100 protein-coding genes and 4 pseudogenes (2 of these 104 cut by a window edge) are annotated in these 113,344 nt (G+C 73.4%); 56 read left to right on the plus strand and 48 right to left on the minus strand.

Features of this window, described 5'->3' with window-relative positions; all coding sequences use genetic code 11:
* Positions 1 to 379 carry the 5' portion of a hypothetical protein gene (locus ACFY3I_RS33035; RefSeq protein ID WP_365285027.1) on the minus strand. Its footprint begins 206 nt before the window's first position, so the window shows 379 of its 585 coding nt (coding positions 1-379); its start codon is at positions 377 to 379; its stop codon lies off the left edge, out of view.
* Between the two features lie 557 nt (positions 380 to 936).
* On the opposite strand from ACFY3I_RS33035, the gene ACFY3I_RS33040 reads away from it, so the two are divergent.
* Together ACFY3I_RS33040 and ACFY3I_RS33045 are read left to right on the plus strand one after the other, a co-directional pair.
* Positions 937 to 2,457: a glutamate--cysteine ligase gene (locus ACFY3I_RS33040; RefSeq protein ID WP_365285028.1), complete on the plus strand. Its 1,521-nt coding sequence runs from the start codon at positions 937 to 939 to the stop codon at positions 2,455 to 2,457.
* Between the two features lie 173 nt (positions 2,458 to 2,630).
* Positions 2,631 to 3,371 carry a CPBP family intramembrane glutamic endopeptidase gene (locus tag ACFY3I_RS33045; RefSeq protein WP_390864917.1) on the plus strand — a complete coding sequence of 247 codons (741 nt, stop codon included), beginning with the start codon at positions 2,631 to 2,633 and terminating at the stop codon, positions 3,369 to 3,371.
* Here ACFY3I_RS33045 and ACFY3I_RS33050 read toward each other — a convergent pair.
* From ACFY3I_RS33050 to ACFY3I_RS33060, 3 genes are all read right to left on the minus strand, one after another.
* Entirely contained in the window at positions 3,361 to 4,173 is an 813-nt protein-coding gene (locus tag ACFY3I_RS33050; protein WP_390864710.1) for a PhzF family phenazine biosynthesis protein, read from the minus strand. The genes ACFY3I_RS33045 and ACFY3I_RS33050 overlap by 11 nt on opposite strands.
* A gap of 378 nt (positions 4,174 to 4,551) precedes the next feature.
* A complete protein-coding gene (argG, locus tag ACFY3I_RS33055; RefSeq protein WP_365285034.1) occupies positions 4,552 to 6,000 on the minus strand; it encodes an argininosuccinate synthase in 1,449 nt (482 codons plus the stop codon).
* A gap of 89 nt (positions 6,001 to 6,089) precedes the next feature.
* Complete coding sequence (locus ACFY3I_RS33060; RefSeq protein ID WP_390864711.1) at positions 6,090 to 6,803, minus strand: FAD-dependent monooxygenase; 714 nt, start codon at positions 6,801 to 6,803, stop codon at positions 6,090 to 6,092.
* A 20-nt stretch (positions 6,804 to 6,823) separates the two neighbouring features.
* Between ACFY3I_RS33060 and ACFY3I_RS33065 the strand changes: the two genes are divergently transcribed.
* On the plus strand, positions 6,824 to 7,291 hold the full coding sequence (locus ACFY3I_RS33065) for a LysR substrate-binding domain-containing protein (protein WP_390864712.1): 468 nt from the start codon (positions 6,824 to 6,826) through the stop codon (positions 7,289 to 7,291).
* 155 nt (positions 7,292 to 7,446) lie between these two features.
* Positions 7,447 to 8,043 (plus strand): PadR family transcriptional regulator, encoded by a 597-nt coding sequence (locus ACFY3I_RS33070; protein ID WP_390864713.1) that lies wholly within the window; start codon positions 7,447 to 7,449, stop codon positions 8,041 to 8,043.
* 74 nt (positions 8,044 to 8,117) lie between these two features.
* On the opposite strand, the gene ACFY3I_RS33075 is transcribed toward ACFY3I_RS33070, so the two are convergent.
* Together ACFY3I_RS33075 and ACFY3I_RS33080 are read right to left on the minus strand one after the other, a co-directional pair.
* On the minus strand, positions 8,118 to 8,546 hold the full coding sequence (locus ACFY3I_RS33075) for an SRPBCC family protein (protein ID WP_365285042.1): 429 nt from the start codon (positions 8,544 to 8,546) through the stop codon (positions 8,118 to 8,120).
* Positions 8,547 to 8,624: 78 nt separating this feature from the next.
* Complete coding sequence (locus tag ACFY3I_RS33080; protein WP_390864918.1) at positions 8,625 to 8,855, minus strand: hypothetical protein; 231 nt, start codon at positions 8,853 to 8,855, stop codon at positions 8,625 to 8,627.
* Positions 8,856 to 9,054: 199 nt separating this feature from the next.
* Between ACFY3I_RS33080 and ACFY3I_RS33085 the strand changes: the two are divergent.
* Both ACFY3I_RS33085 and ACFY3I_RS33090 read left to right on the plus strand, forming a co-directional pair.
* Positions 9,055 to 9,700 (plus strand): annotated as a pseudogene (locus ACFY3I_RS33085) (Clp protease N-terminal domain-containing protein).
* Between the two features lie 46 nt (positions 9,701 to 9,746).
* Positions 9,747 to 10,724: a DMT family transporter gene (locus tag ACFY3I_RS33090; protein WP_390864714.1), complete on the plus strand. Its 978-nt coding sequence runs from the start codon at positions 9,747 to 9,749 to the stop codon at positions 10,722 to 10,724.
* A 92-nt stretch (positions 10,725 to 10,816) separates the two neighbouring features.
* Here the strand turns inward: ACFY3I_RS33090 and ACFY3I_RS33095 are convergent, their stop codons facing one another.
* Positions 10,817 to 11,533, minus strand: coding sequence for a pyridoxamine 5'-phosphate oxidase family protein (locus ACFY3I_RS33095; protein ID WP_390864715.1), 717 nt, complete (start codon positions 11,531 to 11,533; stop codon positions 10,817 to 10,819).
* Positions 11,534 to 11,569: 36 nt separating this feature from the next.
* Between ACFY3I_RS33095 and ACFY3I_RS33100 the strand changes: the two genes are divergently transcribed.
* Positions 11,570 to 12,904: an aminotransferase class I/II-fold pyridoxal phosphate-dependent enzyme gene (locus ACFY3I_RS33100; protein WP_390864716.1), complete on the plus strand. Its 1,335-nt coding sequence runs from the start codon at positions 11,570 to 11,572 to the stop codon at positions 12,902 to 12,904.
* A 61-nt stretch (positions 12,905 to 12,965) separates the two neighbouring features.
* The gene (locus ACFY3I_RS33105; RefSeq protein WP_390864717.1) at positions 12,966 to 13,868 is read left to right on the plus strand and encodes a LysR family transcriptional regulator; all 903 of its coding nucleotides are present in this window, start codon (positions 12,966 to 12,968) and stop codon (positions 13,866 to 13,868) included.
* Positions 13,869 to 13,929: 61 nt separating this feature from the next.
* Here ACFY3I_RS33105 and ACFY3I_RS33110 read toward each other — a convergent pair whose 3' ends face one another.
* Complete coding sequence (locus ACFY3I_RS33110) at positions 13,930 to 14,394, minus strand: pyridoxamine 5'-phosphate oxidase family protein (RefSeq protein ID WP_390864718.1); 465 nt, start codon at positions 14,392 to 14,394, stop codon at positions 13,930 to 13,932.
* Between the two features lie 82 nt (positions 14,395 to 14,476).
* Here ACFY3I_RS33110 and ACFY3I_RS33115 point away from each other — a divergent pair, with 82 nt between their 5' ends.
* Positions 14,477 to 15,121 (plus strand): cysteine hydrolase, encoded by a 645-nt coding sequence (locus ACFY3I_RS33115; protein WP_390864719.1) that lies wholly within the window; start codon positions 14,477 to 14,479, stop codon positions 15,119 to 15,121.
* 7 nt (positions 15,122 to 15,128) lie between these two features.
* On the opposite strand, the gene ACFY3I_RS33120 is transcribed toward ACFY3I_RS33115, so the two are convergent.
* Positions 15,129 to 15,623: a Rieske (2Fe-2S) protein gene (locus ACFY3I_RS33120; RefSeq protein WP_390864720.1), complete on the minus strand. Its 495-nt coding sequence runs from the start codon at positions 15,621 to 15,623 to the stop codon at positions 15,129 to 15,131.
* A 220-nt stretch (positions 15,624 to 15,843) separates the two neighbouring features.
* On the opposite strand from ACFY3I_RS33120, the pseudogene ACFY3I_RS33125 reads away from it, so the two are divergent.
* A pseudogene (locus ACFY3I_RS33125) lies at positions 15,844 to 16,182 on the plus strand (amidohydrolase family protein); the annotation flags it as partial.
* 65 nt (positions 16,183 to 16,247) lie between these two features.
* Here the strand turns inward: ACFY3I_RS33125 and ACFY3I_RS33130 are convergent.
* Positions 16,248 to 16,865: a TetR/AcrR family transcriptional regulator gene (locus ACFY3I_RS33130; RefSeq protein ID WP_390864721.1), complete on the minus strand. Its 618-nt coding sequence runs from the start codon at positions 16,863 to 16,865 to the stop codon at positions 16,248 to 16,250.
* A gap of 202 nt (positions 16,866 to 17,067) precedes the next feature.
* Between ACFY3I_RS33130 and ACFY3I_RS33135 the strand changes: the two genes are divergently transcribed.
* The 10 genes from ACFY3I_RS33135 to ACFY3I_RS33180 all read left to right on the plus strand — a co-directional run bounded on the left by ACFY3I_RS33135 (position 17,068) and on the right by ACFY3I_RS33180 (position 27,523).
* Complete coding sequence (locus ACFY3I_RS33135) at positions 17,068 to 18,504, plus strand: aldehyde dehydrogenase (protein WP_390864722.1); 1,437 nt, start codon at positions 17,068 to 17,070, stop codon at positions 18,502 to 18,504.
* A gap of 13 nt (positions 18,505 to 18,517) precedes the next feature.
* Positions 18,518 to 20,122, plus strand: a complete 1,605-nt coding sequence (locus ACFY3I_RS33140) for a GMC family oxidoreductase (protein WP_390864723.1) — start codon at positions 18,518 to 18,520, stop codon at positions 20,120 to 20,122.
* Between the two features lie 335 nt (positions 20,123 to 20,457).
* Entirely contained in the window at positions 20,458 to 20,814 is a 357-nt protein-coding gene (locus ACFY3I_RS33145; protein WP_390864724.1) for a hypothetical protein, read from the plus strand.
* A 257-nt stretch (positions 20,815 to 21,071) separates the two neighbouring features.
* The gene (locus ACFY3I_RS33150) at positions 21,072 to 21,848 is read left to right on the plus strand and encodes a HipA family kinase (RefSeq protein ID WP_390864725.1); all 777 of its coding nucleotides are present in this window, start codon (positions 21,072 to 21,074) and stop codon (positions 21,846 to 21,848) included.
* Entirely contained in the window at positions 21,845 to 22,294 is a 450-nt protein-coding gene (locus ACFY3I_RS33155) for a DUF3037 domain-containing protein (RefSeq protein ID WP_365285084.1), read from the plus strand. Before ACFY3I_RS33150 ends, ACFY3I_RS33155 begins: the two co-directional genes overlap by 4 nt.
* 152 nt (positions 22,295 to 22,446) lie before the next feature.
* Positions 22,447 to 23,208 (plus strand): 3-oxoacyl-ACP reductase FabG, encoded by a 762-nt coding sequence (fabG, locus tag ACFY3I_RS33160; protein ID WP_390864726.1) that lies wholly within the window; start codon positions 22,447 to 22,449, stop codon positions 23,206 to 23,208.
* Positions 23,209 to 23,250: 42 nt separating this feature from the next.
* Positions 23,251 to 24,012, plus strand: a complete 762-nt coding sequence (locus ACFY3I_RS33165) for an SDR family oxidoreductase (RefSeq protein WP_390864727.1) — start codon at positions 23,251 to 23,253, stop codon at positions 24,010 to 24,012.
* A 232-nt stretch (positions 24,013 to 24,244) separates the two neighbouring features.
* Positions 24,245 to 25,819 carry an ABC transporter substrate-binding protein gene (locus tag ACFY3I_RS33170; RefSeq protein WP_390864728.1) on the plus strand — a complete coding sequence of 525 codons (1,575 nt, stop codon included), beginning with the start codon at positions 24,245 to 24,247 and terminating at the stop codon, positions 25,817 to 25,819.
* A 92-nt stretch (positions 25,820 to 25,911) separates the two neighbouring features.
* Positions 25,912 to 26,598, plus strand: a complete 687-nt coding sequence (gene ung, locus ACFY3I_RS33175; RefSeq protein ID WP_365285444.1) for a uracil-DNA glycosylase — start codon at positions 25,912 to 25,914, stop codon at positions 26,596 to 26,598.
* 424 nt (positions 26,599 to 27,022) lie between these two features.
* On the plus strand, positions 27,023 to 27,523 hold the full coding sequence (locus tag ACFY3I_RS33180) for a hypothetical protein (RefSeq protein ID WP_365285092.1): 501 nt from the start codon (positions 27,023 to 27,025) through the stop codon (positions 27,521 to 27,523).
* A gap of 175 nt (positions 27,524 to 27,698) precedes the next feature.
* On the opposite strand, the gene ACFY3I_RS33185 is transcribed toward ACFY3I_RS33180, so the two are convergent.
* Together ACFY3I_RS33185 and ACFY3I_RS33190 are read right to left on the minus strand one after the other, a co-directional pair.
* The gene (locus tag ACFY3I_RS33185) at positions 27,699 to 28,175 is read right to left on the minus strand and encodes a hypothetical protein (protein WP_390864729.1); all 477 of its coding nucleotides are present in this window, start codon (positions 28,173 to 28,175) and stop codon (positions 27,699 to 27,701) included.
* Between the two features lie 112 nt (positions 28,176 to 28,287).
* Positions 28,288 to 28,800 (minus strand): DinB family protein, encoded by a 513-nt coding sequence (locus tag ACFY3I_RS33190; protein WP_390864730.1) that lies wholly within the window; start codon positions 28,798 to 28,800, stop codon positions 28,288 to 28,290.
* 96 nt (positions 28,801 to 28,896) lie between these two features.
* On the opposite strand from ACFY3I_RS33190, the gene ACFY3I_RS33195 reads away from it, so the two are divergent.
* Entirely contained in the window at positions 28,897 to 29,808 is a 912-nt protein-coding gene (locus tag ACFY3I_RS33195) for a Gfo/Idh/MocA family oxidoreductase (RefSeq protein ID WP_365285098.1), read from the plus strand.
* Here the strand turns inward: ACFY3I_RS33195 and lnt are convergent.
* Positions 29,726 to 31,306: an apolipoprotein N-acyltransferase gene (gene lnt, locus ACFY3I_RS33200; protein ID WP_390864731.1), complete on the minus strand. Its 1,581-nt coding sequence runs from the start codon at positions 31,304 to 31,306 to the stop codon at positions 29,726 to 29,728. The genes ACFY3I_RS33195 and lnt overlap by 83 nt on opposite strands.
* 76 nt (positions 31,307 to 31,382) lie before the next feature.
* Positions 31,383 to 31,868, minus strand: a complete 486-nt coding sequence (locus ACFY3I_RS33205) for a nuclear transport factor 2 family protein (RefSeq protein ID WP_365285102.1) — start codon at positions 31,866 to 31,868, stop codon at positions 31,383 to 31,385.
* Between the two features lie 367 nt (positions 31,869 to 32,235).
* On the opposite strand from ACFY3I_RS33205, the gene ACFY3I_RS33210 reads away from it, so the two are divergent.
* Entirely contained in the window at positions 32,236 to 32,976 is a 741-nt protein-coding gene (locus tag ACFY3I_RS33210; RefSeq protein ID WP_390864732.1) for an SDR family oxidoreductase, read from the plus strand.
* A gap of 13 nt (positions 32,977 to 32,989) precedes the next feature.
* Here the strand turns inward: ACFY3I_RS33210 and ACFY3I_RS33215 are convergent, their stop codons facing one another.
* A complete protein-coding gene (locus tag ACFY3I_RS33215; RefSeq protein WP_365285106.1) occupies positions 32,990 to 33,169 on the minus strand; it encodes a hypothetical protein in 180 nt (59 codons plus the stop codon).
* A gap of 395 nt (positions 33,170 to 33,564) precedes the next feature.
* Here ACFY3I_RS33215 and ACFY3I_RS33220 point away from each other — a divergent pair, with 395 nt between their 5' ends.
* A complete protein-coding gene (locus ACFY3I_RS33220) occupies positions 33,565 to 33,906 on the plus strand; it encodes a DUF4440 domain-containing protein (RefSeq protein WP_390864919.1) in 342 nt (113 codons plus the stop codon).
* A gap of 245 nt (positions 33,907 to 34,151) precedes the next feature.
* Here the strand turns inward: ACFY3I_RS33220 and ACFY3I_RS33225 are convergent, their stop codons facing one another.
* Complete coding sequence (locus ACFY3I_RS33225; protein ID WP_365285108.1) at positions 34,152 to 35,027, minus strand: undecaprenyl-diphosphate phosphatase; 876 nt, start codon at positions 35,025 to 35,027, stop codon at positions 34,152 to 34,154.
* Positions 35,028 to 35,305: 278 nt separating this feature from the next.
* On the opposite strand from ACFY3I_RS33225, the gene ACFY3I_RS33230 reads away from it, so the two are divergent.
* From ACFY3I_RS33230 to ACFY3I_RS33245, 4 genes are all read left to right on the plus strand, one after another.
* Complete coding sequence (locus ACFY3I_RS33230; protein WP_390864733.1) at positions 35,306 to 36,472, plus strand: Gfo/Idh/MocA family protein; 1,167 nt, start codon at positions 35,306 to 35,308, stop codon at positions 36,470 to 36,472.
* Positions 36,469 to 37,398, plus strand: a complete 930-nt coding sequence (locus ACFY3I_RS33235; RefSeq protein ID WP_365285112.1) for a PmoA family protein — start codon at positions 36,469 to 36,471, stop codon at positions 37,396 to 37,398. Before ACFY3I_RS33230 ends, ACFY3I_RS33235 begins: the two co-directional genes overlap by 4 nt.
* A complete protein-coding gene (locus ACFY3I_RS33240; RefSeq protein ID WP_390864734.1) occupies positions 37,392 to 37,748 on the plus strand; it encodes a hypothetical protein in 357 nt (118 codons plus the stop codon). Before ACFY3I_RS33235 ends, ACFY3I_RS33240 begins: the two co-directional genes overlap by 7 nt.
* A 213-nt stretch (positions 37,749 to 37,961) precedes the next feature.
* A complete protein-coding gene (locus ACFY3I_RS33245) occupies positions 37,962 to 39,134 on the plus strand; it encodes a thiolase family protein (RefSeq protein WP_365285114.1) in 1,173 nt (390 codons plus the stop codon).
* Positions 39,135 to 39,199: 65 nt separating this feature from the next.
* Here the strand turns inward: ACFY3I_RS33245 and ACFY3I_RS33250 are convergent, their stop codons facing one another.
* The gene (locus ACFY3I_RS33250) at positions 39,200 to 39,961 is read right to left on the minus strand and encodes a TVP38/TMEM64 family protein (protein WP_390864735.1); all 762 of its coding nucleotides are present in this window, start codon (positions 39,959 to 39,961) and stop codon (positions 39,200 to 39,202) included.
* Between the two features lie 333 nt (positions 39,962 to 40,294).
* Here ACFY3I_RS33250 and tuf point away from each other — a divergent pair, with 333 nt between their 5' ends.
* Together tuf and ACFY3I_RS33260 are read left to right on the plus strand one after the other, a co-directional pair.
* A complete protein-coding gene (gene tuf / locus ACFY3I_RS33255; RefSeq protein ID WP_390864736.1) occupies positions 40,295 to 41,464 on the plus strand; it encodes an elongation factor Tu in 1,170 nt (389 codons plus the stop codon).
* 133 nt (positions 41,465 to 41,597) lie between these two features.
* Positions 41,598 to 42,443: a fused MFS/spermidine synthase gene (locus ACFY3I_RS33260; protein WP_365285120.1), complete on the plus strand. Its 846-nt coding sequence runs from the start codon at positions 41,598 to 41,600 to the stop codon at positions 42,441 to 42,443.
* On the opposite strand, the gene ACFY3I_RS33265 is transcribed toward ACFY3I_RS33260, so the two are convergent.
* Positions 42,405 to 43,724 (minus strand): MFS transporter, encoded by a 1,320-nt coding sequence (locus ACFY3I_RS33265; protein ID WP_390864737.1) that lies wholly within the window; start codon positions 43,722 to 43,724, stop codon positions 42,405 to 42,407. The two genes, ACFY3I_RS33260 and ACFY3I_RS33265, sit on opposite strands and share 39 nt — an antisense overlap.
* 70 nt (positions 43,725 to 43,794) lie before the next feature.
* On the minus strand, positions 43,795 to 44,823 hold the full coding sequence (locus ACFY3I_RS33270; RefSeq protein ID WP_390864738.1) for a hypothetical protein: 1,029 nt from the start codon (positions 44,821 to 44,823) through the stop codon (positions 43,795 to 43,797).
* Between the two features lie 193 nt (positions 44,824 to 45,016).
* Here ACFY3I_RS33270 and ACFY3I_RS33275 point away from each other — a divergent pair, with 193 nt between their 5' ends.
* Positions 45,017 to 45,454: a DUF4442 domain-containing protein gene (locus ACFY3I_RS33275; RefSeq protein WP_390864920.1), complete on the plus strand. Its 438-nt coding sequence runs from the start codon at positions 45,017 to 45,019 to the stop codon at positions 45,452 to 45,454.
* Between the two features lie 447 nt (positions 45,455 to 45,901).
* Here the strand turns inward: ACFY3I_RS33275 and ACFY3I_RS33280 are convergent, their stop codons facing one another.
* Complete coding sequence (locus ACFY3I_RS33280; RefSeq protein ID WP_390864739.1) at positions 45,902 to 46,090, minus strand: hypothetical protein; 189 nt, start codon at positions 46,088 to 46,090, stop codon at positions 45,902 to 45,904.
* The gene (locus tag ACFY3I_RS33285) at positions 46,087 to 46,446 is read right to left on the minus strand and encodes a hypothetical protein (protein ID WP_390864740.1); all 360 of its coding nucleotides are present in this window, start codon (positions 46,444 to 46,446) and stop codon (positions 46,087 to 46,089) included. Before ACFY3I_RS33285 ends, ACFY3I_RS33280 begins: the two co-directional genes overlap by 4 nt.
* 396 nt (positions 46,447 to 46,842) lie before the next feature.
* Between ACFY3I_RS33285 and ACFY3I_RS33290 the strand changes: the two genes are divergently transcribed.
* Together ACFY3I_RS33290 and ACFY3I_RS33295 are read left to right on the plus strand one after the other, a co-directional pair.
* On the plus strand, positions 46,843 to 47,475 hold the full coding sequence (locus tag ACFY3I_RS33290) for a hypothetical protein (RefSeq protein ID WP_390864741.1): 633 nt from the start codon (positions 46,843 to 46,845) through the stop codon (positions 47,473 to 47,475).
* Positions 47,476 to 47,505: 30 nt separating this feature from the next.
* Positions 47,506 to 47,757: pseudogene (locus tag ACFY3I_RS33295) on the plus strand (IS5/IS1182 family transposase); the annotation flags it as partial.
* 8 nt (positions 47,758 to 47,765) lie between these two features.
* Here the strand turns inward: ACFY3I_RS33295 and ACFY3I_RS33300 are convergent.
* Positions 47,766 to 48,347 carry an immunity 21 family protein gene (locus ACFY3I_RS33300; protein ID WP_390864742.1) on the minus strand — a complete coding sequence of 194 codons (582 nt, stop codon included), beginning with the start codon at positions 48,345 to 48,347 and terminating at the stop codon, positions 47,766 to 47,768.
* Positions 48,348 to 48,696: 349 nt separating this feature from the next.
* Between ACFY3I_RS33300 and ACFY3I_RS33305 the strand changes: the two genes are divergently transcribed.
* Entirely contained in the window at positions 48,697 to 48,834 is a 138-nt protein-coding gene (locus ACFY3I_RS33305; protein WP_390864743.1) for a hypothetical protein, read from the plus strand.
* 351 nt (positions 48,835 to 49,185) lie between these two features.
* A complete protein-coding gene (locus ACFY3I_RS33310; RefSeq protein ID WP_390864744.1) occupies positions 49,186 to 51,138 on the plus strand; it encodes a ricin-type beta-trefoil lectin domain protein in 1,953 nt (650 codons plus the stop codon).
* Here the strand turns inward: ACFY3I_RS33310 and ACFY3I_RS33315 are convergent.
* On the minus strand, positions 51,132 to 52,010 hold the full coding sequence (locus tag ACFY3I_RS33315) for a hypothetical protein (RefSeq protein WP_390864745.1): 879 nt from the start codon (positions 52,008 to 52,010) through the stop codon (positions 51,132 to 51,134). The two genes, ACFY3I_RS33310 and ACFY3I_RS33315, sit on opposite strands and share 7 nt — an antisense overlap.
* Before the next feature lie 234 nt (positions 52,011 to 52,244).
* Between ACFY3I_RS33315 and ACFY3I_RS33320 the strand changes: the two genes are divergently transcribed.
* The 7 genes from ACFY3I_RS33320 to ACFY3I_RS33350 all read left to right on the plus strand — a co-directional run bounded on the left by ACFY3I_RS33320 (position 52,245) and on the right by ACFY3I_RS33350 (position 68,772).
* Complete coding sequence (locus ACFY3I_RS33320; RefSeq protein ID WP_390864746.1) at positions 52,245 to 52,940, plus strand: GntR family transcriptional regulator; 696 nt, start codon at positions 52,245 to 52,247, stop codon at positions 52,938 to 52,940.
* A 952-nt stretch (positions 52,941 to 53,892) separates the two neighbouring features.
* Complete coding sequence (locus ACFY3I_RS33325) at positions 53,893 to 60,708, plus strand: SDR family oxidoreductase (protein WP_390864747.1); 6,816 nt, start codon at positions 53,893 to 53,895, stop codon at positions 60,706 to 60,708.
* Position 60,709: 1 nt separating this feature from the next.
* Positions 60,710 to 65,413 (plus strand): beta-ketoacyl synthase N-terminal-like domain-containing protein, encoded by a 4,704-nt coding sequence (locus ACFY3I_RS33330; protein WP_390864748.1) that lies wholly within the window; start codon positions 60,710 to 60,712, stop codon positions 65,411 to 65,413.
* Entirely contained in the window at positions 65,410 to 65,727 is a 318-nt protein-coding gene (locus tag ACFY3I_RS33335) for an acyl carrier protein (protein ID WP_365285143.1), read from the plus strand. Before ACFY3I_RS33330 ends, ACFY3I_RS33335 begins: the two co-directional genes overlap by 4 nt.
* Positions 65,728 to 65,730: 3 nt before the next feature.
* Positions 65,731 to 66,546, plus strand: a complete 816-nt coding sequence (locus ACFY3I_RS33340; protein ID WP_390864749.1) for an alpha/beta fold hydrolase — start codon at positions 65,731 to 65,733, stop codon at positions 66,544 to 66,546.
* Positions 66,543 to 67,733: a glycosyltransferase gene (locus tag ACFY3I_RS33345; protein ID WP_390864750.1), complete on the plus strand. Its 1,191-nt coding sequence runs from the start codon at positions 66,543 to 66,545 to the stop codon at positions 67,731 to 67,733. The genes ACFY3I_RS33340 and ACFY3I_RS33345 overlap by 4 nt, the downstream gene beginning before the upstream one ends.
* On the plus strand, positions 67,717 to 68,772 hold the full coding sequence (locus ACFY3I_RS33350) for a class I SAM-dependent methyltransferase (protein ID WP_390864751.1): 1,056 nt from the start codon (positions 67,717 to 67,719) through the stop codon (positions 68,770 to 68,772). Before ACFY3I_RS33345 ends, ACFY3I_RS33350 begins: the two co-directional genes overlap by 17 nt.
* Positions 68,773 to 68,809: 37 nt before the next feature.
* On the opposite strand, the gene ACFY3I_RS33355 is transcribed toward ACFY3I_RS33350, so the two are convergent.
* Positions 68,810 to 69,790 (minus strand): YbhN family protein, encoded by a 981-nt coding sequence (locus ACFY3I_RS33355; RefSeq protein ID WP_390864752.1) that lies wholly within the window; start codon positions 69,788 to 69,790, stop codon positions 68,810 to 68,812.
* A gap of 218 nt (positions 69,791 to 70,008) precedes the next feature.
* Here ACFY3I_RS33355 and ACFY3I_RS33360 point away from each other — a divergent pair, with 218 nt between their 5' ends.
* A complete protein-coding gene (locus ACFY3I_RS33360) occupies positions 70,009 to 70,653 on the plus strand; it encodes a DedA family protein (RefSeq protein WP_390864753.1) in 645 nt (214 codons plus the stop codon).
* 87 nt (positions 70,654 to 70,740) lie between these two features.
* Here the strand turns inward: ACFY3I_RS33360 and ACFY3I_RS33365 are convergent, their stop codons facing one another.
* Entirely contained in the window at positions 70,741 to 71,268 is a 528-nt protein-coding gene (locus ACFY3I_RS33365) for a gamma carbonic anhydrase family protein (protein WP_365285155.1), read from the minus strand.
* Between the two features lie 110 nt (positions 71,269 to 71,378).
* On the opposite strand from ACFY3I_RS33365, the gene ACFY3I_RS33370 reads away from it, so the two are divergent.
* Complete coding sequence (locus tag ACFY3I_RS33370) at positions 71,379 to 72,143, plus strand: acyltransferase (protein ID WP_390864754.1); 765 nt, start codon at positions 71,379 to 71,381, stop codon at positions 72,141 to 72,143.
* Position 72,144: 1 nt separating this feature from the next.
* On the opposite strand, the gene ACFY3I_RS33375 is transcribed toward ACFY3I_RS33370, so the two are convergent.
* Positions 72,145 to 73,002, minus strand: coding sequence for an EamA family transporter (locus tag ACFY3I_RS33375; protein WP_390864755.1), 858 nt, complete (start codon positions 73,000 to 73,002; stop codon positions 72,145 to 72,147).
* A 115-nt stretch (positions 73,003 to 73,117) separates the two neighbouring features.
* Here ACFY3I_RS33375 and ACFY3I_RS33380 point away from each other — a divergent pair, with 115 nt between their 5' ends.
* Positions 73,118 to 73,690: an XRE family transcriptional regulator gene (locus ACFY3I_RS33380; RefSeq protein WP_365285160.1), complete on the plus strand. Its 573-nt coding sequence runs from the start codon at positions 73,118 to 73,120 to the stop codon at positions 73,688 to 73,690.
* A 31-nt stretch (positions 73,691 to 73,721) separates the two neighbouring features.
* Positions 73,722 to 74,276, plus strand: coding sequence for a YbaK/EbsC family protein (locus ACFY3I_RS33385; RefSeq protein ID WP_365285162.1), 555 nt, complete (start codon positions 73,722 to 73,724; stop codon positions 74,274 to 74,276).
* On the opposite strand, the gene ACFY3I_RS33390 is transcribed toward ACFY3I_RS33385, so the two are convergent.
* On the minus strand, positions 74,273 to 75,601 hold the full coding sequence (locus tag ACFY3I_RS33390) for a cation diffusion facilitator family transporter (RefSeq protein WP_390864756.1): 1,329 nt from the start codon (positions 75,599 to 75,601) through the stop codon (positions 74,273 to 74,275). The two genes, ACFY3I_RS33385 and ACFY3I_RS33390, sit on opposite strands and share 4 nt — an antisense overlap.
* A gap of 63 nt (positions 75,602 to 75,664) precedes the next feature.
* Between ACFY3I_RS33390 and ACFY3I_RS33395 the strand changes: the two genes are divergently transcribed.
* Positions 75,665 to 76,042, plus strand: a complete 378-nt coding sequence (locus tag ACFY3I_RS33395) for an ArsR/SmtB family transcription factor (protein ID WP_390864757.1) — start codon at positions 75,665 to 75,667, stop codon at positions 76,040 to 76,042.
* A 53-nt stretch (positions 76,043 to 76,095) separates the two neighbouring features.
* Here the strand turns inward: ACFY3I_RS33395 and ACFY3I_RS33400 are convergent, their stop codons facing one another.
* The 3 genes from ACFY3I_RS33400 to ACFY3I_RS33410 form a co-directional block, all read right to left on the minus strand.
* Positions 76,096 to 77,304: a 4-hydroxybenzoate 3-monooxygenase gene (locus tag ACFY3I_RS33400; protein WP_390864758.1), complete on the minus strand. Its 1,209-nt coding sequence runs from the start codon at positions 77,302 to 77,304 to the stop codon at positions 76,096 to 76,098.
* A gap of 75 nt (positions 77,305 to 77,379) precedes the next feature.
* Entirely contained in the window at positions 77,380 to 79,017 is a 1,638-nt protein-coding gene (locus tag ACFY3I_RS33405; RefSeq protein ID WP_365285169.1) for an APC family permease, read from the minus strand.
* 232 nt (positions 79,018 to 79,249) lie between these two features.
* The gene (locus ACFY3I_RS33410; protein ID WP_390864759.1) at positions 79,250 to 79,663 is read right to left on the minus strand and encodes a CoA-binding protein; all 414 of its coding nucleotides are present in this window, start codon (positions 79,661 to 79,663) and stop codon (positions 79,250 to 79,252) included.
* A gap of 177 nt (positions 79,664 to 79,840) precedes the next feature.
* Here ACFY3I_RS33410 and ACFY3I_RS33415 point away from each other — a divergent pair, with 177 nt between their 5' ends.
* The 5 genes from ACFY3I_RS33415 (at position 79,841) to ACFY3I_RS33435 (ending at position 86,178) form a co-directional block, all read left to right on the plus strand.
* On the plus strand, positions 79,841 to 80,572 hold the full coding sequence (locus ACFY3I_RS33415; protein WP_390864760.1) for a hypothetical protein: 732 nt from the start codon (positions 79,841 to 79,843) through the stop codon (positions 80,570 to 80,572).
* Positions 80,569 to 81,111, plus strand: a complete 543-nt coding sequence (locus ACFY3I_RS33420) for a SixA phosphatase family protein (RefSeq protein ID WP_390864761.1) — start codon at positions 80,569 to 80,571, stop codon at positions 81,109 to 81,111. Before ACFY3I_RS33415 ends, ACFY3I_RS33420 begins: the two co-directional genes overlap by 4 nt.
* Before the next feature lie 69 nt (positions 81,112 to 81,180).
* A complete protein-coding gene (locus tag ACFY3I_RS33425) occupies positions 81,181 to 81,807 on the plus strand; it encodes a YigZ family protein (protein WP_365285177.1) in 627 nt (208 codons plus the stop codon).
* Between the two features lie 182 nt (positions 81,808 to 81,989).
* A complete protein-coding gene (locus ACFY3I_RS33430; RefSeq protein ID WP_390864762.1) occupies positions 81,990 to 83,153 on the plus strand; it encodes an exonuclease SbcCD subunit D in 1,164 nt (387 codons plus the stop codon).
* Between the two features lie 34 nt (positions 83,154 to 83,187).
* A complete protein-coding gene (locus tag ACFY3I_RS33435; RefSeq protein WP_390864763.1) occupies positions 83,188 to 86,178 on the plus strand; it encodes an AAA family ATPase in 2,991 nt (996 codons plus the stop codon).
* A 41-nt stretch (positions 86,179 to 86,219) separates the two neighbouring features.
* Here ACFY3I_RS33435 and ACFY3I_RS33440 read toward each other — a convergent pair whose 3' ends face one another.
* Positions 86,220 to 86,666, minus strand: a complete 447-nt coding sequence (locus ACFY3I_RS33440; protein ID WP_390864764.1) for an Lrp/AsnC family transcriptional regulator — start codon at positions 86,664 to 86,666, stop codon at positions 86,220 to 86,222.
* Positions 86,667 to 86,760: 94 nt separating this feature from the next.
* On the opposite strand from ACFY3I_RS33440, the gene ACFY3I_RS33445 reads away from it, so the two are divergent.
* Positions 86,761 to 87,276, plus strand: coding sequence for a rhodanese-like domain-containing protein (locus ACFY3I_RS33445; RefSeq protein ID WP_390864765.1), 516 nt, complete (start codon positions 86,761 to 86,763; stop codon positions 87,274 to 87,276).
* 47 nt (positions 87,277 to 87,323) lie between these two features.
* Positions 87,324 to 87,839, plus strand: a complete 516-nt coding sequence (locus ACFY3I_RS33450; RefSeq protein ID WP_390864766.1) for an immunity 21 family protein — start codon at positions 87,324 to 87,326, stop codon at positions 87,837 to 87,839.
* A 52-nt stretch (positions 87,840 to 87,891) separates the two neighbouring features.
* Here the strand turns inward: ACFY3I_RS33450 and ACFY3I_RS33455 are convergent, their stop codons facing one another.
* The 6 genes from ACFY3I_RS33455 to ACFY3I_RS33480 form a co-directional block, all read right to left on the minus strand.
* Positions 87,892 to 89,124, minus strand: a complete 1,233-nt coding sequence (locus tag ACFY3I_RS33455) for a cytochrome P450 (protein WP_390864767.1) — start codon at positions 89,122 to 89,124, stop codon at positions 87,892 to 87,894.
* 34 nt (positions 89,125 to 89,158) lie between these two features.
* A complete protein-coding gene (locus ACFY3I_RS33460; protein WP_365285191.1) occupies positions 89,159 to 90,553 on the minus strand; it encodes an FAD/NAD(P)-binding oxidoreductase in 1,395 nt (464 codons plus the stop codon).
* Entirely contained in the window at positions 90,540 to 90,767 is a 228-nt protein-coding gene (locus ACFY3I_RS33465) for a ferredoxin (protein ID WP_365285449.1), read from the minus strand. The genes ACFY3I_RS33460 and ACFY3I_RS33465 overlap by 14 nt, the downstream gene beginning before the upstream one ends.
* Before the next feature lie 149 nt (positions 90,768 to 90,916).
* Complete coding sequence (locus tag ACFY3I_RS33470) at positions 90,917 to 91,606, minus strand: hypothetical protein (RefSeq protein ID WP_365285193.1); 690 nt, start codon at positions 91,604 to 91,606, stop codon at positions 90,917 to 90,919.
* 185 nt (positions 91,607 to 91,791) lie between these two features.
* A complete protein-coding gene (locus ACFY3I_RS33475; RefSeq protein WP_390864768.1) occupies positions 91,792 to 93,480 on the minus strand; it encodes a DUF885 domain-containing protein in 1,689 nt (562 codons plus the stop codon).
* A gap of 33 nt (positions 93,481 to 93,513) precedes the next feature.
* Entirely contained in the window at positions 93,514 to 94,005 is a 492-nt protein-coding gene (locus ACFY3I_RS33480; protein ID WP_365285197.1) for an Lrp/AsnC family transcriptional regulator, read from the minus strand.
* Between the two features lie 59 nt (positions 94,006 to 94,064).
* Here ACFY3I_RS33480 and ACFY3I_RS33485 point away from each other — a divergent pair, with 59 nt between their 5' ends.
* Entirely contained in the window at positions 94,065 to 95,276 is a 1,212-nt protein-coding gene (locus ACFY3I_RS33485; RefSeq protein WP_390864769.1) for a trans-sulfuration enzyme family protein, read from the plus strand.
* Between the two features lie 54 nt (positions 95,277 to 95,330).
* On the opposite strand, the gene ACFY3I_RS33490 is transcribed toward ACFY3I_RS33485, so the two are convergent.
* From ACFY3I_RS33490 to ACFY3I_RS33510, 5 genes are all read right to left on the minus strand, one after another.
* The gene (locus ACFY3I_RS33490) at positions 95,331 to 96,782 is read right to left on the minus strand and encodes a GNAT family N-acetyltransferase (protein WP_390864770.1); all 1,452 of its coding nucleotides are present in this window, start codon (positions 96,780 to 96,782) and stop codon (positions 95,331 to 95,333) included.
* 132 nt (positions 96,783 to 96,914) lie between these two features.
* Complete coding sequence (locus ACFY3I_RS33495) at positions 96,915 to 99,581, minus strand: DUF6493 family protein (RefSeq protein ID WP_390864772.1); 2,667 nt, start codon at positions 99,579 to 99,581, stop codon at positions 96,915 to 96,917.
* Complete coding sequence (locus tag ACFY3I_RS33500) at positions 99,578 to 100,987, minus strand: SWIM zinc finger family protein (protein ID WP_390864773.1); 1,410 nt, start codon at positions 100,985 to 100,987, stop codon at positions 99,578 to 99,580. Before ACFY3I_RS33500 ends, ACFY3I_RS33495 begins: the two co-directional genes overlap by 4 nt.
* A gap of 163 nt (positions 100,988 to 101,150) precedes the next feature.
* Entirely contained in the window at positions 101,151 to 102,731 is a 1,581-nt protein-coding gene (locus ACFY3I_RS33505) for an alkaline phosphatase D family protein (RefSeq protein WP_390864774.1), read from the minus strand.
* 107 nt (positions 102,732 to 102,838) lie between these two features.
* On the minus strand, positions 102,839 to 104,278 hold the full coding sequence (locus ACFY3I_RS33510; RefSeq protein WP_390864775.1) for a PLP-dependent aminotransferase family protein: 1,440 nt from the start codon (positions 104,276 to 104,278) through the stop codon (positions 102,839 to 102,841).
* Positions 104,279 to 104,325: 47 nt separating this feature from the next.
* On the opposite strand from ACFY3I_RS33510, the pseudogene ACFY3I_RS33515 reads away from it, so the two are divergent.
* Positions 104,326 to 105,114: pseudogene (locus ACFY3I_RS33515) on the plus strand (EamA family transporter); the annotation flags it as partial.
* A 141-nt stretch (positions 105,115 to 105,255) separates the two neighbouring features.
* Here ACFY3I_RS33515 and ACFY3I_RS33520 read toward each other — a convergent pair.
* Positions 105,256 to 106,086, minus strand: coding sequence for an alpha/beta hydrolase (locus tag ACFY3I_RS33520; protein WP_365285211.1), 831 nt, complete (start codon positions 106,084 to 106,086; stop codon positions 105,256 to 105,258).
* A 640-nt stretch (positions 106,087 to 106,726) separates the two neighbouring features.
* Between ACFY3I_RS33520 and ACFY3I_RS33525 the strand changes: the two genes are divergently transcribed.
* The gene (locus tag ACFY3I_RS33525; RefSeq protein WP_365285213.1) at positions 106,727 to 107,488 is read left to right on the plus strand and encodes a GntR family transcriptional regulator; all 762 of its coding nucleotides are present in this window, start codon (positions 106,727 to 106,729) and stop codon (positions 107,486 to 107,488) included.
* Between the two features lie 96 nt (positions 107,489 to 107,584).
* Here the strand turns inward: ACFY3I_RS33525 and ACFY3I_RS33530 are convergent, their stop codons facing one another.
* From ACFY3I_RS33530 to ACFY3I_RS33550, 5 genes are all read right to left on the minus strand, one after another.
* Positions 107,585 to 108,742, minus strand: coding sequence for an ROK family transcriptional regulator (locus ACFY3I_RS33530; RefSeq protein ID WP_365285215.1), 1,158 nt, complete (start codon positions 108,740 to 108,742; stop codon positions 107,585 to 107,587).
* 374 nt (positions 108,743 to 109,116) lie between these two features.
* On the minus strand, positions 109,117 to 109,662 hold the full coding sequence (gene mug, locus ACFY3I_RS33535) for a G/U mismatch-specific DNA glycosylase (protein ID WP_390864921.1): 546 nt from the start codon (positions 109,660 to 109,662) through the stop codon (positions 109,117 to 109,119).
* Positions 109,659 to 111,104, minus strand: coding sequence for an adenylosuccinate lyase (purB, locus tag ACFY3I_RS33540; protein ID WP_390864776.1), 1,446 nt, complete (start codon positions 111,102 to 111,104; stop codon positions 109,659 to 109,661). Before purB ends, mug begins: the two co-directional genes overlap by 4 nt.
* A gap of 73 nt (positions 111,105 to 111,177) precedes the next feature.
* Complete coding sequence (locus ACFY3I_RS33545; RefSeq protein ID WP_365285219.1) at positions 111,178 to 111,522, minus strand: DUF4326 domain-containing protein; 345 nt, start codon at positions 111,520 to 111,522, stop codon at positions 111,178 to 111,180.
* A gap of 84 nt (positions 111,523 to 111,606) precedes the next feature.
* Positions 111,607 to 113,344, minus strand: the 3' portion of a protein-coding gene (locus ACFY3I_RS33550) for a tectonin domain-containing protein (RefSeq protein WP_390864778.1). Its footprint extends 551 nt past the window's final position; 1,738 of the gene's 2,289 nt are visible here — the last part of the coding sequence; the start codon falls outside the window, past its right edge; its stop codon occupies positions 111,607 to 111,609.

The following is a 113,344-nucleotide window of genomic DNA, read 5'->3' on the forward strand; positions in this document are numbered from 1 at the left end:
GCAGCGACAACAGCCGCGGCTGGTAGGTCTGTTGGAGGGCCTCGGCCTGGTGCAGGGCCCGCTCGGTGGAGGAGATGTAGGGGCCTTCGAAGAAGTGCGAGAAGGCCCAGCCGTCCGCGGTGAGCATGGTGTCGGCCGCGGCCACCGCGCGCTCGCCGCAGCGGATCAGGAAGCGCCAGCCGGCCAGCCGGGTGGCGGACATGCCCTCCGCGGCGATGCTGTCCAGGACGTGCACGGGCAGGGGCAGTTCGGGGGTCGCAGGTCCCTGGGCGGTGCGCAGGGAGGGGGTGCGGGCCTCGCTGACCGCGGTGGGGGAACCGAGGGCGGTGAGGACGGAACGCAGGGCGGGCGCGGGGGCGTGCGGGACGTGCAACGGCATGGTGGGTCGCCTCTCATTCGACAGGCGCGGCGGCGCGAGGGCGGGGCGGACGGCGCTGTCAGCTCAAAGGGAGGTCAGAGAGGCGGGGGCCCGGCTCGGTGAAGAGAGGTGCGGGCGTTCTCCGCCGCACGTCATTCAAAGGACAGGAACCAGACCGTGGGCGCCAGCCTTCTGCCTTGTTCGCGGAGTTTATACGACGCCTGTTCAGGCGGCGTTTCACCGGGACCTTTCACAGAAGAGAGCAAGGCGCAATTCGGCCGTCGTTACGTGCTCAATCCTCCCGATTTCCGGCCCGTCGCAACCGTGCTGACCTCGCAATACGAGGTTCTCGCGGTCGGCCGAATGTCGTCGGCGTTTTTCACGAGGACTTCGGGGAACCCGCAGTTGCATGATGCCCCATGCCCCGTGAATGTGCCGCGGGACACATTCCAACAGACTAGCGGCTACCTGTGGCGCGCGCGACGTTATCGATCGCCTCCGGTGGGCATCATCCCACCTGGACCCGGGACCACCGGCGGCCGGAACCCCGGTCCGCCCATTCGAGGAGGGACGCTTCGATGGGGGAGAAGGTCGTGGCGGGCCGGTTCGACCTGTCCGATCGCCAGCGCTATCGCGACAAGCTCCGGGACTGTCTGTCGGGGCTGGAGCGACTGCTGGTGGAGAAGCGGTTCGACCGCCCCAAGAACCTCATGGGCGTCGAGATCGAATTGAATCTCGCAGGCGCGGACGGCCTGCCGAGAATGTTGAACGGACAGGTTCTCGAACGTATCGCGAGCCGTGATTTCCAGACAGAACTCGCCATGTTCAACCTGGAAGTCAACATAGCTCCACACCGGCTCGGTGGCCGGGTATTCGACCGGCTGGACGAGGAACTCCGCACCTCGCTGGCGTACGCCGACCGCAAGGCGGGCGAGGTGGCCGCCGGGATCGTCATGATCGGTATCCTGCCCACGCTGGAGCGGGACGACCTGGTCTCCGCGAACCTCTCCGAGGTCGACCGGTACACCCTGCTCAACGACCAGATCGTGGCCGCCCGGGGCGAGGACTTCGTACTCGACATCGAGGGCGTCGAGCACCTCAGGTGCACCTCGAAGTCGATCGTCCCGGAGGCCGCCTGCACCTCCGTCCAGCTGCACCTCCAGGTCACCCCGGCCCGGTTCGCCGACGTGTGGAACGCCGCCCAGGCCGCCTCGGCCGTCCAGATCGCCGTGGGCGCCAACTCCCCCTTCCTCTTCGGCCACGAACTGTGGCGGGAGTCCAGGCCCCCGCTGTTCCTCCAGGCCACGGACACCAGGCCGCCCGAACTCCAGGCGCAGGGCGTACGGCCCCGCATCTGGTTCGGCGAACGCTGGATCAGCTCCGCCTACGAGCTGTTCGAGGAGAACCTGCGCTTCTTCCCGCCGCTGCTGCCGATCTGCGACGAGGAGGACCCACTGGCCGTGCTGGACGCGGGCGGGGTGCCCAAACTGTCCGAACTCGTCCTGCACAACGGCACGGTGTACCGCTGGAACCGGCCCGTGTACGGCATCGCCGACGGCGTCCCGCACCTGCGCGTGGAGAACCGCGTCCTGCCGGCCGGGCCGACCATCACCGACGTCATCGCCAACGCGGCGTTCTACTACGGCCTGGTACGCGCCCTCGCCGAGGAGTCCCGCCCGGTGTGGACCCGGCTGCCGTTCGCCGCGGCCGAGGCGAACTTCGACGCGGCGTGCCGGCACGGCATCGACGCGCGGCTGGTGTGGCCGAGGAAGGGCCGGTACGGCGGCGGTACGACCGAGGTGGACGCCGTCACCCTGGTCCGCGACGAACTGCTGCCGCTGGCGGCGGCGGGGCTGGACGCCTGGGGCGTGGAGGCCGCCGACCGGGACCTGTACCTGGGCGTGATCGAGGAGCGGTGCCGGCGGCGGGTGAACGGGGCGTCCTGGCAGGCGGCGACGTTCCACCGCGCGGTCGAGCGGGGGCTGCCGAGGGACGAGGCGCTGGCCGCGATGACGCGGCGCTACGCGGAGCTGATGAACGCCGGGGAGCCGGTGCACACCTGGCCGGTGGGGTTACCGGAGCCGGTGCTGACGGGCTGAGGGGGGCCGCAGGGGGTGCCCCGGGCCTTCGCCGCGACGACGGCGGGGGTCGGCCGCGCCTGTCCTCGGTCGATCGGGCAAGCTGTGACGTCCGATGACCGTTGGAGGCAGGAGTGCAGGTGGAGGCGGACCAGGTGGCCGGTGCTTACCCGCTGGAACGGCCCTCGCGGCGCATGTTCAGGGACGAGACGCTGCTCGTGCTCGGGCTCTCGCTCGGCGCGAGCGGCGTGTCCGCGCTGATCAGCTTCGTCGGATCGGTCACCCGACCGGGCGGACTCAAGGACCAGGCCGCCACCCTCAACGCGTCCGCCGCGCCCGGGCGTCCCTGGCTGGATCTCGCCTGGCAGCTGTTCGGGATCGCGAGCGCCCTCGTCCCCGTCCTGCTGGTCGCCCACCTCCTCCTCAGGGAGGGGGCGAGCCTGCGCACGCTCGGCTTCGACCGCACCCGGCCCTGGCCCGACCTCGGACGCGGGGCGGGGATCGCGGCGGTGATCGGCAGTTCCGGGATCGCCTTCTACCTCGCCGCGCGCGGCCTCGGCTTCAACCTCACGGTGGTGCCGGAGGCGCTGCCGGACGTGTGGTGGAAGTACCCCGTGCTGATCCTCTCCGCGATGCAGAACGCGATCCTCGAAGAGGTCATCGTCGTCGGCTATCTGCTGCGCCGGCTGGACGGGCTGGGGTGGAGCGCGGGCACGGCGCTGGTGGCCAGCGCCGTGCTGCGCGGGTCGTACCACCTCTACCAGGGGATCGGCGGCTTCGTCGGCAACATGGTGATGGGCGTGGTCTTCGTCTACCTGTACCGGCGGTGGGGCCGGGTCGGCCCCCTGGTGGTGGCCCACTCCCTGCTCGACATCGGCGCGTTCGTCGGCTACGCGCTGCTGGCGGGCCGGGTCGGCTGGCTGCCTACGGCGTGAGCAGTTCCCCGTCGATCACGGTGACGGCCCGTCCGGTGAGCAGGGTGCGGTCGCCGCGCAGCGCGGTGCGCACGAAGCCGGTGCGGCGGGAGGCCTGGAGCCCGGTCAGGTCGGGCCGGCCGAGCCGGGCCGACCAGTGCGGGGCGAGCGCGGTGTGCGCGCTGCCGGTCACCGGGTCCTCGTCGATGCCGACGTTGGGGAAGAAGCAGCGGGAGAGGTAGTCGTAGCCCTTCGCCGGGTCCTCGGCGCGCGCGGTGGCGATGATCCCGCGCGTGGAGTAGGCGCCGAGCGCCCTGAGGTCGGGGGAGAGGCCGAGCACGGTCTTCTCGTCGGCGAGTTCGAGGAGCAGGTCGCCGACGTGGGGTCCGGTGTCGAAGGCGGCGACGGGTTCGGCGCCGAGTGCGTCGGCGACGCCGTCCGGTGTCTCGACCCGGGTGAGCGGGGCGGTGGGGAAGTCCAGGGTGACCGCGCCGTCCGCGGTGGGTGTCGCGATCAGCACCCCGCTGCGGGTGGCGAACCGGACGGGGCCCGCGTGACCTTCCGCGGTACGCAGTACGTGGGCCGTGGCCAGCGTGGCGTGTCCGCACATCGCCACCTCGGTGACCGGCGTGAACCACCGCAGTGCCCAGTCGGCGTCGCCTCCCGGTGGCAGGGGGTGGGCGAAGGCGGTCTCGGCGTGGTTCACCTCCATGGCGACGTGCCGCATCCACTGGTCGTCGGGGAAGGCGTCGAGCAGCACGACACCGGCCGGGTTCCCGGCGAACGGCCGCTCGGCAAAGGCGTCGACGATACGAATCCGCATACCCGGACGCTAGGCCCACCCCAGCCCCCCGACCAACCCCAACCCGCCCCCGAAAGAACCGCACGAACCCCCCCGACGGCGCCGATCGGGGGCGCGGGGAACTGCGCGAGACCCCACGACGGCGCGGCAGTGTCGATCCGGCCGCAGCCCGGACGCGCCGATCGGGGGCGCGGGGAACTGCGCGAAACCCCACGACGGCGCGGCAGTGTCGATCCGGCCGCAGCCCGGACGCGCCGATCGGGGGCGCGGGGAACTGCGCGAAACCCCACGACGGCGCCGCAGCGTCAATCCGGCCGAAGGCCACCGCGGCGACGGTCACCGGACCCGGCAACGGAAAGGGCCGACCCCGTGAGGAGTCGGCCCTGTCGAGCGGCACGCTCAGTCCGTGCCCAGTTCCATCGCCGCCCGGTCCAGCAACTCGTCCGCGTCCGCCGCGGCCTCCCCGCGGGACGCGATCGCCTCGGCGCCACCCTCCGGCATGCTGCCGATCAGGCCCGTCGCCGCGGCCTGCGCCGCACCGATCGCCGGGTTCGCGGAGCCGATCAGGCCGAGGCCCGCGTACTGCTCCAGCTTCGCGCGGGAGTCCGCGATGTCGAGGTTGCGCATGGTGAGCTGGCCGATCCGGTCCACCGGACCGAACGCCGCGTCCTCGGTGCGCTCCATCGACAGCTTGTCGGGGTGGTAGCTGAACGCCGGTCCCGTGGTGTCGAGGATCGAGTAGTCCTCGCCGCGCCGCAGCCGCAGCGTCACCTCACCGGTGACGGCCGCGCCGACCCACCGCTGCAGCGACTCGCGGATCATCAGCGCCTGCGGGTCCAGCCACCGGCCCTCGTACATGAGCCGACCGAGCCGCCGGCCCTCGTTGTGGTACTGCGCGACCGTGTCCTCGTTGTGGATCGCGTTGACCAGCCGCTCGTACGCGGCGTGCAGCAGCGCCATGCCCGGCGCCTCGTAGATGCCCCGGCTCTTCGCCTCGATGATCCGGTTCTCGATCTGGTCGGACATGCCGAGGCCGTGCCTGCCGCCGATCGCGTTGGCCTCGGTGACCAGTTCGACGGCGGTCCCGAACTCCTTGCCGTTGACGGTCACCGGCCGGCCCTGGTCGAAGCCGATCGTCACGTCCTCGGGGAGGATCTCGACCTCGGGGTCCCAGAACCGCACGCCCATGATCGGGTCGACGGTCTCGATGCCGTTGTCCAGGTGCTCCAGGGTCTTCGCCTCGTGCGTGGCGCCCCAGATGTTGGCGTCCGTGGAGTACGCCTTCTCGGTGCTGTCCCGGTAGGGCAGCCCGTGCGCGAGCAGCCACTCGGACATCTCCTTGCGGCCGCCGAGCTCGGTGACGAAGTCCGCGTCCAGCCAGGGCTTGTAGATCCGCAGGTGCGGGTTGGCGAGCAGCCCGTACCGGTAGAACCGCTCGATGTCGTTGCCCTTGAAGGTCGAGCCGTCGCCCCAGATCTGGACGTCGTCCTCCAGCATGGCCCGCACCAGCAGCGTGCCGGTGACGGCCCGGCCCAGCGGGGTGGTGTTGAAGTACGCCCGCCCGCCCGAGCGGATGTGGAACGCGCCGCAGGTCAGCGCGGCCAGGCCCTCCTCGACCAGCGCGGCCCGGCAGTCCACCAGGCGGGCGATCTCGGCACCGTAGGTGTGCGCCCGGCCGGGCACCGAGGCGATGTCGGGCTCGTCGTACTGGCCGATGTCGGCGGTGTAGGTGCACGGGACGGCACCCTTGTCGCGCATCCACGCGACCGCGACCGAGGTGTCGAGCCCGCCGGAGAAGGCGATGCCGACGCGCTCGCCGGCGGGAAGGGAGGTGAGGACCTTGGACATAGGAAGAGTATGCATCAGAACGCATGACCATGCAACGTCGTGCCGTGTCCGCCGTCGGAACCCTCGCCCCGCGTCCGCGGTGGCGGGGCTCAGGTGGCCGGCGCGGTGGTGAGCATCCAGTGGCTGAAGGCCGCGTACCGTTCCGCGAACTCACGCGCGCCGACCGCCTGCTCGACGACGGTCGCGTGCGCGCGCACCTCCGTGAAGCGGGCGGTGCGGGCGTCCTCGTACCGCGCGAGCGCCGTACGGGGGTCCGGCCCGGCCGCCAGGGCGGCGCGCAGCACGCCGGCGTCCTCGACGCCGAGGGTGCCGCCCGCCGAGATGTGCGGTGACAGGCCGTGTGCCGCGTCCCCGATCAGGGCCACGCGGGGGCTCGTCCAGCGGTCCAGCGGCCGGACGACCGTGATCTGGTTCTCCAGGACGGCCTCCTCGGGGGTCTCGGCGATCATCCGCAGGAGGTCGTCGTGCCAGCCCGCCCCGGCCAGGTTCCGCGCGCGGGCGAGGGCCCGGTCCCGCTTGCCGCCGGTGAGCGGACCGGCGTCGAACTGGTTGACCATCCACATGGTCCGCCCCTCGGTGACCCGGGCGTATCCGCCGCGGGTGCGGTCCCGGCCGACCGTGAGCACCGTGCCCTCGGGCCGCTCGTCGCCCGCGGGCACCAGCGCGCGCCAGGCGTAGTGCCCGTCGTGCGCCACGGCCTCGCTGCCGGGCACCAGTTGCGCACGCGTCCTGGAGTACACGCCGTCCGCGCCGATCAGCAGGTCCGCGCGCAGGTCGGTACCGTCCGCGAGGTGGACGACCACCTCGGGCCCGTCCTCGGTGGGTGCTCGGTGAGGCCGGCACCGGCGCCGACGAAATCCGCCGGGGCCGCGTCGATCTCCGGATCAGCGACGAGGTCCCACGGCACGCCGACACCCGTTCGGTGACCCCGCTCACCGACTCGCTGGCCGTGGTCGGCCGCCGTGACCTGCCGCACGACCCCTCGGTCTGGGCCGGGTTCGCCGCCCTTCCGCATGTCGTGATCTCCCGTCGCGGCCGCACCCGCGACCGCATCGACGACCTCCTGGCGGACCGGGGCCTGCGCCGCCGTGTCGCCTTCACCGTGCCCACCCTGGACCTGGCGCTGCGGACCGTGGCGGAGCACGGACTCGTCGCGGTGGCTCCCGCGCTCCTCGGCGGCCACGCGCTCGCGCCGGGGCTGCGCACCTATCCGCTGCCCGAGGAGGCCCCCGCGGTGCCCGCCGTGCTGGCCTGGCACGCCCGCCACGACCGGGACGCCGCCCACCGCTGACTGCGCACCCTGGTCGCGGAGGTCCTCGCGGCGATCGGGCGGAGCCGCTGGGGGCGGCCGTCCGGGAAGGGGGTTGCCCTGGGAACTGTTCCGATATATCGTTGACGCATCGCGAACGATACGCGACTGATCAACGATGGAATGGAGTGATGGTCATGCGTTCCCACGGACACGAGCATGGACACGGACAGCGACAGGGACGCCGTGCGGCGTTCGGGCCCTTCGGTCCGGGCGGCCCCGGCTTCGGCCCCGGCGGGCCCGGCTTCGGACCGGGGCACTGGGGGCCGCGAGGGCGCGGGGGTCCCAGGGGGAGGGCGCGGCGCGGCGACGTCCGGGCCTCGATCCTGGCGCTGCTCAAGGACCGCCCGATGCACGGCTACGAGATGATCCAGGAGATCGCCGAGCGCAGCGGCGGCGCCTGGAAGCCCAGCCCCGGCTCGGTCTACCCCACCCTCCAACTGCTGGAGGACGAGGGTCTGATCGCCAGCGAGAGCGAGGGCGGCAAGAAGCTGTTCTCGCTCACCGACGGCGGCCGTTCGGCCGCCGACGAGGGGCCGGACGCCCCCTGGGAGGAAGCCTCCCGCGGGGTCGACTTCGAGGCCCTCGGTGAGATCCGGCAGGCCGGCTTCGGCCTGATGGAGGCCTTCGGGCAGGTCTGGAAGACCGGCACGAAGGAGCAGCGCGAGAAGGCGCTGACCGTCATCAACGACGCCCGCAAGAAGCTGTACCTCATCCTCGCCGACGAGGACTGACCCTCGTGCGCACGGCGAACAGGGCGCCCCGTGGAGTGATCCGCGGGGCGCCCTTCCGTCCGCCCGCGGCGGGCTCAGGCCACCAGCCCGCCCAGCTTGCGCAGCGACTCGTTCAGCGCCGCCGTCGCCGAGTCCTTGAGCTTGCCCGCCATCAGTGACACGGCGGCGCCGGTGAACTCGCCGTCGATCCGCACGGTGGTCGCGTCCCCGTCCGGGGTCAGCGTGTACCGGGTCGCCACCGTCACCGCCATCGGGCCCTTGCCGCGGATCGCCAGCACCCGCGCCGGCTCCGACTCCTCGATGGTCCATTCGACCTCGGCCGGGAAGCCCATCAGTTTCATGTTCTCCTGGAAGGTGCCGCCCACCGCCAGGTTCTCCGGGCCGCCCTTGGGGAAGCTGGTGTGGGTCGCGTTCCACTCCCCGTACGCCGGCCAGTCGGTGAGCTGGGCCCACACTTTCTCGGCCGGTGCCTGGATGCGTGCCTCGGCGCTGACTTCGGCCATGCGACCACCCCTTCGTGTCGGGCTACGGTGTCGCGGAACGTAGCCGCAGGGCCGCGAACATTCAATACTGATGAACCGTCAGGAAGTATGCGGATTCCCGGCGTCGTCCGGACCCCGGTCCACCCGTCGTATCTCCGCGGTGTCGAACAGGTCCCAGGCCCGCGGGAGCGCGCTTTCGTCGTGGCAGTGCCAGGCGTTCCAGAACAGGTCCGCGGGCAGTGCGTCCGACGGCGCGTACACCCGGTACACGTACTGCCTGCCGTCGACCGCAGACAGTGCGACCAGCCAGCAACCGCACCCGCCCTCCACGACGACGAGAGACGTGCGCCCGGCGTGCCGCGGTTGCGCGTGGGGCGCACGGCAAGTCGGCACGCGCCCCAGCGAGCCGAATCGGCCTGATCTCATCCGTAAGGAGGAGATTCCTGCCGTCCTCGTCCACTCCGCGTGGGACGCGAAGATGCTTCCACCCGGTGATGACTCAAGCGCTTGCGGTTGATGAGGTGGGGACGTGCAACCCCGTATGCCCCGCAGGCCCGTCCAGGATCAGGGCAGCCTCCACGCGGACGACGATGCCGGGCTCGGTGCCGAGCTGGCAGCGGTGGTCGCCGGTGCCCGCCGGCGGGCGGTGCGGGACGGGGACCGCCAGGTCGACACCGCCCATCTGCTGCACTCGCTGATCGAGTACGACCCCGAGGTCCGCGCGGCCATCGGTGACGCCCCCCAACTCGCCCGCCTGCTCGGCTATCTCGTGCAGCGCAGCATCGGCTACGGCCTGCGCTGGCAGGACGGCGTCGAGGACTCCGGGGCGCTGCCCGCCGGCTCCGCGGGCTGCCGTGAAGGGCGATGGGACCTGGTCGCCGACGGCCGCGGCCGCCCTGCGGTACGCCCGCGGCCGGGCCGCCCGGCGCGGCGGCGCCGGCCCTGCCGACGGCACCGATCTGCTCGCGGGACTCGTCGTGGATCCCCGGTCCCGGGCCGTGGAGGTGCTGGAGCGGGCCGGTGTGGCCGCCCGCGCCCTGGCCGCGCGCGTCGACCGGGACGGCGAAGGCGACGGCGACGGGGGCGGGGACGGCGGAACGGACGGCGGAACGGACGGCGGAACGGACGGCGGAATGTGGGACGCCGGGGCGCAACGCCGCACGTCCAGCCGCTGAGACAGGGGTCAAAGGGGGTGACGCTCATGTCGCCCCCTGGCATCATGTGCCGGTGCCTACCACTGACACCAGCCACGGCAAGGGCCTCGGGCTCTCCCTCGCCCTCGGATCCGCGCTCGCCTTCGGCGGCTCCGGAGTAGCGGCCAAGCCCCTGATCGAGGCCGGGCTCGACCCGCTGCACGTGGTGTGGCTGCGAGTGGCGGGCGCCGCCCTGGTGATGCTGCCGCTCGCCGTCCGCCACCGGGACCTGCCGCGTCGCCGGCCCGCGCTGCTCGCCGGGTTCGGCCTGCTCGGCGTGGCCGGCGTGCAGGCCTGCTACTTCGCCGCGATCTCGCGCATACCCGTGGGGGTGGCGCTGCTCGTGGAGTACCTCGCCCCCGCTCTGGTGCTCGGCTGGGTCCGCTTCGTCCAGCGCCGGCCGGTCACCCGCGCCGCCGCCCTCGGGGTCGTCCTCGCGGCCGGCGGTCTCGCGTGCGTCGTGGAGGTGTGGGCGGGGCTGGGCTTCGACGCGCTGGGGCTGGCGCTGGCCCTGGCGGCGGCGTGCTGCCAGGTGGGCTACTTCGTGCTCGCCGACCACGGGGGCGGGGACGGGGTGGATCCCCTGGGGGTGGTCGCCTACGGGCTGTTGGTGGGAGCGGTCCTGCTGACCGTGGTGGCCCGGCCGTGGACGATGGACTGGTCGGTGCTGGCCGGCTCCGCTCACATGGACGGTAGGGCGGTGCCGGCCGCGGCGCTGCTCGCGTGGCTCGTGCTGGTGGCGACCGTCCTCGCCTACGCCACGGGCGTGTCGTCCGTACGGCGGCTGTCGCCGCAGGTGGCGGGGGTGGTGGCCTGTCTGGAGGCGGTGGTGGCCACGGTGCTCGCGTGGGTGCTGCTCGGCGAGCACCTGTCGGTGCCGCAGGTGGTGGGCGGGGCCGTCGTCCTGGTCGGGGCGTTCATCGCGCAGTCGTCGGCTCCGGACCGGGAGCCGGTGATGGACCTGGGTCCGGTGGGCGAGCGGGTCGGTTCGACGACCGGGGGGTGACCCGGACGGCCGGCGGGCGCGGGACGTCCGTGGCCGTCCGGACGGCGCCCGACGCCCTGGCCGCGGCCGACGTCAGAGGCTCCTCATGGACGTCAGAGGCTCCTCATGTACGACGGGACCGGGATTCCCGCCGCCAGGTCGTCGTTGGCGACCGGGGTTTCGTAGCCCTTGCGCAGCGGCAGTACGCCCGCCCAGAACGGCAGGTCCAGGTCCTCGGGGTCGTCGGCCGCGCCGCCGGTGCGGGTCTTGGCGGAGACCTCGGCCAGGTCCAGGCGGATCACCGCCGTGGCGGCCAGTTCCTTCCGGTTGGCCGGGCGGGAGTCGGCGGAGCGGCCCGCCACCACCTGGTCGACCAGCGCGTCCAGCGCGAGGCGCTTCTCCTCGGGGTCGGTGACCTGGTGGGCGACGCCGTGCACCACGACCGAGCGGTAGTTGATCGAGTGGTGGAAGGCGGAGCGGGCCAGCACCAGGCCGTCGACGTGGGTGACCGTCACGCACACCGGGAGGCCGGGATCGGCCTGGCCGGTCATCCGCAGGGGGCGCGAACCCGTCGAGCCGTGCACGTACAGCACCTCGCCGACCCGGGCGAACAGCGTCGGCAGCACCACCGGCGCGCCGTCGCGCACGAAGCCGAGGTGGCAGAGGTACCCCTCGTCGAGGATCGAGTGCACGACGTCCCTGTCGTACGACGCCCGCTCCGCGGACCGGGTCGGCACGGTGCGGTCGGTCGGGGTGTAGGCGGTGGCCTGCGGCGGTACGGCCCCCCGCACGGCAGACTCGGCGGGCTGTACGGGCTCGGCGGTCTCCATTGCGTGCCTCCATTGCACTAGTGCATAATCTGATTTGTGCTAGGAGAATATCGGATCGAAGGCCGGGGCGCAGCGGAGATCGCCGCCAGCGTCGAGCGGGCGGTGGGCACCGGGGAGCTGGAACCGGGCGGGCCGCTGCCGCCGATGCGGGAGTTGGCCACCCGGCTCGGAGTGAATCCCAACACCGTCGCCGCCGCCTACCGCACCCTGCGCGAACGCGGCGTCATCGAGACCGCGGGCCGGCGGGGCAGCCGTGTCCGGTCCAAGCCGGCCACCACCGATCGGGACCAGATCCGGTTCGAGGTCCCGGCCGGCGTCCGCGACCTGTCCTCCGGCAACCCCGACCCCGCGCTGCTGCCCGCCCTCGGGCCGGCGCTCGCCGCGGTGGCGGCCGACGAGGACGACCGGGCCCCGGTCCTCTACGGCACCGACCCCGTCGAGCCGGAGCTGGAGCGGATCGCGCGCGCCGAACTCGCCGCGGACGGAGTGCCCGACGGCCCGTTCACCGTCACCTCCGGCTCCCTCGACGCCGTCGAGCGGGTCCTGCTGGCCCACCTCAGGCCGGGCGACCCGGTCGCCGTCGAGGACCCCGGCTGGGGCCGCACCCTCGATCTCGTCCCCGCGCTCGGGCTGCGCACCGTCCCGGTGGCCGTGGACGACGACGGCCCGCGCGCCGAGAGCCTGCGCGGCACCCTGGAGTCCGGGGCGCGCGCCCTGATCGTCACCGCCCGGGCGCACAACCCCACCGGCGCGGCGGTGAGCGCGGCACGCGCGCGTGCGCTGCGCGCCGTGCTGCGCGACCATCCGCACACCCTGCTGATCGAGGACGACCACGGCCACGGCATCGTCGACCTGCCCCTGCACCCCCTGGCGGGCGCCACCCGGCACTGGGCCTTCGTCCGTTCGGTCGCCAAGGCCTACGGCCCCGACCTGCGCCTGGCCGCCGTGACCGGCGACGAGGTCACGGTGGACCGGGTGCGGGGCCGGCAGCGGCTGGGGCCGGGATGGGTGAGCCGTCTGCTCCAGCGCGCGGTGGTCCGGCTGTGGTCGGACGGCGCGGTGCGCGGCGCGGAGGCGGCGGCGGCCTACCGGGCCCGGCGCGAACTGCTCGTCGACGCGCTCGCGGACCACGGCATCGAGGCCCACGGCCGCAGCGGCATGAACGTCTGGGTTCCGGTCCCGGACGAGACGGGCGTTGTGTCCCGGCTGCTGCACGAGGGGTGGGCGGTCGCCCCGGGGGCCATGTACCGCCTGGCCTCCCCGCCGGGCATCCGGATCACGGTCTCGACCCTGACTCCCGGGGAGACCGGTTCCCTGGCCGCCGCCGTGGCCGCGGCCGTCACCCCGGCGCGGGGCCGCATCCAGGCGTAGAGGCACGTCACGTCGTAGCGCAATCGAGACTTCCCGTGCGGTACCTCTTAGAATCGCTTACATGTTGAACCTGGAGCGCCTGCGCACCCTCGACGCCCTCGCCCGGCACGGTTCGGTGAGCGGGGCCGCCGAGGCCCTGCACGTCACCACGTCGGCGGTGTCGCAGCAGATGGGCAAGCTGGAGCGGGAGGTGGACCAGCAGCTCCTGGCCAGGAACGGCCGCGGGGTGCGGCTGACCGACGCCGGCCGACTGCTCGCCGAGCACGCGGGCCGGATCCTCTCCCAGGTGGAACTGGCCCAGTCCGATCTGGAGGCGCACCGGGGCCAGGTGGTCGGCGAGCTCCGGGTGGCGGCCTTCCCGACCGCGGCCCGCGGCCTCTTCCCGGCCGCGCTGGCCGCCCTGCGCTCCCGGCACCCCGCGCTGCGCGTGCGCTCCAGCGAACTCGAACCGGAGAACGGCGTCGCCGGGGTGGTGCGCGGCGACCTCGACCTCGCCGTCGTCCTGGACTGGTACAACAAGCCGATGCCACTGCCCGAAGGACTGGTCAAGGCGCCCCTGCTGGACGACCCCGCCGAGGTGGCCCTGCCGGTCGGGCACCGGCTGGCCGGGCGGGAGGAGGTGGACCTGGGGGAGTTTGCCGGCGACGAGTGGATCACCTGGGGCGAGGGCGAGTTCTGCCACGAGTGGCTGATGTTCACGCTGCGCTCCCGCGGCGTCGAGCCGCTCATCGGCCACCGCGCCGCCGAGACCCACACCCAACTCAACCTCGTCGCGGCCGGGTTGGGGGTCTGCATCGCTCCGCTGCTGGGCCGTCGCCCGGTGCCGGAGGGCATCGTGACGGTGCCGCTCAAGCAGCGGGTGCGCCGTCACGTGTACGTCGTGTGGCGGGCCGACGCCGACCGCCGCCCCTCGATCCGGGCGGCGGTGCAGGCCCTGCGGGACGCGGCCGGGACCGTCTCCTGAACCGGCCCCGGACCGGCCCGCCTCCCGCTCTCGCCCTGGGCCCGCCTCGTGCCCGGGCCGCTCAGCCGCCCAGCTTGCGGAAGTCCCAGGAGGCGATCTTCTCCGGGGTGAGCCGGGCCCAGGCGTGCCTGCCGTCGTGCGGCATCTCGTCCAGGCCGAAGTTCTTGCGGGCGAACAGCGTCTCGACGTAGTCGAGTTCGGCGACCAGCTCGCCGGTGCGCGGCACCTCGCCCACGAACTCGACGGTCCCTCTCAGCTCCACGCCGCGCAACTGGTCGTACTCCTCACCGGAGTCGACCACGACCGCCACCCGTGAATCGCGGCTCAGGTCCTTCCAGCGCTGGCTGCGCACCACCGAGTACAGCCACAGCGACCTGCCGTCCCATGCGAACCACAGGGCGCTCACGTGCGGGGCGCCGGACGACGAAACGGTCGCCACCCGGCAGGTGCGCTGTGCGGTGAGGAACTCGTCCAGCTCACCGGGCGTCATCATGATCTTCCGGCCCCGGCGCTGAGTCACGGTCATGCGGCCCCCTCTTCCTTCTTCCGTTCCCGCGCGATGCTGGTTAGTCTCGCCCGCCCCGCACCAAGGCGGAAGGGGGCGTCACATGCCGTCGTACGAACGGCTCGCGGAGCTCGTCGACCCCGCGAGCACCGTCCTGCTCACCGTGGAGTGCCAGCAGGGCGTGGTCGGCCCGCACAGCGCGCTGCCCGAACTCGCCCGAGAGGCAAGGGCGTCGGGCGCCCTCGACAACATCGCCCGGCTGGTCGCCGCCGCGCACGGCACCGGCGTCCAGGTGATCCACGCGGTCGCCGAACGCCGTCCCGACGGCCGGGGCGCGAACCGCAACGCCCGCCTGTTCCGGGCCGCGGAGCGGCTGCCCGTCCAGCAGCTCTCCGGGACCGCGGCGGTCCGTGTCGCGCCCCCCATCGAGGTCTCGGAGGAGGACCTGCTGGTACGACGCCTGCACGGCCTGTCGCCGATCCAGGGGACCGACGTCGACCCGCTGCTGCGCAACCTCGGCTGCCGCACCCTGATCGTCACCGGGGTCTCGGCCAACGTGGCCGTCCCCAACGCCGTGTTCGACGCGGTCAACCTGGGCTACACCGTCGTCGTCCCGGCCGACGCCATCGCGGGGGTGCCCAGCGAGTACACCCCCGCGATGGTCCGCAACACCCTCGCGTTGGTCGCCACGGTCGCGACCACGGACGAGGTGCTCGGCTGCCTCGGGAAACCGCGCGGACGGGCCTGAGCGCAGGTCAGGCCAGCGTGATCTGGTCACCGGAGACGGTGATGTCCGCGGCCGTCAGACCCGTCGTCGCCGGACCCTTCTTCACGCTGCCGTCGGCGATGGCGAACTCGCTGCCGTGGCACGGGCAGACGATCGCTCCGTTGGCGATGCTCGACACCGCGCAACCCGCGTGCGGGCACTTCGTCGAGAACGCCTTGTAGGTGCCCGCCGCAGGCTGGGTGACGACCACGGACTTGTCCTTGTAGATCGTGCCGCCGCCCTCGGGTATGTCCGTGGTCTTCGCGAGCGCGGTACCCCCGGCCGCTCCACCGGAGGTGCCGCCCGAGCCGTTGCTGTCCTGGGTGGTGGAGCCACCGCCCCCGTTGTTCGTGGTGGTCGAGTCCGACGAGTCGTCGGACGACCCGCAGGCGGTCAGCGCGGCGGCGAGCCCCGCCGCTCCGGCCGCCGCCACGATCGTACGGCGGGCCGGTTTGGCGGTGGGGTTGAACGATGCGCCGGTCATGTGAGGGGTTCCCTTCCACGGAGCTTCTCGTTGATCCGTCCAGGGGTACGGCCTTCGGGCCGCACCTGTTCAGACGGCATCCCGATAGTGACCACCCGGACATGAGCCCCGGGTGAAAGAGCGCTGTCGGTTCCCTGTCGGCGTCCGGCGGGGACCGGACGCGGCCAAACAGGTGAGGTCACCCTAAGTTTGATGGGCTGTCACCGCGGAGGGAGGCTCGATGACGGAGTCCGCAGGCACGTCGCGCGGTCCGGTGGCCAAGGCGCCGCCCCGCCCGACACCGTCGACGCTGGTCCGGGTACGGCTGGGGGCCGGCGGACCGGTCGCCCGCGTGCGGGTGGCGGGCGGCAGGGTCACCCATGTCGTCAGCGAACAGGAGAGCCCGGGAACCGCGGGGCTCGTCCCGGGTGACCGGGTCCTCGACCTGGACGGGCGGGTCCTGCTGCCCGGGCTCTGGGACGCCCACGTCCACCTCGCCGAATGGGCCGGAACGCGCCGCCGGCTCGACCTGTCCGGCACCTCGTCCGCCCGGGAGGTGGCCGACCGGGTGCGCGACCACGGCCGCTACTCCAAGTTATTGTGGTGGCGTCAATCCCCGTCCGCCCGCGCGGTGGTGCACCGCCGTCAGGTCGCCGGAGGCGCCGGAACGTACCCGACGAGGGCCTCGAAGAGGAACAGGCCCTGGTCCACCAGCTCTTCCCGCGAGATGTCCAGGACTCCGTTGAACCAGCTCAGGACCATCTCGCCGACCGCGCCCACGACGGCCACGGACAGGGCGGCGGTGTCCGTCCCGGGACGGTGGACGCCCTCCCGCAGCAGGGAGTCCACGAGGCCGCTCATGCGCTGCAGACCCAGACGCCGTTCGTGTGCCGTCAGGGGGCCCGCGCCGAGGGACTCCGCGAGTTTCACGCGGCCCTTCCGCGGGTCCTGCAGGGGGAGCCCGGCGACGACGTCGATCATGTCCCGGGCCCGCTCGCGCAACGGCCGGTCCGTGCCGATCACCGCCGCGCACCGGGTGATCTGCTCCTCGTAGATGTCCCGGACGAGCGCGGCCATGAGGGCGTCGAGGGAGGAGAAGCTCTCCGTGAAGTAACGGTCCTTCAGTCCGGCGTGCCGGAGTACCGCGCTGATCGACGTGTGGGCGTACCCCCGGCTGGCGAAGAGTTCGAGGCCGCTCTCCAGCAGACGCCGACGGCGCAGCGAGGCTCGCTGTTCCGCCGTCTCCCCGCCGTATGTCCTCATGGTGCGCCACCTCCCGGCGATCGAAGCCCCTCGGCAGATGTTTTACCCATCTGGTGTTGCATTACCCCAGATGGGTGTAATGTCGCATTAATCCATTCGTGAACCAGGAAGAGCGCTCCTCGCGGTGCCGCCACTGGTCACCCAGACAGCGAACGCCACGGAACGCCGTGGTCCCAGGGCCACGCCGTGGGGGGAGTGCACCATGGACTCCAGACATCTGTTCATCGGCGGACGCTGGGTGCCCGCGTCCGGCGATCGCGTCATCAACGCCGTGTCCGCGAGTACCGGCGATCACCTCGGCGCCGTGCCCGCCGGTTCCCGGGACGACATCGACCGGGCGGTGGGAGCCGCTCGCGCCGCCTTCGACGCACCGGCCGGGTGGGCCTCCTGGAGCACCGCACGCCGCGCGGACGCCATGATCCGTCTCGCGGCCGCGCTCGAGGCCAGGCAGGGCGCTACGGCCGACGCCGTCAGCGCGCAGAACGGCATGCCGATCACGGTGTCCCGGTCCTTCGAGGGCGTGGTGCCACCGGCCCTGCTGCGCTACTACGCGGCGCTGGCCGACAGCGTGCCGCGCGAGGAAGTACGCACCGGACTGCCCCGGGGCACCACCCTGGTGCGCCGGGAACCCGTGGGCGTCGTGGCCGCCGTCATGACCTGGAACTTCCCCCAGACCATCGCCTTCTTCAAGATCGCCCCGGCGCTGGCGGCCGGATGCGTCCTCGTCCTCAAACCGGCACCGGAGACGGTCCTCGACTCGGTGCTGCTCGCGGAGGCGGTCGAGGAGGCGGGCATCCCCGACGGCGTGATCAACATCGTTCCGGGCGGCCGCGACACCGGCGCGTACCTGGTCTCCCACCCCGGTGTCGACAAGGTGTCGTTCACCGGATCCACCCGGGCGGGGCGCGAAGTGGCCCTCGCATGTGCCCGGTTGCTCCGGCCGGTGACCCTGGAACTGGGCGGCAGGTCGGCCGCGGTCGTCCTGGAGGACGCCGATCTCGCCGCGCACGCCGAGCAGTTCTTCATGGCCGCCCTGCTGAACAACGGGCAGACCTGCTTCGCGAGCGCCAGGATCCTGGCCCCCCGCACCCGGTACCGGGACGTGGTCGAGTTCTGTACGGCGACGGCACGGGACGCGGTCGTCGGCGACGCGCTCGACCCCGGCACCCGGATCGGCCCGCTCGTCAGCCGGCGCCAGCGCGAACGGGTGCTGGGATACATCAGGACCGGCCGCGACGAGGGTGCCCGGCTCACCACCGGGGGAGGCAGGCCGCCCGGGCTCGACCGGGGCTGGTTCGTCGAACCCACCGTCTTCGCCGATGTCGACAACGCCTCGACCATCGCGCAGGAGGAGATCTTTGGCCCGGTCCTCACCGTCACCCCCTACGACGGCGAGGACGAGGCGGTGCGCCTCGCGAACGAGTCGCTGTACGGGCTCGCCGGCACCGTCTGGACCGCGGACCCGGAGCACGGCGCCCGGGTGGCCGCCCGGATCCGGACCGGCACCGTCGGCCTCAACGGCTATCTGCCCGACCTCACCTCCCCCTACGGGGGCAGGAAGGACAGCGGGCTCGGCACCGAGCTGGGGCCCGAGGGGCTCCAGGCGTACCAGCAGTTCCAGTCGATCTACCACCCCTGAGGCGGCGGCCGCCATGACCCCCACGGCAACCGAGGGATTCGACCACGTCGTCGTCGGCGCGGGCAGCGCGGGCTGTGTGCTCGCGGACCGGCTCAGCCGTGACGACCGCGTACGCGTCCTGCTCCTCGAAGCGGGCGGCCCCGACACCGACGAACTGATCCGCGTTCCGGCCGCGTTCGGGATGCTCTTCGGATCACCCGTGGACTGGGCCTACCGGACGGTCGGACAGGCCGGTGCCGGGCGTTCGTTCGCCTGGCCGCGCGGCAGGACGCTGGGCGGCTCGTCCTCCACCAACGTCATGATCTACAGCCGTGGCGACCGGCACGACTACGACGGCTGGCGCGACGAGCACGGCGCGAAGGGGTGGGGCTTCGACGACGTTCTGCCCTACTTCGTGAGGTCCGAGTCGAACGGCCGGCTCGGCGTGCCCTACCACGGTACGGACGGCCCCCTGCACGTCGAGGACCGCGTCTACACCCATGAGCTCTCGCAGTGCTGGCTGGACGCGGCCGTGGCATGGGGGGCGGACCCGAACGACGACTTCGCGGGCGCGTCCGCGCACGGCGCCGGCCGGTACCAGGTGACCTGCCGGAACGGGCGGCGCTGGTCCGCGGCCGACGCCTATCTGCGGCCCGCCCTCGGCCGCCCGAATCTCACGGTGCGCACGGGCGCCGTCGCGACGGGGATCACCCTCGACGGATCACGCGCGGCCGCCGTCACGTACCTCCAGGACGGACGCCGGCTGAGGGTCCACGCGGACCGGGAGATCCTGCTCTGCGGCGGATCCGTCAACTCGCCCCAGTTGCTGCTCCTGTCGGGCGTAGGCGATCCCGGCGAACTGCACGACGTGGGGATCAGGACCCGCGTCGCGCTGCCGGGGGTCGGGCGGAACCTCCAGGACCATCTGATGACTCCCGTCGTCTGGGAGACCCGGGGCGCCACCGACATCGTCCGGGACCTGCTGACGCCGGACAACCTGGAGCGGTGGCGGGCGCACGGCGACGGGCCCTTCGCCTCCAACTACGGTGAGGTCGGGGCCTTCCTCGACGTCACGGACGGCACCGGACGTCCCGACGTGCAGTTGGTGGGTGGGGCCACGGCGCTCATCCTCGGCGGCGCCGAGGTGCCCGACCGGCCGGTGTTCACCATGAACTGCTACCCCCTGAGGCCACGGACCCGCGGCACCGTCCGTCTGGCGTCGGCCGATCCACTGGACCCGCCGCTCATCGACCCCCGGTACTTCGACGCGCCGGAGGACCTGGCGGTCATGATCGCCGGACTCGGAGCGGTCCTGGACATCGCCCGGCGGGCGCCCTTCGCGGGGCACCTGGCCCGCCCGTACCTGCCGGCCGGTGACGGTCCGGACCGGCCGGCCGCGATGGACGACGCGGCGCTCGAGGACCACGTCCGCAGGTGGAGCGCCACCGGTTATCACCCGGTGGGCACCTGTGCCATGGGAACCGGCGAGGACTCCGTCGTCGGCCCCGACCTGGAGGTCCACGGGGTCGAGGGCCTCCGTGTCGTCGACGCGTCCGTGATGCCGGCGGTGGTCGGCGGGAACACCAACGCCCCCACGATCATGATCGCCGAGAAGGCGGCCGACCTGATCGGGCAGTGACGTCACCCGGCGGCTCCGCATGCGACCGGGCGGACCGGGGGCTGTGGCCTGTGGCCGGGGCTGTGGCTGTGGTGCGTGCCCGTGATCCGGGGCCCGAGCCCGTGGCCCGTGGCCCGTGGTCCGTGGTCCGTGGTCCGCGCACGGTCCGGCGGACCGGGGCAGGACGGGCCCCGGCTGCCCCGTACGGCGGGCGCAGGATCGATACGTCTGTTCCCGTGCGGGTGACACCACGCGTCACGGGGCCGCGGCCGGGGGATGGCGCACACGGATCCAGCCAACGCGCCGGGTGACGGTTGCCCGGAGCGCCGTCGGCCTGCCGGACAGAAAGACGATTCATGCGCCTTCGCCACACCGCTGCCGCCGTCCTCGGCGCGCTCGCCCTCGTCGTCACGCAGTCTGCGTCCGCGAGTGCCGCCACCGGCGACTTCTCCTACCGGTTCGTCGGGCTCGACGGCACGCCGCAGTCGGCCACCTTCCACGATCCGCAGGGCCCCGGCTGCGTGGTCCTCCCCGAGGTCGCCGACCCGGCCTCCTCGGAGCCCGCCTTCGCCCCGCACAACGACACCGACGAATGGGTGGTCGTGTTCACCGCCCCCGACTGCACCGGCGACTCCTGGACGCTGCGCCCGCACGGGCGTCCCGCCACGGACAGGCTCACACTGCGTTCGGTCTTCCTGACCGGACGCAAGTGACCCGACGGCCCTCCGCCCGAAGGTCCTCCGCCCGACGCCCCGCCCTGGTGTCCGGTACCCGCTGACCGACCGGGCCCCGGGGCCTTCGGCCGTCCGCCACCGCGCTTCCCGCGCGGTGCCGGACGGCCGGGGCACGGGCGCCCGCCACCCGTGATCACGCCCGGTTACTATGCTCACTTCGTGCCGGAGACCGGTGCCGGGAAGGCACCCGGGCCGGCCGTCGATCGCGAAGTCGAAGAGACAGGTGGCCTGGCGAAGTGTTGGAAGAGGTCGTCGCGACCCGCTACATCACGCCCCTGCGTGAGGGTGGCTCACTGCCGGGACTCGTCGAGGCCGACGACTTCGGGACGTACGTCCTGAAGTTCGCCGGCGCGGGTCAGGGCCGCAAGACACTGGTCGCCGAGGTGGTCTGCGGGGAACTCGCCCGCCGGCTCGGGTTCCGCATGCCCCGTCTGGTCACCGTCGAGGTGGACCCGGTGCTGGGGCTCGGCGAACCGGAACAGCAGGTCCAGGACCTGCTGCGGGGCAGCGGCGGCACCAACCTCGGCATGGGCTTCCTCTCCGGTGCCCTCGGCTTCGACCCGCTGGCCTTCGCGGTGGGCCCCGAGGAGGCCGGGCGGATCGTCTGGTTCGACGCGCTGATCAACAACGTCGACCGCTCGTGGCGCAACCCCAACCTGCTGGTGCACCGCGGCGACCTGTGGCTCATCGACCACGGCGCCACCATGATCTGGCAGCACAACTGGCCCGCCGCCGAGGCCTCCGCCGCGCGCCCCTACGATGCCGCCGCCCACGCCCTGAGCGCCTTCGCCCCCGATGTCTTGGCGGCCGCGGCCGAGTTGGCGCCGCTGGTCACCGAGGACCTGCTCGCCGAGGTCACCGCCGAGGTCCCGGACGTGTGGCTGGCCGACGAGCCCGGCTTCGACACCCCCGACGACCTGCGACGGGCCTATGCCCGGCCGCTGCTCGCCCGGGCCGCCGTCATCCACGACCGCATCACCGGCATCGAGCCCCGCACCGAGGGAGCCAAGTGAGCCAGACCCACATCCATGTGGCCGGACATGTGGTCGAGCGCCACATCACCCGATCCGGCCAGGGCGGCGACCGGGACGTCTTCGAGTACGCCCTGCTGCGTGTCGTGCCCCGTGTGGAGCGGGGCGAGTGCATCAACGCGGGCGTGATCGTCTACTGTCGGGCCAAGGCGTACGTCGGCGCGCGCACCCATCTGGACGAGGCCCGGCTGCTCGCCCTGGACCCGGACGCGGACCCGGCCGGGGTGCGGGCCGCGCTCGGCGCGGTCGAGGCCGTCTGCGCGGGCGGCGCGGCGGCCGGGCACGCGGCCGGCGACGACCCGGGGCGGCGCTTCCGCTGGCTCGTCGCGCCCCGCTCGACGGTCGTGCAGCCGGGTCCCGTGCACACCGGACTCACCCTCGACGCGGCGGCCGAGACCGAGCGGTTGCTCGATCTCCTGGTGAGGTAATGGATCACACCCGCGCGGTGTGACGTTGACACCGGGTGCCAGGGCTTCTAGCGTCACGTCTACTGAAGGTACTAAGCGGTCGCTCACCGCAGGGCGGGCTCCGTGAGCGGGCTCACCCGATCAGGTTCTCTCAAGGGCGAGGAGACACAGGAATGTCCACCACAGAGCAGCGGGTCGCGGTCGTCACGGGTGCCGCGCGCGGTATCGGCGCGGCCACCGCCGTACGACTGGCCGCCGAGGGCCGCGCGGTCGCCGTCGTCGACCTCGACGAGGCCGCCTGCAAGGACACCGTCGAGAAGATCACCGCGGCCGGCGGCAAGGCGATCGCGGTCGGTGCCGACGTCTCCGACGAGGCCCAGGTCGCCGCCGCGATCACCCGGGTGGCCGAGGAGCTCGGCGCCCCGACCATCCTGGTCAACAACGCCGGCGTGCTCCGCGACAACCTGCTGTTCAAGATGTCCGCGTCCGACTGGGACACGGTCCTCAACGTCCACCTGCGCGGCTCCTTCCTGATGACGAAGGCCGTCCAGCAGCACATGGTCGAGGCCGGCTGGGGCCGGGTCGTCAACCTGTCCTCCTCCTCCGCGCTCGGCAACCGCGGCCAGGCCAACTACTCCGCCGCCAAGGCCGGTCTGCAGGGCTTCACCAAGACCCTCGCCATCGAACTCGGCAAGTTCGGCATCACCGCCAACGCCGTCGCCCCGGGCTTCATCGCCACCGAGATGACCAAGGCCACCGCCGAGCGCGTGAAGATGGGCTTCGAGGAGTTCAAGGCCGCCGCCGCCACCCAGATCCCGGTGCAGCGCGTCGGCGAGCCCGAGGACATCGCCAACGCCATCGCCTTCTTCACGAACGAGGCGGCCGGCTTCGTCTCCGGCCAGGTGCTGTACGTGGCCGGCGGACCGCTGGACTAGCGGGCGCCACGGACTCACCAGGGACTATCGAGGATCACGCACATGACTGAACTGCCCGAGCTCTCCGGCAAGGTCGCCATCGTCACCGGCGCCAGCCGCGGCATCGGCTACGGCGTCGCCGAGGCGCTGATCGCCCGCGGCGACCGGGTCGCCATCACCGGCCGCAACGAGGACACGCTGAAGGAGGCCGTGCAGAGCCTCGGCTCCGAGCGGGTCATCGGCGTCGCAGGCAAGGCGCACGACCTGGACCACCAGAGCGAGGTCGTCGCGCGCACCATGGAGGCCTTCGGACGCGTCGACTTCCTGGTCAACAACGCCGGCACCAACCCGGTGTTCGGCCCGATCGCCGACGTCGACCTGGACGTGGCCCGCAAGGTGTTCGAGACCAACGTGGTCTCGGCCCTCGGCTTCGCCCAGAAGACCTGGCACGCCTGGCAGAAGGAGAACGGCGGCGCCATCGTCAACATCGCCTCCGTCGCCGGTCTGTCGGCCTCGCCGTTCATCGGCGCGTACGGCATCAGCAAGGCCGCGATGATCAACCTGACCCAGCAGCTGGCGCACGAGTTCGCGCCGCGCGTCCGGGTCAACGCGATCGCGCCCGCGGTCGTCAAGACCAAGTTCGCGGAGGCGCTCTACGAGGGCCGGGAGGCGGAGGCCGCCGCGGGCTACCCGCTCCAGCGGCTCGGCGTGCCCTCGGACATCGGCGGCGCGGCCGCGTTCCTGACCTCCGGGCAGTCCGACTGGGTCACCGGTCAGACCCTCGTCGTGGACGGCGGCATCTTCCTCAACGCCGGCGTCGCCTGACGGTACGGCAGATCGTCGCGCTCGCCACCGGGCGTCGTCTTCGTCACAGACATTTCGTCTGGGAAATGGCGGAAACGGCGCCCGGATCGTCGTCCGGGATCCACCCGGCCGATTGACAACGTCGTCATATCACATTCGATCAACGCCCGTGTTTCCGGGGCGGTTCGAGGAGGACAACGCTGCGGTATGGTCTGCCGCCGACCCCTGGTACGGCGGACCGAGGAGCGAGCGCGTGTTCAACCGCAAGCGAGGCCTTCGAAGAGCGGCCGCTGCCGCGTCCCTGTCCCTGGTGGCCGGCTGCGGTGTGTTCTCCGGCAGCGGTTCGAAGGGCGAGCCGATCGTCGTCGGGACCACCAGCGCCCCCAGCACCCTGGACCCCGCCGGTTCCTGGGACGGCTCCTGGGAGCTGTTCCGGAACATCTACCAGACGCTGCTCGCCTACCCCGACGGCGCCACCACCCCGCAGCCCGACGCCGCCGAGAAGTGCGCCTTCACGGACTCCGGCAACCGCACCTACCGCTGCGAGCTGCGCCCGGACCTGAAGTTCTCGGACGGCGACACGCTCGACGCGCGGGCCGTCAAGTACTCCATCGACCGGATCCGGACCGTCGCCGCGCCCAGCGGACCCGCCGGACTGCTCGGCAGCCTCGACGAGGTGCGGACCGTCGGCGACCGCGAGGTGGTGTTCCACCTCAACAAGGCCGACACCACCTTCCCGTTCGTCCTCGCCACCCCGGCCATGTCCATCGTCGACCCCGACGACTACCCGGCCCACTCGCTGCGCGAGGACGACTCGGTGCACGGCTCCGGCCCGTACACACTGAAGTCCTACGACGACGGCAAACGGGCCGTACTCGTGCGCAACGACCGCTACCGGGGCTTCGCCGACCGGCAGAACGACGCGGTGACCATCCGCTACTTCCGGGACTCCTCGACCATGGTCAAGGCCCTGCGCTCCGGGGACATCGACGTCACCTACCGCGGCCTCGCCGCCTCCGACATCGTCGCGCTGGAGGCGCACGACGACACCGAGCTGCAACTGGTCGACGGCACCGGCACCGACATCAGCTACCTGGTGTTCAACCCCAGGGACCCGTGGGCGAGGACGCCCGCCGTACGCAAGGCCGTCGCCCAGCTCGTCGACCGCGCGTCGATCACCCACAGCGTCTACAAGGACACCGTCGACCCGCTCTACTCCATGGTCCCGGCGGGTCTCACCGGCCACGGCACCGGCTTCTCCGACACCTACGGCGCCCCCAGCGCCGCCAAGGCCCGCAAGATCCTCACCGACGCCGGGATCACCCGGAAGGTCCCGCTCACCTTCTGGTACACCACCGACCGCTACGGCTCCGAGACCGCCCTCATGTTCCAGGAGCTCAAGCAACAGCTCGACGAATCGGGGCTGTTCGCCATCACGCTCCGGAGCCGGCCCTGGAAGACCTACGTCGTCGGCTACCAGAAGGGCGAGTACCCAGTGTTCGGACGCGGCTGGTTCCCGGATTTCCCCGACGCGGACAACTTCATCGCCCCCTTCGTCGGCGAACAGAACGCCCTGGGGACGCCTTACCCGTCACCCGTCATCACCGGCAGGCTGCTGCCCGAGTGGCGTAGCGAGAGCGACCGCGGCGAGGCCGTCAGGCAGTTCAAGCAGGCCCAGCAGATCCTCGTCGACGACGCCCGGCTGATCCCGCTGTGGCAGGGGCGGCAGTACATCGCCGCGAGCGTCGACGTCTCCGGCGGCGAGCAGGCGCTGGACCCGTCGACGATCATGATGATGTGGACGCTGCACCGCAAGACCAGCTGGTGAGCCGGTGCGCGAGGGCGATTGTCAGTGGCCGCCTGTAGGTTCTTCGTCATCGGCAGGAACCGCAAGTGACCGTAGATCGTGAGGACGTTGACGTGACCGACATCGCCATGCTGCCCGAGTCCTGGCGCGGGGTTCTGGGCGACGAACTGCAGCAGCCCTACTTCAAGGAGCTGACCGAGTTCGTCGAGGAGGAGCGGGCGAACGGCCCTGTCTATCCGCCCCGCGAGGAGGTCTTCGCCGCGCTGGAGGCCACGCCCTACGAGCAGGTCAAGGTGCTGGTCCTCGGGCAGGACCCCTACCACGGCGAGGGCCAGGGCCACGGCCTGTGCTTCTCGGTCCGCCCCGGGGTGCGGATCCCGCCGTCCCTGCGGAACATCTACAAGGAGATGAAGGGCGAGCTCGGCTGGGAGGAGACGCCGGACAACGGCTATCTGATGCCGTGGGCCCAGCAGGGCGTCCTGCTGCTCAACGCGGTGCTCACGGTCCGCGCCGGTGAGGCCAACTCCCACAAGAACAAGGGCTGGGAGAAGTTCACGGACGCCGTGATCCGCGCGGTCGCCGAGCGGCCCGACCCCGCGGTCTTCGTCCTGTGGGGCGGCTACGCGCAGAAGAAGCTCCGGCTCATCGACGAGACCCGGCACGTGGTGGTCCAGGGCGCCCACCCGTCCCCGCTGTCCGCGAAGAAGTTCTTCGGCTCCCGGCCCTTCACGCAGATCGACGAGGCGGTCGCGGCCCAGGGCCACGAGCCGATCGACTGGCGGATCCCGAACCTGGGCTGAGCGCCGGGCGGTCCCGCGCAGCCACGGGGGCCGGCAGGGGGGCCGATGGCTGGGGGGCCATCGGGCCGCTGGAGGAGGGGTGCCTGGGGGGGCCGGGGGAGGGGTGCCGGGGGGAGGGGCCGCTGGCGGGGGGGGCGAGCATCGGGGGGCCGGGGCGAGCGTCGGGTGGGGGCTCGGACGGCGCTGCGGTCGCGGGAGCGGTCGGCTTCCGCGCGGCTCGCGTGCGGTCCCGTGTGCCGCCCGCGCGCGGCCCCCGTGCCAGGCGGCGGAGCGCTCGGGCTTTCGGTCCGGGACGTGCGGGAGGCTCGGCCGAAGGGCGGGCCCGCGGACGGGGACACGTCGGGTCCGGGGCGGGTCGGATGGCCCGGCCGGCCCCGCGGGCGGTTAGCGTCGTCGCAGACAGCCGGAGAGCTGGGAGGAAGCGGTGGCGGAGCGACAGGAGCGCACGGCACCCGATGCCGTGCTCACACGGATCGGGCAGGTCGTGATGCTGCACCACGCCGGGGACCGCGAGGAGGCCCGCCGGCGTCTGCTCGACCTGTGGACGGAGCTCGGCGAACACGGCGAGCCGCTGCACCGCTGCACCCTGGCGCACTACCTGGCTGACACCCAGGACGACCCGTCCGACGAACTCGCCTGGGACCTGCGGGCGTTGTCGGCGGCGGACGAGGCCGAGGGCGCGGTGGGGCTGCGCGGCTTCTACCCCTCGCTGCACCTGAACCTCGCCGCCGACTACGTCAAGCTGGGCCGGGCCGAGGCCGCCCGCACCCATCTGCGCCGGGCCAGGGGAGCGGCCACGGCCCTCGGTGACGACGGGTACGGAGACGGGGTGCGGGCCGCGATCAGCCGCCTGGAACTGCGGCTGGCAGAGGACGACACGCCGGACGGCGACTCCTGGGGCCCGCCCGGTCAGCGGTCGAACTGAGGGCTGTCCCGTGATCCCCGGTGGGTCGGCGCACGGCGTCGGACGCGGTGCGTCGCAAGGCGGAGGGTCTTCCTCGTACCGGGCGTATCAGGGCGACCCCGGCAACGCTGCGAGGTGGCGTGGCTGTCGTCGTGCGCCCGCCGGGGATCACGGGACAGCCCTCAGGTCCGGTGCGTCAACGTCCGTACGTCTGCTCGCAGATCCGTGCCTGGGGGCTGTCGGAGGGCCAGCCGCCGTACTGGGTGCCGAGGCCGCACACGTCCGGTGGATTGGGCACGGACCCGGAGAGACCGGGGGTGCCGGGCTGCGGACCGCGCGCTCGCGGGGGGTGGGGACGCGGGGCGGCCGCGTCCGGGCCGGGGGCGCGGTGCACGGCCCGGGGCGTCGGCGCGGGGGCGTGGACGGCCGGCGGTGAGGTCCGGCGGGCCGGGCGGGAGGGGCGGGACGGTCCGACCATCTCCAGGGCTTCCTTGGCCGGCGCCTGCACCACCCGTGGCTCGGCGGTGCCGTCCGGTCGGGGCACCGACGGCTGCAAGGGCGCCGTACCGGGCGGCGGGCCGGGCGCCGCGGGGCGCTGGACCGTCACGCAACCGGAGAGGGTCGAGACGGTCACGGTGACCAGGAGCGCTGCGATGGTGGTCGTTCGATGCACCCGCGCAACTCTGCTGGGTTCGCGCGGAGGCTGACACCGCCGACGGGAGTTCGGTGCCCCGCCCGGGTGATCTCGTACCCCGTACGAGGGGCCGGCGGGTGCCAGGCTGACGTCAGTCGCCGGTCGCACCGTCGATGCGCTCCCGGATCAGGTCGGCGTGGCCGTTGTGCCGGGCGTACTCCTCGATCATGTGGGTGTGGATCCAGCGCAGGCTGATCCGCTGCCCGGTGCGCCGGTGGCGGCCCTTGGAGAGGTCGTCCAGGCCGAAGCCGGCCGCGTTGCGCCGGGCGGCCTCGATCTCGGCCTGCCAACGGGCGTGGGCATCCTCCCAGGTGTCCGTGTCGGCGTGATGGAAGTCGGCGTCCGGGTCCTGCTCGGTCCAGTAGAGCGGGGGCGCCGCCTCGTCGGCGAGGACCCTGCGGTACCAGGACCGCTCCACGTCGGTCATGTGCCGCACCAGCCCCATCAGGGACATCGGGGACGGCTCCACGGACGCGGTCCTGAGCTGGGCGTCGGTCAGGCCCTCGCACTTCACCGCGAGGGTCTGCCGGTGGAAGGCCAACCAGTCCTCCAGCGAGGTGCGTTCGTCGGCGTCGAAGGCGGGCTCACGGCGTTCCGTCGTCATGCCCGGCATCCTCGCCCATACCGCCCGGTCCCACCACGGATTATCGGCCCGTATGCTTCCGGACAGGCACGTAGGCAACCGCGAGAGGGAGCGTCAGTGAAGGTCGGCTGCATCGGACTCGGCGACATCGCGCGCAAGGCGTATCTGCCGGTGCTGGGCGCCCTGCCGGGTCTCGAACTCCATCTCCAGACCCGCACCCCGGCCACCCTCACCGAGGTCGCCGACGGGCTCCGGCTGCCCGCCGACCGCCGGCACGCCACCCTCGACGACCTCCTCGCCCAGGACCTCGACGCGGCCTTCGTGCACGCGCCCACCGACGTCCACCCCGAGATCGTCACCCGGCTCCTGGAGGCGGGTGTACCGACCTACGTCGACAAGCCGCTCGCCTACCGGCTCGACGACTCCGCACGCCTCGTCGCCCTCGCCGAGGCCCGGGAGGTGTCGCTGTTCGTCGGCTTCAACCGGCGGTACGCCCCCGGATACGTGCAGTGCGCCGACCACCCGCGCGAGCTCGTCCTGATGCAGAAGAACCGCGTGGGGCTGCCCGAGGAGCCGCGCGCGATGATCCTCGACGACTTCATCCACGTCGTCGACACGCTCCGCTTCCTGGCTCCCGGCCCGGTCGACGACATCACCGTGCGCGCCCGGGCCGCCGGGGGCCTGCTGCACCACGTGGTCCTCCAGCTCTCCGGGGACGGCTTCACCGCGCTCGGCGTGATGAACCGGCTCAGCGGCTCGGCGGAGGAGATCCTGGAGGTGTCCGGGCAGGACACCAAGCGTCAGGTCGTCAACCTCGCCGAGGTGATCGACCACAAGGGGCAGCCGACGCTCCGGCGACGCGGCGACTGGGTGCCGGTCGCCCGCCAGCGCGGCATCGAACAGGCCGTGCTCGCCTTCCTCGACGCCGTACGCGCCGGCAAGGTGCTCAGCGCCCGGGACGCACTGGCGACTCATGAGCTGTGCGAGCACGTGGTACGAGAGGTCCGGCGGCACCCCGGCGCAGCCTGAGCGCCCGCAGCCGCAGCACCTCGCCCGCGCAGAAGCCGGCCAGCACCAGCAGCGCGCCGTCCACCGTCCAGTCTCCGTACCGCACGAACGGCGTGACCCCGCGGGCGACCGGCACCGTGTAGACCCGCGCCGTACTGGCGTCCGTGCCCAGCCACGGGCCCAGTCGCTCCCCGTCCGGGCCGTACACGGCGGAGACCCCGGTCAACGTGGCGTGGACCATGGTGCGGCCGGTCTCGGCGGCCCGCAGCGCGGCCAGTGAGGCGTGCTGTTCGGGCGCCCAGCTGTGCTGGAACGAGGACGTCGACGTCTGGCCCACCAGGACCTCGGCGCCGTCCGCGGCGAGATGCCGGCTCATGTCGGGGAACGCGGTCTCGAAACAGACCATGGGTCCGATCCGCAGTCCGTGGCCGACGTTCATCACGACCTGCTCGGTGCCCCGGCGCCGGTCCTCGCCGGCCGCCCTGCCGACCGAGGTGGCCCAGCCGAGCAGCGAACGGGCCGGTATGTACTCGCCGAACGGAACCAGCCGCATCTTGTCGTACCGGTCCCCGGTCGGGCCGTCCGCGCCCACCAGGAGGGAACTCTTGTAGATGCCGGGCCGGTCGGAGCGCCTGGCGTCCACGTTGACCAGGATGTCCGCGCCGGTCTCCCGGGCCAGCGCGGCGAGCCGCCGGGCCAGGTCGGGCCGGTCACCGAGGTCGTACCCGACGCTGCTCTCGCCCCAGACGACCAGGTCGGGACGGTGCCCGGCCAGTTGCCTGGTCAGCCGCTCCTCCAGGTCGAAGCGCCGGTCACCGCTGTCGCTGCCGTCGACGACACCGGGCTGCACGACGGCGATCCGGACCTCGCCGTCCACGTCCGGTCGCGGCGACCAGACCCAGGCGGCGGAGGTGGCCGCGGCCGTCGCCACCAGCGAGGCCAACGCGGGCACCCGCGCCGCGCGCACCGCGACGAGCACCGTCAGCGCCACGTTGACGGCCACGACCAGGAAACTCAGCAGCCACACACCGCCCACGGAGGCCAGCCGCAGCGCGGGCGTCACCTGCCACTGGGTGGCGCCGAGCATGCCCCACGGGCCGCCCAGCCCCTGCCAGGACCGCACCAGCTCCACCGCCAGCCAGCCCGACGGCAGGACCAGCACGGCGACCGCGGCCCGGCCCGGTGACGGGGTGCCGCCCAGCAGCCGGCGGGTCACCACCCCCCAGGGCGCCCACAGGACGCTGAGCAGCCCGGCGATCAGGAAGATGAAGACGTGCAGGCTCGGCAGCAGCCAGTGGTGCACGGCGACCATGAACCCGAACCCGCCGCTCCAGCCGTCCGCCGCCGCCCGCCGCCCGGTCGGCGCCGAGCGGGCCAGCAGCAGCCAGGGGACCAGGGCGACATAGGCGAACCACCACAGGGCCGGCGCGGGAAAGGCCAGTACGGGCAGTGCGCCCGCGAGCGCCGCCACGCAGGAACGCCGCCAGGGGGAGGTGAGCCAGCGCTCGACGGTCCTCATGCGTCGCCTCCTGCTCGCGGGTCCTTCCAGTGTGCGGGAACGGCGGGGATCTCCGACAGGGGGCACGGGCGCGGGGTCAGTCCGGTACGGCCGCCGCCTGCCGCACGCTCATCCCGCGCCACTTCTCCTCGACGACCACCTGGCGCAGCCGCCAGCCGTCCCGGGTGCGCAGGAAGGCGAAGGCGTAGCGGCCGCCGCACACGAAGTCCGGGGCGGTGGAGGTCTCGTCGCCCCCGGCGAACCGCATGGGGTTGATGTAGTCGGCCTGGAGGCGGGCCGTGTCCCCGCTGTCGTGCTCCAGGACGCCGAACCGCACCTGGCGGTTGACGATCAGATGCTGCCGCATCGAGAACAGGGTCAGGTTCTCCGACAGCCATCCGGCAACCTGTCCCGCGTCGCCCTCGATCCCGCCGGCCGAGCGGTAGTCGGCCCGCCCGTCCGCGGTGAACAGTCTGCGGTACGCCATCCAGTCCCCGTCGTCGACGGCCACCGCGTAGTCGGTGACCAGTCCGTCGACGGCCAGCCGGTCCATCACGGTCGCGAGCTCCACGCGCTGCGTCATCGGCTCAGTGTTGGGTACGGGGCGGACACAGCCAAGGGGTGCGGGCGATATGCGGGTGATATTCGGCGATGTTCGCACCGGACCGGTGCCGGGCTCGGTCGTGTGCGCGACCGACGGGCCCGAAGGGAACGCGGGTTCGGTGGGGCCGGTCGGGTCGCGGCCGCCGGAGTCCGGGACCGTGCCGGGACCCCCGGAGTCCGGAACCGCACCGGGACCCCGGTGGTCCGTCTCCGGTGGGCCGGCCGCCGACTCCGGGCCGGCCGCTCGCGCGCCCGCCGGACCGGCCTCCGCCGCGGTGACCGGCGGATCCGTGCCCCCGGTGCCGCCCGCCGTAGGATCGTCGTCCCGTCCTTCCCAGGAGGTTCGCATGGCACGTCCCGTCACCGTCGTCACCGGTGGAAGCCGTGGTATCGGTGCCGCGACCTGTCTGCGGCTGGCCGCCGACGGGCATGACGTCGTGATCGGGTACGTCCGGGACGCCGGTGCCGCCGAGACGGTCGCGGACGCGGTACGCGAGGGTGGGGCGCGCTGTGTCGCCGTACCGGTCGACACGGCCGTGGAAGCCGATGTGGAGCGGCTGTTCGACACGGCGGAACGGGACCTGGGCGCCGTCACCGGACTGGTCAACAACGCCGCGGTGACCGGCCCGTTGGGACGCCTGGTGGATGCGGACGGCGCCGATCTGCGCCGGGTCGTCGAGGTCAACCTGCTGGGCGCGCTGCTGTGTTCGCGGCGGGCGGCCCGGCTGATGGCCGCGCGGGGGAGCGGGGCGATCGTCAACGTGTCCTCGGCGGCGGCCACGCTCGGCAGCCCCGGCGAGTACGTCCACTACGCGGCCACGAAGGCGGCGGTCGACGCGCTGACCGTGGGCCTCGCCAAGGAGCTCGGTCCGGACGGGGTGCGGGTCAACGCGGTCGCACCGGGGGCCGTCGACACCGACATGCATGCCGCGATGGGCGAGCCGGGACGAGCCCAACGGATCGGTGCCACGGTGCCGTTGGGGCGGCCGGCCCGACCGGAGGAGATCGCAGCCGCCATCGCCTGGCTGCTCTCGCCGGAGGCGTCCTACACGACGGGCGCGGTGCTGCGGGTCTCCGGCGGGCGCTGAACCCGGTCGCCGGTCAGGCCGCCTCGATGATCCGGGCGCGGATCGCCTCGGCCCACTCGACCACCAACTGCTCGTACTCCGCCCGTTCCTGTGCCGACAGCGTGCCGCCCGTACGCAGCCACAGGGCCCGGATGAGGTCGTTGACCTCGGCGGCGGACCGTGCGGAACCAGGGGTTCGGGAATCGGGGGACATACCGAACAGCCTAGGGGTAAGAACTGACCGTGCGCCACCGGGCGGCTACGCAGACCGTATGGGGTTGGTCACGGGTGACACCGTCAACGGGGCGCCGTTCCTTGGCATTTGCCGGGTGAGTGTTCGCGGCACGGACCCGGCGGCACGCCGCTGCGCTGGCCTTCCCCGCCCCGGAGCCGGTCCGGCGCTTCCGGCACCCCGAGGACGGGCGGGCTTGCGGGGTTGGCCGAGATGAGTCGCACGCGCGCCGGACACCCGCTGCTCGGCTCCGCCGGCCGTGCGGGGGATATCCGCTGGGTCCGCACGGCCGGGGGCCGTAGCCTCTCCGCATGACGAACGAGGACGCACGCGCCGTGCGGGAGGACCTACGCCGGGCGCAGGAGGACGCACGCGCGGTGCAGGCGGCCGTCGACGGGGAGTTGCGGCTTCTCGATCCCGAGGTGCGGGCCTGTCCGGACCGGGTCCTGGAGCTCCTCGACCCGGAGTTCACCGAGATCGGCGCGTCCGGCCGCCGCTGGGACGCGGTGTCGATCCTCACGGCGACCAGCGACGGATCGGTGACGCCCGAGTCGCCGGTCCGGGTGAGCGAGATGTCCGGCACCGTGCTCGCCCCGGGCATCGTCCATCTGACGTACTTCGCGGACAGCCAGGGGCGCCTGGCCCGGCGCAGCTCCCTGTGGCGGCTGACGGAGACCGGTTGGCGGGTCTACTTCCACCAGGGCACTGCGGCCGCCTGACCCCGTCACCCGTGAAGGGCGCGGCGCCGGTACACGGTGTTCGGCGTCCGCCCGCCGACTCCGGGGCGCGGATCCCGGGTCCGCCGACGGCACGGCACGGCGCCTGGCGAGGGCCGGCCGGTCCGGGCAGGCCGTGCCGGACCCGCGGCTCAGGCCGCAGGGCCCGTTCGGCGTTCCCGTCCGCCTCGTGTCCGCTCTCGGCGCGAGGCCGCGCTCCGGGCGGGACGGGGACGGCCGGACACGGTCTATCCGGCCGACTCCGCCGCGTGCGGGCTCAGTACGTCCGCCGAGACCAGGGCGATGATCACGATGCCGAGGGCGATGCGGTACCAGACGAACGGCATGAAGCTCTTGTTGGAGATCCACTTCATGAACCACGCGATGACGGCGTATCCGGAGGCGAACGCGATCACCGTGGCGAACAGCGTGGGTCCCCAGGCGACATGGCCCTCGCCCACCGAGTCCTTGACCTCGAAGGCACCGGAGGCGAGGACCGCCGGAACCGCCAGCAGGAAGGAGTAACGGGCCGCCGCCTCACGCTTGTAGCCCATGAACAGGCCGCCGCTGATGGTCGCCCCGGAGCGGGAGACGCCGGGGATCAGGGCGCAGGCCTGGCAGAGGCCGTAGACGAGGCCGTCCTTCACGCTCAGGTTCTCCAGCGTCTTGCGCTGCTTGGGCGCCCGGTGCCGGCCGCCCTTCTCGTCGCGGGCGGCCAGCCGGTCGGCGACGCCGATGACGATGCCGACGACGACGAGCATGGTCGCCGTGATCCGCAGGTCGCGGAAGGGACCCTCGATCTGGTCCTTGAGCGTCACGCCGAGCAGCCCGATCGGGATCGATCCGACGATCACCAGCCAGCCCATCTTGGCGTCGTGGTCGCCCCGCGTCGCCTTGTCGAACAGCGACCGGAACCAGGCCGAGACGATCCGCCCGATGTCCTTGCGGAAGTAGATGAGGACCGCGGCCTCCGTGCCGATCTGGGTGATCGCCGTGAAGGCCGCGCCGGGGTCCCGCCAGCCGGAGAAGGCCGCGGTCAGCCGCAGATGCGCACTGGAGGAGACGGGCAGGAACTCGGTCAGCCCCTGGACGAGTCCGAGGATCAGCGATTCAAACCAAGACATGAAGGTACGGCGTCCCAGGGGTGAGAGAGGCTGGTGGGCACGCGGCGCGCGTGATCATGCGTGTGCAACGGCAGCGTAGCGGGCGGCGGCGGCCGGGCGGACACAGGGGTTCGGCGGGGGACGGGCGTGAGGGGGTGTTGACCGCCCCGGGCGCCGCCGCTTACGTTTCCCCAGGAGAAAGCGCTTGCTCCCCGGAGGTCGGAGTGCGGGCGCGGCGCACGCCGGGCGACGGTTCGCGCCCATCGTCGGTCCCAGCCGGAGGAGCGCTGATCACGTCCATGCCCCGCACGCCCCACGCCGCCGGCGCCGCGAGCCCGTTCGCCGGCCGCCGGATCCGGGCCGCCGTCGTCGGCGCCGGCGCCATCGGGCGCGGCTCCCATCTGCCCGCGCTGGCCCGGCTGGCCGCGGAGGGCGAGACCGAGGTCGTCGCCGCCGTTGACATCGATGCCAGAGCCGTCGAGGCGTTCGGCGCCGAGGCCGGCATCCCGCACGCCTACACCGATCTGGACCGGATGCTCGCCGAGCAGCGGCCCGACCTGGTCACCATCGGCACGCCGCCGACCCTGCACCGGGACCAGACGGTGGCCGCGCTGCGGGCCGGCGCCTGGGTGTGGTGCGAGAAGCCGCCGGTGCCCTCGCTCGCCGACTTCGACGCCATCGAGGCGGAGGAGGGCACCGACGGCGGCCCGTACGCCTCGATCGTCTTCCAGCACCGGTTCGGCTCCGCCGCCACCCACGTACGGCGGCTGCTGGCCGAGGGGTCGCTGGGCCGCCCCCTGGTCGCCCACTGCCAGACCACCTGGTACCGGGACACCGCCTACTACGCCGTGCCCTGGCGGGGCCGCTGGGCGACCGAGGGCGGCGGCCCGGCGATGGGCCACGGCATCCACCAGACGGACCTCCTCCTCGACCTGCTCGGGCCGTGGCGCGAGGTCCGCGCGATGGCGGCCCGGCTGGTGCACGACGTGGAGACCGAGGACGTCTCCACCGCACTGGTCCGGTTCGAGAGCGGTGCCCTGGCGACCGTCGTCAACAGCGTGCTCAGCCCCGACGAGGTCAGCCGCATCCGCGTCGACTGCGAGCGGGCCACCGTCGAACTCACCCATCTCTACGGTCACTCGAACGCGAACTGGCAGGTCACCCCGGCCCCGGGCGTCCCGGCCGCCGAGGCGGCGGCCTGGCGGGACTTCGGCCCGGACGTGCCCAGCTCGCACCTGGCGCAGCTGCGCGAGCTGATCGCCGCCATGCGCGCGGGGGAGCGGCCGCGCGGCAGCGGCGCCGACGGGCGCACGAGCCTGGAGCTGATCACCGCGCTGTACAAGGCCGCGTTCACCGGAGCCACCGTACGTGCGGACGGGATCGGGCCCGGAGATCCTTATTACACGGTCCTGCACGGAGGTGCCCCGGGCTGGGCGCCGGCCGGGCGCGAGGAGGTGCCCGCGTGAGCGGCGAGCTGCGGATCACGCACACCCACGGCGACCGGATCACCGTGACCGAGCCGGTCACCGGGGTGCGGCTCCTCGTCTACGTCTACCGGCCCGAGGCGGCCTGGGAGGCCCCCAAGCCCTATCTGCACCCGATCCGCACCCTCGCCGGGGACGTCGTCACCGACTACCGGCCCAACGACCACCGCTGGCACAAGGGCCTGTCGCTGACCGCCTCGCACCTGTCCGGCGCGAACCTGTGGGGCGGCAACTCCTATGTGCACGGCGAGGGTTACCTCGTCCTGCCGGAGCGGGTCGGCTCGATGCGGCATGCCGGCTTCGACGAGCTGTCCGCCGCGGACGGCCGGCTGGTCGTCGCGGAGCGGCTGACCTGGCATCCGCACGAGGGCACCCGGTGGGCCGAGGAGCGGCGGCGCATCGAGGTCCAGGACGTCGACCCCGGGGCCGGCACCTGGGCGCTGACCTGGTCCAGTGCCGTCACCAACGTCCGCGGCGAGCCGCTCCGGTTCGGCAGCCCGACCACGGCGGGCCGCGAACAGGCCGGCTACACAGGTCTGTTCTGGCGTGGTCCGCGGGCCTTCAGGGGCGGCCGGATCATCGGGCCCCGGGGCGAGGGACCCGGGCTGATGGGCTCCCAGTCGTCGTGGCTGGCCCTGTCCGGCGAGCACGACGGCGCCGACGGCCACGCCACCGTGGTCTTCCAGCACGCCCCCGAGAACGACCACACGGGCGCGGGAGGCGGCCACCCGGCGCACTGGTTCGTGCGCAACGACCCGTTCGCCGGCATCGCCCCGTCCTGGGCCTTCCACGACGAACTCGAACTGGCCCCGGGCGACACCCTCCGACGCCGCTACCGGATGGTCGTCGCGCACGGCTCCTGGGAGCGCGCGGACATCGCCTCCTACCTGGAGGCGCATCCGTGGTGAACGGCGGGGGATCCGGGTTCGCGGGGCTGCCGGGCGGGATCGCGGTCTCCCGTCCGTGCGCCTACGACTGGCCCGACGCGGACGGGGCGCGCGGCGGAACTCCCCATCCGCACCTGGCGGGTTCGGAGGTGTACGTGGTCACCGGCGGCCGGGGCGCGGCGCTGACGCTGCCGCCGCGCTACCCGGCCGACCCGCGGACGTACGCCTCGGTGACCGCGGTCCCGGCGGACGCGGCGGAGGCCGAGCGGGAGCGGTCATCTCGCGGGCGCTGTCGTACAGGCCGAACAGCCCTTGAGCAGGGCCGGTTCGGGATGTGCGGGCGGCTGGACGTGTACCGGCAGGGGCAGTAGGGGTGCAGTGGGCGGCAGGGCGCGGACGGTTTCGGACCGTCCGCGCTCTGCCGTATGCGCCCTGTCGTCCGCGCCCTGCCGTGTGAGCGCGGCCGTGGCCGGGGGCCGGCACCCGCCCGCCCCGGAGACGGTTGGATTTTCCTACTCACGGAGTTATGGTGAATTCGGATTCCCTACTCACCGGTAATCAAGACTCGCAATCGAGGTCCCCAGATGCGTGACGCAGTCATCGTCGAAGCCGTACGCACCCCCGTCGGGAAGGGCAAGCCGAACGGCTCCCTCGCGCACGTCCACCCGGTCGAGCTCCTGGCTCACACCCTGCGCACCCTCGTCGAGCGCTCCGGCGTCGACCCGGCCCTCATCGACGACGTGATCGGCGGGACCGTCGACCAGGTCGGCGAGCAGGCCATGAACACCACCCGGTACGCGGTGCTCTCCGCGGGCCTGCCGGAGACCGTCCCGGCGACCACCGTCGACCGCCAGTGCGGCTCCTCCCAGCAGGCCGTGCACTTCGCGGCGCAGGGCGTCATGTCCGGCGCCTACGACATCGTCGTGGCCTGCGGTGTCGAGTCCATGAGCCGGGTGCCGATGTGGTCCAACGTGCCGGCCGGCAAGGACCCCTTCGGCCCCGGAGTCGCCGCCCGCTACCCCGAGGGCCTGGTCCCGCAGGGCATCAGCGCCGAACTCATCGCGGCGAAGTGGTCGATCGGCCGGGCGGAGATGGACGCCTTCGCCGTCTCCTCGCACCAGAAGGCCGCGGCCGCCTGGGAGGCGGGGCTCTTCGACGCCGAGGTGGCGCCGCTGGAGGGGGTCGGCCGCGACGAGTCGGTACGGCCGGGCACCACCGCCGAGGTCCTCGCCGGGCTCAAGCCCGCCTACTACGACCCCGGTTTCGCCGAGCGCTTCCCGCAGATCGACTGGGGGGTCACGGCGGGCAACGCCAGCCCGATCAACGACGGCGCCTCCGCCGTGCTGATCATGGCCGGCGAGACCGCCGAGCGGCTCGGGCTGCGGCCGCTGGCCCGCCTGCACTCGTTCGCCGTGACCGGATCCGACCCGCTGCTGATGCTGACCGGCGTGATCCCCGCCACCGAGAAGGTGCTGCGCAAGGCCGGTCTCGGCCTCGGGGACATCGACCTCTTCGAGGTGAACGAAGCGTTCTCCAGCGTGGTGCTGGCCTGGCGGCAGGAGACCGGGGCGGACCTGGCGAAGGTCAACGTGCACGGCGGCGCCATCGCGCTCGGGCACCCGCTCGGGGCGAGCGGGACCCGGCTGACCACGACCCTGGTGCACGCGATGCGGGAGCGCGGGGCCCGCTTCGGTCTGCAGACCATGTGCGAGGCGGGCGGGCTGGCCAACGCCATGATCCTGGAAGCGGTGCGGTAGGGCCTTCCGGCGGATCAGGCCGGGGCCGGGGGGAGCCGACGGTGGCTCGTCAGCGCCGCCGGGGTCTACCTGGCGCGCAGGTGGTGGCGCTTCCGCCAGGCCACCACCGCGCCCGCGACCGCCGGGACCACGATCGCCGCCACCGAGATCAGGAAGACCGGGGAGGTCGGTGCCGAGGCCCGCGCCCCGGCCACCACGTACGCGGCGACGTTCGGGATCGAACCCAGCCCCGTCGCCAGCAGGTACGGCGCGTAGCGCATACGGGAGACGGACGCCGCGTAGTTGGCGGCCCAGAACGGGACGCCGGGGAACAGCCGGACCGCCAGCATCGAGCGGAAGCCGTGCTTGCTGAACTGGTTGTCCGCGGCGTGCAGCAGCCGGCCGCGCAGCAGCGGACGCAGCGCGTCCTGGCCGAGAAGACGGCCGAGCGCGAACGAGATCCAGGCCCCGAGCAGGGTGCCCGCCATGGCCGCGCCCATCCCGAGCACCGAACCGAACAGCGCGCCGGCCGCCAGGTTCAGGAACGGTCTGGGTACGAACGCCACCGTGATCAGGCCGTACGCCACGGCGAAGACCACCACCGCGGTGGTGCCCTCGACCTGGGGCGGCCAGCCCCGGGTCAGCAGCTTCTGCGGTTCGAAGAGCAGCACCGACGACGCGGCCGCCGCGAGCAGGACGACGAGCAGGGACAGCCGCGCCCACGGCGACAGCAGCACTCTCGTGCAGCGGGTGGCGAAGCTCACCGGACGGGACACGGCAGTGGTCAGCTCCTTGGCGGCGGCCGGGGGAACGGCCGTGGCGGTGCCAGAGCGGTTGGCATCGAGCATTCCGTGACACTAGCCGACCCAGATGTGTGATCGCCGTACGGTTCGTGTCGTCCGGGCGAAACCGGCGCCACGGAAAACCGTTCGACGTGCGGCGACCCGTCGGCGATGATCTGAGTCATGTTCAGGTACGCCTTCCTCCTCGCAGCGTCCGCGGTCGCGGACGCGCCGAAGGCTGCCGTCCCCGTTCTCCCGGTCGCTGTCGACGGCGCCCGAGGCTGACCCTCCCCGGATCGTCCGGCGGACCCCGCAGGGGGAGGGTCGGCGGATCGCCGGGGTCCCCGCGTCCCGCTCCGACCGGACGCTTCACCGCAGTTCAGGCTTCGAGGTAGAGCCATGCCCAAGACGGCGTACGTCCGCACCAAACCGCATCTCAACATCGGCACGATGGGCCATGTCGACCACGGCAAGACGACCCTGACCGCAGCCATCACCAAGATCCTCGCCGAGCGCGGCACCGGCACCTTCGTGCCGTTCGAGCGCATCGACCGGGCCCCGGAGGAGGCCGCCCGGGGCATCACCATCAACATCGCGCACGTCGAGTACGAGACCGACACCCGGCATTACGCCCACGTGGACATGCCGGGCCATGCCGACTACGTCAAGAACATGGTCACCGGGGCCGCCCAGCTGGACGGCGCGATCCTGGTGGTCTCCGCGCTCGACGGGATCATGCCGCAGACCGCCGAACACGTACTGCTCGCGCGGCAGGTGGGTGTCGACCACATCGTGGTCGCGCTGAACAAGGCCGACGCGGGCGACGAGGAGCTCACCGACCTGGTCGAACTGGAGGTCCGCGACCTCCTCACCGCCCAGGGGTACGGCGGCGACTCCGTGCCCGTCGTACGGGTCTCCGGGCTCAAGGCCCTGGAGGGGGACCCGCGGTGGACGGCGTCCGTCGAGGCGCTGCTCGACGCGGTGGACACGTACGTGCCGATGCCGGAGCGGTATCTGGACGCGCCGTTCCTGCTGCCGGTGGAGAACGTGCTCACCATCACCGGGCGCGGGACCGTCGTGACCGGTGCCGTGGAGCGGGGGACGGTACGGGTCGGCGACCGGGTCGAGGTGCTCGGCGCGGACGTCGAGACCGTCGTCACCGGCCTGGAGACCTTCGGCAAGCCGATGGACGAGGCGCAGGCCGGGGACAACGTGGCGCTGCTGCTGCGCGGGGTGGCGCGGGACGCGGTGCGACGCGGGCACGTGGTGGCGGCGCCGGGGAGCGTGACGCCCGCGCGGCGCTTCTCGGCCCGGGTGTACGTGCTCTCGGGGCGCGAAGGGGGCCGCACGACCCCCGTCGCCACGGGGTACCGCCCGCAGTTCTACATCCGCACCGCGGACGTGGTCGGCGACGTCGACCTCGGCGCGGCGGCGGTCGCGCGGCCCGGGGACACGGTGGAGATGACCGTGGAGCTGGGCCGGGAGGTGCCGTTGGAGCCGGGGCTGGGGTTCGCCATCCGTGAGGGCGGCCGGACCGTGGGCGCCGGCACCGTGACCGCCGTGGAGTGAGGTCGCGGGTGGCGGTGCGCGGTACGCGGGTGCGCTGTCGTGGGGGTACGGGTGGCCGCGGGGCGGGCCGGTACGGGGCCGGTCGTGCGGTCACCCGCGCCCTGGGCGGGCCCGCGCACCGCACAATGGAGGCGTGAACGAAGCCATACCCGTCGTCCGGGTCACCGACCACGGCACCGCCAAGCTCATGCCCGACGTCGACCGGGAACGGGCGTGGCTGCTGACCGTCGACGGGGCGCCCCAGTCGTACGTCGATCTCGACGAGCCGGCGCACCTGGAGTTCGAGTACACCAGGCGGCTCGGGTACGTGCTGGACGCCGTGGCGGAGACCGGGGCGCCCCTGGACGCGCTGCACCTCGGCGGGGGCGCCCTCACCCTGCCCCGGTACGTCGCGGCCACCCGGCCGGGGTCACGGCAGGACGTCGTGGACGCCGACCGGGGGCTGCTGGACCTGGTCTCCGAACACCTGCCGCTGCCGGACCGCGCCGGGATCGCCCTGCACGCCGCCGACGCCCGGCGCTGGCTGGAGGGGGCTCCGGGGGACTCCGCCGACGTGCTGATCGGCGACGTCTTCGGGGGGTCCCGGATCCCCGCCCATCTGACCTCACTGGGCTACGCGCGGGAGGTCCAGCGGGTGCTGCGGGACGACGGCGTCTACCTCGCCAACCTAGCGGACTCCGCGCCCTTCGACTTCCTGCGCTCCCAACTCGCCACGTTCGCCGCGGTGTTCGAGGAGCTGGCGATGATCGCCGAACCGGGGGTACTGCGCGGGCGGCGGTTCGGGAACGCGGTGCTCGTCGCCTCCCACCGGCCCGTCGACCTGGCGGGCCCGGCCCGGCGCGCCGCCGCCGACGCCTTTCCGGCGCGGATCGAGCACGGCCCCGCGCTGCGGCGGTTCATCGGCGGTGCCGGACCGGTCGCCGACGCGGACGCGGTGCCGTCACCCGAGCCCCCCGGCGGAACGTTCGGCATCGGGTGACGCGGGCTCCGGCCGGGCGGTGACCCGGACCGTGCGGCGGGTGAGGTTGCGGACGTCCGGCACCAGCAGGACCGCGGCGGTCACCGCGACGACCAGACCCGCGCAGCCCCACAGCGCCGGACTCCGGCCGAACGCGTCCTCGGCCGGGCCCGCCAGCGCGGTGGCCAGCGGCAGCAGGGAGACCGAGCCGAACCAGTCGTAGGCGGAGACCCGGGAGAGCTTGTCCTCGGGTATCTCCTGGTGCAGCACGGTCATCCAGGAGACCCCGAAGACCTCGACCATGGTCCCGGAGACGAACATCACCAGGTAGAGGACGGCCACCGGTACGGGCACCGCCAGCGCCGCCGACGGCAGGGCCAGCGGGAAGATGCACAGCGTGCCGGCGAACAGCGGCCGACGGGGTTTCCAGCGGGTCATCAGCAGGGCGCCCGCCACCGTGCCCGCGCCGAAGGCGCCCAGCGCCAGTCCCCACGGGCCCGGTCCGCCCAGGCTGTCCCGGGCGACCAGTGGACCGTAGACCGCGTCGGCCGCGCCCACCACCGCGTTCGCGATCGAGAACTGGACGACGATGCCCCACAGCCAGGGGCGCCCCTTGACCTCCCGCCAGCCCTCCCTGAGGTCGGCCAGCATCCCCTCACCGGGGGTGCGCGGCGGGATGTGGCTGACGTCGAGGAACGAGCGCAGGGCGGCGGCGACGGCGAACGCCCCCGCGTCCACCGCCAGCACCCAGCCCGGCCCCACCGCCGCCACCAGCGCACCGCCCAGCGCCGCGCCGCCGAGGGCCGCGCCCTGCATCGCGATCCGGAACACGGCGAAGGCACGCCCTGCCTGCTCACCGCTGACCGAGGACATCAGCATGCCCTCGGCGGCCGGGCTGAAGAACGCCTGACCGGTGCCGCCCAGCGCGGTGAGCAGCATCATCTGCCACAGGCGGGGCTCGCCCGTGAGCACCAGCACGGCGAAGGCGCCCTGGGAGAGGAAGTTGAGGGCGTTGGCCGCGACCATCACCCGGTGGCGGGGGAACCGGTCGGCCACCGCGCCGCCGATGAGCAGGAACAGCACCAGCGGAAGGGTCCGGGCGGCGGCCACCAGACCGACGTCCCCGCCGTCGCCGCCCGCCCCGAGGACCGCGAACGCGGCGGCGATCAGCGAACCGTTGGCGCCCAGACTCGTGACGACCGCCGCCGCGGTCAGCAGACTGTAGTTGCGGCCCGCCCAGCCGGGTCTGCGCAGGCGGGCGGGGATGCCGGGGGTGCCGGGGGCGTCGGAGGTGGAGGTCACCGCCTGACTATCCCTGCCGGAGGTCGGGCTTGCCAAACCGATTGCCGGGCTCGCGGGCCCCCTGACCTGGTCAGCCCCCGGTCGGCGTGCCGTGCAGCCGGACGGTGCTGAGGATCTTCATGATCGTCGCCGTGGGGACCTCGCCCTTGACGCCCTTGGCACCGTAGAAGTCCCAGGACACCAGGTCGCCGGCCGAGTTCTCGAAACCGAAGGTGATCGCCTTGCCGTCGCTCGCGCACTTGCCCTTCTGCGGGGTGTGCGCCGAACGCGCCCAGGCGTAGGCGCCCTTGAGACCGGAGGCGGTGGTGTAGGCGGTGGCCTTCCTGTCGTAGCCGATGGTCTTCTTGTCCGGCTGCGTGTAGCCGCCGTAGACCCACCAGGGGACCTCCCGGACGGCCGCGTCCCCGCCGCTCTTCGCGCCGCTCTCGCCCTTGGTGCCGGCCCCAGCGAGGGACGTGTCCTCGGTCCTGCCGTCCTTGTCGTCGTCGCTCGTGCACCACTTCGACTTGTACTGGGCGGCGCCCGACATGGTGATGATCGGCTTGCCGTCCTTGTCCTCGAAGCCGATGGACGTACCGGAGGTGAGGACCTCCCAGTCGGCGGGCACGTCGAACGCCGTGCCCCACTTGGGGTTCACGACGGTCTTCCAGCCCGCGACCGTCGGCTTCTCGGTCTCCTCACCGCGCGGGTCGTCGTCCGTCGAGGCGGACGCGGAGGCGGTCGGCGAGGGTGCGGGCGACTGGGAGGTCCGCCGGTCCTTGCCGTTGTCGGCCTTGTCGTCCTTCTTGCCCCCGAGCACCAGGAACCCGGTCACCCCGGCGGCCACCACGACGGCCGTCGCGGCGATGACCGCGACCAGCTTCGTCCGGTTGCCGCCGCCCCCGCCCCGCGGAGCCTGCGGACCGCCGGCCGGTCCAGGCCCACCCCACTGGGGCTGCTGCCCGTACCCGCCCTGGGGCTGCTGCCCGTACCCGCCCTGTGGCGGGTACTGCTGGTAGCCGGGCTGCTGGTACGGGTTCGGCTGCTGGTAACCCGGTTGCTGATACGGGTTGTTCTGCGGGTTCTGCTCGCCCCCTGGCGGCTGCTGTTCTGGCCACATGGCCCGTAACCCTAGTGCCGCGCGGGGCGCCGGTCACCGTCCGGGTTGGCGAGGCCGGGCGCGGGGGGCGGACGCGGGGCGCGGACGCGCGGGCGGCAGGAGGGGCGACCGCGGCGGTGGCGACGGTCGTGGCGGAGGCTCTGGCCAGCCTCTACTACCCGTGAGTAACATGATGGCCATGAGCACTGACCAGATGTCGATCGGCGAGATGCTCGCCGCCACGGTCCCGATGGTGCGGACCCTCAACCTGGAGTACCTGGAGACCACTCCGGAGCGGGCCGTGCTGTCCCTCCCGGACCAGGCCGACTTCCACAACCACATCGGCGGGCCGCACGCGGGTGCGATGTTCACCCTGGCCGAGTCGGCCAGCGGCGCGATCGTCCTCGCCGCCTTCGGCGACCAGCTCTCCCGCGCAGTACCGCTCGCGGTCAGCGCCGAGATCGCCTACAAGAAGGTGGCACTCGGCCCGGTCAAGGCGACCGCGACCCTGGGCCGCCCGGTCGCCGACGTCGTCGCCGAACTCGACGAGGGCAAGCGCCCCGAGTTCCCGGTCACCGTCGCCATCACCCGCGAGGACGGCGCGGTGACCGGCGAGATGACGGTCGTCTGGACCCTGCGCCCCAACAGCTGACCCGTCTGCCCGCGACAAAGGATCTCCCCGGCCCTCCCGGAAAACCTCCAGGGAGCAGCCAGGGAGATCTTTTGGCGATCCCCCGCGAACCAGGCGTCCACCGCCGCCGGTCCGGCTGCTTCGGCGGCGGCACCGTTCGCGTCTTCCCGCCCTTGGGCAGAGAGTCTTCCCGCCCTTGGACAGAGAGAGGAGCAGCCGGTTCCTGACGACCCGGATCTGCCGCCGCAGCAGGATGACGTCGTCCTCATCGTGCCCGGGTCACTTCCACAGGCGGCATCTCCACCTGTACTCCGGCGCCGAGGAGCAGCCGGAGTCCGCCGAGGTCTCTGCCCGGTCGTCGCCCTGGACGGTGAAACGCGGCGCCACACCCGGCTTGTAGGGCCCGTCTTGGGCGGGGCGGGTTCAGCGCAAAGGCCCCGCCTGCGTGTGATGCGGTCGGGGCCCTCGTCACGCGGTGGGGCAGCACTCCGGGCACGCCGTCTGCCGCGCCCGCCGCGCCTCGTCGGCTGTGAGCCGCACGATCGGTCGCGGCTCGATGCCCTGAGCCATGTTCCCGGCCCGGCCGGCTCGGAATGCCGGGCAGTCCTCGGCGGAGTGGAAACGGTCGCTGCTGTCGGTCGTGACGTAGCCGCTCATCGGGTGGTCTCCTCGCCGCTCGCCGAGCCGACGCCCGGGTCGTCGTCCGGCTGGCAGTCGGGGCACGGCGCGGCGATCTGGGCCTGGAGGACGCCGTCGGCGCCGCGTTGCACGATGTAGGCGTGCGGGTCGAGGCCCGTGCCGTGGCAGCGTTCACAGTCCATCGCCGGCCTCCTCACCGGCCGCGGGCGCTTCGGCAGTTCGGCTCCGGGGCGGCCGACGAACCACTCCCACAATTGCTTTGTGACTTTGCTGCGGTCGCTGCCCGCGCCTTGAGCGGCATGGTCGAGGTCGGCCCAGAGGGCGTCGTCTATGCCTCGGATGCCCCGCAGTTTCTCCTTGTGTCGGTTGGCCATGGGGGAAGTCTGACAGGTGGTTGACCACCCGTCCAGGTGCTGCCGTGGCAGAGGTGGTCAGCCACCCGTGGCCGCTCGAATCCAAATCGGCTCGAATGCGACAGGCCACTAGGTGGGCGGATACCAGGGCGTATGGAGCACCAGCCGGGGGCGACGCGCTTCGACGTCTCGACGAGGTCAGGAGCTGAGCCGAAGACGAGTGCCCCAATTCTCGTGGCGGTGTCGGCATCGCCGTCGGCGTCCAGCCCGACCGGCTCCGACTCGCAACCCGCCGAAGTCCTCGTCCCGTCGGTGGCTTTCGCTTACCGCGATCCGGTCACAACCCCGTCACAAGCCGCACAACAACGCAATCCGGCCCCTACGCTCACCCCCTACACGAACCATCCAAGGGGGGCCATGAGCCGCAGACCAGCCGCATACGCCACACTTGCCCTGCTCGCACTCGCCGGCGTCAGCGCCTGCCAACCTACTGACACCAACGGCGGCAACGGCAGCAGTGCGACAGTGACCGCGAGCAGCAGCACGGGCAAGAGCGACAGCAAGCCGAAGACCGCCACCGTCCCCGCCTTCACCGGCATGGGCCTCCAATCCGCACAAGACAAAGCCCAAGCCGCCGGGTTCTACGTCCTCAAGTCCCACGACGCACTCGGCCGTGACCGGATGCAGATCCTCGACCGTGACTGGAAAGTCTGCTCCCAGAACGTCAAGGCCGGGACCAGTGGGCCTGTTGACGCGGAGCTGGACTTCGGGGCGGTCAAGGTCGACGAAACCTGCCCCGCCAAGGACCAGTCCGCGCCGTCAGCAGTCGGCGGGGGCATGCCGAACCTCAAGGGCAAGTCCGTGAAGGCCGCCCGCGACGCCCTCGACTCCAGTACGTCGATCACCACCAACGACGCCTCCGGCAACTCTCGGTTCATCCTCGTCGAGTCCAACTGGCAGGTGTGCAGTCAGCAGCCGGCCGCAGGCGCGATGCTCACCGGGCAGCCTGTCACCCTCGACGCGGTGAAATTCGACGAGACCTGCCCCTGACACGCCGAGGGCCCAACGTCCCACCACCGGCGCCGGCGCTTCCGCAAGGTCACGGTTCCGATCGTGGACGGCGCCTTGGTGCCCACCCGCGACGCACCATTGCCCAACAGCCCAAGAACTACCGTTACTCCACCAAGCGCCAGATCGTGCTGGACGCGGAAAGTACCTTGGTCGTCGTCGCCGTCGGCCGGCCGGGCCATCACCATCGCTGCTGGCGGCTGCCCCGGCACCGGGCTGGTCATCCCGCACCGGCGTGCTCCGGGCGGGGAACTGCAACTGCCCGTTCACGATTAGGTGGGCAGGAGCTGGACCAGGCCGACCCGGTTTTCCTCGTCCGCCTTGGTGTGGCTGGCCCGGACCCTCCAGTGGCCGGCGGGCAGCGGGACAGGCGCCTGGTCGGGCATCCCGCCGCCGGGATACTCGATGCACAGTTCGGAGCCCGCTTCGGTGGAGTCCATGAGCACGGCCGGACCATCCGACACCCATGTGCCGCACTCCTCCCACGCGGTGGCGGGGTCCGCGAGGACAGCCTCTGCTGCGGCCCTCAGCCCAGTCTCGGAGTCGGCGGCAAGCCACCGCAGGAAGGCGCGGTGCTCGGGCAGGTAGCAGCTGGTGGCCGGCTCGTCCGCCAGCACCAGTGCCCGCGCACCGTTCTCGCCAACGGTGATCACACCGGCCGGATCGTCCACCGCACAGGCCCGGTCGTAGTCGTCTACAGCGGTGGCGTCTCCCGCCATGACCCCGGTCTCCGTGCATCCGCGCCATGCAGCCAGAGCGGAGACGGGGATGACGATCAAAGGTCCGCCCATCGACTCCACCCAGACAGGAGAGTTGTGGGACGCGTCGGTTGCGGTGGGCGAAGAGGCGCTCATGCCGTCAGTGTGCCCTCGCCCACTGACAACGCCCGCGCGCCCTTCGCTGGCACCCAGCACAGGGAACAGACCGGCGTCGCCTACCGCAATCAGGGGTCACGGGATACGAATGGCCGACATGTGTTGGCTGCCGCCGCGAACTCTGGGAGATCGGACTGGACAGGCTCGCCTGCCGGGCGTACGAAGGCAAGACGGCCAAGCGAGCAGCCCAACTCTGCGGCGCATTAAGGAAATTGGTCGCCATCGCGATCCTCGTGCGTGGCGCCGGTCGGCCCGGCGTCGGCTCGTCCGGCAGCAGGAGGCCGCCGATTGCGCTGACGACGAACGTGGGATCACCTGGGTTCTGGTCGTGGACGACCAGTCGCCCGAAGGCGTGGTGGTCGCCAACTACTCCACTCCCGCCGACGCCCACGGCCGGTTCCCGGAGCGCCGCGGTCAGCTGGATCTCCCCGCCTCATCCGGGACGAACGCGGGGCACGGCTGTTGAACGCCGCCGGATACGCTGGGGAACCGCGGCCGACGGGAGTTGAAGATTTTGTGTGTCGTCGGGTCCATGGCGCGCACAAGTTGAAGCCCCGCGCCCGTCGAATCCGATCCAGTCGTGGATACCGCCGGTAACTTATCGGAATTCACCCAACCTTGAACTCGGGTCACCTCACCTCCTTGTTTCCCGTCAGGGCCGTGTGCGAAGGTGAGCCTCCGCGCGGGAGGGCCCAGAGACCGGCATGGCCGTCAGTCCGGTCCTTATGGGCTCCAAAAGGTATGCACCAATCAGGCACTGCATTCCGTCAGGGTGCCATTTCGCATGCCGTCCTGCGGCTCGGAAGGAAATGGTTCAGTGCAATCCCCCTACCCCCCACGCCCGCCCTATCCGCCCCGACCCGGCTCGAGGCCGGGGGAGTCCGACCGCGATCTCGTCGCGCAGCTCACCGGAACCCCCGCCGCCCGGCACCACGCCGTCGCCCTGCTGCTCGCCCGGCACTGGCGCGCCACCTGTGACTACGCGGTCGTCTGCCTCGCCTCCGCCGCCCCCGTCGCGCAGCAGGTCGCGAGCGCCGCCTTCGAGCGGGTGCTCGGCAGGCCGGTCAACGGCGCCCTGCGTCCACAACTCCTCGTGGCGGTACGGGAGACGGTCCGCGCCTGGGCCGCCGACGAAGCCATTTCCGTGGTCGAACCGGAACTGCGCAAAACCACCGGCGGCCGTGGACTCAGCGCCGCGAGGCCCGGCACGCCGGAAAGACGGCAACTCTCGGAACGCGCTTTCCAGGGACTTCCCGCGGCTTCGCAATGCCTCCTCTGGCACACCGAGGTCGAAGCCGAACCCATATACATACCAGCTGGTCTGTTGGGTGTCGACACCGCTACCGCGACAACCGCTCTCGATCAGGCCCGTGAACAATTCCGGGTCGGTCTGGTGCGCGCTCACCGGGAACTCGCGCCCTCGAAGGAATGCCGTTTCTACAACCGGCTCCTGGACGTCCCCCTGCGTCGCGGTGGCTCTCTGCTCCCCGATGTGCAACGGCACCTGACGGCGTGCCGGTTCTGCCGGCACGCCGCCGAACAGCTCAGCCATTTCGACGGCGGCCTGGAGGTGCTGCTCGCCGAGACCGTGCTCGGCTGGGGCGCCCGCCGCTACCTCGACGCCCGGCCGGGTCACGCAGCCGTCGAGGTCCGGCCGGCCAAACCCGGACCCGGGCCCGGACCGGCATCCGCGGCCGCGTCCGGCGGCGGCCGGCACCGGACGGTACCCGGGGGCGGCAGGCTAACGGTGCCAGGGGGCGGCAGGCGAACGGCCCTGCTGGCCGGCGCGGGACTGGTCTCCCTCGCGCTGCTCGCCACCGTGCTCGTGGCCAAGGGCTGGTCCGAGGGCGGCGGCACGCCGCACCCCGGTACCACCACATGGGGTGCCCCCGGCACGGACGCCACCGGGACCGGCCCCCACCGGAAGCCGTCCGCCGGCACCTCCCCGTCGCCGGCCTCCGCGGGCGAGCCCGTCGAGATCGCCCACGGCAGACTGCGCAGCCTGGACTCAGGGCTCTGTCTGGACGTGCGCGGCGGCCGGGTGCGGGAGGGAGCCGCCCTGCGGCTCGGCACGTGTGCGGACACCGGCTCGCAGCAGTGGTCGTACCAGGACGACGGCATGCTGCGCAGCGTCCCCGACCCCGGCCTGTGCCTCACCGCCGACCCGGGTGTGCGCACGGTCGTGGTCTCCGGCTGCCTGGTCCACGCGGGCGAGGTGTCGTACGACCTGACGGTGCGCGGTGAGCTCCTGCTGCGCTGGGACAAGGACCTCGGGCTGGCCGTGGACGGGGCGAAGGTGGTCGTCGCCCCGCGTGACGGATCGTTTCAGCAACGTTGGGAGCTGGCACCGGGCGGCGCGGGTGAACCGGTGGCGCCGGGGACCGCACGCTCCGTGCCACCCGGGCCGGAGAAGGACCGGAAGGACGAGGGGGACGGGCGGGACGGGAAGACCGCGAAGGGCGGGAAGCCGGGGGAGCGGAGTGGGCCCGCGTCCCCGCCGGACCAGGGGGCGCCACCGCCGGTGCCGGCGACTCCGCGGGAGCCCTACGCCACGAGGGTCGCGCAGGTCGGCGTCCACGGCGGCTCCGCCCCTGCCGTCCCGTCCGGTCCGCGGCCGGCGACCGGAGCCCTCGCCACGCTCACCACGACGGCGGGCGACGTCCTCGCGTCCGTACCGGCGAGGGCGTCGGGCGCCGTGAGCGGGGTGGGAAGCCTGCTCGGCACGTGTATGGACCGCCGGGGCACGCCATCCCAAGGGGCCTTTCAGTAAAGGGCATCGAACGTTCCGGCCGCGGTGAACGCGTCGGTGATCGGCGCGGTGAGCGAGGCGAGGCGGCGGGCACCCGTGGCGCCGATCGGCGCCCACAGCGCGGCACAGTGCTCGTCCGTCTCCCGCTCGACGCGCTCGCGTGCCGCACTGCCGGCATCGGTGATCACGGCGTCCGGGTCGAGCCAGCCGCGCGCGACGAGGCGTGCCGTCGCCGCGGCCCACTCCCCGTCGTCCCAGCGGCGGGTCGCCCGCGCGAGAGCCGTCGGGAGACGGCCCGTCGCCGTGTGCAGAACGAGACAGTCGCACGGTCCCAGGCCGTTGTCGGCGAGCACGACCAGATGGGCGTCACCGCGCCACTCGCGCGCCACCGTGATCTGCTGCCACAGCGCGACGTGCGGATCGGACGGAAGCGCCACCGAGGCGTTCGCGGCGGCCAGCACCTTGCCGGCGTAGTCGGCACCGGCGACGACCGGGTCGATCAGCGAGCGCGCTTCGGTGAGGCGGCCGTCCGAGAGGCGTACGCCGACGCGCCGCATCGCCCGTCCGGCGGCCAGGAAGCGGGCGCTCTGCCACCGCTCGGGCGACGCCGCGTCCCACACGTCCGCCGCCGCCCGCACCGCCCGCGGGCTGAAGTTGTAGAAGGCCGCGAGCGTGACCTGCCACGGAACCGCCCCCATCGCGGCCGACCGGAAGGCCAGATACGCCCGCCCGCGGTCGGTCACGCCGAACTCGGCCGCCGCTCGGGCGGTTTCGGGGACGAGATAGACGAACAGGTGGGCGGCGCTGATGGCGTCACTGACTTCGCGGACCGCGTCGAGGTCCATGGGGCCGTCGTCGGGGCGGGCGGTGTGGGGAAGCTCGTCGAGATGCATCGCGGTGGTCTCTCCTGAGGTTCGCGGGGCGCTGTCGGGCGGGCGTCCCGGCAGCGGCGGTCGGCACCGCGCGTCCGAGGGCGCGACCGGCATCGGGTCCGTGTGCCGGGGCAGACCGCGGCGGACACGGGAACGGCACGACGGCGCCGTCCTGACGCGTCCTCGCAGCCCAGGCCGATGAATCGACGGTACCATCAATAATCGATTATTCGACGGATCATCTATGCTGACGCCATGGCCGGTACACCTCGCAACCCCGCCCTCTCCGGGAAGCAGATGCTCTCCGAGCAGGTCTACGCCCATCTGAAGAACGCGATCATGCGCGGGGACCACGCCCCGGGCGACGCCCTCAAGCCACAGGACCTCGCCGGTGAGCGGGGAGTGAGCCTGGCCGTGACGCGCGAGGCGCTCGTGCGGCTCGTCGGCGAGGGGCTCGCCGACCGGCTGCCCAACCGTGGATTCGCGGTCCCGTCCTTCTCCGACCAGCGCTGGCAGGAGATCGCGGAAGCCCGCCGGACCATCGAACCGGCCATGCTGCGCATGTCCGTCGAACGCGGCGACGTGGACTGGGAGTCCCGCGTACGAGCCGCCCACCACCGCCTGGTCCGGACTCCGGCGTACGGGCCAGAGGGCGGCGAGTACTACACCGGTGCCTGGGCGGAGGCGCACCGGGTATTCCACCGCACGCTGCTGGAAGGGTGCGGTAACCGCGCGCTGCTGGAGACCTTCGACCGGTTGTGGACCGCGAGTGAGCTGGCCCGCCGCTGGTCGGCGCACCGCGACCCCGACCGCGACGGTGCCGAGGAGCACCGCAGGCTGGAGGAGGCGGCGCTGGCCCGCGACGCCGACACCGCGGCCGCGGTACTGGTCCGGCACCTCACCCTGACCGCGGCCGCGCTGGCCGACGATCAGGGCCGGACGACCGACTGAGGACTCTCCCGAAGTCCCCGGCGGGCCAAGTCCCCGGCCCGCCAAGTCCCCGGCCCGCCAAGTCCACCGGTTGGCCAGTCCCCGGTGGGTCGGCGCACGGCGCACGGCGCCGGACGCGGTGCGTCGCGGGGCGGAGGGTGTTCCTCGTGCCGGCCGGTCCGGGCGGCCCAGGCAGCCCCGCGAGGTGCCGCGGCTGTCGAGGCGCACCCGCCCGGGACCGCGGAACGGCCCGCGTGGCACGCGTCGCCGCGCGCACCCTGTCGCCCCGGGGTTCCCGTCATCCGCGCCGGACGTGCGGCGCCGGACCCGTGGCGCCGGACGCGCGGAGCCGGATCCGGCACCGTACGGGTGGGCGCCCGTCGGGAGATCCGAAGGCCGCGCGAGTACCCGGGTGGACGGCCGAAATCACTGAATACAAGTCAATGGGCGGTCGGCGCGCCAAGCCTCTCCGGCCGCTTTACTTCAAGGGTTTACAAGGATTTTCCCCGTCGTGTGTTTCATGTGAAGTAATACACTTGGCGACAGGTTTTTGTCAGGCTTGGGTCAGGGTTGGTGCAGACTTCGCGCGGGCGCGGTGATCCGGCGTATCCGGTGTGCCACGATCGAGCCAGCGGGCCGAAGTCATCCCGAATTTACAGAGCTCGGCGCGGTCGCACGGGGTGTTGCGCCGGGGTGAGTGCCGGGTGAATGGCCTGGGCGCTTTGACGGTCTTGTGACGGTGTGAGGCCAGAGCTCCACCGGCCCGGAGGCCGTTTCGGCGCCATGGATTGCTCGGATTTTCGGCTCTTGCGGTGAATTTCCCCGACTGGCCGAATCAACACCCCCGGGCGTGATAGGGCCGTTCCGTTATTGACCCGCGAGTAATGAAGTCGCTACTTTCCGGGGGCCTCACCCCGAGCACTCCGCCGCACACATCCCCCACCGTGCTGTCCTCCCGATTATTCGGAGCATCATGACGCCCCCTGTGCGTGCCGTCGACCTGATCATGTGCATCACCCCTTTCGGAGAACCCGATGCCCGGCTGGCCGGCGCGGTCCGCGCCGCAGGCGGACTCGGAATCCTGGACCTGGGACGTGGTGACCGAAGAACCCGGGAGGAACTGGCCCGGCTGAGACGGTCGGCGCCCGCCTCCTACGGCGTGCGGGTCGCCCCCGGCTGCGCGCTCACCCCCGAAGACCTCGACGAGGTGCCCGACACGGTGGTCCTGGCCGGCGGAGCCCCCTGGGCCATCGGCCGGATCAGCCCGGAATGCCGGGTGCTGGCCGAGGTGACCGGCCTGGCCGAAGCCCGTGCGGCGGTCGCCGCCGGAGCGCACGGACTGATCGCCCGGGGCTCCGAGAGCGGTGGCCGGGTCGGCGCCCTCAGCACCTTCGTCCTGCTCCAGCAGCTCCTCGACGCCACGGGGCCGGACCTGCCGGTGTGGGCCTGCGGCGGCATCGGACCGCGTACCGCGGCGGCCGCGGTGGCAGGCGGCGCCGCCGGGGTCGTCCTGGACAGCCAGCTCGCCCTGCTCGCCGAGTCCCGGCTGCCCGAGGCGACAGCGGCCGTACTGCGCTCGCTGGACGGTTCCGAGACGGCCGTGGTGGCCGGTCACCGGATACTGCACCGCCGCGGCCCGGACACCGTGCGGCCGCCCGCCGACGACCCGGCCGCCGTCGCCGCGCTGCTGGGCGGCGAGGACCCGCGCACCCAACTGCTGCCGGTGGGCCAGGACGGCTTCCTCGCCGCCCGGTTCGCCGAACGCTGGGGCGGAGTGCGGCGGACCGTAAGGGAGTTGACGGCCGCCGTCCGGGAGGGCGCCGTCGCGGCCCCGGACGCGTTACGGCCCGGCACCTCAGCCATGAGCCGTGCCCTCGGCACCCGGCTGCCCCTGGCCCAGGGCCCGATGACCCGGGTCAGCGACCGGGCCGACTTCGCCGCCGCCGTCGCCGCCGACGGGGCGCTGCCCTTCCTCGCGCTGGCCCTCGCCGACGGCGCCCGCACCCGGGAACTGCTCACCGAGGCCAAGGCCGCGCTGGCCGGCCGGCCCTGGGGCGTCGGCGTCCTCGGCTTCGCCCCCGAGGACCTCAGGAACGCCCAGCTCGACGCGGTACGGGAACTGCGGCCCAGCCACGCGATCATCGCGGGCGGCCGACCCGCCCAGGCGCAGGCGCTGGAGAGCGCCGGGATCAGGACCTTCCTGCACGTGCCCTCGCCCGGGCTGCTGCGGCAGTTCCTGGAGGCGGGGGCCCGCAGATTCGTGTTCGAGGGCTCCGAGTGCGGCGGGCACGTCGGACCGCGGGCGAGCTTCCCGCTCTGGGAGGCCCAACTCGCCGTCCTGGAGGACTTCCCGGACGTCGAGGGCCTGGAGGTGTTCTTCGCCGGCGGCATCCACGACGAACGCTCCGCCGCGATGGTCGCCGCGCTGGCCGCGCCGCTGACCGCCCGGGGCGCGGCCGTCGGCCTGCTCATGGGCACCGCCTACCTCTTCACCGAGGAGGCCGTGGACCGGGGCGCCATCCGGCCCCTCTTCCAGCGCCAGGTCATGGCCGCCGCCTCCACCGCCCTCCTGGAGACCGCGCCCGGCCACGCCACCCGCTGCGTGCCCAGCCCGTTCACCCTCGGCTACCACCGGCGCGAGGCCGAACTGCGGGCGAACGGGGTGCGGGACCGGGAGCTGTGGGAGGAACTGGAGCGGCTCAACGTCGGCCGGCTGCGCGTCGCCAGCAAGGGCGTCGACCGCGCGGACGGCGGCGAGCTGACGCCGGTGGACGAGCAACGCCAGCTCAACGAGGGCATGTTCATGGCCGGGGAAGTCGCCGTGCTGCGCTCGGCGACCACCACCGTGGCCGCCCTGCACCACGCCGTGACCGACGGCGCGGCCGACTTCCTCGCCCGGCGGGGACCGGCCCCCGAACAGCGTCCGGAGCCGCCCGCGCCCGCCCCGCTCGACATCGCGGTCGTCGGCATGGCCGGCATGTTCCCGGACGCCCCCGACCTGGCCACCTTCTGGGCGAACGTGGTCGCGGGACACGACGCCGTCACCGAGGTCCCGCCCGACCGCTGGGACCCGGACGTCCACCACACCGACGGCCACACCGCATCCCGGTGGGGCGGCTTCCTGCCCGCCATCCCCTTCGACCCACTGAGCTACGGCATCCCGCCCGCCTCCCTCGGCCACATCGAACCGGTCCAGCTGCTCGCCCTGGAGGCCGCCCGGCGCGCCCTGGACGACGCCGGATACGGCACGCGGGGACGCGAGTTCGACCGCTCGCGCACCTCCGTGGTGTTCGGCGCGGAGGCGGGCAGCGACCTCTCCAACGCGGCCACCCTGCGCGCGGTACTGCCCTCCTACTACGGCAAGGTCCCCGACGGCCTGGAGGACCAGCTGCCCCGGCTCACCGAGGACTCCTTCCCGGGCCTGCTCGCCAACGTCATCTCCGGGCGGATCGCCAACCGCCTCGACCTGGGCGGCTCCAACTACACCGTGGACGCCGCCTGCGCCTCCTCACTGGCCGCCGTCGACGTCGCGTGCAAGGAACTCACCGCCGGTACCAGCGACGTCGTGCTGTGCGGCGGCGCCGACCTGCACAACGGCATCAACGACTACGTCCTCTTCTCCTCCGTGCACGCCCTGTCGCCGACCGGCCGATCCCGCGCCTTCGACGGCTCCGCCGACGGCATCGCCCTCGGCGAGGGCGTGGCCTGCCTCGTCCTCAAGCGGCTGGCCGACGCCGAACGCGACGGCGACCGCGTCTACGGCGTGATCAAGGGAGTCGGTTCCTCCAGCGACGGCCGCTCCCTGGGGCTGACCGCGCCGCGCCCCGAAGGGCAACGGGCCGCGCTGCTGCGCGCCTACCGCAACGCCGGCGTCTCCCCGGCGCGGGTCGGCCTGGTGGAGGCGCACGGCACCGGGACCGTGGTCGGCGACCGCACCGAACTCACCGTACTCAGTGAGGTGTTCGCCCAGGCGGGTGCGGAGAACGGCAGTTGTGCCCTCGGCTCCGTCAAGTCCCAGATCGGGCACACCAAGTGCGCTGCCGGACTGGCCGGCCTGATCAAGACCACCCTGGCCCTGCACACCGGCGTCAAGCCGCCCACCGTGCACCTCGACCGGCCCAACCCGGCCTGGAAGGAGGAGGACAGCCCGTTCGTCTTCCACACCGAGGCCCGGCCCTGGGCCGCCCCGGCCGCCGAGCGCCTCGCCGGGGTGAGCGCCTTCGGCTTCGGCGGCACCAACTTCCACGTCGTGCTCGGCGCCTACGACGGCGCCGTACCGCCCGAGCAGGGACTGGACCTGTGGCCCGCCGAACTCTTCGTGTTCCGCGGACGGGACGAGAAGGCCGCCCACCGGGGCGCCGAGGAGATCCTGCGGGCCGCCGGGACGGGATCGTGGCGACTGCGTGACCTGGCACTGGCCGCCGCCCGCCGCGCCGACGCCACGCACGAGCCGGTGCGGGCCGCGGTCGTCGCGCGTGACCCCGACGAACTGACCGGGCTGCTGCGCCGGCTCCTCGCGGGCGAGCAGGACCCGGCCGCCGGCCTCCACCTGGCCGGCCCACGGGCGGACGCCGACGCCGACGGCAAGGTCGCCCTCCTCTTCCCCGGCCAGGGCAGCCAGCGCCCCGGCATGCTCGCCGACCTCCTGGTGGCCTTCCCCGAGCTGCAGCACTACCTCCGACTCGGCAGGGCCCACGCCGGTGCCCTCTACCCGCCCACCGCCTTCGACGACGCGACCCGCGAGCGGCGGCGGGCCGCCCTCACCGACACCCGGGCCGCCCAGCCCGCCCTCGGCATCACAGGCCTCGCCGCGCACGCCCTGCTGACGGCCGCCGGGGTCCGCCCCGGCATGGCCGCCGGACACAGCTACGGCGAACTCGTGGCCCTCGCCGCGGCCGGCGCCCTCACCCCCGAGGCGCTCCTGGAGCTGAGCACGGAACGCGCCGCGGCCATTCTGGCCGCCGCGGGCGACGAACCCGGCACCATGGCCGCGGTGTCCGGCGCCGCCGGGGACGTCGAGCGCGCGCTGCGCACCGCGGGGGTGCCGGACTCGGTCGTGGTCGCCAACCACAACTCGCCCCGGCAGAGCGTGATCTCCGGCCCCACCGAAGAAGTGACCGAAGCCGTCGGGAGGTTGCGCGAGGCCGGGCTCGGCGCCAAGCGCATCCCGGTGGCCTGCGCCTTCCACAGCCCGGTCGTCGCCGGGGCCGGACAGCGGTTCGCGGAGGTCCTCGCGGAGACGACCGTACGACCGCCCGAGTTCCCGGTGTGGTCCAACCGCACCGCGGCTCCCTACCCGGCGGACCCCGAGGCCGTCCGCGCCGAACTCGCCGCCCAGATCGGGTCCCCCGTCGCCTTCGCCGCCCAGATCGAGGCGATGTACGAGGCCGGGGCCCGGACCTTCGTCGAGGCGGGGCCCGGCACGGTCCTCACCCGGCTCGTCGGGCAGGTCCTCGGCGACCGCCCGCACACCACGGTGGCCTGCGAACCCCGTGCCGACAGCGGCCTGCGCGGCTGGCTCGACGCACTCGCCCGCCTCGCGGTGGCCGGAGCGCCGGTGCGCACCGCCTGGCTGCTGCGCGGCCGCGACGCCGTGGACGCGCTCCGCACTCCGGTGCCGGAGCGGCCGGGCTGGACCGTCGACGGACAGCTCGTGCGCACCGCCAGCGGAGACCTCCTGCCCGGTGCCCTCGCACCGGCCCGACGAGTCGTGGAGACGACCGTGACGACGAACCAGCCGCACGACGCCCCGGCCGACCGGGACGCGCTGATCTCCGAGTTCCTGCGCACCAGCCGGGAGATGATCGCCGCCCAGCGTGACGTGCTGCTCACCTACTTCGGGGCCGCGCCGGGGGCGGTGCCCGCCGCGCCCGCGTCGCCGCAGCAGCTCACGCCCCTTCCGGCCCCGGCGCTCGCGCCCGCCGAGGCCCTCGCGCCCCGGCCGGAACCCGCCGCCGGGCCGGAGCCCGCGGCCCGGGAGACCGACGTCGAACGGGTCGTCCTGGAGATCATCAGCGAGCGCACCGGCTACCCCGTCGACATGATCGAGCCCGACCTCGACCTGGAGGCGGACCTGAGCATCGACTCGATCAAACGGGCCGAGATCGCCGGTGAGCTGGCGAAGCGGCTCGGTGTCGCGGGCGGGGCCGAGACCCTGGACGACGCCGAACTGGAGGAACTGGCCAAGGCACGCACCGCCGCGGCCGTCACCGGATGGCTGAAGGCACGCGTCGGCACCGGCGGTCAGGCCGCGGAAGAGGAGCCGGCCGCGGCCACCGCCGAACCGTCGGCACACCGCCCTGCCGCACCCGAGGAGATCCCCCGCGGCGAGGCGCCCAGGCGGTTCGAGATGCGCCCGGTCGCACTGCCGGAGCCGGACCCCGCCGCCGACCCGGCCACGGTGCTGGGCGGCCTGCGGTTCGTGATCCTCGGTGCCGGCGACCGGCTGGCGGAACGGCTCTCCGGGTACGGCGCCGAGTGCGTGACCGCCGGCCCCGGCCACCGGCTCGACGAGGCCGACGGCAGGGTGGACGGCGTCCTCTACCTGGGCGGGCTGCCCGGCAGCGACACGCCCGTGCTGCCGGACGCGTTCCCCGTGCTGCGGGCGGCACTGGCCCGCGGCCCGCGCTGGCTGCTGGCCGCCCGGCCCGCCGAGGGCGAGGACGCGTCCCGCGCGGCCGGGCTGCACGGCCTGTTCCGCACCGTCGCCCGGGAGTACCCGGACACCGTCGCCCGGGTCGTGGACCTCTCGGACACCGCACCGGAAGCCGTCGCCGAAGCCCTGCTCGCCGAACTTCTCGCACCCGCACCGGCCCCCGTCGTCCTGCGCACCGCCGCCGGCCGGCAGGGTCTCGAAATGACCGAGGTACCGCTGGGCCCGCTCGGCAGCACCGGTGCGGGACCCGCCGGGGCGGGGGCCGCCGAGGCCGCCGCGCTCGGCCTCGACCGGGACTCCGTGGTGCTGCTGGTCGGCGGTGCCCGGGGCATCACCGCGAAGTTCGCGGCCGGGCTCGCCGCCGCCTGCCGGTGCCGCGTCGAACTGCTCGGCCGTACGCCCGCCCCCACCGGCCCCGAAGCCCCGGACACCGCGGTCGCCGGTACTCCCGCCGAACTCCGCGCGGCCCTCGCCGCCCGGGGCGGACAGGGACCCGCCGAGGTCGGCCGGCAGGCCGAACTGATCCTCGCCCAGCGAGAGATCACCGCGACCCTGGACGAGCTCGCCGCGCTCGGCAGCACGGCCCGCTACCACGCCGTGGACTTCCGCGACCGGGACGCCGCGCTCCAGGCCGTCAAGGAGATCCACGCCGACCACGGCCGCCTGGACGGGGTGGTCTTCGCGGCCGGGGTGATCGAGGACCGGCTGATCGCCGAGAAGTCACCGGAGTCCTTCCAGCGGGTCCACGGCACGAAGACGACCGGCGCCGCGACCCTGCTCGCCGCCCTGGAGGAGCTGCCCAACGGGCCAGGATTCGCGGTGCTGTTCGGCAGTGTCTCGGCCGTCCTCGGCAACCGGGGCCAGGCCGACTACGCCGCCGCCAACGACGCCCTGGAAAGCCTCGGCGCCGACTGGGCGGACCGCACCGGCAACCGGGCACTGACCGTGCACTGGGGGCCCTGGGCGCCGACCGGCGGCCACACCGGGATGGTCAGCCCCGAACTGGGGCGGGAGTACGCCAGGCGCGGGGTGAACCTGATCGACCCCGACGAGGGCGTCGCCGCGCTGCTGCGCGAACTCGCCTGGGGCGCGGAGTCCGTCCGGGCCGTCGTCTACACCGCGTCGGGCTGGTGACATGAGCGACGACCGCCTGACACCGGTCGCGATCGTGGGCATGGCGGTGCTGCTGCCCGGTGCCGCCGGCCTCGACGCGTACTGGAGGAACCTGCGCGACGGTGTGGACGCGATCGGCGAGGTGCCCGAGGGACGGTGGGACGCGGACTACTACCGGCCCGGCTCGGCCGCCGGGCCCGCCGTCCCCGACCAGGTGTACTGCCGCCGCGGCGGCTTCGTGGACGGCCTCGCCGAGGTGGAGGTCACCCGCTACGGCATCATGCCGAACTCCGTCGACGGCACCGAACCCGACCAGCTGATCGCCCTCGACGTGGCCGCCGCCGCGATCGCCGACGCCGGCGGCGCCGACCGGCTGCCCGACCGGCACCGCATCGGCGTGGTCCTGGGGCGGGGCGGCTATCTCACGCCCGGCCTGGTCCGGCTCGACCAGCGGGTCCGGACGGCCGGACAACTCGTGCGCACCCTGGGCGAGTTGGTGCCCGGGCTCAGCTCCGGCCAACTCGCCCGGGTGCGGGAGGCGTTCACCGCACGCCTCGGGCCCGCCAGCCCGGAGTCGGCGATCGGTCTGGTCCCCAACCTCGCCGCCTCCCGGATCGCCAACCGTCTCGACCTGCGCGGCCCCGCCTACACCGTGGACGCGGCCTGCGCGTCCTCGCTGGTCGCCGTCGACCAGGCGGTCGGCGAACTCGACTCCGGGCGCTGCGACCTGATGCTCGCCGGGGGAGTGCACCACTGCCACGACATCACCCTGTGGAGCGTCTTCTCCCAACTGCGCGCGCTCTCCCCGAGCCAGCGCATCCGCCCCTTCCACCGCGAGGCCGACGGCATCCTCATCGGTGAGGGCACCGGGGTCGTCGTCCTCAAGCGCCTCGCCGACGCCGAACGCGACGGCGACCGCGTCTACGCCGTGATCCGCGGCACCGGCGTGGCCAGCGACGGACGTACCGCCGGACTCGTCAATCCCGACCCCGGCGGGCAGGCGCACGCCGTACGGCAGGCCTGGCGGGCCGCCGGCCTGGACCCCGCGGCCGCGCACTCCGTCGGACTGCTGGAGGCGCACGGCACCGCGACCCCGGCCGGCGACGGAGCCGAACTCGCCACCCTCGCCGAGGTGTTCGGGCCGAGTGACGGCGCCGAGCGAGCGGTGCTCGGATCCGTGAAGTCGATGATCGGCCACACCATGCCGGCCGCCGGGGTCGCGGGCCTGGTCAAGGCCGCCCTCGCCCTGCACCACACCACCCTGCTGCCCACCCTGCACTGCGACGACCCGCACCCGGCCCTCGCGGACACCCGTTTCCGCACCCTGGACCGGGCCGAACCCTGGCTGACCACCCCCGGCCGGCCGGTGCGCCGGGCCGGGGTGAACGCCTTCGGGTTCGGCGGCATCAACGCCCATGTCGTGCTGGAGGAGGCACCCGGCAGACGCGGGGCCGCCGCCCCCGCGGTCACCACGGTCACCGAGCCCGAGCGCATCCTCCTGCTCGCCGCCTCCACCCCCGAACAGCTCGCGGACGTCCTCGCCGGCCACGACTCGGCCGTCCTCGTCGCCGGCCTCGCCCCCGACCGTGCCCATCCGCAGGCCGGGCCTGCCCGGCTGGGCATCGTGGACCCCACCGCCAAGCGGCTCGCCCTCGCCCGCCGCGCGGTCGGCAAGGGGCGTGCCTGGCAGGGCCGCAACGACGTGTGGTTCAGACCCGCGCCGCTCCTCGACACCGGCAAGCTGGCCTTCGTCTTCCCCGGTCTGGAAGGCGAGTTCACTCCCCGCGTCGACGACATCGCCGCCCATTTCGGCCTCCCCGCCGTCACCGCCCCGGCGGACCGGGACGTACGGGCCGGTGACGTGGGCCGTCACGGGTTCGGTGTCGTCGGCGTGGGGCGGCTGCTGGACACCGCGCTGCGCCGGATGGGCGTGGTCCCGGACGCGGTGGCCGGGCACAGCGTCGGCGAGTGGACGGCGATGGTGGCCGCCGGTCTCTACTCCGGCGACCAGGTGGACGCGTTCATGGCCGGGTTCGACCCCGACTCGGTCACCGTGCCGGGCCTCGCGTTCGCCGTCGTCGGGGCTCCCGCCGCGCGGGTCCTGGCGGCCCTCGACGACTGGGCGGACGCCGGGATCGTCCTCTCCCACGACAACGCGCCCGGCCAGTCGATGGTCTGCGGCCCGGACCGGGCGGTGGCGGACTTCGTCCGCGCCTTCCGCGCCGACGGTGTGCTGTGCCAGGTGCTGCCGTTCCGCTCCGGCTTCCACACGCCGATGCTGGAGCCGTACCTGGCGCCCATCGAGGCGGCCGCCGAGCGCTTCCGGCTGCACCGGCCGACCGTCCCGGTCTGGTCCGGCACCACCGCGGCGCCCTTCCCGCGGGCCGAGGCGGAGGTGCGCCGGCTGTTCCTCCGGCACCTGCTGGAGCCGGTCCGGTTCCGTGAGCTGGTCGAGGCCCTGTACGCCGCCGGGCACCGCGCCTTCGTCCAGACCGGACCCGGTCAGCTGGCCTCGCTCATCGCCGACACCCTGGGCGACCGCGACCACCTCGCCGTCGCCGCCAACTCCCCGCACCGCTCCGGGCTGGGCCAACTCCGGCGGGTGGCCACCGCGTTGTGGACGGCGGGCGCGGCCGTCGCCCCCGCGGTGAACCCGGCACCGTCCGTGGGGAGCGGCACCCGCCGCACGGGCGCGCCGGTACGGGAGCGTCCGCCGGTCCGCCTCGACCTGGACGGTGCCCTGGTCTCCCTGGACGGACCGGTCCTGCACCGGCTCCGCGCCGAACTCGCGCAGCCGGCCGTGCTCGGCGGTCAGTCCCCGCTCGCCGGATTCGCGCAGCCGGCCGTGCCCGCCGGTCAGTCCCCGCTCGGCGACCTCGCGGCGCGAATCCCGGCCGCCGCCGAACTCGACGCGCTGCTGCGCGACACCGCGGACACCGCGGCCGCCGTCCTCGCCGCCCGCCGGACACCGGCACCACCGGCCACGGGCTCCGCGCCGGTTCCGGGCCGGCCCCGACCGGCTCCCGTGGTCCCGGCCGCACCGGGAGCGCCTCCGGTTCCCGGAACGCCCTCGCGTCCCCGAACGCCGACCGGCCCCGGGGCCCCACCGGTCTCGCCCGCTCCGCCGGACCGGCAGATCCCGTCCGCTCCGACCGCCCCGCCGTCCCCCGGGACGCGCACCACCACCGTCCGGGTCTCCACGGACACCATGCCCCACCTGCTCGACCACTGCTTCCACCCGCAACGTGCCGACTGGCCCGACCTCGAGGACCGTTGGCCGGTGGTCCCGGCCACCACCATCGTCAAGCACCTGATGGACGCGGCCGAGGAGGCCACCGGACTGCGCGCGGTGGCCGTGCACGGCGCCCGCTTCGACCGCTGGCTCACCGCCACGCCCCCCGTCGACGTCCCGGTCACCGTGACTCCCGGGAGCCCCGGCCGGGTCGCGGTCGCCTTCGGGCCCACGGCCCGCGCGGTCGTCGAACTCGCCCCCCGCCACGCGCCCCCGCCCGAGGCCGCCACCACGCCGTTGTCCCCCGAACGCGTCCCCGCCCACACCGCGGCCCAGCTCTACGCCGAGCGCTGGATGTTCCACGGCCCGGCGTTCCAGGGCGTCACCGGCCTCACCGCGATCGGCGACCGGCACATCCGAGGAGTGATCACCGCGCCGGCGGCCCCGGGCGCCCTGCTCGACAACGTCGGCCAGATGCTCGGCTACTGGATCATGTCCACCCGAACCGAGCGGACCGTCGTCTTCCCGGTGGGGATGCGGGAGATGCGGTTCTTCGGCCCGCATCCCGCACCGGGCACCGAGGTCGGCTGCCTGGTGCGGATCACCTCGCTCACCGGCACCGCCCTGGAAGCGGACGTGGAACTGACCCTGGGGAACCGGGTGTGGGCCAGGATCCAGGGCTGGCAGGACCGGCGCTTCGACAACGACCCGCACACCCGGCCGGTCGAGCGCTTCCCCGACCGCAACACCCTCTCCGAGGCACGGCCGGGCGGCTGGGCGGTGGTCCACGAACGCTGGCCGGACCTCGCCTCCCGCGAGCTGATCATGCGCAACTCCCTCGGCGGCGCCGAGCGTTCGCGGTACGCCGAGCACGCGCCGCGCGGGCGCAGGCAGTGGCTGCTCGGCCGGATCGCCGCCAAGGACGCGGTCCGCCAGTGGCTCTGGCAGCACGGTGAGGGACCCGTCTTCCCGGCCGAACTCCGGGTGCACAACGACGAGTCGGGACGCCCCTACGTCACCGGCGTCCACGGTCGGACGCTGCCCGCGCTGGACCTCTCACTCGCCCACCGGGCCGAGACCGCCGTGGCGATCGTACGGCCGCACCGGCCAGGACCCGGTCCGGGGATCGACCTCGAGGAGGTCACCGAACGGGACCCGGCCGCCCTGGCGGCCGCGCTGGGCGCCGGCGAACTGCGCCTGCTGCACGAACTCTCCGGAACCGGCTCCACAGCGCTGTGGTTCACCCGGTTCTGGGCCGCGAAGGAGGCCGTGGCCAAGGCGGAGGGCACCGGATTCGACGGCCGCCCACGGGACTTCGCCGTCCTGGAGGCGGCCCCGGACGGCAGCCTGCTGCTGGTCTCGGGCCGGCTGGAGCGGGCCTACCCGGTGCACTGCGCGCCGGTCCGCAATCCCCCCGCACTGCCGGACCGCGACTACGTCGTGGCCTGGACGACCGGACCGGCAGCCGCAGACCCACAGGAGGACCCGCGATGAATCCGCCCCAGCCCGAAGTCCGCGCCGACGAGGAGGCGGTGCTCGCCGACCTCACCCGGATGCTCCGCACCCTCCTGGAGGAGTACGGCGACGACGACGCCGAGATCGGCATGATGACCACCTTCAACCGCGACCTGGAGCTGGAGAGCATCGACCTGGTGACCCTCGCCGGACTCCTGGAGGAGCGGTACGGGAAACGGGTCAACTTCGCCGAGTTCCTCGCCGGGATGGAGTTCGACGAGATCATCGGGCTGACCGTCGGCCGGCTCGTGGAGTTCGTCGTGTGGAGCCTGAAGGCCACGGAGGCGGGCTGAGCGATGGCGATCGTCGACACCGGAGACATCCGGCTGCACGTACAGCGCATGGGGCCGAAGGAGGGCCGTACCCCGGTCGCCACCGTGGTCCTGGTGCACGGGCTGCTCACCGACAGCCTGGCCAGCTACTACTTCACCGTGGCCCCGGCCTTCGCCGCGTCCGGGCTGGACGTGGTCATGTACGACCTGCGCGGCCACGGCCGCAGCGCCCGGCCGCCCGGCGGATACACCCTCGACCACAACATCGACGACCTGGAGGCCCTGCTCGACCGGCTGTCGATCACCGGCCCGGTCCACCTCGTCGGCAACTCCTACGGCGGCACCATCGCCTTCGGCTACGCGGCCCGTCATCCCGAACGCGCCGCCAGCCTCACCCTCATCGAGTCCGAGCCCGCCACCGCCTCCTGGGCGGACAAGCTCGGCCGCATCCTGCACCGGGTCGTCACCGAACTCGCCCACAACGAGCCGGACGCCATCGCCTGGATCACCGCGAACCGCAGCCACAACACCGCCCGCCTGGCCAAGGGCGCGGCCCGCCTGGCCCGCGAGACCAGCCTCGGCCGGGACATCCCCGCCAGCCGGGTCCTGTCCGACGCGCAGATCAGCGCCGTCCGCTGCCCCGTGCTCGGGGTGTACGGCGGTGACTCGGACCTGGTGGAGGTGGTCCCGCTGAAGGCGGCCCTGCTCGCGGACTACCGGTCGGTGGTGCTGCCGGGGCACGAGCACTCCGTGCTGGTCGAGGCGGCCGGCACGGTCGGCGGGCACATCATGGAGCTGATCCACTCGGTCAGCCGGACGCGCGCGGCCGGCGTCCGGTGAGCGGGTTCCTCTTCGTCGTACCGCCCCTGGTCGGACACATCAACCCGGCCGTCGGCGTCTCCGCCGAACTCGGCGCGCGCGGCCACCGGGTGGCCTGGGTCTGCCCCGACCCGGCGCTGCTGCGCAGGCTGGCGGGACCACAGGCGCGGGTGTACCCGTGCGCGGGGACCGCCGAGGGCGCACGGCCCGCCGACCTGCGCGGTGCGGAGGCGCTGAAGTTCCTGTGGGAGTGGTTCCTGGTACCGCTCGCGGAGGCGATGGCCCCCGGTGTCCGGGCCGCCGTCGACGACTTCCGTCCCGATGTCGTGGTCGCCGACCAACAGGCCTTCGCCGGCGCCCTGGTGGCCGAGCGCACCGGTCTGCCCTGGGCGACCTCGGCGACCACCTCCGCCGAGTTCGGCGGCGCCTACGACGGCATCCCCAAGGTCGCCGAGTGGCTCCGGGCCAGACTCGCGGAGCTCCGGAACCGTATCGGCGACCCGGCCGGCACGGCCGACCCGCGCTTCTCGCCGCGGCTGACGCTCGCCTTCACCACTCCCGAACTGGCGGGCGACACGACCGACATGGGGGTGCGTCACGTCGGACCGTCGATCGCGGACCGGCCGGCGGGCGACGGCTTCCCCTGGGAGTGGCTGGACCCGGGCCGGGAGCGGGTCCTCGTCTCGCTCGGCACCGCCAACGCGGACGCCGGCGGGCGGTTCCTGGCCGAGTGCGTGGCCGCCGTACGCGAACGGGCCCACCGGGTACAGGCGTTGGTGGCGGACCCCGGAGGCACCCTGCCGCCCGCCACCGACGACAAGGACATCCTGATCCTGCCCTCGCTGCCCCAGCTCCCGCTGCTGGAGAGAGTCGACGCGGTCGTCTGCCACGCCGGGCACAACACCGTGTGCGAGGCCCTGTGGCACGGCGTCCCCCTGGTCGTCGCCCCCATCCGGGACGACCAGCCGGTGATCGCCGGGCAGGTCGTCGACGCCGGCGCCGGTGTCCGGGTCAGATTCGGCCGGGTCACCTCGCAGCGGCTGGGCGAAGCCATCGACACCGTCCTTTACGAACCCGGCCCGCGCACCGCGGCGGCCCGGATCCGGGCCGCGTTCCGCGCGGCGGGCGGCGCGCCGGCCGCCGCGAACCATCTGGAAGCCCTGGCAGCCGATCCGCACCTCAGGAGACCCGATGAGCGAGCAGAGTGACATCGAGGCGTTGCGCGCCGCCTACCAGCGGGACCTTGCCGACGGCGTCGACCGCTTCTTCGAACCCCGCCGCACCACCTGCCCCTGGTGCGCCTCCGACCGGCTGACCACCCGGCTGCGCACCACCGACCTGCTCCAGCACAAGCCCGGCCGCTTCCTCCTGGACCGCTGCGGGGAGTGCGGGCACACCTTCCAGAACCCGCGTCTGAACGACACCGGCCTGGAGTTCTACTACCGCGACTTCTACGACGGCCTCGGCGAGCAGAAGATGAGCGGCACCTTCGGCGGCCGTACCAAGATGTACCGGGGCCGCGCCGAGTCCATGCTCCCGCACGACGCCACCCCCAAGAACTGGCTGGACGTCGGCACCGGCCACGGCCACTTCTGCGAGGCCGCCCGCGAGGTGCTGCCCGGCACCGCCTTCGACGGCCTCGACTTCACCGACGGCGTCGAACTGGCCGCCCGCGAGGGCCGCGTGGAGCGCGCCTACCGGGGCGCCTTCCCGGAGCTGGCCCCCGACCTCGCCGCCGGCTACGACGTGGTCAGCATGTTCCACTACCTGGAGCACAGCACCGACCCCGACAGCGAACTCCGCGCCGCCCACCGGGCGGTGCGCCCCGGCGGGCACCTCCTCGTGGAGGTCCCCGACCCGCAGAGCCGCTACGCCCGGCTCCTCGGCCGCTGGTGGCTGCCCTGGCTCCAGCCGCAGCACCTGCACTTCGTCCCGGTCGCCAACCTCCGCGCCCGCCTCACCGAGCTGGGCTTCACGGTGGTGGCCGAACAGCACGCCGAGGCACACGACCCCGTCGACCTGCTGGCCGCCGTCTGGCTCGCCCTGGACCACACCGCGCCGCGCGAGGACGCCCCGTGGCTGCCCCGCCCGCCGGGCGCCCTGCGGAAGACGGCCCGCGCGGCCCTGCTGATCGCCGGGATCCCCGTCCTCGTCGCCGGCACGCTCGCGGACCGCTTCGCGGTCCGGCCCCTCGCGCACCGGCTGCGCCTCTCCAACGCCTACCGGATCGTGGCCCGCCGCGACTGACGGCGCCCACCGGAGGTGGACCGACCCGACCGGGTGCTCAGAGCGCCTTGGCGCGGATCATCGCCGACAGCACCAGGGCGCCCGGCAGCAGCGGCACCCAGTCGGTGATCACCCGGTAGCCGATCACGGTCGCGGTGGCCACGGCGACCGGCGAGCCGAACGCGGCCAGGGTGACCACCAGCGCCGCGTCCACCGCGACCCCGCCGGGCACGGGCACGGCACCCCCCGCCGTACCCCCGGCCAGGAAGGCGAAGACCACGGTGCCCCACGAGAGCCCGAGCCCGAGCGCCTCTCCGGTGCAGGCCAGCGCGCTCGCCTGCACCAGCGGCAGCAGGGTGGCCCCGCCCCACAGCGCCACCACCCGGGAGGGCCGGGTGTGCACCGTGCGGGCGTCGGTGAGCGCCGAGCGCACCAGCCCGGTGACCGGCCGTCGCAGCGGCGGCACCACCGCCGTCGCCACCCCCACCAGGGTGAGCACGGCGGCGACCGGGACCAGCACCATGCCGTCCGGGAGCAATTCGCCCAGCCGCCGCCAGGCGGAGGAGGAGACCAGGAAGCCGATCAGCACGACCGTCTTCGCGCCCGACTTGGCCACCGAGTACAGCGCGATCGAGGAGGTGGCCCGTTCCAGGGGGACGCCCCGGGTGCGCAGGAAGCGGACGGTGACGGCGTGGGCGCCGAGTCCGGCGGGCAGCACGTGGTTGGCGGCCCCGGCGGCGAACTGCGAGGCCAGCAGCAGCCCCGGCGGCAGCCGGTCGGGCACGGCACCCTGCCGCATGACGGCGGCCAGCACCCAGGTCAGGCAGGTCAGGCCGCCCGCGGCCAGCAGCCACGCGGGTTCCGCGCGGGCGAGCCGGCCGGCGCCCTCGTACAGGAGGGACTGGTTGGTCAGCCCCCACACCGCCGCGACGATCAGCGGGGACAGGCACAGGGCGAGCCGGAGCGGCCGGCCTGCCGCCGGGGACGCCGGCAGGGCGCGCACGGGCGCGTCGGAGCGGAGCGAGGACAGTGAGGACACGGGGACGTTGTCCTTCCACGGCGGGCCGCGGTGGGGAGCCGCAGGCGAGCGGGACCGCGGGCGTGCGGGACCGCTGGGGAGCCTTCCCGTCCCGTATGACTCCCGGATGTCCGAGAACCTAAGGCCGGGGGGCGGGCCGGTGCCACGGGCCCGGCGCCGCCCGGCCGACCGGGTAGCCTTCCTGGGGTACGAAGGACGCGACAGGGGAGGATCCGGCGGTGCACGTCCAGGAATGGCTCGACTCGGTCCCGGCGATCGCCGTCTACGCCGTGGTGGCGCTGGTCATCGGGCTGGAGAGCCTGGGTATCCCGCTGCCGGGCGAGATCGTGCTGGTCTCCGCCGCGCTGCTCTCCTCCCAGCACTCGGGCGTCAACCCGTTCGTGCTCGGGGCCTGCGCCACGGCGGGCGCGGTGATCGGCGACTCCATCGGCTACGCGATAGGCCGCAAGGGCGGCCGGCCGCTGCTGGCGTGGCTCGGCCGCAAGTTCCCGAGACACTTCAGCGAGGGCCATGTGGCCACCGCCGAACGCTCCTTCGAGAAGTGGGGCATGTGGGCGGTCTTCGTCGGCCGCTTCATCGCCCTGCTGCGTATCTTCGCGGGCCCGCTGGCCGGTGTCCTGCACATGCCATACTGGAAGTTCCTGACGGCGAACCTGCTGGGCGGCATCTGCTGGGCGGGCGGCACGACGGCGGTGGTCTACTACGTGGGCATCGTCGCGGAGGACTGGCTGAAGAGGTTCTCCTACGTGGGCCTGGCGGCGGCGGTCCTCTTCGGCCTCGCCTCCATGCTGGTCGTGCGGCGCAAGGCGAAGAAGGTCCAGATGACCGAGAAGGAAGCCGAACCGGTGAACGCCGGGGAGTAGCTCCGCCGGGGGCGCGGGGCCGTACCGACAGGCGGCCGGGGCGCGTGGGCGCGATCGGATCCCACCGCGCCGCACCCCCCGCTCCGGCTACTCGTGCACCCCGCGGTGCGCCTTCGCCAGCTCCGCGTACAGCGTCCCGTTGAGGGTCACCCCCTGAAGCTCCTCCTCCGACAGGCTCCGCTTCACCTTCGCCGGCACCCCCGCCACCAGCGAACCCGCGGGCACCACCATCCCCTGTGGCACCAGCGCCTGCGCGGCGACCAGCGACCCGGTCCCGATCACGGCCCCGTTCAGCACCGTCGCGCCCATCCCGATCAGACAGTCGTCCTCCACGGTCGCGCCGTGCACCACCGCGTTGTGCCCGATGGACACCCGCTCGCCGACGCTCACCGGGAACCCCGGGTCGGCATGGAGCGTCGCGTTGTCCTGGACGTTCGCCTGCGCCCCCACGGTGATCTTCTCGACGTCCCCCCGGACCACCGCGCCGTACCAGACGCTCGCCCCGGCCCTGAGCGTCACGTCCCCGATGACCGAGGCGGTCGGCGCCACGAACACGTCGTCCCCGATCTCCGGCTCGCGCCCGCCGATCCCCACGATCAGCGCCCTGTGCGTCATCACGCTCTCCCATCGTCGTCGACGTCCACGGCAACCTAACCCACCGCCTGGGGCGAAGATCACAGCGGCCCGCCCGCTCACCCGCGGCCCCCTCCGCGTAGCGTGACCCCGTGCCGAAGCCCAAGAACACGTTCTCGTCCTGGTGCCGCCGCCTCGCCCAGCGGGCGGTGCACGCGGGCTGGGCCTGGGCGCAGCGCACGGGTTCCGTCACCGCCGAACACCCCGGCCGCTTCCGGTTCGGCGCGATCGGCGAGGCCACCCGTCTCGCCTTCCCGCTGGGCACGGTGTTCGGCGAACCCTGGATCCACCTCGGCTCCCACTGCATCGTCGGCGAGCAGGTCACCCTCACCGCGGGCCTGATGCCCGACCTCGACCTCGGCCCGGACCCGATCCTGCGCATCGGCGACGGCGTGGTCCTCGGCCGCGGCAGCCATGTCATCGCGGACACGACGGTCACCATCGGCAGCGACTGCTACTTCGGCCCGTACGTGTACGTCACCTCGACCAACCACTCCTACGACGACCCGCACGAGCCCATCGGCAGGCAGTGGCCCCGGATGGAGTCCGTGGAGATCGGACCCGGCTGCTGGATCGGCACCGGCGCGGTGATCCTGCCCGGCGCGCGGATCGGCCGGAACGTGGTGGTGGCCGCCGGCGCGGTGGTCCGGGGCACGGTGCCCGACCACGCGGTGGTGGCCGGCGCGCCCGCCCGGGTGGTGCGGCGCTGGACCGCCGAGACCGGCTGGCAGCCGCCGCTGCGCACCCCGGCGCCGGTCCCGATACCGGACGGCATGACCCCGGAACAGCTGCGCGCGCTGGCGGAGCTGGACGAGGAAGGCGTGGCGCGGCTCGCCGCGCTGGAGAGCGAGAACTGACTCAGCCGGTGGCCAGCAGCAGCGTCCCCACCAGCGCGAGGCCGGCCCCGGCCGCCTGGACGGCCCGCAGCCGCTCGCTGAGGAAACCGCGGGCGGCCAGCGCGGTGACCACCGGATAGAGCGAGGCGAGCACGGCGGCGACGGTGACCGGGCCGTGCTGGGCCGCGACCGAGTAGGTGCCGTTGGCGGCGACGTCGGCGAGGCCGACGAAGCCCAGTGCCGGAACGGTGGACCAGTCGAAGCCGCCGTCCGGCAGCGCGGGCGCGCCCTGCCGCACCGACAGCCACAGGGCCGCGCCGCCCGTCGCGACGCTGGTCACCCGCTGGACGAACAGGGCCAGGAAGAGGCCGGGGACGGTGGTGGAGGCCTCCGTGATCAGCGCGAACACCGTGCCGAAGCCGCCCGCCGCCACCAGTGTGAGCAGGATCGTCCGGCGCTGGACCGGTGCGCCGCGCAGCTGGGGGCCGCCCGCGAGGACGACGCCGCTGACGGCGACCGCGATCCCCGCGAACTGCAGCAGCCCGGGACGCTCGCCGAGGATCAGGCCGACACCGACCGGGACGGCGACGCTCAGGGTGGCCAGCGGCGAGACCACGCCCATCGGGCCCAGGGCGAGCGCCTTGTAGAAGGAGAACAGCGCGACCGGCCCGACCAGGCCCGCCGCGAAGGCGAACCAGAGCCGCGGTCCGGCCTCGGTCCAGCCGCCGGTGGCGGCCACGATCACGCCGAGGACGGCCGCCGCGATGCCCTGCGAGACGACGACCACGGTGAGTGCCGGGGTGCGGCGCGTGAGCAGGCCGCCGCCGAAGTCGGCCAGGCCCCACAGGAGGCTGGTGATCAGGGCGAAGAATGCTGTCACGACCCGCCTCGCAGTACAGTTCGGTGAACGATCAGGTACACCCCACCGTAGTTCAGTCAGTTAAACGCTGTCATTCATAATATTGGACCGTGATGCTCTCGACGATGGACGGAACGTGTCGGACCTCGACCTGCTGACCCAGTCCCTGGCCCGCAACGTCAAACACTGGCGTGCGGTGCGCGGCTTCACCCTCGACGTGCTCGCGGCCCGGGCCGGGGTGAGCCGGGGCATGCTCATCCAGATCGAGCAGGCCCGCACCAACCCGAGCATCGGCACGGTCGTCAAGATCGGCGACGCGCTGGGCATCAGCATCACCACCCTGCTCGACTACGAGCAGGGCCCCAGGGTCCGGATCGTCCCCGTCGAGAAGGCCGTACGGCTGTGGCACACCGAGGCCGGCAGCTACAACCGCCTGCTCGCCGGCACCGAGGCGCCCGGCCCGCTGGAGATGTGGGACTGGCGGCTGATGCCCGGCGAGAGCAGCCCCTCGGAACCGCACCCGGCCGGCACCGTGGAGATCGTCCATGTCACCGCAGGTGAACTCACCCTCACCGTGGACGGCGCCGAGTACCGGGTGCCGACGGGGGCCAGTGCCTCCTTCGAGGCCAACGCGGCCCACGTGTACGGCAACACCGCCGACGTGCCGATGGAGATGGTCATGACGGTCTCGGTCCCGCCCGTGCCCTGAGCCCGGCGGTCCCGGCTGTTAGCGTGCGGTCATGCGCGCACCCATCGGAGACTTCGACACCGCCGTTCCCGCCCCCGACTGCCTGGACGAGCTGGTCGCGCCCGTCGCCGACGCCGTTCGGCACTGGGGCGGCGCCGTGCCGGCCGAGCAGATCGTCTACGTGGAGACCGACCCGCAGTGGGCGGACACCGCCGTCTTCGTCGAGCACTACGGGCGCGACCTGCTGGAGCGGTCGGCGAACTGCGTGGTGGTGGCGGGCAAGCGGGGCGGCGAGACCACCTTGGCGGCCTGCCTGGTCCTGTCCACCACCAGGGCCGACGTCAACGGCGTGGTACGACGTCATCTCGGCGTCCGCAAGGCCTCGTTCGCCTCGATGGACGTGGCGACCGGGGAGACCGGCATGGAGTACGGCGGCATCACCCCGATCGGACTCCCCGACGGCTGGCCCCTGTTGGTCGACCCGGCCGTGGTCGACCTGCCCTACGTCCTGGTCGGCAGCGGCCGCCGTCGCGGCAAACTCCTGGTCCCAGGCAAGGCGTTCGCCGAGCTGCCGGGAGCGGTGGTGCTGCCGGGCCTGGGCGGCTAGCCGGTCCGTCCCGGGGCGTGGTGGGCCAGCGCCAGGTGCGGGTCCCGCTCGCCGGGCGCGGGCGCCGGGTCGGCGTGCACCAGGGCGGCCGTCAGCCGGGGCACCGCGTGCAGCAATGCGTGTTCGGCCGCCACGGCGACCGCGTGCGCCTGCCGTACGGTCGCCTCGCCGTCGACCACCACCGCGACCTCGGCCCGCAGCCGGTGCCCGATCCACCGCAGCCTCAGCTCACCCACCGCCCGTACCCCCGGCACCTCGCGCAGGGTCCGCTCGGCCCGGTCGACCAACTCCGGGTCCACGGCGTCCATCACCCGCCGGAACACCTCCCGGGCCGCGTCCCGCAGCACCAGCGCGATCGCCGCGGTGATCGCCAACCCCACCAGCGGGTCGGCGAGTCGCAGGCCGAGTGCCGCGCCGCCCGCGCCCAGGAGCACGGCGAGTGAGGCGAACCCGTCGGTGCGGGCGTGCAGTCCGTCGGCCACCAGGGCCGCCGAACCGATGTCCCGGCCCACCCGGATCCGGTACCGGGCCACCCACTCGTTCCCGGCGAAGCCGAGCAGCGCGGCCGCCGCGACCGCCGGGAGGTGCGCGACCGGCCGCGGGTCCAGCAGCCGCTCGACAGCGGTCCAGGCGGCGAACGCGGCCGACGCGGTGATCGTCAGCACGATCGCGATCCCCGCCAGGTCCTCGGAGCGCCCGTAGCCGTAGGTGTATCGGCGGTTCGCCGCGCGGCGTCCGAGCACGAAGGCGATGCCGAGCGGTACGGCGGTCAGCGCGTCGGCCGCGTTGTGCACGGTGTCGCCGAGCAGCGCGACGGAGCCGGACACCGCCACGACGACCGCCTGGAGGAGGGCCGTGCCCCCGAGCACGGCCAGCGAGACCCACAGGGCCCGCATGCCGCGCGCGGAAGCCTCCAGGGCGGGGTCGACCTTGTCGGCCGTCTCGTGGGAGTGGGGGGTGAGGAGATGACCGAGGCGATGACGGAGGCCGCCGGACGAGGGGTGGGCGTGCGGGTGCCCGTGCGGGTGGGTGTCCCCGTGGAGGTACCGGTCGTGGGCGTGCGCCGGCTCCGCGTGGCGGTACCGGTCGTGGGCGTGCGCCGGCTCCGCGTGGCGGTGTTGGTCGTGGGCGTGCGCCGGCTCCGCGTGGCGGTGTTGGTCGTGGGCGTGCGCCCGCTCCGCGTGGCGGTGCCCGTCGTCCTCGGCCGCGTGCTGGTGGTGGTGTCCGTTGTCTGTGGGCGCGTGTTCGTCGTCCTCGGCCGCGTGCCCGTGGTGGTGGTGTCCGTCGTCCGTGGGCGCGTGTTCGTGGTGGTGCCGGTCGCTCATGCGGCTCCCCTCTCCGGTGCGCGGGGCGTGGACACGCGACGCCCCCGACGCCATTATGTGCGTATGAGCGCACGCATGCACCTATCACCTGCGCACCATGCGCATCCGCGCAGCCCGGGCGAGGAGCAGTTCGCGGTCGCCGCCGAACTCCTCGCCCTGCTCGGCGACCGCACCCGGCTGACGCTGCTGCACGCCCTGACGACGGGGGAGGCCGACGTCGGCACGCTCACCGAGGTGTGCGGTGCCGCGCGGCCCGCGGTCAGCCAGCATCTGGCGCGGCTCCGGCTCGCCGGTCTGGTGGGCACCCGCAAGGAGGGCCGACGGGTGGTGTACTCGCTGCGCCACGGCCATCTGCGCCGCCTGGTCGAGGAGGCCTTGCGGGTGGCGGACCACCGGCTCACCGAGACGGCCGCCGAAGCCCCTCCCGGAGAGGGGAGTTGAGCTTCCCCAGGAGCGCGAGCACCTCGTCCGGGTCGGCCGTCCCCGGCCGGCGCTCAGAAGGCGGCGGCCGAACCGAGGTACTGCTCGGCGAAGGCCGCCGCCGCCGCGGGTGAGGTGAACAGCCTGCGCAGCCGGGCCAGGCTGGTGCCCGCGAGGAACGGATCCCCGGACGCGGTGCCGTGGTAGATGCCGGACAGGAACTCGGAGAACTCCTGGTAGTCCCAGACCCGGCGCAGACTGGCGTGCGAGTAGCCTCGCAGGCCGGAGTCGTCGTCCTCGGTCACCCGCGCGGCGATCGCGTCGCCCAGCAGGAAGGCGTCGTGCAGGGCGAGGTTCATGCCCTTCGCGGCGATCGGCGCGGTCAGGTGCCCGGCGTCCCCGGCCAGGAAGAGGCGGCCGAACACCATGGGTTCGACCACGTAGTTGTGCATGTCCAGCACGCGCTTCTCGATCAGCCGCCCTTCCCGGAGCGGGGGCGTCCCGGCCGCGCCGAGACGTTCGCGCAGTTCGGTCCAGACCCGCTCGTGCGGCCAGTTCTCCGGATCGTCTCCCGGCGGGCATTGCAGGTAGTAGCGGGTGACCTCGGGACCGCGCGCCATGTGCCCGGCGAACCCGTCGGGATGGACGCCGAACAGCACGCAGTCCGAGGAGGGCGGTGCCTCGGCGAGCAGCGCCAGCCATCCGATGCCGTAGTCGTGCCGGGCGATCCGCACCCGCCCGTCCGGTATCGAGTCCCGGGTCACCCCGCGCGCCCCGTCGCAGCCGGCGACGAACTCGCAGCGCAGCACGTGCCGTCGGCCGGTGGCGGGATCGACGTACGACACCGCCGGCCGGTCCGTCTCCAGATCGTGCGTCCTGACGTCCCGCACCGCGAACCTGATGTCCCCGCCGCGGACGTCCGCGTACTCCCGCACCAGGTCCGTCACCAGCAACGGCTGCGGGTAGACGTAGTGGTGACGGCCGGTCATCTCGCCGTAGTCGAAGCGGAAGCACTCGCCGCCGAACCGGAACTCGAACTCGTCGTGCGTCTGCGCCCCGGCGGACAGCCCGTCGGCCAGGCCGCGTTGCCTCAGTCCGCGGACCGCCCACTCCTCGATCACCCCGGCTCTCGGCCGGGTCTCGATGAACTGTCTGCTCTCGGTCTCCAGGACCACGCAGTCGACGGAGGCGGCCCGCAGGATGTTCGCGACGGTCAGTCCGGCCGGTCCGGCACCGACGACCACGACCGTACGGCGTTCTTCGGAGGGGGTGGGGGGAGTCACCCCCGCATTATGACGGTGTCCCGTCAGACGCGGCCGGGCAGGCCACGTCTGACGGGACACGCGTGTCGGGGCGGGTCAGTGCGCCGGGGCGTCGGTGACCACGACCTCGTCGATGCTGCGCTCAATGTCCTGGGCCGAAGAGGCGGTCGCCTTGGCCCAGTAGTAGATGACGACCGAGAACACGGCGATCACCAGGATGTCCCACCACAGGGCGATGTGGCCCTGGCCGCCGAAACCGCCCTGCCAGGAGATCAGGCCCATGCCGACCAGGTAGACGGGCAGCCACTGGGCGGCCTTGAAGTCCAGCCGCGGCGCGTCGGGCAGGCCCTTGCGGTGGGCGTAGACGCCGTACCCGCCGAGCAGCACGTAGCCGAGCACGATCGCGATGCCGAGCCGCCACAGGGTGCCCCAGCCCGACCAGTAGATGATCAGGTTGGCGACGACGAAGGACAGCGGGGAGACCAGCTTGCCGAAGGGCAGCCGGTACGGCCGTTCGTGGTGCGGCAGCCGGTCGGCGAAGACGCCGTACGCCAGCGGGGCACCGGCGTACATCAGCACGCTCGCCGAGGTGATGAAGCTGACCAGCTCCTGCCAGCTCGGGAACGGCAGGAAGCAGATCACGCCGGTCACGAAGGACATGAGCAGGCCGAACCACGGCACGCCGCGGGCGTCGGTCCGGCTGAAGATCTTCGGCGCGTAGCCGTTCTTCGCCAGGCCGAAGGAGACCCGGGAGGTGGCCGTCGTGTAGATCAGACCGGTGCCGCCGGGGGAGATGATCGCGTCCAGGTAGAGCACCCACGCCAGCCAGCCGAGGCCGACCAGCGTCGCGAGACCGGCCCACGGACCGCTGTCGCCCGCGTAGTGGAGGTGCGCCCAGCCGTGCGCGAAGGTGCTGTGCGGCAGCGCGGCGATGAAGACGACCTGCAGCAGCACGTAGATGACGGCGCCGATGGCGACCGAGCCGAGCGTGGCGCGCGGCAGGTCCCGCTTCGGGTTGCGGCTCTCGCCGGCCAGCTGGATGGCCTGTTCGAAGCCGAGCAGCGCGAAGATGATGCCGCTGGTGCTGATCGCGGCCAGCACGCCCTTGGCACCCATGGGGGCGAAGCCCTCGGAGTGGAAGTTGGCCGGGTGGAAGTTGCCGACGGCGATGATGAAGATCGCGGCCAGCGGTACGGCGATCTTCCACCAGGTCGCGGCGCTGTTGGTGTGCGCGAGCACCCGGACGCCGAAGAAGTTGACCCCGACGAACAGGGCCATCAGGATCACGGCCACCAGCAGGCCGCTCACGGTCAGGGTGCCGTCGGCGTGCTGGAGGTGCTGGGCCCACTTCCAGTGACCGGCGTACCCGATCATGGCCTCGACCTCGATGGGTGCCACGGTCGCGGCCTGGAGCCAGGAGAACCAGCCGAAGGACATGCCGGCCAGTCCGCCGAAGGCGTAGTGCGGGTACCGGGCCGTTCCGCCGGCCACCGGGAACATGCCGCCCAGTTCGGCGTGGACCAGTGCCAGCAGCACGATCGCTATCGCGCCGACCACCCACGAGATGGTCGCCGCGGGACCGGCCTGCACGACGGCCTTCTGGGCGCCGTACAGCCAGCCGGAGCCGATGATCGACCCCACGGAGGCCCACATCAGACCGATCAGCCCGACGTCCCGCCTCAGACCACCCGGAGGCGTGATGTCCTCCGTGGCGGATTTCTCGACACTCACCATGTCAAGTGGCCTCTCATTTTCCGAACGCAGTCTTAACCAGCAAGAGGCCACAAGCTACGGGCGCACACCGCACTGGCTGAAGAGTGTTGCCCAAGATTTGACCCTCGATCCTTCCTGTCTTGGCCGAAGCTTTTACACAGGTCAGCGAGGGTCATGGAATGTCCGTATTCAGCTGTGATAAGTGAGAAGAAGGTAAGACAGGAAGTCTCAGATCTTCCTCAAATCAGAGTTCTCAGGCCAGTCCGAGACGCGGAATTTCAATGGCCGGGCAGTGGTCCATGACCATGTCGAGTCCGGCATCGCGGGTGCGTGCGTACGCGGCTTCGTCGATCACGCCGAGCTGGAACCAGACCGCCTTCGCGCCCTTCGCCACCGCCTCGTCCGCGACCGCGCCGGCCAGCTCGCTGTTGACGAAGACGTCCACCACGTCGACCTCGAAGGGGATGTCCGCGAGCGAGGCGTAGCCCTGCTCCCCGTGCACCGTCTCCGCCTTCGGGTGGACGGGCACGACCCGCTTGCCGAAGCGCTGGAGCGTCGCGGCCACTCCGTACGCCGGGCGATCCCGGTTCGTGGAGAGGCCGACCACCGCCCAGGTGTCGCCGAGTTCGGTGAGGATCCTGCGGACCGTGTCGTCGTCGCCGTACATGCTCGGGCCCCTTGGTGTCGAGACGAAGAGTGTCGACGGGGGCAACAGCGGGTGGACCGCGGAGATTCCGCCGGCAGCGGTGGCAGAAGGTGTCCCATGTCCCGCATGTCCCGCCACGGTGACCGGAATCGGCGCAAGGTGCCTGCGCGGGGGCTGCCGCCCGCCTACGCTCAGCCCGTGCTCCGCATCCTCGACGCCAAGACCGGTGAGACCGTTCCCGCCGCCCCCGCCCGCCGCGCCCTGACCCGGGTCGAGGTCCATGCCTCCGGGTACGACCTGACGGCGCTGCGGGTGCTGCTCACCACCGACCTGCTCCTGCGCGCACTGGAGATCGGTGGCACCCCCGTACTCCCGTTGCTCACCGCCGCCCACCACCAGGCCGAGCTGCACGCCGCCGCCACCACCCTCGGCATCCGCCCCTTCGAGGACGGCCGGGACCTCGCGTCGGGACTGGGCGAGGCCCAGGTCGTCCACGTGGCGGCGGAGGGCGTGACCGTGTCCGGCCCCGGGGTGACGGTCGCCGTCGCCCCCGCGGGCGGCCCCGGCGCAGGCGTCCTCGACGGACTCGCCGACCCCGCCGCACTCCGGCTCGCCCTGCTCGACGCCCCGCGTGGCACGGCCGTCCACCTCGGCGCCGGCGCCCTCGACGCGGCCGGCCGCAGGCTCGGACGACTGCGGCAGGCCGTGGCCCGGTGGGCCCGCAGCCCCTCCCGGCCGGTTCCCGGGAAAGTGCGGGAACGGCTGCGCGACGCCTGGGAGAACGACCTGGACGTACCCGGGGTGCTCGGCGTCCTGCGCTGGATGGAGGACCAGCCCGAGATCCTCGACGGCGCCCGTTTCGAGACCTGCGCCTACGCGGACCGGCTGCTCGCCCTCGACCTCACCCGTGACCTCGGGAGCGCGGTGTGACCGCCCGGGCCGGCTCCGGACCGCTGCGCCGCCTGGTCGTCCTGCGGCACGCCAAGTCGGCCTGGCCCGAGGGAGTCCCCGACCAGCTGCGCCCGCTCGCGGCCCGCGGCCGCCGGGACGCCCCCGCCGCCGGACGCGCCCTCGCCGAGTGCGACTGGCTGCCGGACCTCGCGGTCTGCTCCACCGCGGTACGCGCCCGGCAGACCTGGGAGCTGGCCTCCGGCCAGTGGGGCACACCACCGCCGGTGCGCCACGACCGCCGGGTGTACGCGGCCGGCGCGTCCGACCTCCTGGAGGTGGTGCGCGAGGCCCCGCCCGAGGTCGAGACGCTGCTGCTGGTCGGGCACAACCCGGCACTCGGGGAACTGGTCCTGGAGCTGGCCGGGGACGGCCTGGACGACACCCTCGACCGGGTCCGGACGAAGTTCCCGACGTCGGCGATCGCGGTCCTGGCCTGGCACGGGACGGCGTGGACGGCGCTGGCCCCGGGGACGGCACTGCTGACGGCGATGACGGTGCCGCGCGGCGCGCCGGGGTGAGCCACGCGTCCGGGCGGGGGCTCGCCACCTCGGGTCGGACCGGTCCGCGCGTCCGCATAGGCTGGGCGGATGCAGGACGAGTACCGCACAGTCGCCCGCGCGGGCACCCACGAGACCGAGGTCAACCGCTCCCGCTTCCTGTGCGCCCTCGCCCCGGCGGCCACCGAGCAGGAGGCCCAGGACTTCGTCGCCCGTGTCCGCAGGGAGCACGCGGACGCCAGCCACAACTGCTGGGCCTACGTCGTAGGCGCCGACGCCGCCGTCCAGAAGGCCAGTGACGACGGCGAACCGGGCGGCACCGCCGGCGTCCCCATGCTCCAGATGCTGCTGCGCCGCGACATGCGGTACGTCGTCGCGGTCGTCACCCGCTACTACGGCGGGGTCAAGCTCGGCGCCGGCGGACTCATCCGCGCGTACGGCGGCGCGGTCGGCGAAGCGCTCGACAGCCTCGGCGCGATCACCCGCCGCCGCTTCCGGCTGGCCACCGTGACCGTCGACCACCAGCGGGCCGGCAAGGTCCAGAACGACCTGCGGGCCACCGGCCGCGAGGTCCGTGACGTCCACTACGGCGAAGCGGTCACCATCGAGATCGGGCTGCCGGACGCCGACGTGGACGCGTTCCGCGCCTGGCTCGCCGACGCGACCGCGGGCACGGCCGCCCTGGAACTGGGCGGGGAGGCCTACGGGGACGGGTGAGCGCGAGCGGCCGGCCACCGGCGGGCTCGAACACGTCTCGGGCGGGTGGTGCGGATCGGGGTCCGTGATGGATCAGGGGCCGGCAGGCGTTAGCGTGGTGGGTGCTGAAAGAGAGGACCGTGCTGGTCGGGCGCCAGGTCCGGAGGGGTAGTGGGGGAAGACATGCGGGTCGGAGCGGCGTCTTGAGAATTCTGCACACGTCCGACTGGCATCTCGGCAGGGCGTTCCACCGGGTGAACATGCTCGGCCACCAGGCCGAGTTCATCGGCCACCTGGTGGCGACGGCGCGCGAGCGCGCCGTCGACGCCGTGGTCGTGTCGGGAGACGTGTACGACCGCGCGGTCCCGCCGCTGGCCGCGGTCGAGCTGTTCGACGACGCGCTGCACCGCCTCGCCGACCTGGGCGTGCCCACGGTGATGATCTCCGGGAACCACGACTCGGCCCGGCGGCTGGGCGTCGGCGCCGGCCTTATCGACCGCGCGGGCATCCACCTGCGCACCGAACCGTCGGCCTGCGGCACACCCGTCGTGCTGACCGACGCCTTCGGCGACGTCGCCTTCTACGGCCTGCCGTACCTCGAACCGGCCCTGGTCAAGGACGAGTTCGCCGTGGAGAAGGCCGGACACGAACCGGTACTGGCCGCCGCCATGGACCGGGTCCGGGCCGACCTCGCCGCCCGTGCGCCAGGCACCCGCTCCGTGGTCCTCGCCCACGCCTTCGTCGCCGGCGGCGAGGCCAGCGACAGCGAACGGGACGTCACCGTCGGCGGGGTCGCGGCCGTCCCGGCCGGAGTCTTCGACGGTGTCGACTACGTCGCCCTCGGTCACCTGCACGGCTGCCAGACCCTCACCGAGCGCGTCCGCTACTCCGGGTCACCGCTGGCCTACTCCTTCTCCGAGGCCGGCCACCGCAAGAGCATGTGGCTCGTCGACCTGGCCGCCGACGGCGCCGTGAGCGCCGAGCGTCTCGACTGCCCGGTCCCGCGTCCGCTGGCCCGCATCCGCGGGGCGCTGGAGGACCTGCTCGCCGACCCGGACCTGACCCGGCACGAGGCCGCCTGGGTCGAGGCCACCCTCACCGACCCGGTCCGCCCCGCCGACCCGATGGCCCGCCTCGCCGACCGCTTCCCGCACACCCTCAGCCTGGTCTTCGCCCCCGACCGGGCCCCGGACGACCCCGACGTGACGTACGCCCGCCGGCTGGCCGGCCGCAGCGACCGCCAGATCGCCGAGGACTTCGTCGCCCATGTCCGCGGCGCGGGGCCCGACCGGCGCGAACTGGCCGTGCTGGGCGAGGCCTTCGACGCCGTGCGCGCCGACCTCGCGGTGCGGGAGGTGCCGCGGTGAGCACGGACGCACGACGGATCACGGAGGCCGCCCAGTGAGGCTCCACCGGCTCGACATCACCGCCTTCGGTCCTTTCGGCGCGGCCCAGAGCGTCGACTTCGACAGCCTGTCCGCCGCCGGGCTCTTCCTGCTGCACGGCCCGACCGGCGCCGGGAAGACCTCGGTCCTGGACGCCGTCTGCTACGCGCTGTACGGCACCGTCCCGGGCGCCCGGCAGAGCGGCCAGGGCACTTCCCTGCGCAGCGACCACGCCGACCCGGCCACCCGCACCGGGATCCGCCTCGAACTCACCGTCGGCGGACGCCGGCTGGAGATCACCCGGCAGCCGCCCTGGGAGCGCCCCAAGAAGCGCGGCGAGGGCACCACGCTGGACAAGGCCCAGACCTGGCTGCGCGAGTACGACGCCACGAGCGGCGTCTGGAAGGACCTCAGCCGCTCCCACCAGGAGATCGGGGAGGAGATCAGCCGGCTGCTCGGCATGAGCCGCGAGCAGTTCTGCCAGGTCGTCCTGTTGCCCCAGGGCGACTTCGCCCGCTTCCTGCGCGCCGACGCCGGTGCCCGCGGCCAGTTGCTCGGCCGCCTCTTCGACACCCAGCGGTTCGCCGACGTCGAGAAGCGCCTCGCCGAGCGCCGCCGGGCGGCCGAGGCCCGGGTACGGGAGGGCGACGCGGCCCTGCTGGCCGACGCGCACCGCATGCAGCAGGAGGCCGGCGACGCGATGGAGCCGCCGGGGCTGGCCCCGGGCGAACCCGGTCTCGCCGAAGCCGTCCTCGTCGCCGCCGCCGTCGCCCGCAGCACTGCCCGCGAGCGCCTCACGCTCGCTCGCTGCCGCCTCGCGACGGCCGAGTCCGCCCGGTCCACCGCCGAGCGCACCCTGGCCGACGCCCGTGAACTGGCGCGGCTGCAGGGCCGGTTCGCACAGGCCCGGGAGCGGGCCGCGCGACTGGAGGAGCGGGCCGGTGACCACCGTGCGGCGCGGGCCCGGATGGAACGGGGGCGGCAGGCGGCCGCGGTGGCGCCGGCGCTTGAGCTGCGGGAGGCCGCCGAGGCCGGGCACCGGGAGGCGGTCGCCGCCGAGTCACGCGCGCGTGCGCCGCTGGCGGAGGCCTTCGCGGACGCCGGTGCGGCCGGGCTCGCCACCGCGGCCCGCCGGGCCGCCGAGGAACTGGGCGGGCTGGAGTCCGCCCGCCGGGCCGAGCGCCGGCTCGCCGAGGTGGTGGACGAGCGAGCCCGCCTGGACCGCCAGGAGCGCGACGACGAGGACGCCCTGCGCGAGGCGGCGGGCTGGCTCGCCGACTGGGACGCGGTGCGCACGGGGCTCACGACCCGGATCGACTCGGCCCAGGAGGCCGCCACCCGCGCCGAACAGCTCGCCGTCCAACGCGACCCCGCCCGCCGGCAGTTGGAGGCGGCGCGGCTGCGGGACGAACTCGGCCGGGACACCGACGAGGCCCAGCGCCGGGCTCTCGACTCCGCCCGGCGGGCCGTCGACGCGCGGGCCCACTGGCTCGACCTCAAGGAACAGCGGCTGACCGGCATCGCCGCCGAGCTGGCGGCCGACCTCGCCGACGGCGCACCCTGCGCGGTCTGCGGGGCCACCGAACACCCCGCCCCCGCAAGGAAGTTCGCGGGGCACGTCGACCGGGAGGCGGAGGAGCGGGCGCTCGCCGCCCACCAGCGCGCGGACGAACAGCGCGCCGAGGACGAGCGGCGCCTCGGTACCGTCCGCGAGGCACTGGCCGCCGCCACCGCCGCGGCGGCCGACCTGCCCACCAGCCAACTCGTCACCCAAGTCGATGAGTTGGAGCAGGAGTACACGCTGGCCCGGCGGGCGGCCTCCGATCTGCACGTGGCGCACGAGGAGTTGCGGCTCGCCGAGCAGGAACGCGAGCGCCGGCTGGCCGGCCGCCGGGAGGCGGAGATCCGGGCCGCCGCCCGGCTGACCCGACGGGACAGCCTCGACGCCGAACGGACCTCCCTGGACGAGGAGCTGGCGAAGGCCAGAGGCGGTGCCGCCAGTGTCGCCGCCCGGGCCGCACAGCTGGAGCGGCAGGCGGCACTGCTCACCGCCGCCGCCGACACCGCCCGTGCCGCCGAGCAGACCGCCAGGCACCTCAAGGACGCCGACGCCCGGCTCGGCGACGCCGCCTTCCGGGCCGGGTTCGACACCCCGCGGGACGCGGCCGCCGCCCTCCTCGACGACACCGCCCACCGTCAGCTGCAACGGCGCCTGGACGAATGGCAGTCCGAGGAGGCGACGGTGCGCGCGGTACTCGCCGAGGACGACACCGCCGCGGCGGCCCGCCGGCCGGCCGCCGACGTCGACGCGGCGGAACGCGACGCCGCGACCGCGGCCCGCAGGCTGCGCGAGGCCGCCTCGGCCCGGGACCTGGCCGACCGCTGCTGCGCCGAGCTGGACCGGCTGTCCGCCCGCGCGACCGAGGGCGTGCGCCGACTCGGCCCGCTGCGCGAGGAGTACGAGCGGGTGGCCAGGCTCGCCGCCCTCACCGCCGGCACCTCGGCCGACAACGAGCGCCGGATGCGGCTGGAGTCGTACGTCCTGGCGGCCCGTCTGGAACAGGTGGCCGCCGCCGCCACCGTGCGCCTGCACCGGATGTCCTCCGGGCGCTACACCCTGGTCCACTCCGACGACCGCACCGGACGCGGCCGCAGCGGACTCGGGCTCCACGTCGTCGACGCGTGGACCGGGCGAGAGCGGGACACCGCCACCCTGTCCGGCGGCGAGACCTTCTTCGCCTCCCTCGCGCTCGCCCTCGGCCTCGCCGACGTCGTCACCGACGAGGCCGGCGGGGTCCGGCTCGACACCCTCTTCGTGGACGAGGGCTTCGGCAGCCTCGACGACCAGACGCTGGACGAGGTCCTCGACGTCCTCGACTCGCTGCGTGAACGCGACCGCAGCGTGGGCATCGTCAGCCACGTACCGGACCTGCGCCGCCGCATCCACGCCCAACTGGAGGTGACGAAGGGCAGGTCGGGCTCGGCGCTGCGCCTGCGCGGGGTCTGAGGGCTGTCCCGTGACGCCCGCCGGAGATCACGGGACAGCCCTCAGGTCCCGATGGCGCGGCGGGGGAGGGGCGAGGAGTAGACGACGCTCGTCGTTACCGAGCCCAGGGTGGCGATCCGGCCCGTGATCTCCTCGAGGTGGCGCATCGAGCCGGCGGTGACCTTGATGACGAAACAGTCGTCCCCGGTGACGTGGTGCGCCTCCAGGATCTCGGGGGTGACGGCGACCAGGTCGTGGAACGGGCGGTAGTTGCCGTTCGGGTAGCGCAGCCGGACGAAGGCGAGAATCGGCAGGCCGAGCCGCTCCGGGTCGACCACGGCCGCGTACCCCTGGATCACACCCGCCTCCTCCAGGCGGCGCACCCGCTCGGTCACCGCGCTCGGTGACATCGCGACGGCACGGGCCAGCTCGGCGAAGCTGGCCCGGCCCTCACGCTGGAGTACCTCGAGAATGCGCCAGTCGGTGGCGTCCGGGGAAAACACGGCCATGGCCGATGGATAGCAGGGATTCCCCGGCCGGACAAGGTCAGGGCCGGGGATCGTACCTTCAGCGCGGCCGGTCGCCGGCCGTAGATTTCCGGTCATGGAGATCCGCCGCACCGGCGGCGCAAGCGAGAGGCCCGAGATGACCGTCACCACCGTGAACCCCGTCCTGCGGGTGGCCCCCGCCGCGCCCGCCGAGGCCGCCGCCCACTTCCGCGCGCGCCTCGCCTTCCACACCGACGTCTCCGACGTGGCCGCCGCCCTGGCCGCGGACGGCGACCCCGGCTTCGTCGTCCTGGACTCCCGATCCACCGGGTCCTGGGACCAGGGCCACGTCCCCGGCGCCGTCCACCTGCCCACCGCGCTGATCGCCGAGCAGGCGGAACGGCTCCTGGACCGGAACGTGCCCGTGGTGACGTACTGCTGGGGTCCCGGCTGCGACGGCGCGACCCGCGCCGCCCTCGCCCTGGCCGAACTCGGCTACCAGGTGAAGGAGATGCTCGGCGGATTCGAGTACTGGGCGCGTGAGGGCTTCGAGTTCGAGACCTGGCAGGGCCGCGCGCGCCGGGCCGCCGACCCGCTGACCGCGCCCGTCGAGGGCGAGTGCGGTTGCTGATCAACCGAGGCGAACAGCGCTTGTCGCGGCACGTGTAGGTTCACCCCATGACTCGTTATGCGGATCCAGGCGCGGTGGAGTGGGTGGAGTCGGGCGGCGGTCCGCTCGTGGCGGTTCCGGAGACGGTCCTGCCGTTCTGGGCCGGCGCCGACAGCGAGGATCTGGCCACCGACTACGACCGGGCCTGCGAGGTGGACGGCTACGTCGGTCTGCTCCCGGTCGGGGACAGCACGGCCCTGGTCCTCGGTGACGAACCGGCCTCGACGTCGTTCCTGCCGGACCACGGCATGTTCGTCCGCTGGTCCGCCGCCGACTCCGAGGACGAGCTCCTGGCCCAGGTCCCCGCCGCGCTCGCGACCGCCGTGTGGGAGAACGGGATCCGCTGGCACGTGCCGGGCCCCGTCGTCCTGTTCGACTCCGCGTGGCCGGGCGGTGAGGCCGAGGGCGGGGACCATCTGCGGGTCCCGCTGGAGGCCGGCACCTACGAGGTGCGCGCCGCCTACACCAGGCCCGGCCCGGAGACCTGGCTGGGCCTGGTGCGGTTGCGCCGGATAGAGGCCTGACCGGCCGCCGGCCCAGAGCCGGCGCGCAGTCGCCCTCGTGCCTGACGAGCCGTCACCTCAGCCCGTCGACGGCGATGTTGAGGTGACGCGGCCCGCGCAGCACCGCGTTCGGACGGTAGGGAGGCGGGTCCTCGACCAGCCGCGGGTTGTCGAGCCGCCGGGCCAGCTGGGAGAGCGCGAGCTGGGCCTCCAGGCGGGCCAGCGGGGCACCGAAGCAGCTGTGGATGCCGCTGCCGAAGCCGAGGTGCTGGATGTCCTGGCGGTCCGGGTCGAAGCGGTCGGGGTCCGTGAACCGCTCCGGGTCCCGGTTCCCGGCGGCCAGCACCAGCCAGATCCGCGAACCCTTCGGAATGGTCACCCCGCGCACCTCGATGTCGGTGATGCAGGTGCGCTGCGGCACCAGCTGCACCGGCGGCTCGTAGCGCAGCAGTTCCTCCACGATCCGCACCGACAGACCCGGGTCGTGGCGCAGCCGCTCCAGGATCTCCGGGTGCCGCAGCAGCGTGAGCATCCCGTTGGTGATCAGGTTGACGGTCGTCTCATGGCCGGCGATGAGCAGCAGCACCGCGGTGCTCAGCACCTCCATCGTCGTCATGGCGCCGTCCGGACCGCTGCTGTGCACCAGGTCGGACAGCATGTCGTCGCGGGGATCCTTGACGCGCTGCTCGACCAGCCCGTTCAGGTACATGCCGAGCTGCAGCCGGGCCTCCTGCGCGGTGCGCTGGGAGTCCGCGGCCGTACGGCTGTCGGGGTCGAGGCCCGCGACGATCGGGTCCACCCAGGCCCGGAACCGGGGTTCGTCCTCGCGCGGCACCCCGAGCACCCGGCAGATCGCGGTGACCGGGAAGGGGTAGGCGACCTGGTCGACGAGGTCGAACTCCCGGGCGTCCCCGAGGCCGTCGACGAGACCGGTGATGATCTCCTCCAGCTGGCCCCGCATGTTGTCGATCCGGCGCGGCCGGTGCGGTGGCCCGAAGGAGCTGTTGGCGATGCGGCGCAGCCGGTCGTGCTCGGGCGGGTCGAGCCGGATGAAGCTCGGCGGCAGGCCCGTCGCCTCCGGACCGGACAGGTCGTCGCGCTCGCCGACGGCCACGTTCGACTCGTCGGAGCTGATCCGCGGATCGTGCAGCAGGGCCTCGATGTCGTGGTAGGAGCTGATGATGTAGGGGCCGTCCTCCTCCTCATGCAGCACCGGGGTCTTGCGCAGTTCCTCGTACACCGGGTACGGGTTGGCGCGGTTGGCGAAGTCGGTGATCTGGCGCAACATCGAGGTCTGCGTCGTCATGGCAGGTCCTTGGAGCGTCGGGGCCGGGGCACGGTCAGTGGCGGGCGGGGTGGAAGACCAGCTGCTGGTCGGTCGGCGAGTAGCCGCTGAGGGTCACCATCGGGCCGTGCGTCGGCAGCGCGGGGTCCGGGAAGTCGGCGTCGACCGGTACCCGGCCCTCGGGGCGGCGGTCCACCGTCGGGAACTCCACCGGGAACGGCGCGCCCTTCTCGATCTGCCGCTGGTAGAACTCCAGCCACCGGGTGTCGTCGAAGCTCACCGCGGCGATCGTCCGGCCCTTGTGGCCGTACACCCCGACGAACCGCCGTTCGGCGAGCGAGCCTTGCGTGATCATGATCTGGTCGCCCATCGGCGGCACCCCGACCGACTTGATGTTCACCCCGAACTGCGACGACCAGAACGCCGGCACCCACAGGTGCGGCCTGCGCTCGGCGCTCGGGCTGATCATGTTGTGCGCGGCGATCTCGGCCTGCGCGACCGCGTTGCCCCAGTGCTCCAGGGAGAGGAACTGGTAGCCGAACAGCGCGTGCGGGGAGCGGGCGACGTCGCCGGCCACGAAGACGTCGTCGGTGACGATGCCCCGGAAGTCGAAGGCTCGGCAGCCCGCGTCGCAGGCGATGCCCTGGGGACCCGCGCCGAGACCGGAGCCGGTGAGCCAGCCGGTGTTGCGGGTCGCGCCCAGCGACACGATCACGACGTCCGCCTCGACGACGCTCTCGTCGGACAGATGGACGGCGCGCACCCGGCCGGCCGGGTCGCCCTCCAGCGCGGTGACCATGACCCCGGTGCGCAGGTCCACCCCGTTCTCGCGGTGCATGTCGGCGGCGACCGCGCCGATCACCCCGCCGAGCGCCCCCACCAGCGGCGCGCCCGCGCGTTCCGCCACCGTGACGTCGATGCCGTGCTCCCGGCAGGCCGAGGCGATCTCCGACCCGGTGAACCCGGCGCCGATCACGAACACCCGGCGCGGGCCCGCCTTCAGGCGCCGCAGCAGCGCGGCCGCGTCGTTGCGGGTGCGCAGGGTGAACACGCCGTCCAGCCGGGCCTCGTCCTCCCTGGGCCAGGGCCGGGCGCTCACTCCGGTCGCGATCAGCAGACGGTCGTACTCGACCTCGTCGCCGTCGGCCAGCTTCACCCGCTTGGCCTCCATGTCGAGACCGGTCGCGGCCACCCCGAGCCGCCACTTCGCGTCGATCTCCCGGCGCCGGGGCAGCTCGGTGTGTTGCGGGGACGCCTTGCCGAGCAGCACCGCCTTGGACAGCGGGGGCCGGTCGTACGGCTCGTAGGGTTCGTCGCCGATCATCGTGAGTTCCCCGGTGAAGCCCTCGGCGCGCAGCGTCTCGGCACCGCGCAGCCCGGCCAGCGAGGCGCCCACGATCACGATCCGGCCCTCGCGCCGCAGCCGGTCGAGGTAGTCACCGGACGTCATCGGAGGTCCCTCCCACGGCCCCGTCCAGGCCGTCGGCGGTGATCGCCTGCACGGGGCAGGCGGCGACCGCGCGGGCCAGCCGTTCGCGCTGCTCCTCGTCGGCGTGCGGGCTGTAGACGAGCGACTCCTCGCCGTGCATGGTGAAGACGTCCGGCGCCAGGAACGCGCACTGCGCGTACCCCTGACACCTGTTGAGATCGACGACAAGGCGCATCATGGCTCCGCCCTTCCGGTGGCCGGGTGTCGTGCGGACCGCCGGTCCGTGGTTTCAGTTCAGTCTGGGACGGCGGAGAGCTCCCCGCACGTCAGCATGGGAGCCCGGGTACGGCGATGCGCGCCGGGGCGCGCCGAACGGGTGAGCGCTCAGGACGCCGGGTCCGCGGTGGCGGCCGAGCGGCGGGAGCGGCGGAAGCTCTCCATGACGATGTACACACTGAGCAGCAGGGACCAGCCCGGGAACACCAGCTCCGACCACGGCACGGAGGCCGAGACGAACAGCAGGACCAGCGCGGAGAGGAAGCCCAGCAGCGTCAGCCAGCGCGGCATGATGCCGAGCCGGTGCCCGATCACCGACGTGGAGCAGACGAACACGGCCGCCATCCGCATCGCGTACTCGATCATCAGGGTGTAGGCGAGGTGCTGGCCGAAGTCCCAGGTGGGCCGGGACGGCGAGCTGCCCGCCGGATGGGAGGTGGCGACCACGGTCGAGGCCACCGCGGCGGCGGCGAACATGGTGGCCGTGAAGACCACGGCGCTGCCGAGGCACACCGTGGCCACGAACCGGTCCTCCGCCTCGCCGACGTGCGAGCGGACGGCGCCGACGAACCACAGGAAGAAGATGCCGGCGAACGGCACCAGCAGGAGGGCCGCGTGGACGGCACTGCGCCGGCTGGGATCAGGCGCCTGGAAGGAGACCGCGTCGGCGCCCTGCGGGATGCCGAGCCGGATGAGCACGATGGCGGCGGCGAGCAGCAGCGCGAACACGATCCCGGCGACGCCGGAGACGCGGGGGGTCTGCAACGGCTCCCGCCGTGAGGACGTGGCGGTCTGCATGCGCGGCTCGCTTCCTGTGTCCGGTGGCCCCCGGCACCAGCAAGCCCGCTTCCTCGCGCCGCCGCCACCGGAACACCCCCGAACGGCAGACCGCTACGGCCCGGGCGCGGCGCGCCGGGCGCCCCCGCGCGCGATGGACGCCCCGCGGTGCCGCCGCCCGGGTGCCGGGCGGCGGCGGGCCGCCGTCAGAGCCGCGACAGTTCGTCCACCAGGTCGTCCAGGCCCAGCGACCCCTGGGACAGGGCCGCCATGTGCCAGGCCTTGAGGTCGAAGGCGTCGCCACGCCGCTCGCGGGCCTGCTCCCGGCCCGTCAGCCAGGCCCGCTCGCCCAGCTTGTAGCCGATGGCCTGTCCCGCCATGGAGAGGTAGCGGGTCAGCTCGCTCTCCACGAAGTCCGCCGGGCGGCTGCTGTGCGCGCCGAAGAACTCCTGCGCCAGGTCCGGCGTCCAGCGCTCCCCGGGGTGGAAGGGGGAGTCGTCGGGGATCGTCAGTTCCAGGTGCATGCCGATGTCGACGATGACCCGCGCGGCGCGCATCATCTGCGCGTCCAGGTAACCGAGCCGGCGCTCCGGGTCGGTCAGGAAGCCCAGCTCGTCCATCAGCCGCTCGGCGTACAGCGCCCACCCCTCGGCGTTGGCGCTGACCATGCCCACACTCGCCTGGTAGCGGGAGAGGTCCCCGGCGACGTGCTTCCACTGGGCCAGCTGGAGGTGGTGGCCGGGCACGCCCTCGTGGTACCAGGTCGACACCAGGTCGTAGACCGGGAACCGGGTCTGGCCCATGGTCGGCAGCCAGGTGCAGCCCGGGCGCGAGAAGTCGTCCGACGGCGGCGTGTAGTACGGCGCCGCCGCGCTGCCGGGCGGCGCGATCCGGGACTCCACGCGGCGGACCCGTTCGGCCAGGTCGAAGTGGGTGCCGTCCAGCTTCTCGATGGCCTCGTCCATCACGGCCTGCAGCCAGCGCTGCACCTCGTCGACGCCCTCGACGTGGGTGCCGTGCTCGTCCAGGTGGGCCAGCGCCACCCACGGCGTCTCCGCACCGGGCAGGATCCTCTCCGCCTCGGTCCGCATCTCGCCGAGCAGCCGGTGGTACTCGGACCAGCCGTACGCGTACGCCTCGTCCAGGTCGAGGTCGGTGCCGTTGAAGTAGCGCACCCAGCGCGCGTACCGCTCCCGGCCCACCACGTCCGGGGCGCCCTCGACGGCGGGCGCGTACACGTCCCGCATCCAGTCGCGCAGCGCCGCCACGCCCGCGGTGGCCGCGCGGGCCGCCTCGTCCAGTTCGGTGCGCAGCGCCTCGGGCCCGGCCGCGGCGAACTGCTCGAACCAGCCCCGCCCGTCGCCCGTGTCGGTCCATTCGCCGAGCTGTCCGACGAAGGTGGCGGTGGCGCGCGGGCCGGCGTGCAGCTTCCGCTCCAGACCGAGTTCCAGGGACTGGCGGTAGCCCTCCAGGGCGGCCGGTACGGCGCGCAGCCGCTCGGCGACGGCCGCCCAGTCCTCCTCGGTGGCGGTGGGCGTCACGGTGAACACCTGGCGCACGGAGTGCGCCGCCGAGTGCAGGTTGCTGACGGAACGCAGGCCCTCGTCCGCCTCGTGCACGGCGAGCGAGGCGGTGAGCCGCTCGCGCAGCAGCCGGGCGCACCGGCGCTCGATGTCACTGTCCGCGCCGGGCTGCCGCTCGGCCTCGTCGAGCCGGGCGAGGGTGTCCCGCTCGAGCCGGGCGAGTGCCTCGGCGCCGGCCGGTGAGGTGTCGGGCAGCCTGCTCGAACTCTCCTTGTCGCCGAGGAACGTACCGGTGATCGGATCGAGGGCGATGAGCTCGTCGACGAAGGCGTCGGCGACCTGACGGGGCAGCGGGCTCTTGGTCTGTGACATGCGGTCCATCCTCGTACGACGGGCCGCCGCACGTCACGGGGTTTGAGCCGAAGGCGTGGGCGGCAGGAGCGGCCCGCACTCCCACTGCTGGAAGATCAACCGGGTCTCCACCCGGGCCACTTCGCGCTGGGACGTGAACTCGTCCAGGACCAGCCGCTGCAGGTCCGTCATGTCGGCCACCGCCACGTGCACGAGGTAGTCGTCGGGCCCGGTCAGGTGGAACACCGTCCGGGACTCCGGCAGCGCCCTGATCCGCTCCACGAACGGCCCCACCAACTCCCGCCGGTGCGGCCGCACCTGCACCGAGAGCAGCGCCTCCAGACCGCGCCCGAGCTTGGCCGGGTCCAGCTCAAGCCGGTGGCCGAGGATCACTCCGGAGCGCCGCAGCCGGGTCACCCGGTCCAGACAGGTCGACGGCGCCACGCCCACCTGGGCGGCGAGATCGCGGTAGGTGGTCCGGGCGTCGTTCTGCAGCAGCCGAAGCAGATGCAGATCGACCGGATCCAGTACGACAGATTCGGCCATGCGGCGAACGTAACACGGTGTTCGCTTCCCGTACCCCGCTCGATGTTCACCCTTCGGGTATGGACGCGACGAGCACCTACGACGAATCGGCGATCGCCGACCACGACTCGGAACCCCTGCGCACCCGCACGGCGCCGCTGCCGGGCGCCCCGCGTGCCCTGGCCACCGAGGCCGTGCACGCCGGCCGCGACGACCTCGCCCGCCAGGGCCTGCACGCCCCGCCGATCGACCTGTCCACCACCTATCCGTCCTACGACAGCCGCGCCGAGGCGGCCCGCGTCGACGCCTTCGCCGGCGACGGCGCGGACCCGGCCGGACCGCCGGTCTACGGGCGGCTCGGCAACCCGACGGTGGGCCGCTTCGAGACCGCACTGGCGCGCCTGGAGGGCACCGGGTCCGCCGTCGCGTTCGCCAGCGGCATGGCCGCCCTGAGCGCCGTCCTGCTCGCCCGGGCGGCGGCCGGCCTGCGCCATGTCGTCGCCGTACGGCCGTTGTACGGGTGCAGCGACCACCTGCTCACCGCCGGTCTGCTCGGCACCGAGGTCACCTGGACCGACCCGGCCGGCATCACCGACGCGCTGCGCCCGGACACCGGACTGGTGCTGGTCGAGTCCCCGGCCAACCCGACCCTCGCCGAACTCGACCTGCGGGCCGTCGCGCACGCCTGCGGCACGGTCCCGCTGCTCGCCGACAACACCTTCGCCACCCCGGTGCTCCAGCGTCCCGCCGAGCACGGCGCCCGGCTGGTGCTGCACAGCGCCACCAAGTACCTCGGCGGCCACGGCGACGTCATGGCCGGGGTGGTGGCCTGTGACGAGGAGTTCGCAGGTCAGCTCAGGAAGATACGTTTCGCTACCGGGGGCGTCCTGCATCCGCTGGCCGGCTACCTGCTGCTGCGTGGCCTGTCCACGCTGCCGGTACGGGTCCGGGCCGCCTCCGCCACCGCCGCGGAACTCGCCCGCCGCCTCACCGCCGACCCGCGCGTGGCCCGCACCCACTACCCGCGCCTGGGCGGCGCGATGATCGCCTTCGAGGTGCACGGCGATCCGCACGAGGTCGTCTCCCGGGTAGGCCTGATCACCCCGGCCGTCAGCCTCGGCAGCGTCGACACCCTCATCCAGCACCCGGCCTCCATCAGCCACCGCGTCGTCGACGAGGGAGACCGCCGCGGGGCCGGCGTGAGCGACAGCCTGCTGCGCCTGTCGGTGGGCCTGGAGGACGTCGAGGACCTCTGGTCCGACCTCGACCGGGCACTGGGAGAGCCCCGATAGGGGCGCGGGGGCGCGGCCGCCCGCGCCCCCGCTGTCACGGGACGGCCCGGAACCCTACGGTGCTTCGCCCTGCCCGGGCTCACCCGCTCCGGAGAGCCGTCCCGTGGCCGTCACCGCGTTCCCGGGCTTCGCCGCCAGCCGGGCCGTGATGACCAGCGTGCCCTCCTCGATCTGATAGTCCAGCGGCAGCTCCAGCCCCCGCATCGCCGCCACCATCCCCGTGTTGGACGCCTGAGTCACCGCGTACACGCTCTCGCAGCCCGCCTCGACGGCCATGCCGACCAGCCGGCCCAGCAGTTCGCGGCCGATGCCGCGCCGCTGCCAGTCGTCCTCGACCAGCAGGGCGACCTCCGTCTCGTCCCCGTCCCAGAGCAGGTGTCCGAGGCCGACGATCCGGCCGGAGGCGGTCTGCACGGCCAGCGTCCGGCCGTAGCGGGGGCTGAGCAGGTGGTTCAGATAGCGGTCGGCGTCCCCGACCGGGCCGTGGTACCGCAGCCCGAGGGTGCGCGCCGAGCAGCGCTCGTGCATGGCCTTCGCGTCCGCCACGTCACCGGTGTCGGCCCGGCGTACGGTGATCTCCCTGCCCTCGGGCAGGGTCAGCACGTCCTGACTGCGCGGGACGCGCGGCCCGAGCCGGGCGTCCAGCTCCACGAGTGCGCGCGCCCGCGCGAACTCGGTCGGGGTGAAGGGCAGATACGGCCGCTCCACGGTGATCACTCCGCCCTCCGGCGCGCGCAGCCGCATCACGGTGTCCTCCAGCACCCCTTCGACGGGAACCGTCTCGGGGCGCCGGGCCCCGCCGACCGGATGGGCGGGGAGCGAGCGGATCGTGCACCTCCCCAACAACTGCCGGAGGGCCAGCGGAAGTTCCGCCGCGTCCAGGGCGGTTCGGGTCGCCAGACCCAGCACCCTGGTCGGGGCGTCCACCAGGTCGTGCGCGTCGGCCCGCTCGATCCAGGTGTCCCTGCCCCCGGCCAGACCGACCGCCCGGGTGATCTCCCCGGCCGTCAGGGGGCCCGGGGCCCGGAGCAGGAACTCGTCGACCGTGCCGTCGGCCAGCGGATGCGTCTGCAGGTTCAGGATGTCGATCGCGCGCCCGGCGAGCGCGGCGCACAGAGCGGCCAGCGAGCCGGGCTCGTCCCGCACGGTCGTGCGCAGCCGCCACAGCGTGGCGTCCGCGCCGCCACCCGCCGGTGCCCCCGCACCGGGCCCGGCCTGCCGCGTCTCGGTGACGGCGGGCCGGGCGCCGGTATCGCTGTCGGTCACCGGGGGTGCGTGACCTGGGCGCCTCGCCCACCACACGTGGAAGCCGGCCGTCGCCGCCAGCACCAGTGCCGAGATCACCAGCAGTGCCGGACCGTCGGGGCCGTGCCCGACCAGGTTCGCCACCGCGTCCGCCACCGCGACGGCCGTGAACAGGGCGGCGAGTTCGACGACGTCCCGTCGCCAGGGGTGCACGGGGCGTCCGTTCCGAGTGCGCCTCACGTCAGACATGTCTCGATTCATGCATCCACTGTGAAGGAACGGTGTTGCGTGATCACGAACGCTCTGTGACCGACTGGTAAAGCGTGCTTATGTTGTTTTTGTGCCGGTTCTTGCGTTACCGGTGTCTCTGAAATGACCGGATCTGGCCCCCTCTCAAGCCGCTGCCGCCATACCCAGCGCGTCACTCAGCCGGCGGGCCTGGACCACCAGGCGCGAGGTGCCGCGCCGCGCCGCCGCCTGCGACAGATGCGGCAGCGCGCCACGCGCCCCCGAGCGCTCCGCGCACTCCGCGGCGACCGAGAGCAGCTCCCCGAGCCCGCGGACCGCGCCAGGGGTGGCCGCGCCCGCCGTCGCGAGGTCCGCGAGCAGCACGGGAAGGGCGTGCCGGAGCATCTCCCATATCGTCGCGTTGGCTCCGGTGGCCGCCGCCGTCCGCGCCGACTCCGCCAGCCGCAGCGGCTTCACCGCACCGCGCCGCACCAGCCGGCCGAGGTCGGCGCCCAGCCGCTCCGCGTCGAGCTGCCCACGCGCGGCGAGCACCAGCAGCGCGTCCACCGCGGCGAGCCGGTCCTCCGCATGCCGGGCCCCCAGCCCGTAGGCGACGCACAGGTGGGTGCTCTCGCCCGCGGTGCCGCCGGACTCGGCGAGCAGCGGAAGAGCCGCGGCCACGCCCCGCAGGTCGTCCATGGCGGCCTCGGCGAAGTCCTGCACGAGCCGTACGGCGACCAGTTCCCGCAGCTCCGGGAGTGTGGCCGGCCAGTGCCGGTGGCTCTCCTGGACCCAGTGGTAGCAGTACCGGACGGCGTCGGACACCGTGAACGGCCGCCCCAGCCGGCGGAACGCCTCCGGGAGGTCCGTCCCGAGTTCCGGGACCTCGGCGGACTCGACCAGGACGCGCGGACCCGAGGTCCGGGGGTGGACACCGGGCAGGGCGGGCGCCCCGGCGGACAGCAGGCGGGCCAGCCGGTCGCCCTCCGGCGTGCCGAGTCCGGCCGCGCGCCGGGCGGCGGCCAGCGCCGCCGCCCGGTCGCCACGCCGGACCCGCAGCAGCGCCTGCGCGAAGTCGACCTCGCCCACCCGGGCGCCGAGGCGACGGTAGCCGTCGAGCCGGTCGACGAGTTCGTCCGGCTCCAGGAGCCCGGTGTTCCAGGACGGCGTGGCCAGCAGCAGCGGCTGCGGATCCGTCCGGATCCGGTGGGCCAGTTCACGGAAGCGGACGTCCAGGACCCGGGAGAACGCGTGGCGCGCGCAGTCGTGGTCGGCCGGGCCCCTGTGCAGGCCGGCGAGCAGGGTGGCCGGGCTCACCAGCCCGTACAGCGCCGCCAGGACCAGTTCCAGGCCGCCCGCGGCGTCGAGGAGTCCACGCCGGCCTGGACCGAAGCGGTCCTCGAGGTGCCGTTCGCCGTCCGCGTCCGGTCGCAGCCACCAACGGGTGGCCGCCACCGGTTCCAGCGCGGCCCGCAGCGCGTCCCGGTCCCGGTACGCGTGGCGGGCCAGGCCGTCCAGCGCCCGCTCGAACGCGGCCACGTCCCCCTCGGACGCCAGCAGGACCCCGATCTCCTCGGCGAGTTCCACCGCCGACTCCGGGGCCGGAGCGAGCCGGAACGGCTCGGGCACGGGCGGCAGCGCCTCCTCGTACACCTCGGCGACCGGCGCGGGCGCGAGGCCCAGGGCACCGGCGGCCCGGACCCTGAGTCCCGGGCTCAACCGCTCGGCCGCGTCGGCGATGCCGGACCGGGCCGCCGGATCGTCGAGCCGCTTCGCATGCCGTTCCACCAGCTTGAGCGCCCGCTCCTGCATCTGCGTGTCCTCGTGCCCGAACACCTGGGCCGCGGCCGGCAGCAGCTGTGCCGCAGCGGCCGGCTCGCCGGCGAGCACCTTGCCGAGCAGCACCAACTGGGCGCGCACCAGCTTCTTCTCGGTGCGGAACAGCAGCGCCTCGGAGGCCTCCGCCAGCTGCCGGGCGGTGAGTCCGCCGTCGAGCGCCAGGGCGGAGAGGACCGCCTGGGCATGGGCGGCGACGGGGGAGACGGCGTCCCGGGCCAGGGCCGTCCAGTCCGCGACGCGCTCGCGTTCCTCCTCACGGGTGAGGGCGAGCCGGACCAGCATCGGCAGGAAGACCCGGTGGTCGGACGGGCCGCCGCCGCGCAGCAGACGGGCGACACAGGCGTCGGCCACGGCCCGCCGGTCGAGTTCGCCGGTCCGGGTCAGTTCCGCGATCGCGCTCTGCCAGGAACCGGGGCCGTCACCGAACAGCCAGCGCACCCCACCCAGATCGGCGAGCTCGAACAGGCCGTTCACCAGCACCGCGAGATCCGGATCGGCCCGCAGCCGCTCGACCAACGGCATGTGCGCCCAGTCGCGGCAGACGTCCCGGATCCAGCCCGCCACGTAGGCGTCCGTCACCGGCACCTCGCATCCCGAGCGGCGCACCAGCCCGGCCATCAGCGCGAACGGCACGTCCGCGGAGTCCGGCCGGGCGGCCAGACGGCGGGCCACGTCGGCCTGCCAGCCGGCGTCCCGGTCGGCCAGCGCCCGCAACAGGGTCTCCACCGGCGCCTGCCGCCAGCGCATGTCCGCCCCGGCGATCCAGGTCGCGGCCGCCGCGGCCCCCGAGTGGCACATCGCCCCGGCCACCTGAAGCGGCGGGTACATGCGCTCGCGCCCGTCGCGCCGATCCCAGGGCAACTCCCGCACCTCCTTGCGCAGCCTCCTCAACTCCGGCAGCAGAGCCCGCCGTTCGGCATCCGACAGCCTCCTCAACAGCAGCGCCGCCTCACCCGTCCGCCCCGTCCGCACCGCTTCCAGCACCGCACTCATCGCGTACCCCCGTCGATCTCCGCCATCTCCTGCCGCACGCCTCCACCGCGCCGCACCATCCGCACCGCCAGCGCGTGCTTGCACGGCCCCCGCCCGCCCCGGTACTTCGCCCACCACACACAACTGCAGCTCAGCACCCCCGCCGCGTCCCGCACCCGGTGCACATGACCGTCGTCGGCCGTCACCGTGCCCACCGCGCCGTCCACGGTCACCGCGGCCGCGGCCACCAGCGCCCGCGCCGAACGCAGCCGGGGGTTGTGCCGCTCGACCCGGCCCGCGTCGTACGGCAGCTCGCGGTGGAAGTAGGCGGCCTCCGCGGTGTCGTAGCCCACCCGCCCCGAGGTGCCGAGGCGGATCAGCGCCGCGCGGACCCGCTCCGGGGTGAGCCCGGCCGAGGCGGCCAGGTCGGCGACGTCGACCCGGGGTTCCCAGGCCAGCAGCACCCCGATCAGCTCCGCGTCCTCGGCGGCCGCGTCGGTGGCGAGCGCCTCCAGCACACCGCCCTCGCCGGAGAAGCCGCGGCCCGCGTCCGGCGACAGGGTCAGCGTCAGCCGCATGCCCGGCAGCACCACCTCCCAGGCCGCGGCCGTACCGGAGACCGGGAGGGCGCCCTGCGGGCCGTAGACCCGCAGCGCCGTGGCATGGCGCAGCACCCGCTGGAGCGCGGCCAGCCGCTCCGGCCCCGGCAGGCACACCGCGCCCGGCACCGGACGGGTCGTCGGCCGCAGCCCGCGGCCGGCCGGCACCACCCAGCGGGGGCCGGCCGCGCCCCCGCGGCCCGTGCGGCCGCGGGGAAGCGAGCGCAGGAACCGGACCGCCTCGTCGGCGGGCAGCTCGGCCCGCAGGTCGAAACCGGCCGCTATGACCTGTGCCTCCGCGAAGCCGCGCAGCCAGCGGTCCGGCAGCGGCACCTTCTTCTCCACCACGGGACCGTCGAGCGTGGTCACCGCCAGCTCCTCCGGACCCACGCGCAGATGCAGCGGATCGTCGGTGCCGAGCCGCGAAAGGGCCTCCCGCAACGGGTTGTTGACGTCGACGTTGGTCGTACCGTGGCCCACCTCGCCGCCGTCCAGTCCGGCCCCGAGCACGTCCAGCCGGGCGTACACCCCGCCGCAGCCGGAGAAGGACTCGAAGCGCAGCCGGTCGCCGTTGCCCGTCACCACCGGGTCGAGCGAAGCACGCAGCTGCGGCTGGAAGTAACGGGCGCCCGCCACGTCCGCCACCGCGAGCAGACCGGCCGCGGCCACCTGAGGCTCGGTCAGGAAGCCAGCGAAGAACCGGGGATGGTCCTCGACCCCGGTGGGTGTCGCACCCCGGGAGGTCTCCAGTCCCAGATGGCGTCCGTCGGCGGCGGAGCGCAGCACGGAGGGTTGGCGATAGGCCACGGCCTGTGAAGATCGCGTCATGGAAAAACCGTAGAGGCGACCACTGACAACCCGCTCCGACCTGCGAAAACACTCTCCGGCGGGGAAGTTCGAGGGTATCGGGGAACCCCGCGCCGGCGAGTGCGGCAGGGCCGTGCGCCGGAGGATGACGCCGGTGCACGGCCCCGTCAGGAGCCTACGGGAGTCACTGGCCGACCCGGCCCGGCTGCAGCACCTGGGTGAACAGCACGGTCCCGTCGTACTCCCGCAGACGAACCGTCAGTTCACCGCTGTGGCCGTCGATGTCGACCTCGCCGAAGAACTGGTAACCCTCGGCGGGTGACACGTTCGAGGCGGTCGGCGCCTTGACGAACACCCGGTCGGGGCCGAACGTGCCGTCCAGCGCGCTGGCCGGGAAGGCCCCCGCGTTGAGCGGCCCCGAGACGAACTCCCAGAACGGCGCGAAGTCCTTGAACGCGGCCCGCGAGGGGTCGTAGTGCTGGGCCGAGGTGTGGTGGACGTCGGCGGTCAGCCACACCGTGCCGGTGATCCCGCGGTGCTTGACGTACCTGAGCAGTTCGGCGATCTGCAGCTCCCGGCCGAGCGGCGCGCCCGGGTCGCCCTGGGCGACGGCCTCGAAGTTCGCCAGACCCTCGACCGGGTCGGGCACCACCAGCCCGAGCGGCATGTCCGCGGCGATGATCTTCCACACCGCCCGCGACCGGGACAGCTCGCGCTTGAGCCACGCCAGCTGCTCCGCGCCGAGGATGCCCTGCCGGTCGGCGGTCTGGTCGTCGGCCGAGTTGGCGTTGCGGTCGGTCCGCATGTCCAGCACGAAGACGTCGAGGAGCGGACCGTGGTGGTGGACGCGGTAGATCCGGCCGTCCGGGCGGCCGCTGATCGTGGAGATCGGGAAGTACTCGGAGAACGCCCGACGGGAGCGCACCGCCAGGTCGTCGAGGCGGGTGCCCGCCGGGTAGGGGGTGCCCGTGCCGACGACCTCGCCCGGGTACCAGTTGTTGCGGACCTCGTGGTCGTCCCACTGGATGACGTTCGGCACCTGGGCGTTGAACCGGCGCAGCGCCTCGTCCAGCAGGTTGTAGCGGAAGTTGCCGCGGAAGTCGTCCAGGGTGAGCGCGACGTGCGACTTCGCCTCGGTGGTGACGTTGCGGTACAGGCTGCCGTCCGGCAGCGCCTGGGTCGCGGAGATCACGCCGTCGGCGTAGATGTTGTCACCGCTGCACAGGAAGAAGTCTGGGTCCAGCTTCGCCATCGCGTCGAAGATGCGGTAGCCGCCGATGGACTCGTTGATGCCCCAGCCCTGCCCGGCGAGGTCGCCGGACCAGAGGAACCGCACGCCCTCGCGCCGGCGGGTGGAGGCGGTGCGGAAGGTACCGGTGACCGGCTCGCCGGTGCGGCGCGGGTCGTCGGGGTCGGCGAGCAGCACGCGGTAGTGGATCTGCTCGCCGGACGGCAGCCCGTGCAGCCGCGTGGTGCCGGTGAAGTCGCTGTCCGCGCCGAGCAGCGGGCCGCGCCACCTGCGCGGGTCGCGGAACGACTCGGTGGCCGAGGTCTCCACGATCATCCGGGCCGGACGGTCCGAACGGACCCACACCAGGCCGGAGTCGGCGCTCACGTCGCCCGCCTGCACACCCCAGTCCGCCCGGGGCCGTCCGGAGAGCGCGAACGCCGGGGCCGTACCGAGGGCCGCGGGCAGGGTCAGGGCCGCCGAGGCGGCGAGGGAGCCGCGCAGCAGGCTGCGGCGGCCGGGGAGCGAAAGGGACATGAAGCGCCTCCAGAACGGGGGTCCGGCCAGTTGCTCACAGCCACATCTACGGGTGCGCCGCAGCGCCCGCGGAAACCGGAAGTGAACAACTGCCGGGCCCCGTAAGGTCATCCGCCCCGCTCGTCGAGCGCCTGTGCCATCACCCGGACCCCCTCCCGGATCCGGGCCGGCGGCAGATGCGCGTACCCCAGCACCAGCCGTACGACGGGGTCGTCGGACCGCGTGTGCGTGCACTCGCCCAGCGGCCGCACCGCCACCCCGGCCGCCGTCATGCGTGCGACGAACCGGCTCTCCGGCCCGCAGGACCGCGGCAGTTCGGCGATCGCGTGCAGTCCCGCCGCGATTCCCGACACGCGCGCGTGCGGAAGGTGTTCGGCCAGCGAGGCCACCAGCACGTCCCGGCGTTCCCGGTAGGCGCGCTGGCAGCGGCGCAGCTGACGGTCGTAGTCCCCGCGCTCCAGGAACCGGGCGAACACCGCCTGGTCGAGGGAGGGATGCCCGAGGTCCATGGTCCGCTTGCGCTCGACGACCTCGTGCGCCAGACGCTCCGGCACCAGGAGCCAGCCCAGCCGCAGCCCGGGGGCGAGGGACTTGCTGACCGAGCCCAGATAGGCCACGCGTTCCGGGTCGAGACCCTGGAGCGCGCCGACCGGGGCGCGATCGTAGCGGAAGTCGCCGTCGTAGTCGTCCTCCAGCAGCAGGCCGTCGACCGCGCGGGCCCAGTCCAGCAGCTCGGCCCGGCGCCTCGCCGAGCAGGCGATCCCGGTCGGGTACTGGTGGGCCGGCGTCGTCGTCACGGCCCGTACCCCCGAGGCGCGGAGCGGCCCGGGGGCCAGGCCCTCGGCGTCCAGCGGCAGCGGCACCGCGCGCAGCCCGGCCGCCGCGTACAGGCCCGTGTGCTGCGGACTTCCGGGGTCCTCCACCCCGATCTCCCGCACCCCGCGCGCGTACAGCACGCAACCGAGCAGGGTCGTCGCCTGTGCCACCCCGGAGACGACCACGATCCGCTCCGGGTCGGCGACCACACCCCGGCGCCGGACCAGCAGTTCGGCGAGGGCCGAGCGCAGCCGGGGCAGCCCGCGCGGGTCCGGGTAGCCGAGGTCGCGGTGCGGGAGTTCCGCGAGCACCGCGCGCTGTGCGGCGGCCCAGGCGGCACGCGGGAACAGCGCCAGGTCCGGCGACCCCGGCAGGAAGTCGGCCCGCGCTCCCGGCGGGCGCGGCGCCAGATCACGCGCGCGGGCCGACGCCGCCCGTACGGCACCGCCCACCCAGGTGCCCGCGCCCCGGTCGCTGCGCAGATAGCCCTCCGCCGTCAGCTGTTCGTACGCCTCGGTGACCAGCCCGCGCGACACGCCGAGGTCCTCGGCCAGTTCCCGGCTCGAAGGGAGCCGGGTGCCGGGCGGCAGCCGCTGCGCGCGGATCGCCTCGCGCAGCGCCCCCTGGAGGAATCGGCCACGCGCGCGTGCCGGTGCCGACGCGGTCGGCAGCAGCAGCTCCCAGGCGGCGGAACCCGGCAGGCCGCCCGGATTGGTCCCCGATGACGTCATGGAAGTGGACCTTAAACCGGGCCGCCAGGGTTCCTAGCGTCGTGTCCATGAACGCGACAACCACGCGCGGCTCCCTTCTGACGGCGTTCGCCTATGTGCTGGTCGGAGCCTCGTTCACCGCCAACAGTGTGCTGGGCCACTATCCCTACGCGGGCGGCCAGTTCCTGCGGTACGGGCTGGCCTGCCTGCTCCTCGTGCCGTTCGTCGGCCCGCGCGCGGCCGCGCGGCTGCGCGCGCTGGGGGCACGCGCCTGGCTGCGGCTGGCCCTGCTCGCCGCCGTCGGCATGGTCGGTTTCAACCTGGTGGTCCTCGCCGCCGAGCGCACCGCGGAACCGGCGGTGCCGGGCGTCTTCGTGGGGTGTGCCCCGGTGGTGGTCGCGGTGCTGGTCCCGCTCCTGGACCGGCGTGGGCCGCGACGCCGCGTGCTCCAAGGGGCCCTGCTGGTCGCCGCCGGCGCCTTCGCCGTCCAGGGCTGGGGCCGCACGGACGTCCGCGGGATCGTCTTCTCGGTGTGCGCGCTGGCCGGCGAGGTCGGGTTCGCCGTCCTCGCCGGGCCGGTGCTGCGCGCGCTCGGGCCGCGGCTGCTGACCGCCGCCGTGTGCCTCCTGGCGGCGGCCGAGGCGGCGGCGGCCGGGGTGGTGCTCGACGGCGGGGCGTGGCTGCGCCGGCCCGACGCCCCGGAGACGGCCGCGCTGCTGTGGCAGGCGGCCGTCGTCACCGTCGTCGGCTTCGTGTGCTGGTACACGGGCGTGCAGCGGATCGGCACCGAGCGGGCGACGCTCCTCACCGGACTCGTCCCGCTCGCCGCGGTCGCCACCGCCCCGCTCGTCGGCACGGGCTCCTACGGCGTCGCCCAGGCCGCCGGAGGCGCCTTGGTGGGCGCGGGAGTCGCCCTGGGCTCCGGAGCCCTGTCCCGCCTCGGCCGCCGGCCGGCGCGGGCCGCCGGCGCGGGCGCCGTCCGCCGCCCGGGGCAGGACTCAGCTGCTGCCGTCCAGGATGACCCTCGCGACCAGGGCCGGGTCGTCGCTCATCGGACAGTGGCCGCAGCCGGGGAGCCGGACCAGGCGGGCCTTGGGGATGATCTGCTTGGCCCGCACCCCCTGACGGCGCACCAGCAGCATGTCCCGGGTGCCCCAGCCGACGGTGACCGGCAGACCGGGCACGTCGTCGGTGAACTGGACGGCGGTGCCCGCGCGCAGGGTCTCGGCGAACCCGGTGGCCCGCGCGAGCGCGAGCGTCTCGGCGACCACGGCCTCGGGTGAACGGCGGCCGGGCCGGGCGTAGATGGTGCTGGTCAGGGCCGTCCGCCCGGCGGCCGTCCGGGACAGCCGCTCGACCAGGTGGAGCGGCAGCCGCTCCGCGATGCGCCGCATGGCGATGAGCACACCGAAGGCGTAGCGGCGTTCGGCCTGTGTCCAGAATCCGGCGGGGGACAGGGCGGTGACGGACCGTACGAGCTTCTCGCGGCCCAGTTCGAGCGCCAGCAGCCCGCCGAGCGAGTTGCCGGCCACGTGCGGCCGGTCCAGTTCCAGTGCCTCGAACAGGGCGGCGAGCACGGTGTTGGTCGTGGGCAGGTCGTAGGAAAGCCCCGAAGGGAGGCCGGGGGAGGCGCCGAACCCGGGCAGGTCCACGGCGATCACGTCCCGCTCGGTCGCGAGGATGTCCACCACCGGGTCCCAGGCCTGCCGGTGATGCCCTATCCCGTGGATCAGGACCAGCGGCTCGCCTCGGCCCACGCGCGCGTAGGAGACGGTCACGTCCTGTCGGCCCTGCGCGGCCGGGACGCTGACGGAGACGGTGGCGGACATGGGGGCTCCTCGTCTGTGACATCGACTGACGCCGTAGACAGCTTGTCAGCAATTACTACTGGCGGGTAGTCCCCCGGCGCGGCGTGTCGTGCCCGGGCGATGCCCGGCGCGGTGCCGCGCGCGGGACGCGGACGCGTGGCGCGGGCACGGGATGCGTACGCGTGGCGCGGGCGCGGGATGCGTACGCGGTACGCGCACGCGGGGTGGAGCGGCGCCGGGTGCCGGGTGCGGCCTCGGACGCGGGGGGTGCCGCGCGCCGGTGGGTGCGGAGTGCGGCGGGGTCGCCGGTGTCCGGCGGCGGTCCGGAAACATTCTGGGACGGGCGCCGGCACGACGGCGTGATTACCCGTGTACGCGCGCGAACGTGTCGCACGGGACGCGGCCCCTCGTGACCCTCCGGCCCCAGGCGCCCCACCGCTCCCGCGGCGCTGCGGGAGCTTTGCCGTCATGTCACGAAAACACCCCTGTGCGAACGCCTCGTGAACGCTGTGTGGCACCGCTTTCTATGCACTGCCCATGGGATCGAGGATTGGTCTTGACCAAGGGTGTGCGCCGCCCTATGGTCGCAGATAAGTACAACAACCTTTAATAAACAAGGGCGCTAAAACGCCGCCGGACCACGGCGATTGCGGAGGACAGGGTGGGGACCACGCAGCTGGAATCGGTGCCGGAACCGAAGTACTGGCATCTCAGGACCGTGCTCAGTGAGGCACTCGACTCGGAGTTCTCGGTCGGCGAGATCCTGCCCAACGAGCGCGACCTCGCCGCCCGCTTCGGCGTGGCCCGGGCCACGCTCCGCCAGGCCCTCGAACAGCTCGAACTGGAGGGGCGCCTCCAGCGCCGCCGCGGTGTCGGCACGACCGTGGCGCCGCCGCGGGTGGGCGTGGCCGTCGGCACCGACGGGGACGTCTGGCCGGGCGCCCCCGGCGACGCCTGGCAGCCGGTCGACTGCACCCTCGCGGTGCCGCCCGCCGCCGTCGCGGCCGCCCTGGAGACCGGCGCGGAGGAGCCGGTGCACACCGTGCGCCGTTCCCGCGTCGTCCACGGCCAGCCCGTCGCCGCCGAGCTGCTCCACATCCCGGCGTCCTCGGTCCCGGACCTGACGGCGATCGACGCGCCGTCCGGCTCCGCACGCGCGCGTGCGGTACTGCGCGAGCTGCAGCGCCTGGAGCTGGAGAGCCAGGACCGTGCCGTGGAACTGGGCTCGGCCCGCGCCGACGACGCCAAGGAACTGGACCGCCTCCCCGGCGCCCCGGTCCTCGTCGTCACCACCCGCTTCCTCGCCGACGGCCGTCCGGCCGCGCTCTCCGTCGCCACGTACCGCGCGGACACCTGCCGGCTGACCTTCGGCGACTCCGGAAGCGTCGAGATCCACCACGGACCCGAGCGGCAGGCCTCCTAGCCGCCGAGCCGAAGCCGGACAGGGCGCGCCCCGGGACTCCACCGGGGCGCGCCGCGCTTTCCCGGCGTCCGCCCGCCTGCCTGCCCGCACGGCTGGTCAGCGGCGGGCGGTGACCGTCCCGTCCACCGCGAACAACTGCTCCTCCACGTGGTCGAGGGCGAGCCGCAGCGCACCGGTCGCCACCGCCGCCTCGCCGAGGAGGGAGAGAGCCACCCGCGGCGGGCGCAGGCAGTAGCGGGCCAGCTCGCGGCGCAGCGGCTCCAGGACGCCGTCGAGCCCCGCCGCCCAGCCGCCTATCACCACCAGCTCCGGATCGAGGGCCAGCACCAGCGCGGCCACGTCGTGGACCAGCCGCTGGATGAACCGCTCGACGGCCGCCCGCGCCCGCGCGTCACCCTTGCGGGCCAGCGCGAAGACCTCGGCGACCGCCTGTTCGTCCAGCGGGTGCAGCGGCTCGTCGGTGGTGGACAGCAGCGTCTCCGGCGTCACCTCCCGGCCCAGCAGGTGCAGCGCGCCGATCTCCCCGGCCGCCCCGCCGTAGCCGCGGTGCAGCCGCCCCCCGATCAGCGAACCGGCGCCCGGGCTGAGCCCGGCCATCACCATCACCACGTCGTCGGACTCGGTGGCGGCGCCCTTCCAGTGCTCGGCCACGGCCGCCGTGTTGGCGTCGTTCTCCACCAGCACCGGGCACTTGAAGGAGCGGCTCAGCCGCTCGCCGAGCCGCAGTCCGGTCCACTGGGGCAGCGCGGTGCCCAGCCGCACCCGGCCGTCCGCCTCCACGATGCCCGGCGTGCCGACCCCGACGGCCCGCAGCGAACTGCGGGCCACGCCGGCCCGGCGCAGCAACTCGGCGACCGCGGTGCGCATCCGCTCCAGCCGCTCGTCCGCGTCGGCCGTCTCGTCCACGTCCTTGGCCTGCGCGCCCAGCACCCTGCCGTCCAGATCGGCCAGCAGCGCGGCGACGCGGTGCGGACCGATCTCCAGGCCCAGCAGATGTCCGGCCTCGGCCCGGAAACGGAACCGGCGTGCGGGCCGCCCCTGTCGCCGGGCGGCGCCGTCCTCGGCCGCCGTCTCGACGACCAGACCGCCCTCGATGAGCCCCTCGACGACCCCCTCCACGGTCGGCCGGGACAGCCCGGTCACCCGGGTGATCTCGGTCAGGGTCGCGCAGTCCGTGGCACGCAACGCGTGCAGCACCACCGCGGAGTTGATCCTCCGCAGCAACGACGGGTCACCGCCGGTCAGCCCCGCCAACGTCCGTCCTCCCAGCCAGCCCTGCGTGTTGGCCGGATCGTACTTCGGTTACGACGACCCCGGCGAGTGTCCGGAGCCTCCGACCTGCCACGGATCCGAGATCGGCGCGGCTGGACAAAACCGGACTGATACGCCGTGATCATCACGTTCGTACGGTGTCCCGCCGCCCGCCGGACGGGTTCGACTCCGCGAGGAAACGTCCGCGAGGAGAACGTTTACGGGGGGGAGCGTCCGCGAGAGGAAGGTCCGCGAGAGGACGGCGGCGGGAGGGGAGCGCCGGCGCCGGCCAGCGCGTGCTCTGGTGAACCGGTGAGCCGGACGGCCCGGGGCGGTCTCCCGGGACGATGAATGGCCGGCCCCCGCAGGGCACGCGATCAGCCCTCCGCCGCCGCCCGCAGTCGCCCGAACTCCTCCGCCATCGTCGCCGCCGTCCAGTGCGCGTTCAGCCCGCTGGGGTTCGGCAGCACCCACACCCTGGTGTCGCCGATCAGCCGCTGCTGCGGCCCCACCCGTGCCGTGCGGTCGTCGAACGCGGCCCGGTAGGCCGTGACGCCCACCACCGCCAGCCACCTCGGGCGGGTCCGGGCGACCTTCGCCGTGAGCAGCCGGCCGCCCTCGGTGTACTCCGCGGCCGTCAGCTCGTCGGCGCGTGCGGTCGCCCGTGCCACCACGTTCGTGATGCCGAGCCCGTAGGACGGCAACTCGCCCTGTTCCGCCGGTTTCAGCAGCCTCGGGGTGAACCCGGACAGGTGCAGCACCGGCCAGAAGCGGTTGCCCGGGCGGGCGAAGTGATGGCCCGTGGCCGCCGTCATCAGGCCGGGGTTGATACCGCAGAACAGGACATCCAGGCCGTCCGCGATCACGTCCGGGACGAGACGGTCGCGGGCGGCCTCCAGCTCCGCCGCCGTGAAGCGGGTCAGAGGATGGCTCCGGGGGCGTAGGCGGCGGCCTCGGGGTGCTGCTTGAGCAGTTCCTCGATCCGGCCGGCGACGACCGCGACCTGGTCGGCGGCAGCCCCCGTGAAGGACAGCTTGTCGGCCATCAGGGCCGCGAGCTGCTCACGGTCGAGCGGCAGCCGCTCGTCGGCGGCGAGCTTGTCGAGCAGGTCGTTGCGCTCGGCGCCCTGCTCACGCATCGCGAGCGCGGTGGCGACGGCGTTCTCCTTGATCGCCTCGTGCGCGAGCTCACGGCCGACGCCCGCGCGCACCGCGCCCATGAGCACCTTGGTGGTGGCGAGGAAGGGCAGGTAGCGGTCGAGCTCGCGGGCGACGACGGCGGGGAAGGCGCCGAACTCGTCGAGGACGGTCAGGAACGTCTCCAGCAGGCCGTCCAGCGCGAAGAACGCGTCGGGCAGGGCCACCCGGCGCACCACCGAGCAGGAGACGTCGCCCTCGTTCCACTGGTCGCCCGCCAGCTCGCCGGTCATCGAGGCGTAGCCGCGCAGGATCACCATCAGGCCGTTGACGCGCTCGCAGGACCGCGTGTTCATCTTGTGCGGCATCGCCGAGGAGCCCACCTGGCCCGGCTTGAAGCCCTCGGTGACCAGCTCGTGCCCGGCCATCAGCCGGATCGTCTTGGCCAGGGACGACGGCGCGGCCGCCAGCTGCACCAGCGCGGTCACGACGTCGTAGTCCAGCGAGCGCGGGTACACCTGGCCGACCGACGTGAACGCCTGCGCGAAGCCCAGGTGGCCGGCGATCCGGTCCTCCAGCTCGGCCAGTTTCGCCGCGTCGCCGCCCAGCAGGTCCAGCATGTCCTGCGCGGTGCCGACCGGGCCCTTGATGCCGCGCAGCGGGTAGCGGGCCAGGAGTTCCTCGACCCGGCCGTACGCCACCAGCAGCTCGTCGGCGGCGGTCGCGAAACGCTTGCCGAGGGTGGTGGCCTGCGCGGCCACGTTGTGCGAGCGGCCGGCCATGACCAGCTCGGCGTACTCGCCGGCCAGCTTGCCGAGCCGCGCGAGGACGGCCACCGTGCGGTCGCGCACCAGCTCCAGCGAGAGCCGGATCTGCAGCTGCTCGACGTTCTCCGTCAGGTCGCGGGAGGTCATGCCCTTGTGCACGTGCTCGTGCCCGGCGAGATCGTTGAACTCCTCGATCCGCGCCTTCACGTCGTGCCGCGTGACCTTCTCGCGCTCGGCGATGGAGGCCAGGTCGACGGTGTCCAGGACCCGCTCGTAGTCGGCGATCGCCGCGTCCGGCACCTCGATCCCGAGGTCCTTCTGGGCCCGCAGCACGGCGAGCCAGAGCTGCCGCTCCAGCTTCACCTTCTGCTCGGGAGACCAGAGCGTGGCGAGCTCGGCGGAGGCGTAACGTCCGGCGAGGACGTTCGGGATGCGGGGCTTGGCGGGAGCGGCAGAAGTCACGTGTACGGATTCTACTGGCGATTCGTGCAGGCCAGCGCCGCAGGTCCGCTCGTACGAAGCTATGAGAGCCGTGTCACGGCTGGTGCCGGTCGGCCAGTTCCGCCAGTACGTGGGCGTGGCACAGCTCGGGCGCGCACCAGCACGCCAGCGTCCTCCCGCGCAGTTCCGCCGCCAGTTCCAGCAGCTCGGGCCGCTCCAGCAGGTACGCCCGGTACATCGCCATCACCTCGGCCCGGGTGCCGTCGCGCCGCTTCTTCGGGGTGTCGTAGGCGAAGGGGTTGGCGAGCGGATGGCGGGGCAGGTCCCAGCCGCCCAGGGTCCAGCGGCGGCCGACGTAGACGACGTCCGCGGGGGCGTGTTCCAGCCGGGGGCCGAACTCGTGGATCCGGCCCCTGACGTTGATCACCCGTGTCGGCACAGGAACGACGCTACGCCTCGGACGGCGGAGCGGGGCGGGCGGCTTCCGTACGACGGCCGCGCCGCCCGCTCCGTTCGGCGCGGATCAGGTGGCGCGCGCGGTGGCGCCGCCGATCAGGCCCCACCCGTAGTCACCGCCGATGAAGCCGCCCCCGATCTCGTTGATCTCGGTCCTTCCGTCGTCGGTGACGCCGATGAGGAGCACGTCGGTGCCGCACCGCTGCGCGGCGACGTTGCGCATTCCGCTGCCGTACGTCAGGGGGTGCCACCCGCCGGTGTTGTAGCCGCCCCACGACACCTCGGTGTTCTGGTAGGCCGTGTCGCCGAAGACACCGAAGAACGCGAACTCCTGGTAGTAGGTGGGGGCCACGGAGATGTCCGTGAGGACGCCCTGGTTCGTGAACATCTGAGCCCAGCCCGACCAGCCGGACCCGGGGCTGGTCGCGTTGACAGTGGTCTGCCGGCGGTGCCACGGGGTGCCGTAGACGTTGATGCCGTCGACCTCGATCGTCCCGTCCGCGTGGGTTCCCGCGACGATCTTGGTGAGAAGGCCGTCCATCTGCTGCCAGCCGGTCCAGTTGTCGGCCGAGGCCTGCTGCTGGGAACGGGTCCAGATGGTTCCGGCGGAGTTCGTGCCGAAGATCTGGAGCGTGCCGTTCTGGTTGCGTGCCACCGAGATCGAGTTGAGGATCCCGTCGATGTTCCGCCACGCCGCCCAGTCGCTGGACCCGGGACTCTTCTGGGCGCGCGAGTAGATCTGGCCGTTGCGGTCCAGGGCGAAGAGTTCGATCCGCCCGTCGGCGTTGGTCGCCGCCGCCACGGAGGTCAGCGGCGCGGGGGTGTCGTACTCCGCGGTCCAGTCCGGGGGCGCCTGCCCCGGGACGATGTGGGTGGTGTGGAGCCCGCCCTGCGCGTCGACGGCGAACGCCTGGACCCCCTTGGTGCTGTCCGTCCCGTCCTGGGAGGCCATGGCGACCGAGGAGCCGGGGACCGGCGCGACCGTGGGAAGGCCGGTGCCGGGACGTACGGTGTCGTCGGTCTGGCGGTGGGTGTAGTAGACCTTGCCGGTGTTGACCGAGGTCGCGTCGCACAGCCCGTCGCCGTTGACGTCCCTGAACCGGAGGTCGGCGATGCGCTCGTTGGACTGGTTGAGGTAGACCCAGTGCTGGTCACCGGCGCTGGTGGCGTACCACCAGGTCAGGCCCGTGGTCATGAAGGGGTCGGCGATGCCGTCGCCGTCGAAGTCGCAGGTGCGCTGGGTGTCCCGGTTCGCGCCCAGGACGTTCCCGCCGTTGTCGTGCAGACCGGTCTCGGTCTGGTCCAGCGCGCCGTTGGTGAAGGTGGTCGACCACCTGACGGTGTGCGCGAAGACGTTGTTCTCGACGTTGAAGCCGTCCGAGGGCGTGCCGCGGAGCTTGATCTCGGTCGAGTTGGTGGAGGGGAAGGAGTTGTAGGCGATGTCGGCGTACTCGCCGGCCGGCCCGCACTGGTAGTTGGAGCAGTCGCCGCGGCCGTGCATGTCGATGAGGTGCTCGTAGTGGTCCCAGCCCAGGAGCGAGAAGCCGAGACCGGGTGACTCCATGAGGTTGCGGTACACCAGATACCCGGTGCCCGGACGGCCGTCGCCGGTGACCGAGTGGCGGTTGGCCGCGAACTCGTTCTTCTCGATCAGCGCGTAGGCGCCGTTGTTCAGGGCCACCCCGTAGCCGGCGCCGTGGTGGCTGCCGAACGCGTCCTCGATGCCGTCCATGGTGGGGTGCTGGTTGTCATGGATGTAGTTGTCGTGCACCCACACCGTGTCGGCGTTGGCCCGGTTGATCCGG

This window comes from Streptomyces sp. NPDC001068 (assembly GCF_042897315.1).
In the GTDB taxonomy this organism is placed as follows: domain Bacteria; phylum Actinomycetota; class Actinomycetes; order Streptomycetales; family Streptomycetaceae; genus Streptomyces.

What these genes read in the sequence shown, in the direction of transcription:
- ACFY3I_RS33040 (WP_365285028.1), top strand. Translation starts at nt 937, where the DNA reads ATGGGGGAGAAGGTCGTGGCGGGCCGGTTCGACCTGTCCGATCGCCAG.
- ACFY3I_RS33045 (WP_390864917.1), top strand. Translation starts at nt 2,631, where the DNA reads ATGTTCAGGGACGAGACGCTGCTCGTGCTCGGGCTCTCGCTCGGCGCG.
- ACFY3I_RS33050 (WP_390864710.1), bottom strand. Translation starts at nt 4,173, where the DNA reads ATGCGGATTCGTATCGTCGACGCCTTTGCCGAGCGGCCGTTCGCCGGG.
- argG (WP_365285034.1), bottom strand. Translation starts at nt 6,000, where the DNA reads ATGTCCAAGGTCCTCACCTCCCTTCCCGCCGGCGAGCGCGTCGGCATC.
- ACFY3I_RS33070 (WP_390864713.1), top strand. Translation starts at nt 7,447, where the DNA reads ATGCGTTCCCACGGACACGAGCATGGACACGGACAGCGACAGGGACGC.
- ACFY3I_RS33075 (WP_365285042.1), bottom strand. Translation starts at nt 8,546, where the DNA reads ATGGCCGAAGTCAGCGCCGAGGCACGCATCCAGGCACCGGCCGAGAAA.
- ACFY3I_RS33095 (WP_390864715.1), bottom strand. Translation starts at nt 11,533, where the DNA reads ATGGAGACCGCCGAGCCCGTACAGCCCGCCGAGTCTGCCGTGCGGGGG.
- ACFY3I_RS33105 (WP_390864717.1), top strand. Translation starts at nt 12,966, where the DNA reads ATGTTGAACCTGGAGCGCCTGCGCACCCTCGACGCCCTCGCCCGGCAC.
- ACFY3I_RS33110 (WP_390864718.1), bottom strand. Translation starts at nt 14,394, where the DNA reads ATGACCGTGACTCAGCGCCGGGGCCGGAAGATCATGATGACGCCCGGT.
- ACFY3I_RS33115 (WP_390864719.1), top strand. Translation starts at nt 14,477, where the DNA reads ATGCCGTCGTACGAACGGCTCGCGGAGCTCGTCGACCCCGCGAGCACC.
- ACFY3I_RS33120 (WP_390864720.1), bottom strand. Translation starts at nt 15,623, where the DNA reads ATGACCGGCGCATCGTTCAACCCCACCGCCAAACCGGCCCGCCGTACG.
- ACFY3I_RS33130 (WP_390864721.1), bottom strand. Translation starts at nt 16,865, where the DNA reads ATGAGGACATACGGCGGGGAGACGGCGGAACAGCGAGCCTCGCTGCGC.
- ACFY3I_RS33135 (WP_390864722.1), top strand. Translation starts at nt 17,068, where the DNA reads ATGGACTCCAGACATCTGTTCATCGGCGGACGCTGGGTGCCCGCGTCC.
- ACFY3I_RS33140 (WP_390864723.1), top strand. Translation starts at nt 18,518, where the DNA reads ATGACCCCCACGGCAACCGAGGGATTCGACCACGTCGTCGTCGGCGCG.
- ACFY3I_RS33145 (WP_390864724.1), top strand. Translation starts at nt 20,458, where the DNA reads ATGCGCCTTCGCCACACCGCTGCCGCCGTCCTCGGCGCGCTCGCCCTC.
- fabG (WP_390864726.1), top strand. Translation starts at nt 22,447, where the DNA reads ATGTCCACCACAGAGCAGCGGGTCGCGGTCGTCACGGGTGCCGCGCGC.
- ACFY3I_RS33165 (WP_390864727.1), top strand. Translation starts at nt 23,251, where the DNA reads ATGACTGAACTGCCCGAGCTCTCCGGCAAGGTCGCCATCGTCACCGGC.
- ACFY3I_RS33190 (WP_390864730.1), bottom strand. Translation starts at nt 28,800, where the DNA reads ATGACGACGGAACGCCGTGAGCCCGCCTTCGACGCCGACGAACGCACC.
- lnt (WP_390864731.1), bottom strand. Translation starts at nt 31,306, where the DNA reads ATGAGGACCGTCGAGCGCTGGCTCACCTCCCCCTGGCGGCGTTCCTGC.
- ACFY3I_RS33205 (WP_365285102.1), bottom strand. Translation starts at nt 31,868, where the DNA reads ATGACGCAGCGCGTGGAGCTCGCGACCGTGATGGACCGGCTGGCCGTC.
- ACFY3I_RS33210 (WP_390864732.1), top strand. Translation starts at nt 32,236, where the DNA reads ATGGCACGTCCCGTCACCGTCGTCACCGGTGGAAGCCGTGGTATCGGT.
- ACFY3I_RS33215 (WP_365285106.1), bottom strand. Translation starts at nt 33,169, where the DNA reads ATGTCCCCCGATTCCCGAACCCCTGGTTCCGCACGGTCCGCCGCCGAG.
- ACFY3I_RS33225 (WP_365285108.1), bottom strand. Translation starts at nt 35,027, where the DNA reads ATGTCTTGGTTTGAATCGCTGATCCTCGGACTCGTCCAGGGGCTGACC.
- ACFY3I_RS33230 (WP_390864733.1), top strand. Translation starts at nt 35,306, where the DNA reads ATGCCCCGCACGCCCCACGCCGCCGGCGCCGCGAGCCCGTTCGCCGGC.
- ACFY3I_RS33245 (WP_365285114.1), top strand. Translation starts at nt 37,962, where the DNA reads ATGCGTGACGCAGTCATCGTCGAAGCCGTACGCACCCCCGTCGGGAAG.
- ACFY3I_RS33250 (WP_390864735.1), bottom strand. Translation starts at nt 39,961, where the DNA reads ATGCTCGATGCCAACCGCTCTGGCACCGCCACGGCCGTTCCCCCGGCC.
- tuf (WP_390864736.1), top strand. Translation starts at nt 40,295, where the DNA reads ATGCCCAAGACGGCGTACGTCCGCACCAAACCGCATCTCAACATCGGC.
- ACFY3I_RS33270 (WP_390864738.1), bottom strand. Translation starts at nt 44,823, where the DNA reads ATGTGGCCAGAACAGCAGCCGCCAGGGGGCGAGCAGAACCCGCAGAAC.
- ACFY3I_RS33275 (WP_390864920.1), top strand. Translation starts at nt 45,017, where the DNA reads ATGTCGATCGGCGAGATGCTCGCCGCCACGGTCCCGATGGTGCGGACC.
- ACFY3I_RS33280 (WP_390864739.1), bottom strand. Translation starts at nt 46,090, where the DNA reads ATGAGCGGCTACGTCACGACCGACAGCAGCGACCGTTTCCACTCCGCC.
- ACFY3I_RS33285 (WP_390864740.1), bottom strand. Translation starts at nt 46,446, where the DNA reads ATGGCCAACCGACACAAGGAGAAACTGCGGGGCATCCGAGGCATAGAC.
- ACFY3I_RS33290 (WP_390864741.1), top strand. Translation starts at nt 46,843, where the DNA reads ATGAGCCGCAGACCAGCCGCATACGCCACACTTGCCCTGCTCGCACTC.
- ACFY3I_RS33300 (WP_390864742.1), bottom strand. Translation starts at nt 48,347, where the DNA reads ATGAGCGCCTCTTCGCCCACCGCAACCGACGCGTCCCACAACTCTCCT.
- ACFY3I_RS33315 (WP_390864745.1), bottom strand. Translation starts at nt 52,010, where the DNA reads ATGCATCTCGACGAGCTTCCCCACACCGCCCGCCCCGACGACGGCCCC.
- ACFY3I_RS33320 (WP_390864746.1), top strand. Translation starts at nt 52,245, where the DNA reads ATGGCCGGTACACCTCGCAACCCCGCCCTCTCCGGGAAGCAGATGCTC.
- ACFY3I_RS33325 (WP_390864747.1), top strand. Translation starts at nt 53,893, where the DNA reads ATGACGCCCCCTGTGCGTGCCGTCGACCTGATCATGTGCATCACCCCT.
- ACFY3I_RS33330 (WP_390864748.1), top strand. Translation starts at nt 60,710, where the DNA reads ATGAGCGACGACCGCCTGACACCGGTCGCGATCGTGGGCATGGCGGTG.
- ACFY3I_RS33335 (WP_365285143.1), top strand. Translation starts at nt 65,410, where the DNA reads ATGAATCCGCCCCAGCCCGAAGTCCGCGCCGACGAGGAGGCGGTGCTC.
- ACFY3I_RS33340 (WP_390864749.1), top strand. Translation starts at nt 65,731, where the DNA reads ATGGCGATCGTCGACACCGGAGACATCCGGCTGCACGTACAGCGCATG.
- ACFY3I_RS33350 (WP_390864751.1), top strand. Translation starts at nt 67,717, where the DNA reads ATGAGCGAGCAGAGTGACATCGAGGCGTTGCGCGCCGCCTACCAGCGG.
- ACFY3I_RS33365 (WP_365285155.1), bottom strand. Translation starts at nt 71,268, where the DNA reads ATGACGCACAGGGCGCTGATCGTGGGGATCGGCGGGCGCGAGCCGGAG.
- ACFY3I_RS33385 (WP_365285162.1), top strand. Translation starts at nt 73,722, where the DNA reads ATGCGCGCACCCATCGGAGACTTCGACACCGCCGTTCCCGCCCCCGAC.
- ACFY3I_RS33390 (WP_390864756.1), bottom strand. Translation starts at nt 75,601, where the DNA reads ATGAGCGACCGGCACCACCACGAACACGCGCCCACGGACGACGGACAC.
- ACFY3I_RS33395 (WP_390864757.1), top strand. Translation starts at nt 75,665, where the DNA reads ATGAGCGCACGCATGCACCTATCACCTGCGCACCATGCGCATCCGCGC.
- ACFY3I_RS33405 (WP_365285169.1), bottom strand. Translation starts at nt 79,017, where the DNA reads ATGGTGAGTGTCGAGAAATCCGCCACGGAGGACATCACGCCTCCGGGT.
- ACFY3I_RS33410 (WP_390864759.1), bottom strand. Translation starts at nt 79,663, where the DNA reads ATGTACGGCGACGACGACACGGTCCGCAGGATCCTCACCGAACTCGGC.
- ACFY3I_RS33425 (WP_365285177.1), top strand. Translation starts at nt 81,181, where the DNA reads ATGCAGGACGAGTACCGCACAGTCGCCCGCGCGGGCACCCACGAGACC.
- ACFY3I_RS33440 (WP_390864764.1), bottom strand. Translation starts at nt 86,666, where the DNA reads ATGGCCGTGTTTTCCCCGGACGCCACCGACTGGCGCATTCTCGAGGTA.
- ACFY3I_RS33445 (WP_390864765.1), top strand. Translation starts at nt 86,761, where the DNA reads ATGGAGATCCGCCGCACCGGCGGCGCAAGCGAGAGGCCCGAGATGACC.
- ACFY3I_RS33450 (WP_390864766.1), top strand. Translation starts at nt 87,324, where the DNA reads ATGACTCGTTATGCGGATCCAGGCGCGGTGGAGTGGGTGGAGTCGGGC.
- ACFY3I_RS33455 (WP_390864767.1), bottom strand. Translation starts at nt 89,124, where the DNA reads ATGACGACGCAGACCTCGATGTTGCGCCAGATCACCGACTTCGCCAAC.
- ACFY3I_RS33460 (WP_365285191.1), bottom strand. Translation starts at nt 90,553, where the DNA reads ATGACGTCCGGTGACTACCTCGACCGGCTGCGGCGCGAGGGCCGGATC.
- ACFY3I_RS33465 (WP_365285449.1), bottom strand. Translation starts at nt 90,767, where the DNA reads ATGCGCCTTGTCGTCGATCTCAACAGGTGTCAGGGGTACGCGCAGTGC.
- ACFY3I_RS33470 (WP_365285193.1), bottom strand. Translation starts at nt 91,606, where the DNA reads ATGCAGACCGCCACGTCCTCACGGCGGGAGCCGTTGCAGACCCCCCGC.
- ACFY3I_RS33475 (WP_390864768.1), bottom strand. Translation starts at nt 93,480, where the DNA reads ATGTCACAGACCAAGAGCCCGCTGCCCCGTCAGGTCGCCGACGCCTTC.
- ACFY3I_RS33480 (WP_365285197.1), bottom strand. Translation starts at nt 94,005, where the DNA reads ATGGCCGAATCTGTCGTACTGGATCCGGTCGATCTGCATCTGCTTCGG.
- ACFY3I_RS33485 (WP_390864769.1), top strand. Translation starts at nt 94,065, where the DNA reads ATGGACGCGACGAGCACCTACGACGAATCGGCGATCGCCGACCACGAC.
- ACFY3I_RS33490 (WP_390864770.1), bottom strand. Translation starts at nt 96,782, where the DNA reads ATGAATCGAGACATGTCTGACGTGAGGCGCACTCGGAACGGACGCCCC.
- ACFY3I_RS33495 (WP_390864772.1), bottom strand. Translation starts at nt 99,581, where the DNA reads ATGAGTGCGGTGCTGGAAGCGGTGCGGACGGGGCGGACGGGTGAGGCG.
- ACFY3I_RS33500 (WP_390864773.1), bottom strand. Translation starts at nt 100,987, where the DNA reads ATGACGCGATCTTCACAGGCCGTGGCCTATCGCCAACCCTCCGTGCTG.
- ACFY3I_RS33505 (WP_390864774.1), bottom strand. Translation starts at nt 102,731, where the DNA reads ATGTCCCTTTCGCTCCCCGGCCGCCGCAGCCTGCTGCGCGGCTCCCTC.
- ACFY3I_RS33510 (WP_390864775.1), bottom strand. Translation starts at nt 104,278, where the DNA reads ATGACGTCATCGGGGACCAATCCGGGCGGCCTGCCGGGTTCCGCCGCC.
- ACFY3I_RS33520 (WP_365285211.1), bottom strand. Translation starts at nt 106,086, where the DNA reads ATGTCCGCCACCGTCTCCGTCAGCGTCCCGGCCGCGCAGGGCCGACAG.